At 74.2% G+C, this 115,343-nt stretch carries 92 protein-coding genes and 1 tRNA gene (2 of these 93 cut by a window edge); 49 read left to right on the forward strand and 44 right to left on the reverse strand.

Annotated elements, in window-relative coordinates:
- The 4 genes in view from IPL61_14300 to IPL61_14315 are tightly spaced (each overlapping or abutting the next) and all read right to left on the reverse strand, a layout consistent with a single transcriptional unit that may run on beyond the window.
- Positions 1-1,533: the 5' portion of an AAA family ATPase gene (locus IPL61_14300; GenBank protein MBK9032457.1), read on the reverse strand. It extends 738 nt beyond the left edge of the window; 1,533 of the gene's 2,271 nt are visible here — the first part of the coding sequence; it begins with the start codon at positions 1,531-1,533; its stop codon lies beyond the left edge, outside the window.
- A complete protein-coding gene (locus IPL61_14305) occupies positions 1,530-4,880 on the reverse strand; it encodes an AAA family ATPase (protein MBK9032458.1) in 3,351 nt (1,116 codons plus the stop codon). Before IPL61_14305 ends, IPL61_14300 begins: the two co-directional genes overlap by 4 nt.
- Complete coding sequence (locus IPL61_14310; protein MBK9032459.1) at positions 4,877-7,303, reverse strand: ATP-dependent Clp protease ATP-binding subunit; 2,427 nt, start codon at positions 7,301-7,303, stop codon at positions 4,877-4,879. Before IPL61_14310 ends, IPL61_14305 begins: the two co-directional genes overlap by 4 nt.
- Positions 7,225-8,283, reverse strand: a complete 1,059-nt coding sequence (locus tag IPL61_14315) for an AAA family ATPase (GenBank protein ID MBK9032460.1) — start codon at positions 8,281-8,283, stop codon at positions 7,225-7,227. Before IPL61_14315 ends, IPL61_14310 begins: the two co-directional genes overlap by 79 nt.
- A 93-nt stretch (positions 8,284-8,376) precedes the next feature.
- On the opposite strand from IPL61_14315, the gene IPL61_14320 reads away from it, so the two are divergent.
- Positions 8,377-9,891 (forward strand): hypothetical protein, encoded by a 1,515-nt coding sequence (locus IPL61_14320; protein ID MBK9032461.1) that lies wholly within the window; start codon positions 8,377-8,379, stop codon positions 9,889-9,891.
- 24 nt (positions 9,892-9,915) lie between these two features.
- Here IPL61_14320 and IPL61_14325 read toward each other — a convergent pair whose 3' ends face one another.
- Entirely contained in the window at positions 9,916-11,028 is a 1,113-nt protein-coding gene (locus tag IPL61_14325) for a YkgJ family cysteine cluster protein (GenBank protein ID MBK9032462.1), read from the reverse strand.
- Positions 11,029-11,084: 56 nt separating this feature from the next.
- Positions 11,085-12,329 carry a DUF3820 family protein gene (locus IPL61_14330; GenBank protein ID MBK9032463.1) on the reverse strand — a complete coding sequence of 415 codons (1,245 nt, stop codon included), beginning with the start codon at positions 12,327-12,329 and terminating at the stop codon, positions 11,085-11,087.
- Positions 12,330-12,480: 151 nt separating this feature from the next.
- On the opposite strand from IPL61_14330, the gene IPL61_14335 reads away from it, so the two are divergent.
- Positions 12,481-13,119 (forward strand): hypothetical protein, encoded by a 639-nt coding sequence (locus IPL61_14335; GenBank protein ID MBK9032464.1) that lies wholly within the window; start codon positions 12,481-12,483, stop codon positions 13,117-13,119.
- A gap of 153 nt (positions 13,120-13,272) precedes the next feature.
- Complete coding sequence (locus IPL61_14340) at positions 13,273-17,628, forward strand: tetratricopeptide repeat protein (GenBank protein MBK9032465.1); 4,356 nt, start codon at positions 13,273-13,275, stop codon at positions 17,626-17,628.
- A gap of 25 nt (positions 17,629-17,653) precedes the next feature.
- Here the strand turns inward: IPL61_14340 and IPL61_14345 are convergent, their stop codons facing one another.
- Positions 17,654-19,504: a hypothetical protein gene (locus tag IPL61_14345; protein MBK9032466.1), complete on the reverse strand. Its 1,851-nt coding sequence runs from the start codon at positions 19,502-19,504 to the stop codon at positions 17,654-17,656.
- Between the two features lie 77 nt (positions 19,505-19,581).
- Between IPL61_14345 and IPL61_14350 the strand changes: the two genes are divergently transcribed.
- From IPL61_14350 to IPL61_14375, 6 genes are all read left to right on the forward strand, one after another.
- Positions 19,582-20,235, forward strand: coding sequence for an SCO family protein (locus tag IPL61_14350; GenBank protein MBK9032467.1), 654 nt, complete (start codon positions 19,582-19,584; stop codon positions 20,233-20,235).
- Positions 20,236-20,289: 54 nt separating this feature from the next.
- A complete protein-coding gene (locus IPL61_14355) occupies positions 20,290-21,243 on the forward strand; it encodes a calcium/sodium antiporter (protein ID MBK9032468.1) in 954 nt (317 codons plus the stop codon).
- 34 nt (positions 21,244-21,277) lie between these two features.
- Entirely contained in the window at positions 21,278-21,916 is a 639-nt protein-coding gene (locus tag IPL61_14360; protein ID MBK9032469.1) for a hypothetical protein, read from the forward strand.
- A gap of 90 nt (positions 21,917-22,006) precedes the next feature.
- The gene (locus IPL61_14365) at positions 22,007-23,425 is read left to right on the forward strand and encodes an MYXO-CTERM sorting domain-containing protein (protein MBK9032470.1); all 1,419 of its coding nucleotides are present in this window, start codon (positions 22,007-22,009) and stop codon (positions 23,423-23,425) included.
- The gene (locus IPL61_14370; protein ID MBK9032471.1) at positions 23,422-24,258 is read left to right on the forward strand and encodes a DUF455 family protein; all 837 of its coding nucleotides are present in this window, start codon (positions 23,422-23,424) and stop codon (positions 24,256-24,258) included. The genes IPL61_14365 and IPL61_14370 overlap by 4 nt, the downstream gene beginning before the upstream one ends.
- Complete coding sequence (locus IPL61_14375; GenBank protein MBK9032472.1) at positions 24,255-25,313, forward strand: hypothetical protein; 1,059 nt, start codon at positions 24,255-24,257, stop codon at positions 25,311-25,313. The genes IPL61_14370 and IPL61_14375 overlap by 4 nt, the downstream gene beginning before the upstream one ends.
- 83 nt (positions 25,314-25,396) lie before the next feature.
- Here IPL61_14375 and IPL61_14380 read toward each other — a convergent pair whose 3' ends face one another.
- The 5 genes from IPL61_14380 to IPL61_14400 all read right to left on the reverse strand — a co-directional run bounded on the left by IPL61_14380 (position 25,397) and on the right by IPL61_14400 (position 29,328).
- On the reverse strand, positions 25,397-26,188 hold the full coding sequence (locus IPL61_14380; protein ID MBK9032473.1) for a hypothetical protein: 792 nt from the start codon (positions 26,186-26,188) through the stop codon (positions 25,397-25,399).
- Positions 26,189-26,333: 145 nt separating this feature from the next.
- Entirely contained in the window at positions 26,334-27,755 is a 1,422-nt protein-coding gene (locus IPL61_14385) for a sigma-54-dependent Fis family transcriptional regulator (GenBank protein MBK9032474.1), read from the reverse strand.
- 64 nt (positions 27,756-27,819) lie between these two features.
- Complete coding sequence (locus IPL61_14390; GenBank protein ID MBK9032475.1) at positions 27,820-28,536, reverse strand: class I SAM-dependent methyltransferase; 717 nt, start codon at positions 28,534-28,536, stop codon at positions 27,820-27,822.
- Between the two features lie 36 nt (positions 28,537-28,572).
- Positions 28,573-28,965: a hypothetical protein gene (locus IPL61_14395; protein MBK9032476.1), complete on the reverse strand. Its 393-nt coding sequence runs from the start codon at positions 28,963-28,965 to the stop codon at positions 28,573-28,575.
- A 12-nt stretch (positions 28,966-28,977) separates the two neighbouring features.
- A complete protein-coding gene (locus IPL61_14400) occupies positions 28,978-29,328 on the reverse strand; it encodes a DnaJ domain-containing protein (protein MBK9032477.1) in 351 nt (116 codons plus the stop codon).
- 567 nt (positions 29,329-29,895) lie between these two features.
- Here IPL61_14400 and IPL61_14405 point away from each other — a divergent pair.
- The 6 genes from IPL61_14405 to IPL61_14430 are packed head-to-tail and all read left to right on the forward strand — an operon-like array spanning position 29,896 to position 37,669.
- Positions 29,896-30,732, forward strand: a complete 837-nt coding sequence (locus IPL61_14405) for a hypothetical protein (GenBank protein ID MBK9032478.1) — start codon at positions 29,896-29,898, stop codon at positions 30,730-30,732.
- Positions 30,729-33,602, forward strand: coding sequence for a hypothetical protein (locus tag IPL61_14410; GenBank protein MBK9032479.1), 2,874 nt, complete (start codon positions 30,729-30,731; stop codon positions 33,600-33,602). The genes IPL61_14405 and IPL61_14410 overlap by 4 nt, the downstream gene beginning before the upstream one ends.
- A complete protein-coding gene (locus IPL61_14415; protein MBK9032480.1) occupies positions 33,599-35,221 on the forward strand; it encodes a hypothetical protein in 1,623 nt (540 codons plus the stop codon). The genes IPL61_14410 and IPL61_14415 overlap by 4 nt, the downstream gene beginning before the upstream one ends.
- Entirely contained in the window at positions 35,218-35,664 is a 447-nt protein-coding gene (locus tag IPL61_14420) for a hypothetical protein (GenBank protein ID MBK9032481.1), read from the forward strand. The genes IPL61_14415 and IPL61_14420 overlap by 4 nt, the downstream gene beginning before the upstream one ends.
- Positions 35,661-36,359 (forward strand): hypothetical protein, encoded by a 699-nt coding sequence (locus IPL61_14425; GenBank protein MBK9032482.1) that lies wholly within the window; start codon positions 35,661-35,663, stop codon positions 36,357-36,359. The genes IPL61_14420 and IPL61_14425 overlap by 4 nt, the downstream gene beginning before the upstream one ends.
- Positions 36,359-37,669: an NAD(P)-binding domain-containing protein gene (locus IPL61_14430; GenBank protein ID MBK9032483.1), complete on the forward strand. Its 1,311-nt coding sequence runs from the start codon at positions 36,359-36,361 to the stop codon at positions 37,667-37,669. The genes IPL61_14425 and IPL61_14430 overlap by 1 nt, the downstream gene beginning before the upstream one ends.
- A gap of 155 nt (positions 37,670-37,824) precedes the next feature.
- On the opposite strand, the gene IPL61_14435 is transcribed toward IPL61_14430, so the two are convergent.
- On the reverse strand, positions 37,825-38,067 hold the full coding sequence (locus IPL61_14435; protein MBK9032484.1) for a DNA-directed RNA polymerase subunit omega: 243 nt from the start codon (positions 38,065-38,067) through the stop codon (positions 37,825-37,827).
- A gap of 152 nt (positions 38,068-38,219) precedes the next feature.
- Here IPL61_14435 and IPL61_14440 point away from each other — a divergent pair, with 152 nt between their 5' ends.
- Together IPL61_14440 and IPL61_14445 are read left to right on the forward strand one after the other, a co-directional pair.
- Entirely contained in the window at positions 38,220-38,954 is a 735-nt protein-coding gene (locus tag IPL61_14440; protein MBK9032485.1) for a hypothetical protein, read from the forward strand.
- Positions 38,955-39,082: 128 nt separating this feature from the next.
- On the forward strand, positions 39,083-39,793 hold the full coding sequence (locus IPL61_14445; protein ID MBK9032486.1) for a hypothetical protein: 711 nt from the start codon (positions 39,083-39,085) through the stop codon (positions 39,791-39,793).
- 149 nt (positions 39,794-39,942) lie between these two features.
- Here the strand turns inward: IPL61_14445 and IPL61_14450 are convergent, their stop codons facing one another.
- On the reverse strand, positions 39,943-40,803 hold the full coding sequence (locus IPL61_14450; GenBank protein ID MBK9032487.1) for a DUF429 domain-containing protein: 861 nt from the start codon (positions 40,801-40,803) through the stop codon (positions 39,943-39,945).
- A gap of 160 nt (positions 40,804-40,963) precedes the next feature.
- Here IPL61_14450 and IPL61_14455 point away from each other — a divergent pair, with 160 nt between their 5' ends.
- From IPL61_14455 to IPL61_14470, 4 genes are all read left to right on the forward strand, one after another.
- Positions 40,964-41,296, forward strand: coding sequence for a tetratricopeptide repeat protein (locus tag IPL61_14455; GenBank protein MBK9032488.1), 333 nt, complete (start codon positions 40,964-40,966; stop codon positions 41,294-41,296).
- Between the two features lie 25 nt (positions 41,297-41,321).
- Positions 41,322-41,513: a hypothetical protein gene (locus IPL61_14460; GenBank protein MBK9032489.1), complete on the forward strand. Its 192-nt coding sequence runs from the start codon at positions 41,322-41,324 to the stop codon at positions 41,511-41,513.
- 63 nt (positions 41,514-41,576) lie between these two features.
- Positions 41,577-41,786, forward strand: a complete 210-nt coding sequence (locus IPL61_14465; protein MBK9032490.1) for a hypothetical protein — start codon at positions 41,577-41,579, stop codon at positions 41,784-41,786.
- A 106-nt stretch (positions 41,787-41,892) separates the two neighbouring features.
- Positions 41,893-41,975, forward strand: a tRNA-Leu gene (locus IPL61_14470).
- A gap of 150 nt (positions 41,976-42,125) precedes the next feature.
- Here the strand turns inward: IPL61_14470 and IPL61_14475 are convergent.
- Positions 42,126-42,386 carry a hypothetical protein gene (locus tag IPL61_14475; GenBank protein ID MBK9032491.1) on the reverse strand — a complete coding sequence of 87 codons (261 nt, stop codon included), beginning with the start codon at positions 42,384-42,386 and terminating at the stop codon, positions 42,126-42,128.
- A 10-nt stretch (positions 42,387-42,396) separates the two neighbouring features.
- Between IPL61_14475 and IPL61_14480 the strand changes: the two genes are divergently transcribed.
- The 6 genes from IPL61_14480 (at position 42,397) to IPL61_14505 (ending at position 46,633) form a co-directional block, all read left to right on the forward strand.
- Complete coding sequence (locus tag IPL61_14480; GenBank protein ID MBK9032492.1) at positions 42,397-42,891, forward strand: hypothetical protein; 495 nt, start codon at positions 42,397-42,399, stop codon at positions 42,889-42,891.
- A gap of 22 nt (positions 42,892-42,913) precedes the next feature.
- Positions 42,914-43,456 carry a hypothetical protein gene (locus IPL61_14485; protein MBK9032493.1) on the forward strand — a complete coding sequence of 181 codons (543 nt, stop codon included), beginning with the start codon at positions 42,914-42,916 and terminating at the stop codon, positions 43,454-43,456.
- A gap of 194 nt (positions 43,457-43,650) precedes the next feature.
- Complete coding sequence (locus IPL61_14490; protein ID MBK9032494.1) at positions 43,651-44,169, forward strand: prepilin-type N-terminal cleavage/methylation domain-containing protein; 519 nt, start codon at positions 43,651-43,653, stop codon at positions 44,167-44,169.
- A 123-nt stretch (positions 44,170-44,292) separates the two neighbouring features.
- The gene (locus IPL61_14495; protein MBK9032495.1) at positions 44,293-44,790 is read left to right on the forward strand and encodes a prepilin-type N-terminal cleavage/methylation domain-containing protein; all 498 of its coding nucleotides are present in this window, start codon (positions 44,293-44,295) and stop codon (positions 44,788-44,790) included.
- A 244-nt stretch (positions 44,791-45,034) separates the two neighbouring features.
- Complete coding sequence (locus tag IPL61_14500; GenBank protein MBK9032496.1) at positions 45,035-45,961, forward strand: hypothetical protein; 927 nt, start codon at positions 45,035-45,037, stop codon at positions 45,959-45,961.
- A gap of 87 nt (positions 45,962-46,048) precedes the next feature.
- Positions 46,049-46,633 (forward strand): prepilin-type N-terminal cleavage/methylation domain-containing protein, encoded by a 585-nt coding sequence (locus IPL61_14505; GenBank protein MBK9032497.1) that lies wholly within the window; start codon positions 46,049-46,051, stop codon positions 46,631-46,633.
- A 1,383-nt stretch (positions 46,634-48,016) separates the two neighbouring features.
- Here IPL61_14505 and IPL61_14510 read toward each other — a convergent pair.
- The 10 genes from IPL61_14510 to IPL61_14555 all read right to left on the reverse strand — a co-directional run bounded on the left by IPL61_14510 (position 48,017) and on the right by IPL61_14555 (position 60,111).
- Positions 48,017-50,809, reverse strand: a complete 2,793-nt coding sequence (locus IPL61_14510) for a serine/threonine protein kinase (protein ID MBK9032498.1) — start codon at positions 50,807-50,809, stop codon at positions 48,017-48,019.
- Positions 50,810-50,945: 136 nt separating this feature from the next.
- Positions 50,946-52,376: a hypothetical protein gene (locus IPL61_14515; GenBank protein ID MBK9032499.1), complete on the reverse strand. Its 1,431-nt coding sequence runs from the start codon at positions 52,374-52,376 to the stop codon at positions 50,946-50,948.
- Positions 52,373-53,392, reverse strand: a complete 1,020-nt coding sequence (locus IPL61_14520) for a chemotaxis protein CheB (GenBank protein ID MBK9032500.1) — start codon at positions 53,390-53,392, stop codon at positions 52,373-52,375. Before IPL61_14520 ends, IPL61_14515 begins: the two co-directional genes overlap by 4 nt.
- Entirely contained in the window at positions 53,389-55,467 is a 2,079-nt protein-coding gene (locus IPL61_14525) for a response regulator (GenBank protein ID MBK9032501.1), read from the reverse strand. The genes IPL61_14520 and IPL61_14525 overlap by 4 nt, the downstream gene beginning before the upstream one ends.
- Entirely contained in the window at positions 55,464-56,693 is a 1,230-nt protein-coding gene (locus IPL61_14530; GenBank protein ID MBK9032502.1) for a hypothetical protein, read from the reverse strand. The genes IPL61_14525 and IPL61_14530 overlap by 4 nt, the downstream gene beginning before the upstream one ends.
- The gene (locus IPL61_14535; protein MBK9032503.1) at positions 56,687-57,106 is read right to left on the reverse strand and encodes a hypothetical protein; all 420 of its coding nucleotides are present in this window, start codon (positions 57,104-57,106) and stop codon (positions 56,687-56,689) included. Before IPL61_14535 ends, IPL61_14530 begins: the two co-directional genes overlap by 7 nt.
- Positions 57,103-57,603 carry a chemotaxis protein CheW gene (locus IPL61_14540; GenBank protein ID MBK9032504.1) on the reverse strand — a complete coding sequence of 167 codons (501 nt, stop codon included), beginning with the start codon at positions 57,601-57,603 and terminating at the stop codon, positions 57,103-57,105. The genes IPL61_14535 and IPL61_14540 overlap by 4 nt, the downstream gene beginning before the upstream one ends.
- Positions 57,600-58,274, reverse strand: a complete 675-nt coding sequence (locus tag IPL61_14545; GenBank protein ID MBK9032505.1) for a response regulator — start codon at positions 58,272-58,274, stop codon at positions 57,600-57,602. The genes IPL61_14540 and IPL61_14545 overlap by 4 nt, the downstream gene beginning before the upstream one ends.
- Positions 58,271-59,356 carry a response regulator transcription factor gene (locus IPL61_14550; protein ID MBK9032506.1) on the reverse strand — a complete coding sequence of 362 codons (1,086 nt, stop codon included), beginning with the start codon at positions 59,354-59,356 and terminating at the stop codon, positions 58,271-58,273. Before IPL61_14550 ends, IPL61_14545 begins: the two co-directional genes overlap by 4 nt.
- Positions 59,353-60,111: a response regulator gene (locus tag IPL61_14555; protein MBK9032507.1), complete on the reverse strand. Its 759-nt coding sequence runs from the start codon at positions 60,109-60,111 to the stop codon at positions 59,353-59,355. The genes IPL61_14550 and IPL61_14555 overlap by 4 nt, the downstream gene beginning before the upstream one ends.
- Before the next feature lie 384 nt (positions 60,112-60,495).
- Here IPL61_14555 and IPL61_14560 point away from each other — a divergent pair, with 384 nt between their 5' ends.
- The 3 genes from IPL61_14560 to IPL61_14570 all read left to right on the forward strand — a co-directional run bounded on the left by IPL61_14560 (position 60,496) and on the right by IPL61_14570 (position 65,394).
- Positions 60,496-63,171, forward strand: coding sequence for a hypothetical protein (locus IPL61_14560; GenBank protein ID MBK9032508.1), 2,676 nt, complete (start codon positions 60,496-60,498; stop codon positions 63,169-63,171).
- Positions 63,168-63,953, forward strand: coding sequence for a response regulator (locus IPL61_14565; GenBank protein MBK9032509.1), 786 nt, complete (start codon positions 63,168-63,170; stop codon positions 63,951-63,953). The genes IPL61_14560 and IPL61_14565 overlap by 4 nt, the downstream gene beginning before the upstream one ends.
- Before the next feature lie 289 nt (positions 63,954-64,242).
- The gene (locus IPL61_14570) at positions 64,243-65,394 is read left to right on the forward strand and encodes a hypothetical protein (protein MBK9032510.1); all 1,152 of its coding nucleotides are present in this window, start codon (positions 64,243-64,245) and stop codon (positions 65,392-65,394) included.
- Between the two features lie 16 nt (positions 65,395-65,410).
- Here IPL61_14570 and IPL61_14575 read toward each other — a convergent pair whose 3' ends face one another.
- The 9 genes from IPL61_14575 to IPL61_14615 all read right to left on the reverse strand — a co-directional run bounded on the left by IPL61_14575 (position 65,411) and on the right by IPL61_14615 (position 77,309).
- Positions 65,411-66,382 carry a slipin family protein gene (locus IPL61_14575; protein ID MBK9032511.1) on the reverse strand — a complete coding sequence of 324 codons (972 nt, stop codon included), beginning with the start codon at positions 66,380-66,382 and terminating at the stop codon, positions 65,411-65,413.
- A complete protein-coding gene (nrfD, locus tag IPL61_14580; protein MBK9032512.1) occupies positions 66,379-68,061 on the reverse strand; it encodes a polysulfide reductase NrfD in 1,683 nt (560 codons plus the stop codon). Before nrfD ends, IPL61_14575 begins: the two co-directional genes overlap by 4 nt.
- A 2-nt stretch (positions 68,062-68,063) precedes the next feature.
- Positions 68,064-68,810, reverse strand: a complete 747-nt coding sequence (locus IPL61_14585; GenBank protein MBK9032513.1) for a 4Fe-4S dicluster domain-containing protein — start codon at positions 68,808-68,810, stop codon at positions 68,064-68,066.
- A 113-nt stretch (positions 68,811-68,923) separates the two neighbouring features.
- Complete coding sequence (locus tag IPL61_14590; protein MBK9032514.1) at positions 68,924-71,194, reverse strand: molybdopterin-dependent oxidoreductase; 2,271 nt, start codon at positions 71,192-71,194, stop codon at positions 68,924-68,926.
- Between the two features lie 12 nt (positions 71,195-71,206).
- Positions 71,207-71,722, reverse strand: coding sequence for a cytochrome c3 family protein (locus IPL61_14595; protein ID MBK9032515.1), 516 nt, complete (start codon positions 71,720-71,722; stop codon positions 71,207-71,209).
- Positions 71,719-73,407 carry a hypothetical protein gene (locus tag IPL61_14600; protein ID MBK9032516.1) on the reverse strand — a complete coding sequence of 563 codons (1,689 nt, stop codon included), beginning with the start codon at positions 73,405-73,407 and terminating at the stop codon, positions 71,719-71,721. Before IPL61_14600 ends, IPL61_14595 begins: the two co-directional genes overlap by 4 nt.
- Positions 73,408-73,634: 227 nt before the next feature.
- A complete protein-coding gene (locus IPL61_14605; protein ID MBK9032517.1) occupies positions 73,635-75,041 on the reverse strand; it encodes an ABC transporter permease in 1,407 nt (468 codons plus the stop codon).
- Positions 75,038-75,769, reverse strand: coding sequence for an ABC transporter ATP-binding protein (locus IPL61_14610; GenBank protein MBK9032518.1), 732 nt, complete (start codon positions 75,767-75,769; stop codon positions 75,038-75,040). Before IPL61_14610 ends, IPL61_14605 begins: the two co-directional genes overlap by 4 nt.
- Positions 75,770-75,824: 55 nt before the next feature.
- The gene (locus IPL61_14615; protein ID MBK9032519.1) at positions 75,825-77,309 is read right to left on the reverse strand and encodes a hypothetical protein; all 1,485 of its coding nucleotides are present in this window, start codon (positions 77,307-77,309) and stop codon (positions 75,825-75,827) included.
- A gap of 179 nt (positions 77,310-77,488) precedes the next feature.
- Between IPL61_14615 and IPL61_14620 the strand changes: the two genes are divergently transcribed.
- The 3 genes from IPL61_14620 to IPL61_14630 all read left to right on the forward strand — a co-directional run bounded on the left by IPL61_14620 (position 77,489) and on the right by IPL61_14630 (position 87,014).
- The gene (locus IPL61_14620) at positions 77,489-77,824 is read left to right on the forward strand and encodes a hypothetical protein (GenBank protein ID MBK9032520.1); all 336 of its coding nucleotides are present in this window, start codon (positions 77,489-77,491) and stop codon (positions 77,822-77,824) included.
- Entirely contained in the window at positions 77,821-79,122 is a 1,302-nt protein-coding gene (locus IPL61_14625; GenBank protein ID MBK9032521.1) for a PEGA domain-containing protein, read from the forward strand. The genes IPL61_14620 and IPL61_14625 overlap by 4 nt, the downstream gene beginning before the upstream one ends.
- A gap of 311 nt (positions 79,123-79,433) precedes the next feature.
- Positions 79,434-87,014, forward strand: coding sequence for a hypothetical protein (locus IPL61_14630; protein MBK9032522.1), 7,581 nt, complete (start codon positions 79,434-79,436; stop codon positions 87,012-87,014).
- Positions 87,015-87,095: 81 nt separating this feature from the next.
- Here the strand turns inward: IPL61_14630 and IPL61_14635 are convergent, their stop codons facing one another.
- Both IPL61_14635 and IPL61_14640 read right to left on the reverse strand, forming a co-directional pair.
- Positions 87,096-87,791: a hypothetical protein gene (locus IPL61_14635; protein ID MBK9032523.1), complete on the reverse strand. Its 696-nt coding sequence runs from the start codon at positions 87,789-87,791 to the stop codon at positions 87,096-87,098.
- Between the two features lie 24 nt (positions 87,792-87,815).
- Positions 87,816-88,961: a class I SAM-dependent rRNA methyltransferase gene (locus IPL61_14640; GenBank protein MBK9032524.1), complete on the reverse strand. Its 1,146-nt coding sequence runs from the start codon at positions 88,959-88,961 to the stop codon at positions 87,816-87,818.
- A gap of 378 nt (positions 88,962-89,339) precedes the next feature.
- Here IPL61_14640 and IPL61_14645 point away from each other — a divergent pair, with 378 nt between their 5' ends.
- The 4 genes from IPL61_14645 (at position 89,340) to IPL61_14660 (ending at position 93,245) form a co-directional block, all read left to right on the forward strand.
- Positions 89,340-89,585 carry a hypothetical protein gene (locus tag IPL61_14645; GenBank protein MBK9032525.1) on the forward strand — a complete coding sequence of 82 codons (246 nt, stop codon included), beginning with the start codon at positions 89,340-89,342 and terminating at the stop codon, positions 89,583-89,585.
- A 194-nt stretch (positions 89,586-89,779) separates the two neighbouring features.
- On the forward strand, positions 89,780-91,120 hold the full coding sequence (locus IPL61_14650; GenBank protein ID MBK9032526.1) for a hypothetical protein: 1,341 nt from the start codon (positions 89,780-89,782) through the stop codon (positions 91,118-91,120).
- Positions 91,121-91,224: 104 nt separating this feature from the next.
- Positions 91,225-92,598, forward strand: a complete 1,374-nt coding sequence (locus IPL61_14655) for a tetratricopeptide repeat protein (protein ID MBK9032527.1) — start codon at positions 91,225-91,227, stop codon at positions 92,596-92,598.
- Positions 92,599-92,627: 29 nt separating this feature from the next.
- A complete protein-coding gene (locus tag IPL61_14660; GenBank protein ID MBK9032528.1) occupies positions 92,628-93,245 on the forward strand; it encodes a hypothetical protein in 618 nt (205 codons plus the stop codon).
- A 660-nt stretch (positions 93,246-93,905) separates the two neighbouring features.
- Here IPL61_14660 and IPL61_14665 read toward each other — a convergent pair.
- Positions 93,906-94,091, reverse strand: a complete 186-nt coding sequence (locus IPL61_14665; GenBank protein ID MBK9032529.1) for a hypothetical protein — start codon at positions 94,089-94,091, stop codon at positions 93,906-93,908.
- 253 nt (positions 94,092-94,344) lie between these two features.
- On the opposite strand from IPL61_14665, the gene pilB reads away from it, so the two are divergent.
- The 5 genes from pilB (at position 94,345) to IPL61_14690 (ending at position 100,571) form a co-directional block, all read left to right on the forward strand.
- The gene (gene pilB, locus IPL61_14670) at positions 94,345-96,039 is read left to right on the forward strand and encodes a type IV-A pilus assembly ATPase PilB (protein MBK9032530.1); all 1,695 of its coding nucleotides are present in this window, start codon (positions 94,345-94,347) and stop codon (positions 96,037-96,039) included.
- A gap of 190 nt (positions 96,040-96,229) precedes the next feature.
- Entirely contained in the window at positions 96,230-97,360 is a 1,131-nt protein-coding gene (locus tag IPL61_14675; protein ID MBK9032531.1) for a type IV pilus twitching motility protein PilT, read from the forward strand.
- Positions 97,360-98,568 carry a type II secretion system F family protein gene (locus IPL61_14680; protein ID MBK9032532.1) on the forward strand — a complete coding sequence of 403 codons (1,209 nt, stop codon included), beginning with the start codon at positions 97,360-97,362 and terminating at the stop codon, positions 98,566-98,568. The genes IPL61_14675 and IPL61_14680 overlap by 1 nt, the downstream gene beginning before the upstream one ends.
- Complete coding sequence (locus tag IPL61_14685; GenBank protein ID MBK9032533.1) at positions 98,565-100,223, forward strand: PAS domain-containing protein; 1,659 nt, start codon at positions 98,565-98,567, stop codon at positions 100,221-100,223. The genes IPL61_14680 and IPL61_14685 overlap by 4 nt, the downstream gene beginning before the upstream one ends.
- Positions 100,224-100,256: 33 nt before the next feature.
- Positions 100,257-100,571, forward strand: a complete 315-nt coding sequence (locus IPL61_14690) for a hypothetical protein (GenBank protein MBK9032534.1) — start codon at positions 100,257-100,259, stop codon at positions 100,569-100,571.
- Between the two features lie 7 nt (positions 100,572-100,578).
- Here IPL61_14690 and IPL61_14695 read toward each other — a convergent pair whose 3' ends face one another.
- On the reverse strand, positions 100,579-101,307 hold the full coding sequence (locus tag IPL61_14695; GenBank protein MBK9032535.1) for a hypothetical protein: 729 nt from the start codon (positions 101,305-101,307) through the stop codon (positions 100,579-100,581).
- 163 nt (positions 101,308-101,470) lie between these two features.
- Between IPL61_14695 and miaB the strand changes: the two genes are divergently transcribed.
- Positions 101,471-102,751, forward strand: coding sequence for a tRNA (N6-isopentenyl adenosine(37)-C2)-methylthiotransferase MiaB (miaB, locus tag IPL61_14700; GenBank protein ID MBK9032536.1), 1,281 nt, complete (start codon positions 101,471-101,473; stop codon positions 102,749-102,751).
- A gap of 491 nt (positions 102,752-103,242) precedes the next feature.
- Here miaB and IPL61_14705 read toward each other — a convergent pair whose 3' ends face one another.
- Both IPL61_14705 and IPL61_14710 read right to left on the reverse strand, forming a co-directional pair.
- Entirely contained in the window at positions 103,243-104,070 is an 828-nt protein-coding gene (locus tag IPL61_14705; GenBank protein MBK9032537.1) for an alpha/beta fold hydrolase, read from the reverse strand.
- Positions 104,070-104,441 (reverse strand): hypothetical protein, encoded by a 372-nt coding sequence (locus IPL61_14710; protein ID MBK9032538.1) that lies wholly within the window; start codon positions 104,439-104,441, stop codon positions 104,070-104,072. The genes IPL61_14705 and IPL61_14710 overlap by 1 nt, the downstream gene beginning before the upstream one ends.
- 137 nt (positions 104,442-104,578) lie before the next feature.
- Here IPL61_14710 and IPL61_14715 point away from each other — a divergent pair, with 137 nt between their 5' ends.
- Entirely contained in the window at positions 104,579-106,264 is a 1,686-nt protein-coding gene (locus tag IPL61_14715) for an MFS transporter (protein MBK9032539.1), read from the forward strand.
- Between the two features lie 63 nt (positions 106,265-106,327).
- Positions 106,328-107,149, forward strand: a complete 822-nt coding sequence (locus IPL61_14720; protein ID MBK9032540.1) for an NAD-dependent protein deacylase — start codon at positions 106,328-106,330, stop codon at positions 107,147-107,149.
- Between the two features lie 328 nt (positions 107,150-107,477).
- Here the strand turns inward: IPL61_14720 and IPL61_14725 are convergent, their stop codons facing one another.
- On the reverse strand, positions 107,478-109,595 hold the full coding sequence (locus tag IPL61_14725; protein MBK9032541.1) for a S9 family peptidase: 2,118 nt from the start codon (positions 109,593-109,595) through the stop codon (positions 107,478-107,480).
- 68 nt (positions 109,596-109,663) lie between these two features.
- Between IPL61_14725 and IPL61_14730 the strand changes: the two genes are divergently transcribed.
- Genes IPL61_14730 through IPL61_14740 form a run of 3 tightly spaced genes read left to right on the forward strand, consistent with a single transcriptional unit; the run spans position 109,664 to position 111,680 of the window.
- Positions 109,664-110,773, forward strand: a complete 1,110-nt coding sequence (locus IPL61_14730) for an S-(hydroxymethyl)glutathione dehydrogenase/class III alcohol dehydrogenase (protein MBK9032542.1) — start codon at positions 109,664-109,666, stop codon at positions 110,771-110,773.
- 35 nt (positions 110,774-110,808) lie between these two features.
- Positions 110,809-111,468 carry a DUF2461 family protein gene (locus IPL61_14735; GenBank protein MBK9032543.1) on the forward strand — a complete coding sequence of 220 codons (660 nt, stop codon included), beginning with the start codon at positions 110,809-110,811 and terminating at the stop codon, positions 111,466-111,468.
- Positions 111,469-111,485: 17 nt separating this feature from the next.
- A complete protein-coding gene (locus IPL61_14740; protein MBK9032544.1) occupies positions 111,486-111,680 on the forward strand; it encodes a hypothetical protein in 195 nt (64 codons plus the stop codon).
- A 106-nt stretch (positions 111,681-111,786) separates the two neighbouring features.
- On the opposite strand, the gene IPL61_14745 is transcribed toward IPL61_14740, so the two are convergent.
- Positions 111,787-112,590, reverse strand: coding sequence for an MBL fold metallo-hydrolase (locus IPL61_14745; GenBank protein MBK9032545.1), 804 nt, complete (start codon positions 112,588-112,590; stop codon positions 111,787-111,789).
- A gap of 24 nt (positions 112,591-112,614) precedes the next feature.
- Between IPL61_14745 and IPL61_14750 the strand changes: the two genes are divergently transcribed.
- A complete protein-coding gene (locus IPL61_14750; GenBank protein MBK9032546.1) occupies positions 112,615-113,244 on the forward strand; it encodes a LysE family transporter in 630 nt (209 codons plus the stop codon).
- A 19-nt stretch (positions 113,245-113,263) separates the two neighbouring features.
- Here IPL61_14750 and IPL61_14755 read toward each other — a convergent pair whose 3' ends face one another.
- Entirely contained in the window at positions 113,264-114,523 is a 1,260-nt protein-coding gene (locus tag IPL61_14755; GenBank protein MBK9032547.1) for an amidohydrolase family protein, read from the reverse strand.
- On the reverse strand, positions 114,520-115,343 hold the 3' portion of the coding sequence (locus IPL61_14760; GenBank protein MBK9032548.1) for an amidohydrolase family protein. Its footprint extends 334 nt past the window's final position; 824 of the gene's 1,158 nt are visible here — the last part of the coding sequence; its start codon lies off the right edge, out of view — the gene reads right to left on this strand; it ends in the stop codon at positions 114,520-114,522. The genes IPL61_14755 and IPL61_14760 overlap by 4 nt, the downstream gene beginning before the upstream one ends.

The raw sequence follows: 115,343 nt of genomic DNA on the forward strand, positions 1-115,343 counted from the left end.
GGCCAGCTCGGTCTTGCCGACCCCGGTCGGCCCCGCGAACAGGAGCGAGGCGACCGGCCGCTCGGGATCGTCGAGCCCGACCTTGAACCGCGCCAGCGCCCGCGCGACCACCTCGCACGCGTGGTCCTGGCCGATCACGCCGGCGGTCAGCGCCGCGGTGATCTCGGCGCGGCCGGTCGGGTGCTCGTCGGTGATCAGCTCGACCGGCAGCCCCGACCAGCGCCCGAACGCCGCCGCGACGTCGCGCGGCATCGCCAGGCTCGGCGGCGGCACCGCGTCGGCGTTCCACCAGTCGAGGAACGCCAGCGCCTTGCCCGGGAACCGCAGATCGCGCCGGAACGCGGCGCTCAGCGACAGCAGCCGGCGCAGCCCGGCCGGGTGCAGCTCGCACGCCGGGTTCTTGCGCCGCTGGTACGCGAGCACCAGCGGCCCGACCTGGGCCGGCCCGGGCTCGTCGACGCGCACGACCGTCAGCGCGTCGACCAGCGCCGGGTAGCGGCGCCGGCACTGGGCCAGCTCCGACGGCGACGCCTCGACCACGACCCGCAGCTCGCCGGCGACCAGCGCCGGCAGCCACAGCTCGCCGATCGTGGCGCCGTCGGCCTGGGCCGCGCACAGCTCGACCAGGCGATCGGCGTAGAGCCAGTCGCGGGTCCCGGCCAGCTCGCGGGCGACCGCGAGGCACCGCTCCTGCCACATGCCCAGGTAGGTCATGCCCGCGGTGATGTGGCTGGCCGAGGTCGCCCACAGCCGCCGGCGCTCGTCGCCAGCGCCGCGCTCGCCGAGGTGGCGCGCCAGCCGCCGGACCAGCGCGGTCTTGCCGACGCCGGGCTCGCCGACCAGCACGATCGAGCGCGCGGGCTCGGCGTCGACCATCGCCTGGAGCGCCAGCGCCTGCGGCAGCTCGCCGACCGGCGCCGCCAGGTGCTTGCGCGCCAGCTTGCCGGTCCAGTCCTCGGCCACCGCGGCCACGGTCGGCGGCGGCGGCTCGACCTCGGCGCGCGCGTCGTCATCGTCGGCGTCGAACCGCGCCAGCGCCCACGGCTCGATCCACTCGCGCACGCCGGCGCGCACGTCGAGCGCGTCGGCCGCGCTCGAGCCGAGCGTCGCCGCCGACACCGCGGCGCGGATCACCTCGGCGGCGTCGTCGAGCGACTCGAGCGCCAGCGACCAGCCGAACCGCGGCACCAGCGCGCGCCAGACCTCGCCCTCGGCGAACGCGCCGTAGGCGACGCGGATCGGCACGGTGCGGGAGCCGAGCACCCAGACCGTCGCCGCGGGCGCGCGGGGGCGCATCTCGATCGCCACCCGGCGCAGCTCGACGTCCTCGGTGAAGCGGTAGCGGGCGAGGTCGCCGTCGGCCGCGGCCGCGATCACCGCCGGCTCGAGCGCGGCCAGCACGTCGGCGACCGTGTCGCCCCACGCCGTCGGCGCCGGCCGATCGAACAGGCGCTCGCGCCGCCGCATCAGCACGCCCACGAGCTTGCCGCCGTCGTGCTCGGTCAGGAACACCCGGAACGTCGGCCGGGTCATCGGTGGCTCCAGCGCACGTGCCACAGCGCGCGCACGACCTCGGCCAGGCTCGGCGCGGTGACGCGCGTGGCCAGGCCCAGCACGAAGTCCTCGACGTCGGCCACGAACGCCTCGCCCGGCCGCGCGCCGGCGGCGTAGGTCAGGGTCCGGACCGCCGGCAAGAGCGCCTCCGGGTTCGGCGGCCCGGCGACGCCGGCGGCCTGGGCCTCCTCGAACGCCGCCAGCGCGGCCGCGTGCGCGCGCAGCAGCGGCACCAGCTCGTGCGCGCCCGGCCGCACCTCGACCCGGTAGACCTCGGGCTCGTCGGTGAGCGACTGGAAGAAGTGGGTGCCGTGCTCGGGCGTGAACGCCGCGCGCGCGAACACCTCGCGGACGACGAACGCGCGCTGGACGTGACCGATCGCCGGCGCCCGGTAGTCGTCGATGCGCCCGTCCTTGCCGCGGACCATCGCCTGATCGGCGACCGCGCGCAGCGCCTCGAGCAGGCCCCAGCCCAGCGGCCGCGCGCCGCTGCCGACCACGCCCACCGGCGTCACCAGGAGCGTCACGACGTGGGCGTCGGGATCAGCCAGGTCGCCGGCGTGCCGCAAGAGCAGCTCGGCCCGGGCCAGCGCCGCCACCAGCGCCGGCTGGCTCGCCTGGGCCCGGGGCGCGCGGTCACCGCTGCGCGGATCGTAGCGGCGCGGCTCGCGCTTGCCCGACGCGCCGTGCTCACGCTCGCGCAGCTCGGACCGCGGCCACGCCTCGAGATCGTGCTCGTCGTACTCGGCCCGCCGCGCCCGCGGCCGCCGGCCGACCAGGGTCGTGCGCAGCTCCTCGAGCTCGTCGGCGTAGCGCTCGACGAAGTAGCGGCCGCGGTCGGCGTCGGGGTGATCGCGCAGCGCCGCCAGCGCCCGCCCGACCGGATCGCCGGCGAGCGCGCGATCGATGCGATCGGCCATGGCCTCCGCGTCCGGCGCGAGCGCGGCCGCCGACAGGTCGCGGGCCGCGACCAGCGCGAACGTGCCCGGCCACGGCGCCGCCTCGGGCACCAGCTCGAGCTCGACCGCGATCGCGCCGGCGTGCTCGCGCAGCCGGGCCACGGTCATGCGCGCCGGCGGCGCGGTGGCGAGCGCGTCGACCAGCGCGCCGGCGACGTGGTCCTCGAGCCAGCGCTTGACCGTGCGCGCGCCGAACCGGGCGTCGAACGCCTGCGCCACCGCGCGCGCGCGCACCGCGCGCCCGGCGTAGACGAACACGTCGCGCTCGCGCAGGCCGCGCCGGCCCAGGAGCTTGGCCAGCTCCTTGTCGACGACGCGGGCGGCGACCTCCTCGGTCAGCGGCCGGAACCGGACGACGCGATCGATCCGGTTCCACAGCTCGGGCGGGAAGAACTCGCGCACGGCCTTGGCGATCTGCCCGAGCACGAGGTCGGCGCCGTCGCCGAAGCCGATCGGCGCCTGGACCCGCGCGCCCAGGTTCGAGGTCATGACCACGACCGCGTGGTGGAAGCTGGCGACCTCGCCGGCGGCGTCGGTCAGGCGGCCCTCGTCGAACAGCTGCAGCAAGAGCCCGAGCACCGCCGGGTGGGCCTTCTCGATCTCGTCGAGCAGCACCACCGCGAACGGCTGCTCGCGGATGCGCGTCGTCAGCAGGCCGTCGGGGTTGAACCGATCGCCGATCAGCCGCGCCACCGCGTCGGGGCCGGCCAGCTCGCTCATGTCGAACCGCAGGAGCCGGCGGCGATCGCCGTACAGGTACTCGGCCAGCGCGGTCGCCAGCTCGGTCTTGCCGGTGCCGGTGGGGCCGGTGAACAGGTAGACGCCGAGCGGGCGACCGGGATCAGCGAGCCCGGCGCGGACCTTGACGACGACGTCGGTGGCGACCGCGACCGCCTCGTCCTGCCCGACCACCCGGGCCGCGAAGTGCGCGGTCACCTCGGCCGGATCCAGCGGCGCGTCGAGGGTGATCAGGTGCTCGGGCAGGCCGGTCTCGCGCGCGGCCAGCGCGACCGCGGCCTCGGGCGTGAGCGGGCGCCGGCCGCCGTCGGGCGCCGCGCCGGCGCTCACCACCAGCTTGCGCAAGAGCTCGATCGGCCCGCCGGGGCTGGCGGTCCACGGGAACAGGCTGGTGGCCAGCTCGGTGATCGTGCGCGGCGTGAACGGGTGGACCTCGATCGGGTGCTCGGCCTCGAGCCGCCGGACCTCGGCCAGCATCAAGGTCGCGGTCTCGGCCGCGCCGGTCGGCTCGATCGCGACCCGCGCGAACAGGTTCGCGAACGACGGCGCCTCGTCCTCGAGCCGCGCCAGCTGGGCCCGGGTCGCGGTCGCGACGATCGTCAGCTCGCCGCGCTGGACCGGCCCGCGGAAGAAGTCGGCGAACGAGCGCTCGGACTGCCGGGTCATGCCGAGCCGCCCGAACAGGTGCAGATCGTCGAACCACAGGAGGCCGCGGTGGGCCCGGGCGTCGGTGACCAGATCGAGCAGGCGATCCTCCCAGTCGCCGAAGTACTGCATGCCGGCGATCAGGCGCTTGCCCGACAGGCGCCACACGCGGTGGATCCGGTCGCTGTTGCGGTGCAGGAGCCAGCCGTCCTGCTCGAGCCGATCGGCCACCCACCGCGCCACCACCGTCGCGCGTCCGGATCCCGGACGACCGACGACGACGGTCGAGCGCGGCCGGGCGCCGCCGAGCAGGCGCGCCAGCTGCGCGCGGTAGGTCGGGCGCGGCACGCCCAGCGGCAAGGTGCCGTCGATCGCGCGCGCGGTCTGATCGACGCCGAGCTGGCCGAGCTTCTGGTGGACCACGCGCGCCAGCCCGGCGCGCTGGCGCCCGACCTCGGCGGCCCGGGCGCGATCGAGCAGCGTCCGCGGCGTCAGATCGAACGACACCGTCAACAGGCGCTCCTTGGCGGCGCTCTTGCGCCCCTCGAGGTCGGCCGCCGACGCGTCGTGCCAGGCGTGGCGCGCGAAGTGCGGCGCCAGCCGCTCGACCTCGGCGACGTCGTCGGCGTCGAACCACACCGACGGATCGCTCGGGTGGTAGGCCAGCAGCCGCTGGCTGGTGTCGGTGAACCAGCGCGGCTCGAGCACCAGCGGGAACCGACCGCCGACCCGGCCGTGGCCGCGCAGGTTCAGATCGAGCGAGACGTGGTGCAGCCGGGTCCCGGGCGCGGTCTCGAGCAGCTCCTGGTCCTCGGGCTCGCGGGTCCGCACCAGCTCGGCCAGCGCCTTGGCCAGGCCCTCGCGCAGCCGCACCTCGCTCTTGCCGGTCAGCGCCGGCTGCGGGCCGACCGGCACCACCGGCGTCCACACCAGCCCGGCGCTGGTGCGCCGCTCGTAGACCGTGATCGCGTAGCTGCGCTTCACGCGTCACCGCCGTCGTCGTCGCCCGCGTCGTCGTCGTCGACCAGCTCGACCGGGTAGAGCTCGTCGGCGGTGCGCCCGGCCGCCAGCTCGGCCGCGATCACCGTCAGCGCCACCTCCTCGAGCCGCGCCCACTGCTCGACCCACGGCAGCGCCAGCTTGGTGCCGCGCACGATCACGCTCGCGTCGTCGGGGTGCTCGCGCTCGACCGGCCCGCGCGGGGTCGCCGCGGGCGGCGCCAGCGTCGCCAGCTTGAGCCACTCGGCGTCGGTGAACTCGGTCGCCAGCGCCAGCCGGCGCACCACCAGGTGGCACGGCGACTCCTTGGCGATCCCGAAGTACCGGTGGGCGCCGGCCTCGAGCCCGAGCAGGCACGCCGCGCCCGGCCCGCGCACGCGCACCAGCGCGTTGCGCAGCCCGCCGTCGGGGCCGGTCTGCCCGGCCAGCCAGGCCCGGGTCCGCGGCGGCCCCCACACCCGCGCGATCGGCCAGTTCGGCGCCGGGTCGCGGGCCACGGTCGAGTGCGCGGTGATCGTCCAGCCCCGGCGCTCGGCCTCGGCCAGGAGCGCGGTCACCCAGTGGCCCAGCGCGCGCGGGTGATCGGTCGCCGACAGGCCCAGCGTGATCTCGTCGCGCTGCTCGCGCCGCGCCACCGCCAGCCAGAACATCGCGCGCGCGAACGTGCGCTCGAGCGGCGCCACCATCGCCACCGCGGGCTCGACGTCGTCGCCGGCCAGCGCCGCCGCGATCGCCAGCTCCTCGGCCGCCGCCAGATCGTCGCGCGCGCGCCCGGCGTCGTCCCAGGCGCGCTCGAGCCGCGCCAGCTCGATCGCCATCTGCTGCACCTGCGCGCTCGACAGCACCGCCTTGCCGCGGCGCTTGCCGCCGGGCTGGGCCTCACCGCGCGCGAGCTGGGCCTTGAGCCAGTCGAGCTGGGCCTTGACCTCGGTCGCGAGGTCGCGCCGCATCCAGCCGTCGGCCGCGCGCCGCGCCGCCGCCACCGCCAGCGCGCCGCGGGCGTTGCGCCGACCGCCGGCGCCGCCGCGGCGCCACGCCGACACCGTGACGCCGGCCTCGGGCGGGGTCGTGCCCAGGTGGGCCCCGGCCGGCAGCTCGACGCCGATCGGCTCGTCGACGGTGCGCACCGCCAGGAGCGCGCCGTGGGCGTCGCGCCCGAGCCGCGCCACCAGCCGGGCCGCCGGCGCGATCACCGCCTGATCGAGGTGCCGCCGCAGCGCGCGCACGCCGTAGGCCGGCGCGTACCCGCCCTCGGCCAGGGCCGCGGTCGCGGCGTCGCTGACGTCGAGCGTGAGCTGCGCCTGCACCAGGCCGCGCCGCTCGGCCAGCTGCGCCAGCGCCAGCCGGGTCACCGCCGCGATCTGCGCGGCGTCGAGGCGATGGAACGGGATGATCGCGTCGAGGCGGTTGAGCATCTCGGGCCGGAACGCCTCGGTCACCGCGGCCCGGTAGCGCGCCAGCTCGCGGTCGCGCTCGTCGACGACGCCGCCCAGCGCCAGGCCCATCGCGCCGCCGCGGCCGTGGGCGCCGAGGTTCGAGGTCAGGATCACGATCGCGTTGTGGAAGAACGCGGTGCGCCCGCGGGCGTCGGTCAGGCGGCCCTCGCCGGCGACCTGCAGCAGCAGGTCGTGCACGGCCGGGTGGGCCTTCTCGATCTCGTCGAGCAGCACGACCGCGAACGGCTGCTGCCGGATGCGCGCGGTCAGCAGGCCCTCGCCGGCGTCGCTGCCGCGGATCAGCCGCTCGGCGGCCCACGGATCGGCGTACTCGCTCATGTCGAACCGCACCAGCCGACCCTCGGAGCCGAACAGCAGGTGGGCCAGGCTCTTGGCCAGCTCGGTCTTGCCGACGCCGGTCGGGCCGACGAACAGGAACGTCGCCAGCGGCTTGTCGGCCGGCTGCAGCTGGGCCTTGACCGTGCACAGGGTCTCGGCGACGCGCGCGACCGCGCGCTCCTGGCCGATCATGCGGCGGCCGAGCTGCGCGATCACGTCGGCGACCAGCAGCGCGCGATCGTCGCGCAGCAGGAACGCCGGCACCCCGGTCGCCGACGCGAAGCCGTCGTAGACCGCGTCGGCGCCGAGCTCGCGCGGCGCGCCGTCGGGGCCGACCTCGCCGTCGGCGGCGGCGCGCAGCTCGTCGAGCAGCGCCACCGCCTTGCCGGGGAACCAGCGGTACGGCAGGTAGCGCCGCGCCAGCTCGACCGCGATCGCCAGCGCCGCCGTCGCCACCTGGGGCCGCCGCGGCTCGGCCCGGCGCCAGTGCGCGGCGCGGGCGGTCACCACCGCCAGGGTCGCGGCCGCGTCCATCGGCGCCACGGCGACCCGGGTCATCGCGCCGACCAGCGCGATCTCGCGGCGCTCGGCGCGCTCGAGGGCGGTCGGCGTGATCTCCGCGACCACGCGCACGCGCCCTCGACCACGAACCGCCGCACGATCGCCGTCAGCGCCAGGCCGCCGTCCTCGACCCGCTCGCGGAACAGGCTGCCGAAGTCCTCGAAGTACAGCACCGCGTCGAGGCGCTCGGCCGCGCCGAAGAGGTTGGTCACGCGCTGCTCGGCCTCGCCGAAGCCCGACGCGCCGGCCACGAGCTGCGCCACCGAGGTCGCCCACGCCGGCCGCTGCGGCTGATCCCGGGCCCAGGTCTCGATGATCGCGGTCTTGCCGACGCCCTCGTCGCCGCACACCAGCACCGCCAGCCGCTCGCGCCCGCCCAGGAGCGCGGTCAACGACGCCAGCTCGCGATCGCGGCCGACCACCGCGGCGCCGCCGCCGCGCACCCGCTCGCCGAGCGGCGTCGCGCTGGCGTCGAGCAGCGCCCGGGCCCGGCGCCGCTCCTCGGCCGCGACCCGATCGGCGCCGACGATCTCGGCCGGCGCGAACCGGACCAGCACGTCGAGCTCGACCAGCTGGGCGTCGAGCGGCGGCAGCAACCGCCGCCAGGCCGCGCCGTCGAGGCCGCTGGCCGCGCACAGCCGCGCGATCTCGCGCGCGGCCACCTCGGCCACGTCCTCCTTGCGGTCGACGAAGAACCCGGCGGCGAGCGCCGGCACCAGCGCCAGGCGATCGCGGCCCTCGGGCCCGTACGGCACCAGCACGCACACCACCTCGACCGGGCGCGGGCCGCGCGCGCGCGTGGACGCGCCCGGCGCCAGCGGCACCACCACCGACCGCACCTCGAGGCCGTCCGGCACGAACAGGCGCGCCACCGCCGCCACCGGCGCGGTCGCCAGGTGCTCGGCCAGGAACACCCGCAGCTCGTCGAGGGGCGCGTCGTCGTCGCCGAACGCGCACAGCTCGGGCGACACCACCGGCGCGACCGTGTGCGCGCCCGACGGCAGGGCCCGCTCGAGCGCCCAGGCCGTGACCTTGCTCGTGCGATCAGCCACGCGCGACCTGGCGTGCAGCGGTCATGGGCGATCGATGCTACCAGCTCGCGCGCCGCGGTTCGGACGCCGGGCCGATCGACTACACTGGCGCCGATGCGAACGATCGCGGTGATGGCCCTCACGGCGGCGCTCGCGGCCGGCTGCGGCTCGCGCTGCGCCGAGGTCAAGGCGGCGCGCGCGACCCTGGCCGCGCGGCCGGTGGCGACCGCGCCCGGCCCCGACGTCCGGGTGACGGTGCCGCTGGCGCGCGCCAACGCGCTCGTGGCCGAGCTGCTCGCGCGCACGCCGCTGGTGGTGCCGCTGGACCTGCCCGACCTCGGGCCGATCGCGCTCGAGGTGCCGGGCGGGCTCCGCGCGCGCGCCCGCGCCGTCGAGCTGCGCCCGGGCCCGCTCGGGCGGGTCCGGATCGCGTTCGAGCTGGAGATCGTCGACGACGCCGCGCCGCTCGCGACGCTGGCGCTCGTGGCCGAGGTCGCGCCCGAGGTGGTGCGCGCCGACGGCGCCGTCACGCTCGAGCTCGGCGTCCGCCCGGCCGATCTGCTGGCCCTGACGCCGACCCTGGGCCCCGACGCCACCGCCGCGCTCGGCGCCGCGATCGTGCGCTGGCTGCCGCCGTCGGTGCGCGGCCGGGCGCCGCGGCTGCTCGTCGACGCCGCCGCCGGCAAGCTGGCCACGTACCTGACCGGCGCCGCGTACCAGGCGCTGCGCGCGACGCTGCTGGTCCGGCTGGGCGAGGCCACGCGCCTGCGGCTGCGCCTGCCCGACGTGCCGATCGCCGACGTGCAGCTGCGCTCGATCGACGCGCCGGCGGCGCTGGTGGTCGAGCTGCACACCGGCCTGCCGATCCGGCGCGGCCTGGCGCCGATCGGCGCGCCGACCGTCGCCGCCGACGTCGACGTCGACGTCGCGATCGCCGCGAGCGCGGTCGCCGAGCTCGCCAACTGGGCGATCGCGTCGGGGCCGGCGCCGCGCTGGTACGATCGCAGCCTGACGCCGACGCCGACCGGGGACTTCCGGCCGCGGTTCGACTACGTCGCCGACGACGCCGCCCACCCGTGGAAGGTGCACGTGCTCCAGGAGCGCGGCGGCTGCTCGTACTTCCGGGTCGGCGTGCGGGTCGCGATCGCCCTCGAGGGCGACCAGCTGCGCGCGACCGCGCTCGATCGCGAGCTCGAGCGCGCGATCGCGTCGCCGGTGATCCAGGTCGCGGCCTGGGCCAAGTACGTCGTCGTCGGCTCGCTCGATCGCAGCCGCCGGCGCGCGGCCCAGGTCGAGCTCGCGGTCGCCGGCGAGCCGCTCACGACCCGCGCGACCCGGGTCGAGCTCGTCGACGACGAGCTGCGGGTCGGCGTCGCCCTCGCGCTCGCGCCGCCGAGCACCGCGCCGCCGAGCACCACGCCGCCGAGCGCCGCGCCGCCGACCACCGCCGCCGCGCCGTCACGCTGCTACCCGTACCTGGCGCGCGGCGACGGCCCGTGCCGGACCGCGTGCGCGACCCGCGACGACTGCGCCGGCAGCCGCGGCCCCGCCGACCTGGCCGAGCACGGCTGGCCGCTCGACTGCATCCAGCGCGCGTGCGTGCCGCTGCCGCCCGATCACGTCCGCTGATCGCGCCGGCGACCGCCGCGCCGCTCAGGCGCGCGCCGACGCGAACGCCGCGCGCAGCACCGGCTCGGCCAGCTTGAGCGCGGTGACGCGCTCGATCGCCGACGCCGCGGCGAGGATCGGCCCGGCGATCGCCGCGAGCGTGCGCCCGGCCTTGCGGTTGTCGACGCAGGCCTGCCCGAGCGCGCGCACGAGGCCGCCGGGATCGCTGCTCGGCAGCTCGAGCGGCCCGGGCCGCAGCCGCGGCACGTCGCCCCAGCGCGCCGCCGCGTACATCACCGCCGCCTGCTCGGACCAGAGCGTCGTCAGCTCCTGCATGCCCAGCTCGCGACCGGCGATCGCCGCGCCGACGCCGGCCAGCTCGAGCCACGCCAGGGTCATGCCGGCCAGCTTGCCGCGCATCACCGCGCGCGGCGCGTACTGGCGCGGGCCCCACAGCTCGTTGAAGCGCAGCGACGGGATCAGCGTCAGCGCCGCGGCCCGGGTCGCCGGCGGCAGCGGCCGGGGCGCCGCCATGCCGAGCGCCGCCAGCAACCCGCGCACGCTCGCCGCCGCGTCCCCGTCGGCGCCGAGCGCCGCCACCAGCCGGGCCTCCCAGTCGTCGCCGGGCGCGGCCGCGATCGCGAACACCTGATCGGCGAGCGCGCGCTCGCCCGCGAGGATCGCCGCGCCGTCGACGTCGGCCGGCAGCGTGACCCCGACGATCGCCGGATCGACGATCGTCGCTAGCTCGGCCAGGATGTCGGCGTGGGCCACCGGCGCGGCGCCGCCGACGCGGAGCGGGCAGATCACGCTGTTGTAGTCGACGACGGTGATCGCCCCGAGCGTGAACACCCGGTTGAACGGGAACAACCGACACGACGCCGGCTTGGCCGCGCGCCCGTCCTCGACCTCGATCCGGCACAGGCCGTCACCCTCGAGGAACCAGCACCGATCGCGCGGGTTCCACAGCGTCGTCGCGTCGCCGCGCCGGCGCAGGAACGGCACGATCTCCGGCCGCCGCGCCGCCAGCGCGGTCAGCTGACCGCCGGCCACGTCGAGGCCGATGCCCAGGCCCTTGCAGCACGCGCCGCACCCGGCGCACGCGTACGACAGCCCCCGATCAGGCCAGGTGAAGTAGACGCCGCCCGGATCGATCACGCCGCTGACATATCACGGACGCCCGCGCCGTCAGCGCGCGCGTGGCCGCGGCCGGCCTACGCCGTCGGCGGTGCGCCGTAGGCGCCGCGGACCCAGGCCAGGAACTCGGGCTCGGGCAGCTCGCCGGCCTTGCGGCAGATCTCGCCGACGTGGGTCGGGAAGTCCTTCTCGGCCATCCACCGCAGGTAGCTCTTCTCGATCTGCGACAGCGGCGTGCCGCTGTGCTTGCCGAACGCCATGACCACCCGCTCGCCCTGCCACTGCAGGTGCCGCGACGGGCCGACCCAGCTGGGCCGGGCCGGATCGCACACGCCGGCGACGCCGCGCCAGTCGTGCTCGTCGAGGCCGAACGTGCGCAGCATGCCGGTCAGGACCCGGCCGGTGGCGGCGACGTCGGCGACGGCCGAGTGCGCGGCCTCGAACCCGGTGCCGACGAAGCGCAGGTGCGCGTGCGACAGGCTGCGCGGCTCGCACTGCTGCCACAGCCGGAACGGATCGACCACGGTCTTGCTGCTCCAGTCAGGCAGCGGCCGGCCGACCCGCTCGAACTCGGCCGAGATCATGTCGATGTCGAAGATGAGGTTGTAGCCGACCACGACCTCGGCCGCGGCGAACACCGCGGCGATGTCGTCGATCACGTCGACGAACCGGGGGCACGCGGCGAGCTCGTCCATCGAGATGCCGTGGACCGCCTGCGCGCCGGGCGAGATCGCCACGTCGGGCTTGATCCGCCAGGTGCGGTGGATCGCGCCCTCGGCCAGGCCGAACTGCACGCACAGCTCGATGACCTGATCGCGCCGGCGGTCGGTGCCGGTGGTCTCGACGTCGAACACGATCACGCCGCGCTCGGGGCGCACCTCGGCGGCCGTCACCGGCGCGACCGCCACCGCGGGCGCCGGCACCACCAGCGGCGCGATCGCGGGCGCCGGCGCCACCAGCGCGAGCGCCGGCGGCAGGACCGCGGGCGCGACCGGCGCTGCGATCTCGGCCGCGGGCACCAGCGCGAGCGCCGCCGGCGCCACGACCGCGGGCGCGACCGGCGCCGCGGCCACCGCCGGCGCGGACGACGCGACGGCCCGCTCCACGTCCGGCGGCATCACCGCCGCGATCGCCGCCGCCGCCCGCTCGACCCCTGCCGGCGCGGCCGCGCGCTTGCGGCCGCTGGACCGAGCCGGAGTGGTCTTCTTGGCCGCGCGGCCCGAGGTCGGCGTCGGTGCCGGCGGCTCGACCCGCACGGGCTCAGCCTGAGGGACCGGCGTGGCCCAGGCGGCGCCGAACAGGGGCAAGGTCTCGCTGCGCATCGACAGGCGACACCCTACCTGCCACCTCTGACAGCGATTGCGCGGACTTGCGGTCGAATTCCGAAAATGCCCAACAGTTTCGATCGTGTGGATCAACCGCGCGGCGCCTGCGAATTGCCACCGGCGGCCGGTCCGGCGATAGTCCGCGCCCATGCGCCTGGCCGCCCTCGCCCTCGCCTCCGCCGCCCTCGCCCTCGGCGCGTGCAAGGTCCGCGAGCTCCCGCCCATCGAGCAGAGCTACGGCGACACCTTCGATCGCGCGGGCATCGGCGCCGACTACAACCAGACCGGCACCGGCTACCGCATCACCGACGGCGCCCTCAACGCCCGCGGCGCGCACAACCGGCCGCTGTGGCTGGCGCGCAAGCTCCCCGCCGGCAACGTCCAGATCGACTTCGACGCGTGGTCGACCTCGCCGGACGGCGACATCAAGGTCGAGGTGTTCGGCGACGGCCGCTCGTTCGACCCCGACGGCAACCGCTACCTCGCCACCAGCTACGTGATCGTCTTCGGCGCGTGGAAGAACTCGCGCTCGATCATCGCCCGCATGGACGAGCACGGGAAGGACATCGTCGCGCGCACCGACAAGAAGGTCGTGCCCGGGCAGCGCTACCACTGGCGCCTGGTCCGCACCGGCACCGTGATCGAGTGGTTCCTCGACGATCTCGCGACGCCGTTCCTGCGCATGGACGATCCCCAGCCGCTGACCGGCCCCGGCCACGAGTACTTCGGGTTCGGCAACTGGGAGACCGACACGTACTTCGACAACCTGATCATCAAGCGCCGGTGACCGCCACCCGCGCCGGGTGAGCCGGGCCCGCGCCGCCGACCACCGCGATCACCCCGCGATCGCCTCGCCGCGCACGCCAGCGCGCCCCGCGAAGCCGGTTCTGCGCCCGCGACGCCGACGCCTCAGATCCGCTATCCTCACCGCTCACTGGCGATGGAGCAGTTCGGTAAATACGCGCTCGTGTCGAAGATCGGCACCGGAGGGATGGCCGAGGTCTATCTCGCGCGCACCACCGTCGCCCAGGGCCTCGCCAAGATCCTGGTGATCAAGAAGATCCACCCGGCCTACGCCAAGAGCCGGCAGTTCGTCGCGATGTTCGTCGACGAGGCCAAGATCGCGCTCGGGCTCAACCACCCCAACATCGTCCAGGTCTTCGACTTCGGCGCCGTCGGCGACACCTACTTCCTCGCGATGGAGAACGTCGAGGGGATGGATCTGCTGCGGCTGCTGCAAGACTGCGCCAAGGATCGGCGACGGATCCCGTACGGGCTCGCGGCCTACATCGTCCAGCAGCTCGGCAAGGGCCTCGACTACGCCCACAAGAAGACCGACGAGTTCGGCGAGGCGCTGGCGATCGTCCACCGCGACATCTCGCCGCAGAACGTGCTGGTGTCGTGGGACGGCGGCGTCAAGATCGTCGACTTCGGCATCGCCCGCGCGCGCCACGTCACCGAGGACGAGGGCGTCATCAAGGGCAAGTTCGCGTACATGTCGCCCGAGCAGGCCCGGGGCGAGCCGGTCGACTGTCGCTCGGACGTGTGGAGCGCCGGCATCGTCCTGCACGAGCTGATCACCGGCCGCCCGCTGTTCGGCGGCCGCGGCAAGGAGGCGCTCGAGCACATCAAGTCCGGCGCGATCACGCCGCTGCGCGACGTCGCGCCCGACGTGCCGGCCGCGCTCGAGCGCATCGTCGGCCGCGCGCTGGCCTACCACCGGGACGATCGCTACCCGAGCGCGCGCGATCTGGTCGCCGAGCTGGGCCGGTTCCAGCTCGAGTGGGGCCACGCCTCGGGCGAGCTGGTCGACTCGACCGCGCTCGCGACGTTCCTGGCCACGGTCATCCCGGCCGAGCGCCGGGCCCCGCGCATGCGCCCGATCGGCGGCAAGGCCAGCGGCACCGGCACGCCGGCCAGCCCCACCACCGGCTCGCTCGGCTCGCTCGGCTCGCTCGGCCACGTCGGCGACGGCGGCCCCAGCGACCGCCGCGCGGCCAGCACCCGCGAGCTGCGCGAGCGCAAGTACGTCTACGTGGTCGAGGGCGTGATCCGCGGCGTCGCGGCGCTCGAGCGGCGGCTGGGCGCGGCCGGCGCCACCAAGGTCGTCGACGAGTTCCGCCGCGTCGCCCGCGACATCGCGTTCAAGCACGACGCGCTCGAGGATCGCGGCGAGCGCGATCTCGACTCGCTCCGGCTGGTGGTCGGGCTGCCGCTGGCCAGCGAGGACGACGCCGGCCGCACGATCCGCCTGGCGCTGGCGCTGGTCGACGCGCTCGACGGCATCGGCTCCGACGTCGAGCCCGAGCTGCGGCTGGCGATCGGCATCCAGCGCGGCGCCGCCACGGTGATCCGCCGCGGCGCGTCGCAGAGCTTCGAGGTCGAGGCCACCACCGCCGGCTTCGCGTCGCACCTGGCGCGGTTCGCCGGCCCGGCCGAGATCCTGGTCGGCGGCCGGGTCTTCCGCAGCGCGCGCAGCGAGTGGAACTTCGAGGCGCTGGCCGCGATCGACATCCCGGCCAACACCGACGTCGGCGCGCACAAGGTCGACGAGGACACCGAGCCCGGCATCAAGCGCGCGCGGGTCTACCGGCTGCGCGGCGCCAAGGAGCGGGCCGCGCGCCTGCGCGATCGCATCCGGCCCGACGCGCTCTACGGCCGCGAGCTCGAGCAGAAGCGCCTGCGCGACGCCTACCGCGACGCGCTCGTCAGCCGCCGCAAGCGCCACCTCGTGATCGCCGGCGACCACGGCGTCGGCAAGCGCTCGCTCGTCGCCGGGTTCCTGGCCACGATCGCGCCGGGCGAGGCCTACCTCCTGCGCACGACCACCCGGGTCGGCACCGCGATGACGCCGTACGGCGTGCTGGCCGATCTGGCGCGCGAGGTCCTGGGCCTCGCCGACGGCGCCGAGCCGCACGAGGTGCTGCGCCGGCTGGCCCTGGCCATGCCGCTGGTGTTCCCGGGCGAGCACGACGGCCGCGAGGCCCGGGCGGCGCTGGCCGCGGTGGCGGTGCTGCTGGGCGTGCGCACGCCCGACGCCAGCGACGGCGATCCCGACGAGCGCCGCCAGCGCTTGCTGGGGCTGGTGGCCCGGGTCGAGCACCGGCTCGAGCCGGACCGGCCGCTGATCATCGTCGGCGAGGACGTCCACTGGTGCGATCAGGAGAGCCTCGAGATCTTCGCGGCGCTGCTCAAGGTGCCGACCGCGCGCGCGGTGCTCGGCATCGTCACGACCCGGCCCGACAAGCGCATCCTCGACGCCGCCACCAGCGCGGGCGCCGACGTGATCCACGTCGACGAGCTCGACCTCGAGGCCCGGCGGCGCCTGCTCGCGAGCCGGTTCGCGCCCGACGACGACGTCGACGAGCTGGCCGAGCAGATCCTGGCCCGCTCGGGCGGCAACCCGTTCTTCATCCTCGAGCAGCTCGACGCGCTGGCCGAGCGCGAGATCATCACGCCCGCCGTCGATCACCCGGGCCGGTACCGCTGGACCAAGCGCGACGCCGCCCTCCAGGTGCCGACGTCGGTCGAGGACCTGCTGATCACGCGCATCGACCGCCTGCCCGAGCGCGAGAAGCAGACCCTGCTGATCGCGGCGGTGCACGGGCGCTTCGTGGCGCCGCCGGCCCTGGCCGCGCTGCTCGGGCGCCAGGTCACCGGCGAGCTCGACGAGCTGGTCCGGCGCGGGCTGCTCCTCCCGCACGAGGGCGAGTACCGGTTCAAGAACGACACGATCATGACCGTCGCCTACGGCCTCGTGCCGAGCGAGGACAAGACCCGCGTGCACCGGCGCATCGCCGACCGGATCGCGACCGGGCCCAGCTACCGGCCCGGCGCCGACGACGCCCACGTCGCGCGCCACCTCGAGCTGGCCGGGGACGCCATCCCCTCGGCCGAGCGCTACCTGCGCGCCGCGACCCACGCGATCGACGTCGGCGGCAACGCCGACGCGTTCCGCCAGCTCACCCGCGCGCTCAAGCTCCTGCCGCCCGGTGATCACGCGCGCCGGTTCCAGGCCCGGCGCCAGCGCGAGGAGATCCTCCGGCGCCTCGCCCGCCGGCCGCAGCAGCTGCGCGAGCTCTCGGCGATGCGCAAGGAGGCCGAGGCCATCGGCGATCCCCAGAAGCAGGCGCTGGCCCACGCGCTCCTGGCCCAGTTCTACATCGACGTCGGCAAGGCCCCGGCCGCCCAGCGCGCGGTGGCGCCGGCGCTGCAGTTCGCGCGCGACGCCGGCGACAAGCTGGCCGAGGCCGACGCGCTGCGCCTGCGCTCGGCGATCGCGCGCCTGGTCGGCAACAACGACGACTCGCTCAAGCTGTGCGAGCAGGCGCTGGCGCTGGCCAGCGAGACCGGCGACGGCACCACGGCGCTGCTGGCGCGCGCGCTGATCCTCAACGACCAGGGCACGACCCTGTGGAACATGGGCCGGCTCGAGCAGGCGATCGAGGCCTACGCCGAGGCGCTGGTCATCTACCGCGCGCTCAAGCTGCCGCGCCAGGAGGCGCGCGCGCTCAACAACATGGGCATCGTGTTCTCGTCGCTGGGCGAGTACGAGGAGGCCCTGGCCCACTACAAGTCGAGCCTGAAGATCGATCAGCAGCTCGGCGATCGCTCGGGGGTCGCGCTCAAGCTCGGCAACATCGGCCAGGCCTACGGCGACCTCGGCGATCTCGATCGCGCCGAGAGCTACCTGGCCAAGGCCTGGAAGCTGGGCGAGCAGACCGGCGATCCGTCGAGCATGGCCGACGCCGCGATCTCCTGGGGCCAGGCCAAGCTCAACCAGGGCGACGTCGCCGGCGCGCTCGAGCTGCTCGAGCGCGGCAAGGACCTCGCGAGCGAGAACCGCGAGCGCTTCCAGGAGATCCGCGGCCTCGAGTACATCGCGCTGGCCCAGCTCGAGGCCGGCCAGGCGCCGGCCGGCGCGCTCGAGCTGGCGCGGTCGGCGACCGAGCTCGCGCGCAAGATGCCGATGATGGTCGGCGTCATCCACGGCCTGGCGATCTCGGGCCTCGCCCAGCTGCGGCTCGGCGATCACGCCGCGGCGATCGCGGCCACGTCCGAGGCGGTGGCGCTGCTCGATCGGCAGGCCCGGCCCGAGGGCGCCGAGCACATCTGGTACTGGCACGCGCTGACCCTCGCCGGCGGCGGCCAGCGCGCCCAGGCCCAGGCCGCGCTCGCGCGCGCGGCCACCGAGATCACCGCCAAGGCCGCGCGCCTGCGCGACCCCGCGCTCAAGGCCGCCTACCTCGCGTCGAAGACCGCGCGCGCGGTCGCCGCCGCCCGCGGCCTGGATTGATCGCCCCCGGGGGACGCGCGCCGCGTCACTCGGCGCGGTAGGGCAGCTCGATCCAGTCGAGCGCGGTCGGCACGTCGCCGTCGCCGGACAGCTCGACCTGGTACTGCGCGAACTGCCGCGGCGTGACCGCCGGCACCGTGTCGGCGTCGACCTCGGTCCACGGCTCGGCGTCGCACGCGGCCGCGGTGGCGCAGGTGCGCAGCCACACGACCGCGCCGCCGCGCGCGGCCTGGCGCAGCTGCCAGCGCATCGGGCCGTACGACACGACCGCGCCCAGGTCGCGCACGCCCGAGGTGAACCGCGCCACCTTCGGGAACGGCGCGACGCCGCCGTCGGCGTAGCTCACCGTCAGGTTCAAGCTGTCGAGCGTGCCGATCTCGCCGTCGGCGACCGTGTCGCGGACCGTCAGGCGCCACTCGCCGGCGACGCCGTGGCTGAGGCCGAGGTCGACGTGGTCCGACGCGTCGCCCGCGCCGGTCAGATCGCCCGGCGACGCGAACGACAGCACGTCATCGTTGGGGCTCAAGAGCTCGACCCCGACCGAGGTCAGCACCGGGTGGGTCACCTCCCACGAGCTCTGCAGATCGAACGGCTGCGCGCCGTCGGGGTAGCCCAGCCACGCGCTGCAGCTCACGGCGCCGTCGTCGGGGACGTCCTCCCACCAGCAGCCCTCGTTGGACCAGCGCACGCCGCGGCCGATCACCGGGCGGGTGCGCTCGACCGGGAAGCCCTGGCCGACCAGCTCGGGCCCGCTGGCGACGGTCACCGACAGCGACGCGGGCTCGGGGCCGCCCCACTGCTGCTCGATCACCAGATCGTGCCAGCCCGCCTCGAGCGCCAGCGGCGGCGTGTCGTTGACGGCGCCGTCGTAGCCGAGGTCGTCGATCTGCTCGGCGCCGTCGATCCAGACCCGGTGGCCGGCGAAGCTGTCGACGTGCAGCACGTAGGTGCCGGTCACGTCGATCCGGACCTGGCCGGCGTAGCGCAGGCTCCACGAGCCGTCGCCGACCGCGAGATCGTCGTCGAAGGTGGTCGCCGCGAGCGGGCTGGTGCGCAGGCCGGTCGCGGTCGGGGACAGCGCGTGCGGGTCGTCGAAGCCGTCGAGGGCGACGCCGGACAGGTCGTCGACCCGGGCCCGCAGCCGCTCGGGATCGATCCACCCGGGGCTGTCGCCGGGATCGGGGCCGCCGGCCTCGAGGTACAGGTACATCAGGCCCGCCACGTCGGCGACCGCGCCGCGGATCGGGTACCAGCCGTCAACGGGGATGTCGCGCTGGCCGTGGCCGGTGTCGGTGTCGTCGGTGGCGATCAGCGGCGCGAAGTCGCCGTCGCTGGCCAGCTCGACGAAGCCGACGTCGCTGGCGTCGAGGGCGAACTGCCACGACCCGGCCTCGAGGTAGATCTCGCCCTCGAACGCGACGGTGACGTCGTCGCCGTCGGTCAGGGCGACGCCCAGCGGGCGGTCGTAGCCGACGTCGAACCCGACGTAGCGCAGGAAGCCGCGGCCGGCCGGCACCGCGTCGGCGACGGCGGCCCAGCTGGCCGCGCCCGGGGTGGTGAAGCGCGCGCCGTTGATCCCGGTCATGCGCAGGCCGCCGGTCAGGTACGGCGTCGGCGCGATCGCGCCCGGCTCCTCGATGACCGTGTCGTCGAAGCTGGCCCCGGGCCGCGCGAAGTCGGCCGCCAGATCGTCGCGCCACACCAGCCCGCTGGTCGGCCGCGTGCACACGTCGGTCACCGGATCGCAGGTCTGCCCCTCGGGGCACCGGTGGTCGGCCGAGCACGGCAGCCCGACCGGGAAGTCGGGCGTGTAGCAGCCGGCGGCGGCCAGCACCGCCAGCCCGGCCAACGTCCCCGCGCGCATCATGCCAGGCACGACCACCACGCTACCACGCGCCGCCGGCGCCCCGCGACCGACTTCGCTCCCGCGGCCGGCAGTGCTACACGTCGGCCATGGCGACCCCGGCCGTGCCCGCGCGTTCCCGCCTCCGCGGACGCACCCTGCTCCTCCTCGCCGCCGGCGTGGTCATCCTGTTGATCGTGCCGACCGTGGTCGTGCCGACGGTGTTCTTCCCGCCGTCGCCGCCGAAGTTCTCCGACGACCTGGCCCTGCCCGAGTTCGCGCTGACCGACCACACCGGCGCGCCGTTCACGCTGGCCGGGCTGACCGGCCACGTCACGATCGTCAACTTCATCTTCACGCGCTGCGACACCGTGTGCCCGGTGACCACGATGAAGATGCGCACGGTCATGGACCGTACCGGCGACGAGCCCGACATCAAGCTGGTGTCGATCACCGTCGACCCCGTCCACGACACGGTCCCGGTGCTGGCCGCCTACGCCGACAAGGCCGGGGCCGATCCTCGCCGCTGGCGGTTCGTGCGCGGCGACATCGGCGCGGTCCGGGCGCTGGTCGAGCGGGCGATGACGATCGGCTTCGACACCGTCGGCCAGCTGCCGTCGGGCGCCCCCAACATCACGCACAGCGGCCACTTCGTGCTGATCGACGCCCGCGGCCACCTGCGCGGCTACTACGACTCCGACGACTGGGGCCGGGTCGAGACGCTCTTGCGCCACGCCCGCTGGCTCCAGCACCACCGCCGGTGATATCGGCGAGCCGGCCTGTTGACCCTCGGGCGCCCGGGGGCCGACACTGACGCCGTGGCGCTCGAAACCGTCCTCGCGCTCGCGCGGCTCGGGCTCGGGATCCTGCTCCTGTTCGTCGGGGCGCTGTGGCTGGGCCGCGGCTCCGAGACCCTGGCGCGCACGCTGGGCGTGCCGCCGCTGGTGATCGGCCTGACCGTCGCCGCCTACGGCACCTCGGCCCCGGAGCTGGCGGTGTCGACCGAGGCCGCGTCCGACCACCTCACCCCGATCGCGCTCGGCGTCGTGATCGGGTCCTGCGTCGCCAACATCAGCTTGATCCTGGGCCTGGCCGCCCTGATCGCCCCGCCCCGCATCGACGGCCAGCTCATCCGCCGCGAGATCCCGATCCTGATCGGCTCGGTCGTGGCGGTGCCGATCACGCTCGCCGACGGCGTCATCACCCGCCTCGAGGGGGGGATCCTGGTCGCGTGCGCGGTGGTGTTCACGATCCTGACGCTGGCGGTCAGCGGCCGCGACCTCGAGGACGCCGCGCTCGAGCCGCCGCCGGACGAGGACCGCCCGTCGCGGGTGTCGGCGCTGCTCGTCAGCGGCCTGGGCGTGCTGATGCTGGTCTTCGGCAGCGAGATGTTCATCGGCGGCGCCCGCGCGGCCGCCGGCACGTGGGGCATGTCCGATCGCCTGCTGGGCATGACGATCGTGGCGCTGGGCACGTCCCTGCCCGAGCTCCTGACCGTGGTCGTGATGTCGATGCGCGGCCAGGGCGCGATCGCGGTCGGCACGGTCGTCGGCTCGAACCTGCTCAACGTGTTCCTGGTCCTCGGCACCGTCGCGTACCTCAACCCGATCCAGGTCGGCGAGCGCATGCACGCGGTCGACGCGATCGGCCTGGGCGTGATCACGCTGCTCGGCATCGTGGTCCTGCGCGGCCGCCGCACCGTCACCCGCCCCGAGGGCGCGATGCTCATCCTCGCCTACGTCGGGTTCCTGATCGCCGCGGTGATGTTCTGACCGGCGCGCGCGGGGTTGGCGTAGGCTGCGGGCCATGACCCCCGATCAGTACCTGCAGCGCCAGGTGATGCCGATGCTCCAGCCCGGCGAGCAGGTGCTGCACACGGCCTACATGCGCCGCCAGCCCGGCCTGCTGGTGCAGATGCTGTTCATCGGCGGCCTGCTGCTGTTCTTGATCACGAGCGCCTACTTCGTCGTGCTCACCAACCGGCGGGTGATCCTGATCCGCACCAAGATGAGCTTCTGGAGCGGCGGGCCCAAGCTCATGAACCTCGGGGTCGAGCACTGGGACATCCGCAGCCTGCGCGGCTGCACCACCAGCGGCATCGCCAACAACAAGTCGATGACCTTCGCGATGCACGACGGCCGCAAGGACACGCTGCGGATCTCGCCGTGGAACAAGAAGATCGCCGGGACCGCCGCCTTCCTCGAGCAGGTGCCCACGCTGATCAACTCCGGCCAGCTGCAGCACCTGGCGATGGCCGGCGGCCCGTCCCCGGCGCCGCCGCTGGCCGCGGGGCCGTTCGCGCCGGGCACCCGGGTCGTGATCAGCGCGCCCGACGGCAGCCGCTACCCGGCGACGGTGATGACCTTCGCGCAGGACCAGTACCACTGCCAGCTCGGCGACGGCCAGGCGCACTGGTTCCCGGCGGCGAGCGTGGGCGTCGCCTGAGGCGCTGTGGCCGTGGGCTCCATCACAGCCCCGGGCGCGCCGCGCCCACCGCGCGCCGGCGGCGCCGCCGGACCGCGCTACCGTGACGCCATGGCGCCCGCGGCTCCGGTGACGATCGCGATCGCGCTGGCGGTCGCGGCCGCGACGCCGGCCGCGGCCCAGGTGGCCGCGTCGCCCCCGGTGCTCGACGGCGGCGGCCGCGGGTTCGTCGTGGTGCCGCGCGGCCCCGGCCCGGCCGCGGCGACGCCCTCGCACATCCTGTACGTGAACAACTGCTGGCCCGCGGGCTGCGTGGTCACGCCCGGGAACCTGACCGCGCCCGACGACGCGCGCGCCGACGTCTCGGCGATCGTCTCGGGCACCAACCCGCGCACGCTGCGGCCGTACAGCGGCTCGCTCGCCACCTGGCAGGCGATCGTCGCGTGCGTGCGCGAGAACTACGCGCCGTTCGACGTCACGGTCGTCACCGAGGATCCGGGCCCGGTGCCGCACTTCGAGGCGATGGCGGCCGGGCTGCCCGGCGACCTGGGCTTCCCGTCGGCGGTCACCGGCGTGGCGTCGTTCACCTGCGACGTCATCCCCAACGCGATGTCGTTCTCGTTCCTCAACCGTCGCCCGGCCGACGTCTACGACGCGTGCTGGACGATCTCGCAGGAGTCGGCCCACAGCTTCGGGCTGTCGCACGAGCTCCTGCCCGGCGACGCGATGACCTACGCGCCCAACCCGCCGCGCAAGCGCTTCGTCGACGAGCGCTCGTGCATCGGCACCCAGGGCTGCTGCCAGCCGGCCGCCGAGTGCATGTGCGGCGCGACCGAGCAGAACACCGTCGCCGCGCTGCGCGCGGTCTTCGGCCCCGCCCCGGCCGCGCCGCCGGCGGTGACGATCCTCGCCCCCGCGGCCGGCGCCGCGGTCGTGCCCGGCTTCACCGTGCGCGCCGAGATCATCGACGCCGACGGCGTCGCCGGCGCCGAGCTGGCGGTCGACGACGCGCCGGTGCAGACGCTCACCGGCGGCCCGTACGTGTTCATCGCGCCGGTGAGCCTGGCGCGCGGGCCGCACACGCTCGCGGTCCGCGCGGTCGACGGCGGCGGCGCCGTGACCACGGCCACCCGCGTCGTCACCGTCGGTGACCCGTGCACCGACGACGCCGCGTGCGCGGTGGTCGGCGCCGGCTACCGCTGCGTCGACGCCCGCTGCGTGCCCGGCGGCGACGTCGACGGCGGGCTGGGCGCGGCCTGCCGTGGCCCCGACGACTGCCTGTCGGGCCAGTGCGCGACCCGGGGCGACGCCAGCCGCTGCACCGAGCCGTGCACGCTCGCCCGCGCCGACAGCTGCGGCGAAGACTTCGCGTGCGTCGACGTCGGCGCCGACCAGGGCCGGTGCTGGCCCGAGGACGCGGCCGGGTGCGGCTGCGCGAGCGGCGACGACGACGCCCCGCTCGGCGCGCTCGGCGCGGGCCTGGTGCTGGCCGCGCTGACCCGCCGCCGCCGCGCCGAGGCCCGCCCGTGACCGCGCCCACGGCCCACGCGTTCGCGCGCGCGCTGGTGCTGGCGACCGACCTCGACGCCAAGCTGGCGTCGGCGCCGCCCGAGGTCGCGGTCGAGGCCGAGCCGCGCGCGCCCGAGTGGCTGCCCGGCCCCGGCCGCCCGCCCGGCCTGGAGCTGCGGCGCGGCCGCGACGTCACGGTGCCGCCGATCGAGGGCATGGGCGATCGCGATCAGCGGGCCCGGATCCTCCACGCCCTGGCCAACCACGAGCTCCAGGCCGCCGAGCTGTTCGCGTGGGCGCTGTGCGGGTTCGCCGACGCGCCGCGGCCGTTCCGCACCGGGCTGTGGAAGATCCTCGGCGACGAGCAGCGCCACGCCCGCGCCTACTTCGCGCGCGCCGCCGCGCTCGGGCGCGCCCCCTTCGACTGTCCGGTTTCCGGACACTTCTGGAACTACCGGGCGCGGCTGACCACGCCGCTGGCGTTCGTGTGCACGATGGGGCTGACGTTCGAGAACGCCAACCTCGACCTGGCCCGGGCCTACGCCGACGCCGCCCGCGCGGTCGGCGACGCCACCACCGCGGCGATCCTCGACGAGGTCGCCGACGACGAGGTCGATCACGTCCGGTTCGCGGCCACCTGGGTCGGCAAGCTGGCGCCGGGCGAGTCGATGCTGGCGGCGTACCAGCGCACGGTCGCGTTCCCGCTCGGCGCCAGCCGGGCCCGCGGGGTCGAGCTCGACGTCGACGCCCGCCGGCGGGCCGGCCTCGACGACGAGTTCATCGCCGAGCTGGCCGCGGCCACGCCGACCCGGCCGGGCGGCGGCCCCCGGGCGCGCGGGCCCCGGCGCCCGTGAGCCGGCTCATCGTCGGTAACCTCGACTGCGAGGTCGCGTGGGCCGGCGGCCCGGCGCTGCCGCCCGCGGTGGTCGCGCGGCTGGCGCTCCTGGCCACGACCCTGCGGGTGCTGACCGACGACGACGACGATCGCGTGTGGCTCCCGGCGCCGATCGCCGCCGACCAGGTGCCGCGCGACGGCGTGGCCCGGCCGCGGTGGCTGCACGGCCCGCGCGCCGACCTCGGCCCGGCGACCGCCTGGGGCGCGCACGCGGACGCGCCGGGCGCCGCCCCAACCGCCCCCGGGCCCGAGGTCGGCTGGCGCGACGCGCTCCACGCGCTGCCGCCGGCGTCGGTGCCGATCGCCCGGCAGGTCAACGATCGCCGGTTCGCGCTGGCGCTCGCGACCGAGCTCGGCGTCGCGCTGCCGGGCGCGCGGGTCATCGCCACGGTCGCGGCCCTGCGCGCCCACCTCGCCGCGGGCGGCGCCGACGCCAGCCCGACCGGCGCCTGGGTCGCCAAGGCCCCGCTCACCGCCGCCGGCCGCGACCGCGTCCGCCGCCACGGCCGCGCGCTCGACGACGCCACCGCGACCCGGATCGCGCGGCTGCTGGCGATCCACGGCGCGCTGGTGGTCGAGCCGTGGATGGCGCGCACCGTCGACGTCGGCCAGGGCGGCGTCGTGCTCGACCGCGACCGCGCGCTGGTGCTGCCGCCGCACCGCGGGATCTGCGACGCCGGCGGCGTGGTCCGGGCGCTGGCCATCGACGACGGCGCCGCGCTGACCACCGATCAGCGGGCGACCCTGGCGGCGGTGGTCGCGACGGTGGCGGCGCGGCTCGGCGCGGCCGGCTACCGCGGCCCGTTCGTCGTCGACGCGTTCGCCCACGCCGACGGCTTCCACCCGCTCGGCGAGATCAACGCGCGCCTGACCTTCGGCCTGGTCGCCCGGGCCTGGGCCGAGCGCCTGGGTCGGCCGATCACCCTCGGCCTGGGCGGCCCGCCGCCGCCGACCGCGACCGCGCTGGTCCACGCCGCCGACGGCAGCGCCGCGGCCTGGTGGGCGCCAGCCTGAGCGCGTGCCGGTGCGCGCGCGCGCGGGCGTGTCGCGCTGGGCCGAGGCCACCCCCGGCCACGACCCGACCTTGGATCGCGGCGTCAAGGATCGCGGTGCGACGCCGGGCGGACCCTCGACGAAGCCGAGCGTCGCGGCGCGTCCCCAGCGCTGGTCCCAGCGATCGCGGCGCCGGGCGCCAGCTCGCGGCGCGTGGCGAGCGTGACGTAGCCGATGAACAGCATCGACGCGCCGGCGACGAGCTTCTGCGAGATCACCATCATCTGGAACCCTCGCGCCGTGGTGACGCCGGTCCGGACCGCGACCACGACGGTCGCGAAGTAGGCGCCGACCAGCAGCAGGTAGGCGAGGCTCGCCGCCAGCCGCGCGCGCGGCGCGCCGTTTCGCCACGACACGACCGTGATGCTCGCGGCGTAGCCGAACAGCAGCCCGAACGCCGCGGTCACGAACGCGTTGTGCAGCGTGAGCGCGACGTTGATCGGGGTGACCGCGACCGCCAGGAACGCCGCCCCCGAGGCGGTGCCGCAGGCCTGGGCCGCGACGCCGGCGCGCCGCGCGCGCCCGCGGCCGAACGCGAACGCGCGCCACGTGCCCGCGAACGCGGCGAACGCGAGGCCGAGCCCGCCGAGCGCGAGCGCGAACAGGCCGGCGGAGACGTGGTTCGGTCGCCCGCCCCACGACCGGGTCGCGCCGAGCTCGCTGAGGAAGTTGCGGGTGAACTGGTAGCCACGCGACGACGGATCGGCGAACGAGCCCCCGGCGTAGGCCACCATCGCGATCGCGGTCAGGACCACGAACTGGATCGCGGCGTACAGCAGGAGCCCGGCGCGCCGGCGCGCGCGCGCGATCGCGGGGTCGACGTGGGGCGCGGTCATCGTCGGCGTCGATGGTAGCGCGCGGCTCGAGCCGACCGCGGAGCCCCGGGGCGGCGCCCCCAACCAGGGCCCGGGGCCGCGCGCGCGCGGGACCGGCGCGGCCCGCGTGGCGATCGCCGCGCCCGGCGCGCGCCGCGGCCGACGCTCACGCCAGCTCGTCGTCGTCCTTGCCGTCGCCGGTGGCCGCGTCCTTGTCGAACCCGAGCTTGGCCAGGCGGTAGCGCATCGAGCGGAAGCTGATGCCGAGCAGCGTCGCCGCCTTCTTGCGCACGCCGCCGGTGCGCTCGAGCGCCCGCGCGACCCAGGCCCGCTCGTACTCGGCCACCAGCCGATCCAGGTCGACGCCGTCGTCGGGCAGCACGACCGTCGCCGACGCCGCCTCGACCACGCTCCGGACCGCGGTCGTGCGCAGGCGCGGCAGATCCTCGACGCCGATCTCGTCGGACGCCGCCAGCGCCACCGCCCGCTCGATCACGTTCTCGAGCTCGCGGACGTTGCCGGGGAAGTCGTAGTCCTCGAGCAGCTTGAGCGCGGCCGCGGTGACGGTGATCGGGCGCCCGACCTCCTTGGTCTGACGCTTGACGAAGTGCTCGACCAGGAGCGCGACGTCCTCGCGCCGCTGCCGCAGCGGCGGGATCCGCACCTCGATCACGTTCAGGCGGTAGTACAGATCCTGCCGGAACCCGCCGCGCGCGACCTCGTCCTCGAGCTCGCGGTTGGTGGCCGCGACCACGCGCACGTCGACGTCGAGCTCGGCGGTGCCGCCGACCGGCTTGACCTTCTTCTCCTGCAGCACCCGCAGGAGCTTGACCTGCAGGCCCAGCGACAGCTCGCCGATCTCGTCGAGGAACAGCGTGCCGCCGTCGGCCTCGCGCACCAGCCCCGGCCGATCGCCGACCGCGCCGGTGAACGCGCCGCGGACGTGCCCGAACAGCTCCGACTCCATCAGCTCCTCGGGGATCGCGCCGCAGTTGACGGCGACGAACTTGCCCGACGCGCGGCTGCCCTCGGTGTGCAGCGCCCGCGCCACCAGCTCCTTGCCGGTGCCGCTCTCGCCGGTGATCAGCACGCTGGTGCGGGTCGAGTGGATCTTGCTGATCATCTCGAACACCCGCTGCATGGCCTTGGACCGGCCCAGCAGCTGGGCCATGCGCACGCGCCCGGCCACCTGATCGCGCAGCGCCGCGTTCTCGGCCACGAGCGCGCGCTTCTCGAGCGCCCGCCCGATCACCGCGTTGATCTCGTCGACCTTGAACGGCTTGGTCAGGTAGTCGTACGCGCCCTGCTTCATCGCCGCGAGCGCGGTGTCCGCGGTCGCGAACGCCGTCACCAGGATGACCTCGGTGTCGGGGTAGCGCAGGCGCGCGGCCTTGAGCAGGCCGAGGCCGTCGAGGTCGCCGGGCATGCGCAGGTCGGTGACGACCACGTCGGCCGGGCGGGCGTTGAGCGCGGCCAGCGCCGCCACGCCGCTGTCGGCCAGCGCGACCTCGTGGCCGGCGCGCCGCAGGCAGATCGCCAGGAAGTCGCGCATCGAGGCTTCGTCGTCGACGACGAGCACGCGTCCCATGCGGTCACTGTAGCAAGCCCGCGCGCCCCCGTCCGGCGGCGCGTCAGGCAATCCCGCCGGCCGCCTAGCGCCGCCGCGCGACCACGACCATGAACCCGCCCAGGTCGCGCGCGATCGGCCGGTCGGCCAGGAAGCCCTCGGCCCGCCGCACGACCGCGCCGACGATCGGGATCTGGTGCACGTACGACACCGGCGTGACGATCCGGATGCCGCGGGTGGTCACCCACTCGAGCTCGGGCGGCAGGTAGCTGGCGATGTCGGCCTTGGTGTCGTAGCGGGTGTAGACCGCCTCGTCGTTGGTCGCCGTCGACACCGCGGTGGCCGGCTTGAGCGCCTTGACCAGCCGGCGGATCGAGCGCGCGTTGTAGAACTCGGCCAGCACCCAGCCGCCCGGCCGCACCACCCGCGCCATCTCGCGCATCGCGGTGCCGATGTCGGCGACGTGGGCCAGGACCTTGAACGAGTAGGCCACGTCGATCGACGCGGTCGCGATCGGCAGCACCGTGGCCGAGGCCTGGGCCACGGCGAGGCCGCGGCCGCTGGCCTTGGCCAGCATGCCGCCCGACAGGTCGATGCCGGTCGCGGTGCGCGCGAAGCTGGCGACCCGGCCCAGGATCAGCCCGGTGCCGCACCCGACCTCGAGCACGTCCTGGCCGCGGCCGTAGCGCTCGACCAGCTCGACCTCGAGGTCGTCGAGCATGCGGTGGTAGCCCTTGCCGCGCTCGCGCTCGTACCAGCCAGCGAAGTCGTCGTAGTAGGTGCGGTTGTCGAGGGCGGCCATCGCGTGCGGTGCTTAGCACGGGCCCCGGGCGCGCGGCTACGTGCGTCGGACCAGCGACGTCAGCGGCACGTCGGGCGCGCCCGGGCGCGGCGCCGGCGCGACCCGCGGCGGCAGCAGCGTCTCGAGCTCGAACCGCACCGCCGCCAGGGCCGCGTCGGCGCCGGCCGGGGCCGCGAGCGCGCGGGTCAGCGAGTGCGCCGCCGACGCGACCACCGCCCAGCCCTCGAGCACCGCGCGGCCGTCCTGGTACACCGCGACCACCGCCGCCAGCGTGGTCGCGGTCGTCGCGATCGCGCCGGTGGCGCCGCGGGCCAGGGCCTCGACCTCGGCGCGGACCGCGGCGAGCCGATCGGCGGGCAGGTCCGGCAGCGTCGCGATCAGCGCGCTGGTCTCGACTTCGATGGCGCGGGCGGTCGCGGCGAGGTCCATGTCGTCCGAGGACTACCCTAGCAGCGTCTGCGCGGCCGCGGTCACCTCGGCCAGCCGCCCCTCGAGCTCGCGCCGACGCTCGGCCACGACCTCGGGCTGCAGATCGGGGTGCAAGGCCCGCGCGAGCCGGCGGTAGGCGCGCTTGATCGCCTCCCGGTCGGCCACGTCGTCGACGCCCAGGAGCCGCGCTGCGGCGGATCGTCGCGGATCGAGCGGCGCCCGGTGCGGCCCCGAGTCGTAGGCGCCGATCCCGGCCTCGACCAGCCCGCCGACCTGACGCAGAAAGTGCAGGAACGCGAGCAGCCGGAACCGCGGCGTCCGCGCCAGCGGCCACAGCTGATCGAGGCGCCGCGGCTGCGCCATCGCCGCGAGGATCCTGCGGTCGGCCTCGTCGAGCATCGCCGCCGGTGGCGTCAGCTCCGGCCGCACCGACAGGCGCGCGCCGGCGAGCTGCGCGGTGAGCGCCTCGGCCCGGGTGGCGTCGAGCTGCGACTCGAGGTGGCGGCGCGCCCACGCCGCCAACGGCACCGTGCGCGCCGCCGGCACCGGCGGGTGGACGCTGACGCCACCGTCGAAGCGCGCCGTCGCCGGCCCGATCCCGGCGAGCCGCGCCAGCCGGAGCAGCCCCGCGCGCGCGTCGTCGGCGCACAGCGAGCCGCGCCGCAGCACCAGCACCTCGGCCCGATCGCGCTCGTCGGCGATCGCCAGGACGCCGGTCGCCTCGTTGCGCCCCAGCCGGTACACCAGCCGGGCGAAGTCGCCGCGCTCGATGCGCTCGCCAGCGTCGCTCATCACCCCACATCTAGGAGCCACGCCCACCGCCGGGCAACTTTTCGGGCGCCGACCGTCGACGCCACCCGACGGCGCTGTCCCAAAGTTGCACAACCGAAGCGGTGACTTCGCGCCGATCCCGGCCCATCCTTGAGCTCGATGGCGAGACGTTCGCGCCGGATCCTCCCGTACGTCCTCGGTGTGCTGCTGATCGCCGCCGCCGTCGTGATGGCGCACCGCGGCTGGAGCTTCTACAAGCTGTCCCTCGAGGATCGCGTCGTCCACCCCGACTACCGCAAGCTGCGCCCGAGCGGCTTCATCGGCAACGGCTACGGCTTCGTCGCGGCGGCGCTGGTGCTCTTGAACCTCTCGTACCTGCTGCGTCGACGGATCGCGAGCACGCGCCTCGGCTCGATGCGCGTCTGGCTCGACCTGCACGTGTTCACCGGCGTGCTGGCCGCGCTCCTGGCGGCGTTCCACTCGGCGTTCCAGCTGCGCACGCCGATCGCGAAGACCAGCGCGGCCAGCCTCGCGTTCGTGCTCGTCACCGGGTTGATCGGCCGGTTCCTGTACGCGCTGACGCCGCCCGACGCCAGCCGGCTGCGGGTCGCGCTCGACGGGCTCGAGGCCGCGGCGCCCGGCGCCCGGGCCCAGGTCGCGACGATCGTCGACGGCCTGCCCGCGCCCCGCCTCGCCGCCAACGCGTCGCTCCTGCGCAGCGTCCTGGCGATCCCGCGCTGGCGCAAGGTCACCGCCCTGCGGCGCAGCGCGCTGCGCCTGCTCGAGCCGGCCAAGGCCGACGCCACCGTCGAGGTCCGCGCGGCCTGGCGCGAGCTGTACAAGGCCTCGGCGACCGAGGCGCGCTCGAGCGGGATGGCCGCGCTCCTGCGCAGCTGGCGCGGCCTCCACCGCTTCTTCGCGCTGCTGATGCTCATCGCCGTCGGGATCCACGCCGGCATCGCGTGGCACTACGGCTACCGCTGGATCTTCGGATGAGGCGCCTCGTCGTCGCGCTCATCGTCGGGCTGGTCGTGGTCGCGGCCGCGCCGCGCCGCGCCGCCGCGCAGCTCCTGTCGCCGGGGCCGCTGACCACCGCCCACGCCAACATCGACGGCGACAGCAACTGCGCCAAGTGCCACCAGTCGGGCCGGCAGGTGGTCGCCAGCCGGTGCCTGGACTGCCACCAGGATCTCCGCGCCCGCATCGACGCCGGCGCCGGCCTGCACGGCAAGCAGTACCGCGGCCAGGCGTGCGAGAACTGCCACGTCGAGCACATCGGCCGCAAGGCCAAGCTGGTGCGCTGGCCCGGCGGCGCGCCCGAGAAGCTCGACCACGCGCTCACCGGCTGGACGCTGACCGGCAAGCACCAGCCGGTCGCGTGCGCCAAGTGCCACACCAAGCAGAGCCCGCTGGGCAAGACCCAGTACGTCGGCGCCAAGCCGGCGTGCGCGAGCTGCCACAAGGATCCTCACAGCAACCGGTTCGGCGGCGACTGCAAGAAGTGCCACAACGACACCGCCTGGGGCGAGTTCGCCAAGGACAAGTTCGACCACGATCAGGCGCGCTACCCGCTCACCGGCAAGCACGTCCCCGTGGCGTGCGAGAAGTGCCACGGCACGCCGAGCAAGTGGAAGGGCGTCGCGTTCGCGACCTGCGACGACTGCCACGACGACCCGCACGCCGGCGAGTTCAAGCCCAAGCCGTGCACCGCGTGCCACCAGACCAGCGGCTGGGAGAGCGCGGCCGATCTGATGCGGTCGCAGCACCCGTGGCTGTCGCTGCGCAACGGCCACAGCAAGGTCGGGTGCGCGAAGTGCCACGACAAGGGCAACGGCAAGCCGCCGAGCAAGGGCAACGACTGCGTCGACTGCCACAAGGTCGTGCACAAGGCCAAGTTTGGCAACGCCTGCGGCGGCTGCCACAAGGCCATCAAGTGGATCGGCCTGCCCGAGCAGGTCGGCCGCGACGCCCACGCCAAGACCGCCTATCCGCTCGAGGGCATGCACACCCAGACCGCGTGCGCGCGCTGCCACCCCAAGGACAAGCCGGCCGCGGCCCGCTACCGCCAGCTCACGTTCGATCGCTGCGCCGCCTGCCACGCCGATCGCCACGCCGGCGAGTTCGCGGCGCGCGCGGCCGGCGAGTGCGCGGCCTGCCACACCGTCGGCGGCTTCGCGCCGACGACGTTCGGCCCGACCCAGCACGCCGGCACGGCGTTCGTCCTCGACGGCCGCCACCTCGGCACGCCCTGCGCCGGCTGCCACACCGCCCCGCGCCCGCGCCTGGACTGGACGCAGCCCAAGCGCGCGTGCGTCGAGTGCCACGCCAACCCCCACGGCGATCAGTTCGCGAAGGAGATGGCCGCGGGCGGCTGCGCGAGCTGCCACGCCACCAACGACTGGCACCAGCCGCGCATCGACCACTCGACCTGGCCGCTGCTCGGCGCGCACGCGACCACCGCGTGCGCGCGCTGCCACGGCGAGACCAAGGGCACCGCGGCCGCGGCGTTCCGCGGCGTGCCGCGCACCTGCGACGGTTGCCACGACGACGTCCACGGCGGCCAGTTCCGCCTGAGCCCGCCGGTGCGCGCTGTGCGAGGACTGCCACACCACCGCGCGGTTCACGTTGCCCGGCTTCGACCACACAGCGCAGACGACCTACCGCCTCGAGGGCAAGCACGCCGCGGTGGCGTGCGGCAACTGCCACGTCACCAGCGAGCTGCGCAACGGCGCCACCGCGGTCCGATACCGCCTCGGCTACCGCACCTGCAAGGACTGCCACGCCAACCCGCACCGGGAGGGCGCGAAGTGATCGGCCGCGTCATCATCGCGCTGGCCCTGGCGCTCGCGACCGCGGTCGCGCTGGCGGCGCCCCCGGCGGCGACCCCGCCCGCAGCCACCCCGCCCGCGGCGACCCCGCCGGCGGCGACTCGGCCCACCCCGCCCGCGGCCACCCCGCCCGCGGCGACTCGGCCCACCCCGCCCGCGGCGGCCCCGCCCGCGGCGCCCACGTCAGCGACCCCGCCCGCGCCCACGCCAGCCGCGCCCGCGCCCGCGCCGGCCGCGCCCGCGCCGGCCAGCGCCCACGGCGGCCTCGTCGACGATCTCGACTGCTCGGCCTGCCACACGCCGGCGGGCTGGTCGCTCGGCGGCACCGCCGGCCACGGCTTCGATCACGACCGCACCGGCTTCCCGCTGCGCGGCGCCCACGCCCAGCGGCCGTGCTCGAGCTGCCACCAGGGCAAGGGCCAGCCGCCGTCGACGTGCGCGGGCTGCCACCGCGATCCGCACCAGCAGCGGGTCGAGGGCACGTGCGCGGAGTGCCACACCGCGACCGCGTGGAGCGACACCGACACGCTCGCGCGCCACCGCCGCACGCGCATGCCGCTGACCGGCCGCCACGCGACCATCGACTGCGTCGCCTGCCACACCCGCGGCGAGCGCACCTGGACCGGCGCGCCGACCGACTGCTACGCGTGCCACGCCGCCGACTACCGCAACCCGAGCACCCACCCCGACCACGACGGCGATCCCGCCGACCCGACCCAGGCGCGCTTCCCGCGCACGTGCGGCCAGTGCCACCGCACCAGCGGCTGGAAGCCGGCCGTGTTCGATCCGACGATGCTGCCGGCGCGCACCGCCGCCGCCGCCGCCGTGCGCCACGACGCGTACTTCCTCCTGTCGAGCGGCCCGCACGCCGGCGTCGACTGCGCCAGCTGCCACACCGACCGTCGGCGCCTCCGGCGGACCCGCTGCGACGGCTGCCACACCGTCGAGGCGCTGCGCGGCGCCCACCCGACGACCGCGCTCATCACCCGGCGCACGGCCGGCTGCCTGGCGTGTCACCCGCGCGGGAGCGCGCGATGAGGGCCGCCCTCGCGCTGCTGGTCGTCGCGGTCCCCGCCATCGCGGTCGCGGACCCGATCGCGGTCACCGTGGTCGACACCGCCGGCGACGTCGCGTTCGTCTCGCCGGGGCGCGACGCCGGCGTGGTCGCCGGCGTGACGATCCAGATCGGCGCGCGCACGCTGACCGTGGTCGAGGCCACCGCCGCGACCGCCGCGGTGCGGCTCGACGGCGCGCCGCTGGCCGTCGGCGCGACCGGCGTGGCCGACGTGACGCCCGGCGCGGCCAGCGCCGCGGTGGCGCGCCTCGCGGCGCCGCGTCCGCTCGACGGCTGGCGCCAGCAGTGGCCGACGCCGACCCGCCCGGCCGACGCCCAGCACCCGGCCGAGGTCCCGCTCGGCGCCGGCGGCACCGTCGGCCGGCTCCACGCCGCGCTGACGCTCCACGGCGCCGCCGCGCTGGCGTCGTCGCCCTCGGCCGGCGCCGATCTGCGGGCCCAGGTGTCGTACCAGCTCGTGCGCGACCGCCCGCTCGCGGTCGACCTCGACGTCAGCGGCCGGGGCTACCTCGACGGCACGAGCGGCGCGCGCACGCCGGTGTGGGTGCACAAGGCCCAGCTCCGCTACGGCGACGCCTACGATCCGCGGCTCGCGCTCGGCCGCCTGGCCTGGGCCGCGACCGGCGTCGGCCTGCTCGACGGCGTGCGCGCGATGGCGGTGGTCGGCGGCGTCGAGCTGGCCGGGTTCGGCGGGGTCGTGCCCGATCCCATCGACGGCCGCCCCGACGCCGGCGCCGCGCGCTTCGGCGCCGAGGCGATCTACGACGACGCGACCGGGCCGTGGCAGCCGCGGCTGTCGCTGACGCTGGTCGGCTCGACCTGGCGCGGCGCCCTCGACGAGCGCCGCGTCACGGCGACCGCCGAGGCCAGCCGCGGCGCGCTCACGGCGTCGGGCTGGGCCGAGGCCCAGGCGTTCGCGTCCGACAACCCGTGGGGCGCCAGCGCGGTCGAGGTGACCGGCGCCGGCGCCGCGCTCGACTGGCACCGGCGCGGCCAGCGCGCGTCGATCGAGCTCGGCCTGGCGCGCCCCGAGCGCAGCCTGCGCCTGGCCGCGGCGCTGCCGCGCGACTGGCTGTGCTGGCGCAGCGAGGGCGCGGTCGGCGCCGACCCGGCGACCGAGGCCTGCGCCGGCGACGATCGCACGCTCGACGCGTCGGCCGCGGTCGGCCTGACCCGCGGGCCGTGGGCCGTCGACGCCACCGTCCGCGCCAGCCGCACCATGACCGCGGCGACCGTCGACGAGCTCGCCGCGCTGGCGCGGCTCGAGTACCGCCTCCGGCCGCACCTGCGGCTGGTCGCGGGCGGCGCCGGCGGGCGCGCCGGCTTCCTCGACTGGTACGCGGTCGAGGCCGGCGTCGCGCTCGACCGCGGGCGGCGCTGGGACGCGGGGCTCCGCTACCGGCCCGAGCTGATCGCCTACGCCGGCGCGCTCGATCGCTTCGTCTCGCACACCCTCGCCCTCGACGGCCGGCTGCGCGTCGGCCCCACGCTCGACGCCGCGCTCGCGCTCGCCGCCACCACCGGCGAGGATCGGGACGCCCTGGCCGTGCTCACCACCCTGGCCTGGAGGCCCGCGCCATGACCGCTCGCTCGCTCGTCGCGCTGTCGAAGCTCGCGCTCGTCGCGCTGCTCGCGCTGACCGTCGCCGGGTGCCTGCGCGATCACGATCCCGGCCTGATCCAGACCGGCGGCAACGACTGCTACACCTGCCACCACAGCGACTACACCGCGACCACGACGCCGCCGCACACCACCGACACCGCGCGCTACCACCGCGCGTGCAGCGACTGCCACAAGACCAGCGCCTGGCAGCCGGCGCTCGAGGGGCCCCACGCCGGGCGCTTCCGCCGCGGCGGCGACCACAGCGGCGTCGCGTGCCTCGAGTGCCACGACCCCGATCGCGGGCCGAGCGCCGGCGGCGCCAACACGATCTGCGCGCTGTGCCACGAGCACGAGGACGCGCACCACCGCGACCCCAACAACCCCAGCTCGTGCTTGCCGTGCCACCAGACCGGAGGCGGATGACCATGCGCGCCGCGCACCTGCTCACGGTGATCGTGCTCGCGGCCGCGACCGGCTGCCTCGAGCGCCACGCCAACACCGACTCGTTCGCCGACAACGACTGCTACGCGTGCCACCGCAACAACTACGAGCAGGCCACCGATCCGATCCACGTGGGCGACAAGCCGACCGAGTGCCGCGACTGCCACTCGACGATCGCCTGGCGGCCGGCCGGGCTCCACCCCAACGACCGCTTCCCGATCCGCACCGGCCCCCACGCCCAGGCCGACTGCGGCGCGTGCCACAAGCCCGCGCTCGGCGCGCCCCAAGGCGGCGCCAACACCGACTGCCTGACCTGCCACCTCGAGCCCGACCTGGTGGCGCCGCACGCCGGCGAGCCGACCTACGAGTACATCCCGGCTACGCCCCACACCCCGTGCCTGACCTGCCACCCCGACGGCCTCAAGCACGGCCACCCCGAGGACCGCTTCCCGATCGCCAACGGCCCGCACCAGCTGCCGTGCGCCGACTGCCACATCCGCTCGACCGGGCTGCCCGACTCCGGCGGCATGAACGTGACCTGCACCGGCTGCCACACCGGCGAGCACACGCGCGCCCGCGCCGACCGCGATCACCAGGAGGTGCGCGACTACGTCTGGAGCGACACCAATCCGCAGTTCTGCCGCAACGCGGCCTGCCACCCGAACGGACGCCACTGATGGGCGGCTACGTCGCGATCGCCCTGCTCGTGGCCCTGGCCGGCGTCCCGTACCTGGCGTGGACGTGGCTCGAGCGCCGCAAGCACCGGCGCGCGGTCAAGGTCCACGACGACATCGCCGCGCTCGGCGAGGACGCGCTGCCGACCTCGCTCCACCCGGTGATCGATCTCGACGACTGCATCGGCTCGGGCGCGTGCGTGCGCGCCTGCCCCGAGAAGGAGATCCTCGGCATCACCGACGGCCGCGCCCGGCTGATCAACCCGCTGGCGTGCGTCGGCCACGGCGCGTGCATGGCGGCGTGCCCGGTCGGCGCGATCAAGCTGGTGTTCGGCACCGCGACCCGCGGCGTCGAGCTGCCCAAGGTGAGCTCGACCTTCGAGACCAGCCACGCCGGCGTCTACGTGGTCGGCGAGCTCGGCGGCATGGGCCTCATCCGCAACGCGATCGCCCAGGCCCGCCAGGCCGGCGACGACATCGCCCGCTCGGGCCGCCGCGGGCGCGCCGGCGAGCACGACGTGATCGTCGTCGGCGCCGGCCCGGCCGGCATCGGCAGCGCGCTGGCGCTCATGGCCCACGGCCTGCGCGTGCTGGTGCTCGAGCAGGGCACGTTCGGCGGGACCATCACGCACTACCCGCGCGCCAAGGTCGTCATGACCGGCACGCTCGAGCTGCCCGGCTACGGCACCGTCCGCCGGAAGACCATGTCCAAGGAGGACCTGCTGGCGCTGTGGGACGACATCCGCCTGCGCACCCAGCTGCCGGTGCGCGAGGGCGCCCGGGTCGAGACCCTGGTCGGCGAGGGCGCGGGCTGGCGGATCCGCGGCGAGGGCCTCGACGAGCCCGCCGCCAACGTGGTCCTGGCCCTGGGCCGCCGCGGCGCGCCGCGCCAGCTCGGCGTCCCGGGCGAGGAGCTGGACAAGGTCAGCTACCGCATGATCGAGCCCGGCCCGTTCACCGGGCGGCGGGTCCTGGTGGTCGGCGGCGGCAACGCGGCCGCCGACTGCGCGCTCGGCCTCGCCGACGCCAAGGTCGCCGCCTCGATCGGCCTGTCGTACCGCCGCGCGGAGCTGGCGCGCATGCGGGCGTCGGTGCGCGACCGCATCGAGGCGGCGTTCGCCAGCGGCGCGGTGACGCCCTACCTCAGCACCGAGGTCGTGCGCATCACCGAGCACCACGTCGAGCTGCGCCGGGATCGCACGCTCGAGACGATCGACAACGACGACGTCATCGTCCAGATCGGGGGCACCCCGCCGACCGAGCTGCTGCGGACGATCGGGATCGAGCTGGTCGAGAAGTGGGGCGAGGCCTGACGCGATCCCGGGGATCTGCGGGTCGAGGCCCAGCGTGAAATCCCAGCGGGCGCTCCCAACTGGAGATCCCAACTGGAGCTCCCATCTGGCGATCCCAACTGGAGCTCCCAGCGGGTGCTCCTGCGCCGGTCAGTCCGAGGCCGCCGGCGCGCCGATCACATGTAGCCGGTCTTGCGGCGCTCGTTGATGAACTCGACCACGGTCGCCTTCACGTCCTCGCGGAACGCGACGTAGCCGTCGGCGATCTCGCGCAGCGACGTGACCGCCGGCTTGTTGTCGCACTCGACCAGCGAGGTGGCCCCCCGCGACAGCTGGCGCGCGCGCTCAGCGGCGAGTACGACCAGGGCGAAGCGGTTGGGGACCTTCTCGAGACAATCTTCGACGGTAACGCGGGCCATAGGGGTGGCGGATACTAGCGCCCACACCGTCGCTGTCAAGCGACTCGACACCGCGGCGCCGCGAGGGTAGGCTTGGATCGACGCCGCACGTGGGTGGACGTGGATGGACCCCGTGTCGCCAGGCGTCGAAAGTGCGTAGCGTGACCAGCCCCATGAACGCCCGGCTCCCGACCCAGCCGTCCGACCGTCCCGCCCGCTCCCTCGATCTCGACTGGGACACGCTCGAGATCGCCGTCGAGCGGAACGCCTCGGACTCCGAGAGCTTCCTCGACCTCACGACCGGCAAGGTCGTGACGATCACCGCCGGCGAGGTCGAGGCCGCGCTGCGCCGCCAGCAGGTCGCGGACAACCCGCGCGGCTACCTCCGGGTCGAGCCGGCGTCGTCGCGCGAGCAGTACCGGTGGATGGAGAAGTTCGTCGGCTCGGTCGCCGACGAGGGCCTGCGCGAGCGCCTGATCATGTCGATCGACGGCAAGGGCGCGTTCCGCCGGTTCAAGGACGTGCTCCTGGCGTTCCCGGCCGAGCGCGAGCGCTGGTTCTCGTACCGCGCCGAGCTCCTGCACTGGCACATCCACAACTGGCTCGAGACCCACCAGATCACCGGCACCAACCCGCCGCCGTGGGGCGAGGTGGGGCCGCCCGCCGAGCTGCCGGTCGTCGAGGGCAAGCCGGTCACCCACGGCGCCGAGGCGCCGGGCGAGGCGCTGCGCCGCCGCGGGCGCGAGCTGCTCGAGGGCATCCCCGCCATCGATCTCCCCAGCGCGATCGCGTTCCTCGAGTTCCTGCGCGCGCGCGGCGGCGACGTCACCGACCGGGCCGATCGGGACGATCGGCTCGACGACGAGGCCGACGACGACGCCACCGGCGATCCCCAGCGCGCGGCGTGATCGTCGCGCGGTGAGCGCGCCAGGGCCGGTCGTCGTCACACATCGACGCACAAGCGCGCCGCTCGCCGCGGACGACGAGGTGCATTCGCCGTTGTCACGCGCCCGGCGCGGATCGTACGGTCCGCGCCATGGGTCGCTCCGCTGGTCGCCTCGCCGTGCTCCTCGCGCTGACCGCATGCGCCACCGGGGGCCCCACCGGCGACGGCGACGTCGACGCCCCCGCCGGCCCGATCGACGCGCCGGTCGCACCGATCGACGGACCGGTCGCCATCGACGGACCGGTCGTCATCGACGGACCGGTCGTCGTCCCCGACGCCGCGACCACCGACGCCGCGCTGGTCGACGCGACGATCGTCGACGCCCCGCTGATCGACGCCCCGCTGATCGACGCCCCCCTGGTCGACGCCCCGGCGATCGACGCACCGACCACGACCGTGCCCGACACCTGCGCCCAGGCCCAGAACCTCACGGCGGCCGCGACCGGCGCCGGCGTCACGGTGACCGGCGACACCACCGGCGCGGCCGACGACGTCAGCCCGTCCTCGGCCTGCACCGGCTACGCCCCCGACGGCCCCGATCACATCTACGTGGTCAACCTGACCGCCGGGCAGACCGTCACCGCGACCGCCACCCCGACGACGTCATGGGACATCTCGCTCGAGCTGGTCACGCCGTGCACCTACACGCCGACCTGCCTCGCCGGCGACGACAGCGGCTTCGCCGGCGGCGCCGAGACCGCGAGCTACACCGCGACCGCGGCCCAGACCGTGTTCATCGCCGTCGACGGGTACAACCCCGGCGTCGCCGGGCCGTACTCGCTCCTGGTCCGCATCCAGTAGCAGGCGCTCCGCCGGGACCTCGCGCGGGCATCCACGCCACCGGCACCTCGAGCTCGGTCCCTGGGCGTCGCGGCCCAGGCGCCCGTGCGCGCTCATCGAAGGCGAGCGCTCAGCGCTGCGGCGCGAGAGCGGGCGCCCGCAGCGGACGGTCAGCGCGGCGGGGGCACCCAGATCCAGCCGTCCTCGGCGAACGGCGTGCCCGCCTCGGGCATGGCCCAGTCGTCCCGCGCCCACAGGAACGCCGTGTACGCAGCGATCAACGAGTCGAAGCAGTGATCGTTGGACAGCGCGTCCTCGCGGGCCAGGCGGCTGACCGGCGCGAACTCGAGATCGCCGAGCTGCTCGACCAGCCCCGCCCGGGTCTCCCAGGGGTCGGCGTCGCGCTTGTAGCCGCGGGCCCGGCGCCGATCGAACAGCGCGGCGATCGTCGCGGCCGGCGACACCTCGAGCAGGTTCTGGTGCAGCGCGAAGCCGGCCCGCACCAGGCGCCGCCGCAGGTGGGCGGCCCGGGCCGCGACCAACCCGACCGCGTGGCCGAGCTGGCTGGGCGGCAGGAGGCCGCGGTCGTAGCAGAGCACCACCTCGGTGGCGCGGTGGGCATAGGGCTGGGCCCGCCAGCGGCCCCGGACCGGCTCCCGGACCGTGCGCTCGCGGCTCGCGCCCTGGACCGCCGCCGACATCGTCGCGCCCTCGGCCAGGGCCCGGCCCTCGGTGCGCAGCCACACCACGGCCGGGTCGACGCAGGCCTCGACCCCAGGGCACGCCGGGACCACGCACCGCCCGCAGGCCGGGCCGGTCAGCGGGGCGTTGATCGCCACCACCAGGTCCTCGCCCAGCGACCCCACGAAGTCGAGCAAGCTCGCGTCGATCCAGGGCTCGCCACGGTGCCGGGTCGACACCGCCTGGACCCGGGCCCGCCCCTCGACCGCGACCAGGTGCGTCACGGCCGTCGTCTTGCCCCGGGCCCCGCCCAGATCGACGCCGACGAAGCTCGTGAAGCGCCGGGGCATGAGATCGTTTCTAGCCCGTTTGGACGTCCCTGACCACCCGCGACCGTCCAGGGGCCGGTCGAGATCCGCGGGATCACAAGGTTCACCCGACCACGTGACAAAGTGCGCAATCCCGGTGTAAGCACGGCCCGCGGTCGGCGTTCTTCGTCCGCCGCTGTCCATGGCCCTCGACCGAATCGCTAGCTTCCGGGCGCTCATCGCCAAGGCTCCGCAGGATCCATTTCCTCGGTACGGCCTCGCCATGGAGTTCCGGAGCCGGGGCGAGCTCGAGACCGCCGCGACCTCGTTCGACGAGCTGATCGCCGCGTTCCCCGACTACGTGCCCAGCTACCTGATGGCGGGCGGCGTCGCCGCGAAGCTGGGCCGGGCGGATCGGGCCATCGAGCTCTACACCCGCGGCATCGAGGTGGCGACCGCCCGCGGCGACACCCACGCCCGGGGCGAGCTGCAGTCGGCCCTGGCCGAGGCCTCGGCGATGGCGGAGGCCTCGTGAAGGGCATGACCTTGACCCCCTGCGCGTGACCGTGACCCTGACCCTGATCGGGGCGCTGGCCGCCGGTGGCGTCACCGGCTGTGGCAGCAAGCGCGCCACGACCACGCCGGCCGATCCGGCCGGCGACGCCGCCTATGGCGGCGATACCTATGGCGCGAGCGAGCCCACCGGCGAGCCGCGACCAGACCCCGACGGGGGCGACCCGTGCGGGTACTAAAGTTCCGGCAATCGCCGGCGTAGCGCGCGGCCAACCGCGCATTTCTTGTGTAAGGAGAATCCCATGAAGAAGCTCGCGATCCTCGTTGTTGCCTGTGCCCTCGCCGTCGGTGCCACCGCCTGCTCGAAGAAGAAGGCTGACACCACCCCCGCCAACACCGACACCACCACGGACACCACGGACTCCACCGGTGGCGGCGGCGACATGGGCGGCGACGCCTACGGCGGCGGCGCGTACGGCAACCCGTGCGAGGGCAACCCCTGCGGCATGTGAGTGCCGTGCGCGAGCCGCGCCGGTCGCGGTAGGCTCGCACACCTGCGGGAGCTGACGCTTCCGCTCGGCGGTCGCTCGTGACCGCCACCGACGAAGCCTCGTCGGAGCCGGGGTGGAGAAATGGTAGACTCGGGGGTCTCAAAAGCCCCTTCCTTCGCGGGAGTGTCGGTTCGAGTCCGACCCCCGGCACGAGCGGGGTGTGGGGTGCGCCAGCGCACATCGGTTGGCGCGCGGTTGCGATCGCGCGCCAACGGCGGGACAATTTTCGCCGATGAAGTACCTGGCAGTGATCGCCGTGGCGCTGGGCACGGGTGCGTGTGCGTCGGGCAGCACCACCGACTACGATCCGGTCGACGCGCGCCGGATCGACGGGGCGCCTGGGGTCGACGCGGCTGATCCCGACGCCGCGCCGCCGATCGACGCGCCGACGCCGACCGACGCCGCGACCGTCGACGTCGCGACCGTCGACGCCGCGACCGTCGACGCGATCACCATCGACGCGCCGCCGCCGATCGACGCGCCGCTGCCGATCGACGCGCCGCTGCCGATCGACGCGCCGCTGCCGATCGACGCGCCGCTGCCGATCGACGGCGGCTGCACGGTCTCGACGGTGCAGCTCCTGGTCAACGCCAACGTCGACGCCACGCCGCGCGCGACCGGCTGGGTCGAGACCCCGGTCGATCCGCTGTACCCGCCGATCACCGCCGACACCGGCGGCGTCGCCGCCGACACCGCGCCCAACCGGATCTGGCTGGGCGGCTTCACCAGCGCGTCGGACGCGGTCGAGCAGACCGTGACGATCCCGGCCAGCACCACCCAGCTCGTGCTGCGCGGCAAGTACGCGGTGGCCACCGGCGAGACCGGCACCACCGTCTACGACACCGGCGCGATCGAGCTCCTGACCACCGGCGGCGCGGTGCTCGAGACCCCGCAGGCGCTCACCAACGTCACGGTCCAGGCCGCCTTCACGCCGTTCTCGTTCATCTTCGCCACGCCCCACGCCGGCCAGACCGTGCGGTTGCGGTTCCGCTCGACCAACGATCTGTCGCTCGAGTCCTCGTTCTTCTGGGACTCGCTCGCGCTCGACGCCACGGTCTGCCAGTAGCGCGCTACACTGACGGCGAGCCATGGCACCCGCCTGCCCGCCTCGCCGCGTCCGCGCCCGCTCGCTCGGCCCGATCCTGGCGCTGCTGCTCGCGGCCGCCTGCTCGAAGGCCGGTGAGGAGAGCCGCACCAAGCGGTCGCCGACAGCGCCGCCGCCGCCCACCGTGGAGATCCCGCCGCAGCTGTCGATCGCGGTGACGATCGACGGCACCGACGCGCCGGCGCTCGACGCGGCCCGCCTCGCGGCGATCCCGGCGGACTTCGTCGACACCGAGCGCCGCGCCTGGCGGCTCACGACGCTGGTGCCGGCGTTCGACGCGCCCGGGCGCACGATCGAGGCGGTCGGCCCCAGCGGCATGACGCTCAAGCTCGATCGGCCGACCGGCGCCACCGCCACCGCGCCCGTCCTGTTCCTCACCCGCCGTGGCGATGTGGTCGTGACTGTGCTCGACCCCGCACAGCCCTTCCCGGACTATCACGGCCAGGGCGGCCGCCTACGCCGACCGGGTGATACCCAGCCGCACCTGTCGCCCGTCAGCGCGCTGCGCGTCGCCGGCGCGCCGTGATCGCGCGCGGCTACCCCACGCGACACCCTCGCGACCACAACCCCTCGTGACGTTTCGGGTTTCGGGTGACATTTTTTGGGACCACGAGCGCCGCGTTTCGTCCCTCGATCGAATGGGTGCGCGACCGCACAGTGTGATTTCGAGTCGTTGAGACGTACGGTCGCGGTGGCACACGCGCTGCAAAGTCCCTCACCGTGCAACGGCGAGGCTTCACGCTGGTCGAGCTGATGGTCGCCGTGGCCATCGTCGGCATCCTCGCCGCCATCGCCATCCCGCAGTTCTCGCGCACCACCCGCAAGGCGCGGAGCTCCGAGGTCAACGCGGTGTTCGCCGAAATGCGCCAGCGGCAGGAGGAGTACCACCTCGCCAACGGCACGTACTTCTCGACCGGCACCGGCGAGACCGACACGTATCCGACGACGCCGACCAAGACCGCGCAGCTCGCGTCCTCGCCGCCCGCGTCGTGGACCACGCTCAAGCTGCGCCTCACCAACGACAAGCTCTACTGCGGCTACGTCGCGATCGCCGGCACCGCCGGCAGCGCGGTCGGCCTCGGCACCAAGGCCGGCGAGTTCGGCCTGACCGCGGGGCCCGCGACCGACTGGTACTACCTCCTCGCGCACTGCAACCTCGACGGCAGCACGACCCGCGACGGGTACTACTTCACCTGGAGCGGCGACACCAAGGTGCAGAAGCAGAACGAGGGCTTCTAACGGTTCTCGGGCGCGCCGCCGCGCCCAGTAAGTTCGACCGGCAGCCACGCGTGTGGCCCGGCCAGCCAACAACGGCCACAACGGCCACACGCAACGAAAGGCACTACGACCATGAAGACCACCATGCGCAAGATCAACCGCGGCTTCACCCTCATCGAGCTCATGATCGTCGTCGCGATCATCGGCATCCTCGCCGCGGTCGCCATCCCGCAGTTCCTCGACTACATGAAGCGCTCGAAGCGCGGCGAGGCCGAGCTCAACCTGAACGCGATCGACAAGGCCAACATCCGCGAGTACGCCGAGAACGCGGGCTACGTGCCGAACGTCGAGGTCGCCACCCCGGTCGCGACCTGCTGCACGACGAACTTCCAGGGCTCGAAGCGCTGCGCCGCGGTCGCCGCCGACTGGGCCGGCCCGGGCTGGGTCGCCCTCGACTTCGAGATGACCAAGCCGTTCTTCTTCCAGTACGCGTACACCGGCGTTGCCACCGGCGTGACCTACACGGCCACCGCCACGGGCGACATGGACTGCGACGGCATCCCGATCGTCTACACCGTCGCAGACACGACCAACGATGGCTCCGCCAACGCGATCTACACCAAGCCGACCAACCGCGACTGATCGTCAGCTGACCTGCGCGCGGGCCACCAGGCTCGCCACTCGACCGACGGCCGCCACCAGGCGGCCGTCGATGTTTTCGGTCAACGTCGCCGGCGCGCCCTCGGTGTTGCAGCCGCCGCACTGGCGGCCGTCACGGGCTTCCGCCGACTTCGCCGCGCGCGCCTCGGTGTTTCGGCCGCCGCACCTGGACGGATCGACCTCGGCCTCGGCGAACGATCGAGCCGGAATCGGGTAGGATCACGGCGTGCGGATCCTGTCGCTCGCTGCGCCGGTCGTCGCGATCAGCCTGGTGCTGGGCGCGCGCGAGCTCGGCGCCGCCGCCAACCGCGAGCGCAAGCACTGGCCCAAGGGCGTCGACGAGCCGTACGTGCCGTCGCCCGCGGCGGCGCCGTACATCACGCTCGGCTACCGCGAGCTCGGCGCCGATCTCCTGTGGATCCGCGGCCTGGCGTACTTCGGCAGCGACGACGGCGCGACCTCCCCAGGCATCCAGCACCTGATCGCGTCGATCGCCGCGCTCGACCCGGCGTTCGAGGAGCCGATGTCCTGGGGCTCGCTGGCGATGTGGAGCATCACGATGCAGCCGACGCAGGCCGACTACCTGCGGATCATCGAGCTGCTCGAGGCGGGGATGCAGCGGTTCCCCAAGAACTACCGCCTGCCGCAGCGCGCCGGCGAGATCTACGCGCTGCGCCTGACCAGCGACGATCCCGCGCAGGTGCGCGCCTGGAAGGAGAAGGGCGCGGCGCTCCTGGCCAAGGCGGTGCGCCTGCCCAACGCGCCCAAGACCCTGGGCACGTACGTCGCGCACCTGCAGACCGAGCTGGGCCAGCGCGACAAGGCCATCCGCGATCTGCGCGAGCTGGTGCTCTACACCTCGGACGCCAATATCCGGAACCGTCTGGTCGCCAAGCTCGCCAAGCTGACCCAGGCCAGCTCCGACACGATCGCCTACGAGCTCGACGTCGAGCGCCAGCGGTTCGAGGACGCCTGGCGGCGCGATCGCCCGGAGATGTCGGCGGCGATGTACGCGGTGATGGGCCCGGCCATCGCACCGTGGTTCGATCCGGCGGGCCTGTCTGAGCCCGAGGTCCCGACCCTCGAGCCCATCGAGCCGCTGCCCCCGCTCGCCGACGATGTAGGAGAAATCCTTAAAGAAAGTTCACCCTGACGGGGTTGGGTGACGAAACGCGTCACCCGGGCGTGCACAAAGTGGTCTATTGGCCCCGGCTGTATCCGCCGTTACGTCCTTCGCGCGATGTGCTTTCAGGACCTTGGCCCGGTTTCGGGTTTTTTGGACACTGGCACGACTGTTGATCATGATCGACACGTGCGCCGCTCTCACGTCCGTCCGCTCCGGGGCTTCACGCTCATCGAGCTGATGATCGTGGTGGCCATCATCGGGATTCTGGCGGCCCTCGCGATCCCGCAGTTCCTCGACTACATGAAGCGGTCCAAGCAGAGCGAGGCGCAGCTCAACCTGGCCTCGATCGAAAAGGCGAACCTGCGCGGCTTCCATGAGAACGCCGGGTACGTGACCACGTCAGCCGTGGCGACGCCGGTCCTCGACTGCTGCACGCAGAACGTCGCCAGCACCAGGCGCTGTGCCGCGGTGAGCACTGACTGGATCGGCGACCCGACCTGGGACGCGCTCGACTTCGAGATGACCAAGCCGTTCTTCTTTCAGTACGCCTATACCCCTGGCGGCAGCGGCACGACCTACACCGCCACCGCCACCGGCAACCTCGACTGCGACGCCGTCAGCGTCACCTGGACGCTCAACGGCTTCCTCATCAGCGGCTCGCCCAGCGCCCAGCTCGTCAGACCGACTATCCGCGACTGACGCAGCGCAAAGCGGGGACAGGCTCCTGAGTCGCAGACCCATGGAACGCCCGAAAAACTAGCAATTCTAGGCCGTCGCAACCCAGGAACCTGCCCCCATTGGCACGACTGCGACGCCGTCAGCGTCACCTGACGCTCAACGGTTTCCTCATCAGCGGCTGGCCAAGCGCCCAGCCCGTCAGGCCGACGATTCGCGACTGACGTTTGTCAACGCGCGCTAGTGAGACAACCTCCGGCGCCCGGGTGGTGCGGGACGGAACGGGTGCCAAGCGCTGGCGGGGGGGGGCGGTGGTGATGTTTTCCCTCGTTCGGGTCAGGGTCCGCCGATCCGAACGGGAAGGGGTTCCCCACCCCACCGGTGGGCCACGGGCTCACGCTGCATTGGCGGTTGCCCAGGCACCAGCGCGGCCAAAATAGCGGTTTTGGTTGGCCGGGCCGCCGGGCCTGTTTCCGGGGGGGGGGGGGGGGGCCGGGCCGGGTTGGTTCCATAGGTGGGGAAAAACTGCGTGGTCCCCATGCGCCACGCCCCCCGCCAGGAAGGTAAGATCAGCCATCGTATCCCCCCGCAGATTTCGCAGGCTCTGTGCCACATCATCGACATCAACACAGCCCCCCCCGCTGCCAAGATTGCCCCGACGGCCCGGGCTTTTCCTTTTGGTGGCCCCCCCGGACCCGCCCGCCCCCGACCGAACAATGGCCGGTCAAGTTCAGATCTTCGCGTCGCTAACGACGCCTTCGTCGACGTCGACACGGCCTGGTGCGCGACGCTGTCGAGGTTCATCTCGGCGAGCACGAGGTCCGGAATCCACCACGGCGGCCTGCTGGTCGTGACCCACGTGCGCTCGTTCGGCGTTCAAGGCGTGTCCACGCCCTTCGCGGGCGCCACGACCGCCGGCGAGCGCCTCGCGCCGTTTGTTCGCACACGTCAAAATCCTAACGCGGGAGGGCCCGAAAAAAAAGTGATTTTATACGGGTGTGGCCACAGAAGAACGTTCCCCCTTGGGGGTGTCCCCTTTGGGAGGGTGTTACCCCGCGGACGGCCTACGAGGCGCGCGTCTCGCGCCTCGTCGCCCGGTCGGAACCACGCACCTCGCGCGCCACGCACCGGGTGCAGGGTTCAACGCCGGTGCCTCCCGCGCCTCGTCACCCCGCCCGGTAGAAACCGCACCGCTCGCGCGCCACGCACCGGGTGCATCCATCGCGGTCAGGTACGCCAGACCTCTCGCGCCTCGTCACCCCGCCCGGTTGGAACCACGCACCTCGCGCACCGCGCACCGGGTGCCCATCCATCGCGGTCAGGCACGCCCGACCTCTCGCGCCTCGTCACCCCGCCCGGTAGGAACCACGCACCTCTTGCACCACGCACTGGGTGCAGGGATCAATGTTACTGCGGCAGGCGGTCCGAGAAGTCCTTGATGGCCTTGGTCTGCTCGTCGGCCTTGATGTCGACCGAGAACGACTCCTTGATGCCGAACTCGTTGTTGAGCAGCGTGATCTTGTGCTTGCCGGCGGAGAGCTTGAGGTCGCGCTGCGGCGTCTTGAGGCCAGTGTTGCGACCGTCGACGAAGATCTCGCACGGCGGCTTGGCGCTGAGGAGCAGCGTGCCGTCGCCCTTGGCCACGGGCGGCGGCTTGACGTCGCCGCCGGGCGGCTTGACGTCACCACCGGGCGGCTTGACGTCACCACCGGGCGGCTTGACGTCACCACCGGGCGGCTTGACGTCACCGCCGGGCGGCTTGCTGCTGCCACCGCCGGGCGGCTTGGCGCTGCCGCCGCTCGGCTTGCTGCTGCCGCCGCCGGGCATGGTCGCGGGCCCGGACGAGCCCGAGCCGGGCGCGACGGCGACGGTGCCGCCGCGCTCGAGGTTGACGACGACCTTCTCCTCGGGCGCGCCCGAGATCACCAGCGGCTTGGTCACGCTGACGTAGCCGTCCTTCTCGAACTCGACGTCGTAGCGCTGGCGCGGATCGATCTTGGCGTTGGTCGGCGTCACGCCGACCTCGGTGCGCTTGCCGTCGGCGACCAACACCACCTTGGCGCCGGGCGGCGTGGTCTCGAAGCTGGCGACGATCTCCAGCGGCTGCAGCGTGATCGTCACGCGCTCGACCTGGCCGGCGGTGACCTCGACGTCCTGCGACACGCTCATGAAGCCGGGCGGCGCGTCGATCGACACGCGGTGCCGGCCGGTCGCGACCTGCCGGATCTGCGCCGGCAGCGTGGTCGACTGGGGCTTGTCGTCGATCCGCCAGCCGGTCACCGACGCCGGCGACACGAACAGATCGAAGCCGGTGTTGGCGTCGCCGGGCGCGGGCGCGGCGGTGCCCGCGGTGGGCGTGTCGGTCCCGGCCGTGGCCTCGGGCGTCTTCTTGTTCGAGCGCGACGTGATGAGCACGATCGCGACCGCGGCGGCGATCAGCGCGACGCCGCCGAGCGCGGCCCACAGCATGGTCCGCGACTTCTTCGGCGCGACGATGCCGGCGCCGAAGGTGGCCATCGGGTCGAACGAGTCGGGCCGCGCGTGCGGGAACGACGCCGCCGACTCGTGGCGATCCTCGAAGTACGGCGTCGCCGGGCCGGCCCCGGTGTTCGGCCCGACCGCGGACATCGGGCCCGAGCCCGCGCCCGCGGTGAACGCCGGCGCCGCGGCGACGTGGCCGTTGGTGCCTGGCGGGTGCCCGTTGGCCTTGGCGCCGGTCGCGCCCCACCCCTTGGCGGTGCGCACCAGCGCCGACAGATCCGGCTCCTCGACCGGAGGCGGCGGCGCGGGCGGCGGCGGCGGCAGCATCCCAGGCGTGGCGGCCGCCATCGCGGCGACCGCGCTCGACATGACCGCGTTGGCCTTCGCGGCCTTGGCCGCAGCCTCCTCCTCGGGGTTGTCGTAGATCTGGGTCTCGAGCTCGTCGTCGTCCCAGTTGAGATCGGCCTTGGGCGGACCGTAGTCGCCAGCGGCGGCGTTGGCGGCGGCCGACATCGACGGCATCGTCATCGACGGCGGCGGCGGCACGACCGGCATGCCCTGGGTCGAGCGCAGCCCGCTCGGCGGCGGCGGCGGCCGCGTCACCGGCGCGCCCCCGGTGCCCGGCGTGGGCGGCGGCACCGACGGCATCGACGTGGTCCGGCGCGCGCCCGGCGGCACCGCCGGCGGCTTGTTCACCTGCGCTGGCGCCGCGGCCGGGCCGCGCCCGCCCGCGAGGAGCTCGGGCGGCGGCTTGAGCTGCCGGTAGGTCTCGAGCTTCGCGGTCTCCTCCTCGATCTCCTTGCCGAACGTCTTCTTCATCCACGCCGCCAGATCCTTGCGCGAGTAGAACTCGCCGGCGGTGTAGACGAAGGCCTGCAGCTCGTCGTGGAGATCGATCGCGTTCTGGTAGCGATCCTCGGTGTCCTTGGCCAGCGCCTTGAGGACGATCCGCTCGAGCTCGTCGGGGATCTTGCGGTTGTAGGTCGAGGGCGGGAGGATCTCGACGTTGCGGACCTTCTCGAGCGTCGAGAAGTCGCTCTCGCCGACGAACAGCCGCTCGCCGGTGAGCAGCTCGTACAGCACGATGCCGCACGAGAAGATGTCGCTCTTGCGATCGAGCGGCAGGCCGCGGACCTGCTCGGGCGACATGTACCCGAACTTGCCCTTGAGGATGCCGGCCTGGGTCTTCTGCCCCTTGCCCGCCGCCTTGGCGATGCCGAAGTCGATCAGCTTCACCTCGCCCTCGAACGACACCAGAATGTTCTGCGGCGAGACGTCGCGGTGGACCAGGTTGAGGTCGCGGCCGCCCTGGTCGCGCTTGTTGTGCGCGTAGTCCAGGCCCTCGCAGATCTTCATGATCACGAAGCAGGCCTGGGCCACGGGCATCGGCTCGTTCGCCGTGCGGCAGCGGTCGAAGATGTTGCGGAGGTCGCGGCCGTGGACGTGCTCGAGGGCGATGTAGTAGCTGCTATCGACGACGCCGAGATCGAAGATCTGGGCGATGTTCGCGTGGTTCAGCTGAACCGCGATCTTCGCCTCGTCGATGAACATCTTGATGAACTCTTTGTCCTCCGCGATGTTCGGCAAGATCCGCTTCACGGCGACCAGGCGCTCGAAGCCCTCGACCCCGTAGGCCTTCGAACGGAAGACCTCGGCCATGCCGCCGACATTGATGCGCTCGAGCAAGTAGTACTTGCCGAATGGAACGGGCTTTTTCACGGTGCTTGACCAGCCTGAGCGGGAACGACCCCGTCTAGCGTGGGACCGTATACCAACTGAAATCCTTGGGCAAAGTGAAACGGGCGTCAGCTGATCGTGCGATCACCCGGAGGCGGCTGATCGAATTTTCGCCGGGTTAGCGCGATCGACGGCCCCGGTCCCCCAGGGCGGCCAGGCGGGCGTGGCAGGCCTCGGCCACGGTGGCGGCCAGGGTCGCCGCGTCGCGATCGACCTCGGGCAGGCCCGGACGGCCGCCGCGCCCGACCACGACGACGGCGTGACGGTAGGCCTCGACCGCCTCGACCGCCCGGGCCGAGGCCTCCAGGCACAGGCCCAGTAGATAAGGTGCGAGCCACCGGTCGGCCGCCAGGAACCGCGACCGCCGCAGCTCTGCGATCGCGACCTCGAGCTGATCGGCGTGTCGGGCCGCGATGCCGCGGCGCAGGTAGGCCTCGGCGTCGAGCTCGCCCGTCAGCGCCGACGCGGGCGCGACCACCGGATCGGCGCTAGCCCGCGACCGGTCCGACGACGGCGGCGCGGCCGCGGCGACCACCGGGTAGGCCCCGGACCGCGACCGGTCCGACGACGGCGGCGCGGCCGCGGCGACCACCGGGTAGGCCCCGGACCGCGACCGGTCCGACGACGGCGGCGCGGCCGCGGCGACCACCGGGTAGGCCCCGGACCGCGACCGGTCCGACGACGGCGGCGCGGCGACCGGCGCGACCGGGTAGGCCTCGGACCGCGACCGGTCCGACGGCGGCGCGGCCGCGGCGACCACCGGGTAGGCCCCGGACCGCACCAGCGGCGCTGGCGGCACGACCGCGCCGACCAGCGTCTGCTCGACCGCGCCGACCACCAGCCCGGTCGGCGACCGCGCCGCCGCGGCCAGGCGGGCCGCGATCGTCGGCGCCTCGCCGGGCTCGAAGTAGATGAGCACGTTGCGACACACCACCAGATCGAACCGCGGCCACCCCAGGGGCGGCGCCGGATCGGCGGCGAGGTTGTGGCGCGCGAAGCTCACGCACGCGCGCACCCGCGCGCCGATCGCCACGGTGTCGCGATCGACCGCGTCGAGGTACGTGGTCCGCCAGCGCTCGGGCAGCGCGTCGAGCGCGCCGCGCGGGTAGTGGCCGCGCGCGGCGATCGCGAGCGCGTCGACGCTGATGTCGGTCGCCAGCACCCGCGGGCGCACGCCGCGGGCCGCGAGCGCCATCGCGATCGTGTACGGCTCCTCGCCGGTCGAGCACCCGGCCGACCACACCGCCACCTGATCGACGCCGGCCCGCGCGCAGTGGGCCGCGGCGCGATCGAGCGCCGGCTCGAGCAGCCCGAGCTCGCGCCCGAACCAGGTCAGCCCGACGCTGATGCGGGCGATCACGCGATCGCGCAGCACGTCGCCGTCGGGCGTCGCCGCCGCCGCCAGCAGCGCCTCGGGGCTGGCGTGGCCGAGCTCGGCCGCCAGCGTGCGCAGCGCGACCAGCACCGGCTCGCGCCGACGATCGCCCAGGCCGATCCCGGCCCAGGCGCGGTAGCGCTCGCTGATCGTGCGCCAGAGCGCGTCGCTCACGACGCCGGGCTCCGGGCCGCGGCCAGGAGCAGGCCCGGGAGCGCCGCCGCGGTCGCGACGGTCGCGGTCGGCACCGCCGCCAGCGCCGCGCGCGGCATCGCGTCGATCGCGGCGTCGGCGGGGTCCTGGACGATCGCGACACCGCCCGCGGCCGCGACCGCGGCCAGGCCGTCGGCGCCGTCCTTGCCCATGCCCGACAGCACCAGCCCGACCACCGCCGCGCCGTGGCCGCGGGCCAGCGCGCGCAGCAGGGCCGTGCCCGACGGGCGGTGCCCGGCCTCGCGCGGGCCGTCGCCGAGCCGGACCCGGCCGTCGCGATCGATCGTCAGGTGCAGATCGTCGGGCGCCACCACGACCTGGCCACCGGCCACGCGCTGCCCGACCTGGGCGACCGTCACCGGCAGCGCGCAGGTGTCGCCGAGCCAGCTCACCAGCGGCGCGACGAACCCGGCGGTGGTGTGCTGGACGATCGCGATCGGCAGCGGGTAGGTCGCCGGCAACGCGGCCAGCAGCGCGCGCAGGAGCTGGGGCCCGCCGGTCGACGCGACCACGCCGACGATCTGGGCCGCGGGCGCGCGCGGCAGCCGCGGCGCGGCGACCGGCGTCGGCCGCGCGGGCGCGATCCGCTGGCTCGCCGCGACGGTGGTCAAGAGCTCGACCAGGCGCCGCACCGCGCTCGCGTCGAAGCCCGCGGTCGGCTTCTCGATCAGCTCGAGCGCGCCGGCGGCGATCGCGTCGAGCGCGAGGCGCGCGTCGTGCCCGACCAGCCGCGACAGCACGACGATCGCGGTCGGGCGCTCGGCCATGATCGCGCGGATCGCCTCGAGGCCGCCGACCAGCGGCAGCACCACGTCCATCGTGACCACGTCGGGCCGCAGCGCCCGGGCCAGCTCGATCGCGCGGGCGCCGTCGCCGGCCTCGCCGACGACCTCGACCTCGGGCCAGCCGGCCAGCTCCGCCCGCAGCACCTCGCGGAAGAACGCCGAGTCGTCGACGATCAGCACCCGCACGGTCACGCCAGGAACCGCCCGACGTGGGACCACAGGCTGTCGCGCGTGAAGTCGGTCTTGACCAGGTACGCGTCGGCCCCGACCTCGACCGCGGCCAGCTTGTCGGCGTCGGAGCCGCGGGTCGAGATCACGACCGCCGGCAGCCGCGTCGCCCGGGGCTGGCCGCGGATCCGGCGGATCAGCTCGAAGCCGTCGAGGCCGGGCATCTCGAGATCGGTCACGACCAGCCCGACGTCGGGGTGGGCCTCGAGCGCGGCGAGCGCCTCGAGCCCGTCGCCGGCCTCGACCACGGTGACGCCGTGCGCGCGCAGCGCCTCGGCGATGATGTCGCGCATGATCACCGAGTCCTCGACCACGAGCACCTTGGCGGCGCCGGTGACCGCCACGTCGCCGGCGCGGTGGCGGCTGCGCGCCGCGAGCGCGCGCGCCGCGGTGACCATGCGCCCGAGCCCGAGCACCAGCGCCACCGAGCCGTCCTCGAGATCGATCCCGCCGACCGCGTAGGGGTTGTCGTCGAGCACCGGCCCGGCCGAGCGCACGACCGCGTCGCGATCGCGGTGGCGCCGGGTCCCGGCCAGCGCCATCAGCACGTCGCCGGCGCGCGCGATCACCAGCCGCGGGTCGGCGCTCGGCGCCGCCGCCTCGCCCAGGAGCTCCGGCAGCGGCACCAGCGGCACCAGCGCGCCGCGGAAGCGCACCGCCGGACCGTCGATGCTGTCGACCGCCGGGTGATCCGCCGCGGGCACCAGCGCCACGACCTCGGCCAGCGGCAGCGCGTACCGGGTCGCGCCGATCTCGGTCAGCAGGAGCGACGTGATGAGCGCGCTGACCGGCGCGGTCAGCGTGAAGGTCGTGCCGCGGCCGCGCACGCTGGCGGTGTGGACCGTGCCGCCCAGCGCCTCGGCGGTGGCGCGCACGACGTCGAGCCCGACGCCCCGGCCCGACACCCGGGTCACGACCTTGCGGGTCGAGAACCCCGACGAGAACAGGTAGGCCAGGACCTGCTCGTCCGACAGGATCCGCGCCGACGGCGCCTCGATCAGCCCCTGCTCGACCGCGCGCCGTCGCACCAGATCGACGTCGATGCCGCCGCCGTCGTCGGCGAGCTGCAGCCGCAGCACGCTGCCGCGCACGTCGGCGGTGATCGTCAGCGTCCCGACCTCGGGCTTGCCCGCGGCCACGCGCTCGGCCGCCGGCTCGATCCCGTGATCGAGCGCGTTGCGCACCAGGTGCATCAGCGGCGCCTGCAGCTCCTCGAGCACCGCCCGGTCGGCCTCGACGCCGCCGTCGTGGACCACGACCCGCACCGCCTTGCCCAGCTCCCGCGCCAGCTCGCGCGCGACCAACGGGATCCGCGCCAGCACCTGCGCGATCGGCACCATCCGCAGGTCGCGCACGACCAGATCGAGCGAGGTCGCCATCGCCGTCAGCCGGCGCACGTCGTCGCGCAGGTGGCCGTGGACCGCGGCCAGGGTGTCGTCGATGTCGCCGGGGTGCTGGCGGGCCCGCGCGACGCTGGCGGTGACGCCAGCCAGCCGGTGCCGGACCGCGACGAGGTCGCCGACGACGGTGCGGATCCGATCGAGCTGCTCGACGTCGATGCGCACCGACCCGGCGGCGGCCGCGGCGAGGCCGTGGGCCAGATCGGTGCCGGGCCCGGCCGCCAGCGTCGGCGCGGCCGGGCCCGCGGGCGCCGCCGCGACCGCGGTCCGCGACGCCGCGGCGGTGAACGCGGCCAGCGCGGCGGCGGACGCGCCGACGTCACCGGCGATCGCGGCGCCGACCGCCTGCAGCCCGCCCAGCACCCGATCGCCGACCTCGGGCGCGACCGGCCCGGCGCCGCGGACCGCGCCGCCGACCAGCTCCTCGAGGGCGTGGACCGCGTCGGCGACCTCGAGCAGGCCCAGGAGGCCGGCCTCGCCCTTGAGCGTGTGCAGCTCGCGCAGCATCGCGTCGGTGCGGGCCGCGGTCGCGGGATCGTGCTCGAGCTCGATCCAGCCCAGGCTGATGTTGCCGAGCCGCTCCGCGGCGATCGCCCGGAACGCCTCGAGCCGCCGCCCGCGCAGATCGTCGTCGGTCATCCCTTGGCCGTCGGGCGGGCGCCGCCGCGCGCGTCGACCAGGCCGGTCAGCGTCCGCGACAGGGTCGACAGGCTCTCGGCCGCCTGGGTCGAGCGCTGGATGCCCGACAGCGTCTGCACCAGCACCGCGCGCATCTCGTCCATGCTCGCGACCACCGCCTCGGTGGCCTGGCGCTGCTGCTGGGTCAGGAGCGCGATCTTCTCGCTCGAGGTCGCGCCGAGCTGGCTGGCCCCGACCGCCTCCTCGGACGCGCGGTGCATCTCCTTCATCAGCTCGCGGATCGCGGCCGCGGTCTCGAGCACGCTCTCGGCCAGGCGGCGCATCTCGTCGGCGACCAGCGCGAAGCCGCGCCCGGCCTCGCCGGCGCGGGTGCCCTCGAGCGCGGCGTTGAGCGCCAGCAGATCCGTGCGATCGGCGATCTGCTCGATCGAGTGCAACAGGCCGCTGAGCCGATCGATCTTGCTGGCGATCTCCCGGCTCTGCGCCACCGAGCGCTCGGAGTTGCCCAGCACCTCGCTCGAGCGCCCGGCGATCTCCTCGGCCGACGACAGGAGCGTCGACATCGACCGGCGGGTCTCCTCGACCGCGGCGCTCTCCTCGGCCGACGACGCCTCCTGCTCGCGCGCCAGCGCGACCAGATCGTCGGACAGATCGAGCAGCTGCCCGGCCGCGGTCTTGAGCGGCTTGGTCGCGCCGAGGATCGACACGATCGCCAGGACCAGCACCGCCAGGCTGCAGGCCCCGACCCAGAGCCGGGTGTCGGCCTTGTTCTCGACCACCCACGACCGCGACAGGCCCAGGAGGACCGTGCCGACGACCACGCCGCTGGCGTCGACGATCGGCGCGCGCGCGTGGACCAGGCCGCCGCGCTCGTCGACGGTGACCGCGCGGACGACCTCGAGCCGGACCAGCCCCGGGTCGAGCGCCGGTCGCCGGGCCTCGACGAAGGTGGCGCCGTCGGCGCGCACCGCGACCGCGTACCCGAAGTCGCGATCGGTGGCGAGCGAGTCCACCCGGCGCTGGCCGGCCGCCGCGTTGTTGGTCGCGACCGCGTCGCCGATCGCGTCGGCCAGGAGCAGCGCCATGCTGCGGGCCCGCAGGTGCAGCGCGGAGTCGGCGGCGGCCTCCTGCCGGGCCGGCACGAACAGCGTCAGGAAGAGCCCCGTCGAGCCGCACACCAGGGTGGCGGCCACGAGCAGGAACATGCGAGCACCGAACTTCACCATGGGGATCTCCGATCGAGGGGCGCGGGCGTCGGCGCCGACGTGGCCGGGGCGGCGGCGGTCGGGGCGGCGCCCGCGACCAGCCGGGACGTGTCGAGGAGCTGGACCAGCTCGCCGTCGAGGACCGCGAACCCGAGCACCGGCCCCGGCGCCAGGCCGGGCGGGCTCGGCACGATCTGGGCCGCGGTCACGGTCGCGACCCGGAGCGGCCCGTCGACGGCGAGCGCGCGCGCCGCGCCGCCGGCCGCCAGGGTCATGACCCGCACGGTCGCGGCCGGCGCCGCCGCCAGCGCCAGCACTGTCGCCAGGTGGTCGGCGGCCGCGGCCTGGTCGTCGAGGCGGACCACGTCAGCGCTGGCGACCGCGAACCGCGCGCCGCCGGCCCCGAAGCAGACGATCGCGATCGCGTCGGTCACGCGTGCCCCCGCAGCACCTGCTCGGCCAGCGCCGCGACGTCGATCACCGCGTACAGCTCGTCGCCGTGCGCCACCTCGCGCGCGACCCAGCCGGGCCGCTCGGCCGGCGAGCCGTCGACGCGATCGCCGTCCGCCAGCGCCACCAGGCCGCGGGTCGCGAGCGCGACGACGCCGAGCTCGACCGCGCCCGCGCGCGCGACCACCGCGCGGCCGCGCTCGAGCCGCGGCGTCGGGCGACCGGTCAAGAGCAGCTCGAGATCGATCATCGGCACCAGCCGGGTCCGGATCATCGCGACGCCGAGCACGTGGGCCGGCGCCGCCGGGACCCGGGTCACGGTCGGCACCGCGACCACCTCGATCACGTCGGCCGCCGCCAGCGCGAACCAGCGCGAGCCGCTGCGCAGCCCGACGTGGGGCTGGGTCGGCGTCGCGGGCGCGGCGGCCGCGGCGCCCGGGCGCTGGGCGCCACGCACCAGCTCGGCCAGATCGTCGCTCACGCGCGACCCGCCATCGCGCGCACCCGCTCGACCACGACCCCGAGGCCGGCGACCTTCGACACCCAGCCGTCGGCGCCGACGGCGCGGGCGTGGGCGGTGAGCTCGGCGTCCGAGGCGCCCGACAGCAGGCAGATCGCCAGCGCGCCAGTGGCGGCGGCGCGCGTGCGCGCGCACAGATCAGCGAGCGTCAGCCCCGGCATGTTGACGTCCATCAACACCACCTGCGGGTGCCAGTCGCGCACCAGGCGCAGCGTCGACTCGAGGTCGTCGGCGGCCTCGACCTCCCAGCCGTCGGCGCGCAGGCGATCGCCGACCTCGGCGGCGACCAGCGGGCTGTCGTCGACGACGACGACCCGGCGCGGCGGGGCCACCGGCGCCAGCGCGCGCAGGCGGGCCGCCAGCGTGCGCACCGCGATCGCGGCGCGGGCGCGGGCCGCGACCTCGCCGGCGTCGGCCCACGCCGCGCAGTCGCGCTCGCCGCGCTGGGCCAGCTCGGCCAGCTCGGTCAGCCCGAGGATCCCGGTCTCGCCGGCGAGCGTGTGCAGCTCGGCCCGCGCCGCCGCGGCCGCGCCGGGCTCGGCCGCCATGATCGCCGCGAGCGCGCGCGCGCACCGCTGCCCGCCGACCTCGACCAGGCGCGGCAGGAACCGCGACCGCAGGCTCTCGTTCACGCCGGCTCCGGCAGCGCCGCGGTGATCTCGCCGACCCGCGCCACGACCGCGTCGACGCCGACGTGCTTCGAGATGTAGCCGTCGAGCCCGGCCTCGGCCGCGCGCCGGGCCAGCTCGTCGCCGTCGAGCGACGACAGCAGGTAGATCGCGGCCGCCGAGCCGCGCACGTGCCGCAGCACCATGCCCAGGTCGTCGCCGAACGCCTCCGGCATCTGCACGTCCATCAGCACCAGATCGACGTCGTCGGGCCGACCGTCGAGCTCGCCGAGGTCGCGGGCCGTGGTCACCTGGTACCCGGCGCGGCGGAGCGCGTCGCTGACCAGCTCGAGGAACAGGACGCTGTCGTCCATCAGCAAGATGCGCTTCGGCACGATCGGGACTCCCTTGGCCAGGCAGAGATCAAGCGTCGAGTACAGCTCGGCCAGCGCCAGCGGCTTGGCCAGGAACAGATCGGCCCCGGCCGCCATCGTCGCGTCGCGCGCGACCTCGCCGCCGAGGCTGACCGCGACCACCGGCGGCGCCGGCGCCGCGGCGGCGCGCAGCCGCGCGATCAGCGCGTCGCCGGGCTGACCCGGCAAGAAGTAGTCGACGACGATCAGGTCGTAGCGGTGCGCGCGCGTCAGCGCCCAGGCCGCGTCGACGTCGCCGACCGCGTCGACGGTCACCGCGTCGGCGTGGGCCCCGAGGTGCCGGCGCAGCCCCCACCGGAACGCGTCGCACAGCAGCGCGCTGTCCTCGACCAGCAGCACCCGGGCCCGGGCCGCGGGCGGCGGCGTGGCGCCGACGCTGGCGACCAGCGCGCGCACCGCGTCGGTCCCGGCGCCCGGGGTCAGCGCCAGGAGCCAGGCTGAGCGATCGCCGGGCGCGCCCGCGGCCTCGGCGCCGACCACGTCGGCCGTGACCTCCAGCGGCGGCAGGAGCGGCGGCCAGCCCAGCGCGAGCGCCAGGTGCGCGCCGACCGGCGCCGGCGCGCCGGTCAGGAGCCGGGCGGTGCCGTCGGCGGCGACCACCACCGGCGCGATCACGCCCAGCGCCGCGGCCTCGCCGCGCAGCAGCAGGCCGCGCGCCCCGGTCGGGCTCACGCCCGCACGCTCCGGGCGCGGCCGTCCAGGAGCGTCACGATCCCGTCGTAGATGCTGCGCAGGCGCACCGGCTTCTCCATGAACGCGTCGGCGCCGGCCGCGAACGCCAGGCGCTGGGCCGGCTGGGCCTCGCTGGCGATCGCGATGATCGGCAGGCGCGGCCCGGCGTGGGCGCGGACCCGGGCGATCAGCTGGGCCGCGCCCAGCGGCGCCAGGTAGACGCCGACGATCGCGACGTCGAACGGCGCGCCGGCGATCACCGCCAGCGCGCTGGCGCCGTCGGCCGCGACCGCGAACTCGAAGCGCAGCGCCGGCGCCGACGCGACCGGGCGCCGGCTCGAGCCGATCAGCCCGGCCCGGATCAGCTCGGCCAGGTGGGGGTTGTCGTCGGCGATCAGCACCCGCGCGACCGGCGCCACGAGCGCCGGATCGCCGGCGGTGATCCGCTCGACCAGCGCGGCCAGGCGCTCCTGCTCGGCCGGCGCCAGCTCGAGCGTGACCTCGCCGCCGCCGTCGCCGCACCCGTCCATCACCGTCGTCGTCAGGACGATCGGCGCCACCAGCGCGCCGGTGTCGAGCTGCAGCTTGACCGGCGTCGCCTCGGGCAGCGCGCGCCCGGCCGCCACGACGATGCGCCCGCGCGCGAGCGCGGCGGTGCACTCGCCCACGAGCTCCGCCAGCGCGTCGCAATCGACGATCAGCCGCGCGCCGTCACCGCGCGGACGCGGGCTGTCTCCAGCACCCATAGCGAGCATGACTTCCAGTTGTCGTCGGCGGCGAATCGCGAGTCAAGCGTGCTTGTCAGTCATCGCGACAGCGCTACACCCGCTCACCTCGGCGCCACGGCCGCCGCGCGTCAGCGATCGTACACAAATTCTCCGTCGGGAACATCACCCCAGATCGGCGATCACCCGCCACCGACGACCACGCCGCGCCCCAGGGCGCCAATGCTCACCTCGCGGCCACTCCAGTCATCCTTTCCTGGCGATTGCAGACTTCGACTCAACATATCAATACTGGATAGTTCAACCCAACGAGGAGTCGCCATGCAGTTACGCTCCCTCCTGGTCCCGGCGGTGTTGGCATTCGCGGTCGTCGCCCACGCGCCGGGCACCGCCCGCGCCGGCGACCCGTACGCGCTGTTCGAGAGCGGCCAGGTCCGCCCGATCGCGCGGGCCCCGCACCGCCCGCTGGTGTTCGCGGTCAACACGCCCGACAACCGGCTCGAGGTGCTGGCCCTGATCGGCCGCCACCTGATCCCGGTGGCGTCGGTCAAGGTCGGCCTCGAGCCGGTCGCGGTCGCGGCCCGGTCGGACGACGAGGTCTGGGTCGTCAACCACCTGTCGGACTCGATCAGCGTCGTCGACGTCAGCGATCCCCTGGCCCCGAAAGTCGTGCGGACGCTGCTCGTCGGTGACGAGCCCCGCGACGTCGTCTTCGCCGGGCCCGGCCGACGGCGCGCGTTCATCACGACCGCGCGGCGCGGCCAGAACTCGCCGGTCGATCCGGCGCTGACCACGCCCGGCCTCGGCCGCGCCAACGTCTGGGTGTTCGACGCCGACCACCTCGGCGCGGGCATGGGCGGCACGCCGCTGACGATCCTGACCCTGTTCAGCGACACGCCGCGCGCGCTGGCGGTGACGCCCGACGGCCGCACCGTCTACGCCGCCGGCTTCCGGACCGGCAACCGCACCACCACGGTCTTCAGCCTCGTCTTCGACTTCGGCCTGCTCGGGCTGACGCAGCAGGGCCCCGCGACCGACGCCCACGGCGCGCCGGCGCCGTCGGTCGGCCAGATCGCGCAGTTCGACGGCGCCGCCTGGCGCGACGAGTCGGGCCGCGATCTGTCGGGCGGCGTGTTCTTCAACCTGCCCGACAAGGACGTGTTCGCGATCGACGCGATGGCCAACCCGCCGGCGCCCCGGGCCGGGCCGACCGCCGAGGTCTCCGGCGTCGGCACGATCCTCTACAACATGGCGGTCAACCCGGTGTCGGGGAAGGTCTACGTGTCCAACACCGAGGCCCGCAACGTCCACCGCTTCGAGGGCGAGGGCGTCTTCGCCGGCCAGACCGTGCGCGGCCACCACAACGACAACCGCATCACCGTCATCGACGGCGGCGTCGCCAGCCCGCGCCGGCTCAACCAGCACATCGACTACGGCACCTGCTGCGCGCCGCTGCCCAACCCCGAGAACGCGCGCAGCCTGGCGATCCCGACCGGGCTCGCGGTGAGCCGCGACGGCCAGACGCTGTTCATGGCGGCGCTCGGCTCGGGCAAGATCGCGCGCATCCCGACGGCGCAGCTCGAGGCCGACAGCTACGCCCAGGATCCGGGCGACCAGCTCGCGGTCACCGGCGGCGGCCCCAGCGGGCTCCTGCTCGACGACGGCCGCGACCTGCTGCTGGTCGCGACCCGGTTCGACAACGGCATCTCGGTCATCGACACCCGCCACTGGCGCGAGACCCAGCACGTGACCCTGCCCTCACCGGAGCCGGCCAGCGTGGTCACCGGGCGCCGGTTCCTCTACGACGCGGCGTTCAGCTCGAGCCACGGCGACTCGGCGTGCGCGACCTGCCACGTCGACGGCGATCTCGACGCGCTGGCCTGGGACCTCGGCAACCCCGACGCGATGATGGTGGCCGACGGAAACCCGCTCACCGTCGATCTGGTGCCGCCGTTCCCGGCGGTGTTCCACGGCATGAAGGGCCCGCTCACGACCCAGAGCCTCCGCGGCATGGCCAACCACGGGCCCCAGCACTGGCGCGGCGATCGCACCGGCGCCGACCTCGGCCCGAGCGTCCAGCCCAACGGCGGCGCCTACGACGAGGTCGAGGCGTTCCGGCAGTTCGACGTCGCGTTCCCGGGGCTGCTCGGGCGCGCCGAGATGATCCCCGCGGCCGACATGGCCGCGTTCGGCCAGTTCGCGCTGCAGATCATGTACCCGCCCAACCCGATCCGCGCGCTCGACAACTCGCTGACGCCGCTCGAGGCCCAGGGCAAGGACATCTTCACCAACCGCGTCACCGACGCGTTCTCGACCTGCAACGGCTGCCACGTGCTCGATCCCGACGGCAACCGCCAGTTCCCCGAGGAGCGCTTCCCCGGCTTCTTCGGCACCGACGGGCGCTCGTCCCGGGTCCCGGGTCGGCCGCAGGTCGTCAAGGTCCCGCACTTCCGCAACCTCTACCAGAAGGTCGGGATGTTCGGACAGATCATGCCGCCGCCGATCTTCCTGCCGCTGCCCGGCTACGACGGCTTCATGGGCGACCAGATCCGCGGCTTCGGGTTCCTGTCGGCCGGCGACTTCGACACGATCGCGCACTTCATGTCGGCCTCGGCGTTCTCCGAGAGCGATCCGTTCAACTCCAACCCCGAGGGCTTCACCGACGTCGGCGAGCGGCGCGCGGTCGAGGCGTTCCTGCTGGCGTTCGACTCGAACCTGGCGCCGATCGTCGGCCAGCAGATCACCGTGCGCGGCCCTGGCGACACCGCCGCGCTGGCCCGGGTGGCGCTGATGCGCAGCCGGGCCGACGCCGACGAGTGCGACCTGGTCATCGCCGCCGGCGGCGGCGCGCGCGAGCGCGGCTACCTGTACGTCGGCAGCGCCCGCTACGCCCCCGACCGCGCCGGCCGGCCGCCGGTGACCGAGGCCGAGCTGGTGTGGCGCGCCGCGTTCGCGCGGGCGCCGCTGACCTTCACGTGCGCGCCGCCGGGCTCGGGCCTGCGGATCGGGCTCGACCGCGACGACGACGGCGTCCTCGACGGCGACGACCGAGACCACGGCCACTGCGTCGGCGAGGCCTGGCTGCCGTGAGCCCGACCTCGCGCGATCGCCGCCGCGCCAACGACGTCACCTGCATGGCCGCGCTGCGCGACGTGCTCGCCGTGCTCGATCGCCACCGCCTCGATCGCGAGGTCGACGAGACCGCGTTCGCGGTGGTGGTCGGCACGATGCGCACGCTGCTCGACGCGCTGGTCGAGGTCGAGCCGCGCGCGCTGGCCGAGCTGCGCCGGCTGCTCGACGAGCTCGGTGACGACGCCGCGGAGGTGGTCGCGTGGCACCGGTTCGAGGACTTCGTCGAGCACTGGTTCGTGCTGGTCCGGCACGTCGTGTTCGGGCTCCGGCCGGAGGCGGTGCCCGACGAGCTGACCCGGCTGCGGGCCGAGCTGGCGCGCGCGATCCGCCCGAGCCCGCCGCCCGCGGCCGCGGCCGCCGGCGACCACCGCGCCACGATCCTGTTGATCGACGACAGCGCGGTCGTGCTGGCGGTGGTCGACGAGGCCCTGGCCGCGGCCGGCTACCGCGTCCACGCGGTCGGCAGCTTCGCCGAGACCGAGGCGGTCCTGCGCAAGGTCAAGCCCGACCTGGTGCTGACCGACGTGTGCCTGCCCGACGTCGAGGGCGACGATCTGTGCGCGCGCCTCAAGGCCCGGACCGGGCGGCTGGTGCCGGTGGTGCTGATGTCGAACCTGCCGGAGCTCGAGCTGGGGCGCCGCGCCGCCGCCGCCCGGGCCGACGCGTTCCTGTCCAAGCGCCACGGCCCCCAGCACGTGGTCGACGTGGTCAACGCCCTGCTCGACGAGCTGGTCCTGTAGTGCTCCGACCGGGTGATCGTGATCCGTCCACGGCGTCGAGGCGCCCCAAGGGCGAGGCGCAACGACGAAGGGCTACGGCCTGTGACTCGAGGAGTTGGAACGAAGCCCATGGGGATGGATCGGCGGTGTGGCGGGTTCAGAATCATCCGGTCGGAGCACTAGCCCGGCCGCCCGCTCGGGGCCCGATCGGGCGAGGCGGGGCGGGCCTGGAGCGTGGCCGGCGTTGCTCGACGAGCGGGTCCGTCGGCGCCACCGCCCTTTCGGGGCCCGATCGGGCGATGCTCGGCGGGTGCGGTCCGGACTCCTGGCGCTGACGCTCGCGGCCTGCGCCGCCGACCCCGGGGCCGGCGGCGACGTCACCGGCCCGTTCACCGGCACCACCCACCGGTTCGTGGTCGACCGGATCGCGGTCCCCACCGACGCGCCCGCGGCCGACGCGATCGCCGACGACCTCGACGGCGACGGCGACCTCGACGATCACTTCGGCGCGATCACCGCGGTGCTGGCGTCGATCGGCGACCTGTCGCGCGACGGCGACGACATGATCGCCAGCGGCGCGCTGGCGTCGACCGTCGAGCTGATCGCCGACGACCTCGGCGACGACGACGCGGTCGGGCTGCGCTACCTGGGCGCCGACGGTGCGCCCGCGACGATCGTCGGCGGCGCGCTGCGCGCCGGGCGGTTCGTGCCCAACCGGACCGCGACCACCCGGGCGCCGGGCCAGGCCGTGGCCCGCCTGCCGATCTACACCAACGCCGACCCGCTGGCGCTGACCGTCGACGGCCTCGCGATCGAGCTCGCCCCCGACGGCGCCGGCGGCTACGACGGGATCGCCCGCGGCGGCCTGCGCGAGGCCCACGCCCGGGCCGCGGCCTACGCCGGGCTCTTGCAGATGTTCGCGACCGAGCCGGCGCGCCACGTCGCGTTCGCGCGCGGGGTCGACTCCGATCGCGACGGGGTCATCACCACCGCCGAGCTCGACGCCTCGGTGATCGCGGTGCTCGTGACCGCCGACGTCCAGCTCTGGGACGGCGCCACCTACGCGCCCCGCGCCAGCCACGCCACGCCCGACTCGGTGTCGCTGGCGTTCACGTTCCACCTGACGCCGTGCGCGGCCGGCCGGTGCACGATCGCGGCCCCGGCCGCGCCGTGCCGCGATCGCGTGCGCGACGGCGACGAGACCGACGTCGACTGCGGCGGCAGCTGCCAGCCGTGCGCCGCCGACCTGGCGTGCCTGGCGCCGGCCGACTGCCAGGCCCCGGCCTGCGTCGGCGGCCGCTGCGCCGCGCCCCGCTGCGACGACGGGGTCACCGACGGGCTCGAGAGCGACGTCGACTGCGGCGGCGCGTGCGGGCCGTGCCAGCCGGGCCAGGCCTGCGTCGACGACGGCGACTGCGGCGCCACCCGCTGCGCCGGCGGCACCTGCGCCGCGGCGGGCTGACGCCCGGGTCGGCCGGTCAGCGGCCGGGCTCGTCGCCCTTGCCGCTCGGCGGCAGCGCCGGCAGCGCCGGCACGCCGGTGAGCTGGCCGTTCATCGCCGCCAGGCCCGCGAAGGAGCCGACGCCCATCGAGTCCGACATCGACGACGGCACGACCATGATCGAGCCGCGCTCCTTCATGCCCTCGTAGAGCAGGTTGAGCGAGCGCAGCTGCAGCGCGATCGGATTGTTGTGGTAGCGGGCCGCGGCCTGCGCGAACTTGTCGGCGATCTCGACCTCGGCGCCGCTGAGGATGATCCGGGCCTGGCGCTCGCGCTCGGCCTGGGCCCGGCGCGACATCGCGTCCTCGAGGCTGGGCGGGATCATCACGTCGCGGATCTCGACCGACTGGACCGAGATGCCCCAGCTCCGGGTCCGGGCGCCGATCAGCGCCTGCATCTCGACGTCGAGGTTCTCGCGCCCGACCAGCATCGGCCCGAGCTCGGTCTTGCCGATGATGTCGCGCAGCGCGGTCTGCGCGGCCCACGCCACCGCCTCCTCGAAGTCCTCGACCTCGAGCGCGGCCTTCATCGGGTCGGTGACCGACCAGAACAGCACCGCGTCGACGTCGACCGGCACGGTGTCGGCGGTCAAGGTCTTCTCGGCCGCGAACCCGGTGGTGCGGACGCGGCGATCGATCCAGATCGTCGGCCGCTCGATCAGCGGGATGATCCAGAACAGGCCGGGCCCGCGCAGCCCGGCGAACTTGCCGAGCCGTAAGATCACGGCGCTCTGCCACTGCGCGGCCACGCGCGGCGCCAGGGCCATGTAGCCGGCGACCGCCACGGTCGCGCCGAGCGCGCCGAGCAGGCGCTCGCCGTGGAGCTTGCTGGCGATCGCCGCGGCCGCGCCCGCGCCAGCGAACACCGCGAACACGATCACCGACACGACGCTCAGGCCGAGCTGGTGGGTCGTGTCGCTGCGAAATTCCGAGTCGCGTTGGTCACTCATGGCCTTCTCCTGGTGCTGAGGTCCCGGCTGGATCGAAGCTGCGAGCGGGCGTCGACCCGCCGGACGATGACGGCGCGGCGGACCGCGGCCTTGGGCGCCTTGGGCGCCGTGCGGCCCGGGCGCGCGGACGTGGCGCGGCGACGGGTGGGGAACGCCTCGTAGACGATCGCCGACGAGAACAGCAGGATCACGCCGGTCGCGAAGATCGCCGGCGCGAACGGGATGCGCGGATCGAGCTCGTCACCGCTCCACAGGCGGAACGAGTCGGTCAGGCCGATCACGATCAACGCGAGCGCGACCGCGAGCGACGCCAGCGTCGCCAGGAGCCGCAGGCGATCGCGCGGGATCGGCGTGTGGCGCCGCGCCGGCACCACCGCGGTCGGGACCAGCGGGAAGAACCGGCCGAACACCAGGATCACCAGGCACAGGAGCCCGGTCGCGCCGGTCACGACCCCGAACTCGACCCAGGTCGGGCTGTAGAAGCCGCGCTGGAGCTGGATCAGGCCGCCGTCGGTCTGCGACGGCACCACCAGCAGCAGCCGCTTGAGCACGGCCGCGACGTTCGCGAGCAGCGCCGCCACCGCCAGCCAGCCCATCGAGCCCCGGCCGCGCAGGTACATGACGAACGGGATCAGGAACGCCAGGAACAGGCTGCCGATCGTGATCCAGAACGACAGCGCGAACTGGCCGCCGACGATCTGGTGCGCGATCGCGCGGTCGGCCCGGGGCGCGGCGTAGGTCGAGGTCAGCTCCTCGACGATGATGAAGTAGATGTAGACCAGCGCCAGCACCCACAAGAAGTTGCCGAGCCAGCGGATCGCCGGCAGCGGGATGCGATCGCCCAGCTTGAACATCCGCCGCGACGCCAGCGCCAGCAGGATCAGCATGCCGGTGCCGGACACGCCGGCGAGCACGACGAACGCCGGCGCCTGCAGCGCGCTGAACCAGCCGGGCCGGCCGGCCTGGATGCCGAAGATGAACCCGAGCGTCGAGTGCGCGATGATCAAGAGCGGCAGGATCGTCAGCGCCAGGATGAAGCTCGACCGCCAGTGCCGGGCGTGGACGACGTCGTCGTCGCGGAACCCCGACGCCCACAGCCGGTACAGCCAGCGCAGCGGTCGCGGCCCGGTCCGCGCCATCACCGACGCGTCGGCGCGCCCGGCCAGGATGAAGAACACCAGGCTCGAGAACAGGTAGCCCGACACCACCAGCGTGAACGTGCCGTAGAACGGCGACGACGGCCGCGCCATCGCCGGCAGCTTCATCAGCCCGTCGAGCGGGCGCCCCAGATCGGCCAGCACCATCAGCGCGCCGACGACGAGCGCCGAGATCGTGAGCAGCTCGGCCAGGCGCGTCACCGGCTTGAGCGCCTCGATGTGGAACAGCCGCGCCATCGCGGCGACGGTGATGCCGGCGAAGCTGACGCCGACGAAGTAGATGTAGAAGACGATGTAGAAGCCCCAGGCGGCGCCGCCGTTGCCGGGGTTGCGCAGGCCGGTGACGATGTCGCCGTGCTCGAGCTGGACGACGTACGCGTACAGGCCGAACGCGAGCGCCGCGATCGAGGCCGCGCCCAGCAGGTACCAGGCCCTGGACACGCCGCGCAGCAGCGGGCCGGTCGGGGCCGGCGCCGCGCCGTCGGGCGGGCCGTGGGGCTCGGGGGAAGCGTGCGTGGTCATGGCTACCGCTGATCTCGCTTGAGGTAGATGACGCTGGGATCGGTGCCGAGGTGGTCGAGCAGCTGGAACCGGCGCGGATCGCGCGCGAGCTCGGCGACCCGGGCCTCGGGGTCGTGGAGATCGCCGAACGTGATGGCCTGGGCCGGGCACGCGGCCGCGCACGCCGGCAGGCGCTGGCAGTCCTCGTCGCGCACCGGCCGATCCTCGAGCTCGGCCGCGGTCACGACCTTGCGCAGCCGGTGGTAGCAGAACGTGCACTTCTCGACGACGCCGTGCGGGCGGGTCGCGACGTCGGGGTTGAGCAGCTGGGTCAGCGTGCCGTCCCAGCGCGGCTCGTCCCAGTTGAACGACCGCCGGCCGTACGGGCACGCCACCATGCAGTAGCGGCAGCCGATGCAGCGCTCCCAGATCTGCATCGTGATGCCCTCGGGCGTCTTGAAGGTCGCGCCGACCGGGCACACCTTCACGCACGGCGCCGAGGCGCAGTGCTGGCACGGGAACGGCATCGCCGTCGGCAGGCCGTCCTCCTGGGGCGCGTCCTGCCAGATCATGCTCATCCACTCGATGTGGGTGCCCTTGTGCGCGTCGTCGGGCCCGAACGCGGGGATGTTGTTCTCCTGGCGACAGGCGACGCTGCACGCGCCGCACGCGGTGCAGCGATCGAGATCGATCACCATGCCCCAGCGTCGGTGGTGCGCGGTCTCGGCGGCGTGGGCCGAGCTCTGGGCAGCGCCGTGGGCGGCGGCCATCGCGGTCGCGGCCTTGCCGACCACCGCGGCCCCGACCGCGGCCGCGGTCCGGCGCAAGAGCGAGCGGCGGCCGAGCCCGGGCGCGTCCGCGGGCGGTGACTTGGGACGATCGCTCACGCGGCACCTCCGCCCGGCGGGGCGATGCGCACCCGGGTCGCGCACAGCACGTTGGCGCCGCTGACCGGCGCGGGGCCCGGGCGCATCAGCCCGAGCACGTTGGCGCCGTAGCCGCGGGCCCAGCGGCCGAAGCCGTCGTGGCCGCCGCCCATCGGCACGGCGATGTAGCCGGGCGCGGTCCAGCGGTCGAGGCGCAGCTCGATCGCGAGCGCGCCCCACTCGCTCTCGAGCGTCACGCGCGCGCCGTCGTGGAGCCCGGGCGCCGAGGTCGGGTGGACGCGCGCCACGAACGACCACGGCTTGTCACCGGGGCGCTGGCGCAGGTTGCGCAGCCAGGGCAGGTTGGCGCCGCCGCCCTCGGCGTAGCCCAGCGGGCGGTAGGCGATCAGCCCCAGCGGGTAGCGCTCGGGATCGCCGAACCAGGTCGGCTCGGCGTAGCTGGCGTGGACGGCCACGCGCGGCGGCGGCGTCGGCTCGGGCGGCTCGTCGACCCAGAAGCCGACCTCGAGGAGCTGGTGGACGAAGTCGCGGTGGGACAGCGCCCGGACGTTGCCGCGGTTGCGCTCGCGCAGCCCGTGCAGCCGGGCCTCGAGCGCCTCGCGGTACGTGCTCCACGCGAACCCGTCGGCGACCGGCGCCCCGATCCGGCGCGCGAGGTCGAGCACGACGTCGCCGCTGGCCCGGGTGTCGTGCAGCGGCACGATCGCCGGGACCCGGGCGCCGATCAGCGCGCGGTCGAGCGCCGGCGCCGGCACGACCAGCTCCCAGCGCTCGAGGAACGTGTGGTCGGGCAGCACCAGGTGCGCGAGCTCCTCGACGGTCTCGTCGCGGTACGGCGAGAAGCTGACGATCTTCGGGATGCGCGCGAGCGCCTGGCGCCACCGCGCCGGCTGCTGGCGGGCGTAGGCCGGGTTGGCGTGGTGGAGCAACGCGATCGCCGGGGCCGCGGCGCCGGCGCGCTCGATCGCGTCGGGCAAGGTCTCGTGGACCGAGCCGGCCCAGCGGTAGGCGCCGGCGCCGTCGAGCCGCGCGCGCGCGAGCCCGGCCCGGGCGACGTCGTCGAGCGCCAGCTCGGGCCAGTCGCGGAGCGGCGCGACCGGGGCCGCGCGCACGCCGCCGCGCTGGCTCCAGAACCCGCCCAGGACCGCGTTGAGCGCCAGGGCCGCGAGCGCGGTGTCGAGGCCGTTGGCGTAGGCCACCGAGCGCTCGTCGACGACGACCAGCGCCGGGCGCTGGGCCCACAGGTCGCGCGCCAGCCGCTCGAGCGTGCGCGGCTCGACGCCGGTCACCGCCTCGACCCGCGCCGGCGTGAACCCGGCGACGAACGCCTGCCACGCGGCCCCGCCGTCGGTCAGGTCCTGCGGCAGCGCGGTCTCGGCCGGGAACTCGCGCAGGAGCACCGCCGCGATCCCCAGCGCCAGCGCGCCGCTGGTGCCGGGCGTGATCCGGATCCACTCGTCGGCGTTGTAGGCCGACAGATCGAGCACCGGGCCGGCGTGGATCAGGCGCGCGCGCCGCTGGCTGCGCCGGCGATCGGCCGCGACCCGCGTGAAGTACACCGACTGGCACGAGTCCTCGAGCAGGCCGGCCTCGAGGCTGAGGATCGTCGACGCGTCCTCCCAGCCGTAGACCGGGCTCTCGCCGACGCCGATCGTCGCCGCCATCGCCTGGGCCAGCACGCCGGTGCGCCCGGGCCGCCCGTCGATGAAGTTGGGCGTGCCGTAGGCCTGGCAGAACCGCGCCAGCAGGTCGTGCATCATGCCGCGCTCGAGGCCGCACCACACCAGCAGCCGCTCGGGCTCGCCGCGCCCGCGCAGGTCGGTCAGGGCCGCGCCCAGCTCGCCGAGCGCGTCGTCCCAGCTCACCGGCACCAGCTTCCCGCCGACCCGCGCCAGCGGCCCGGTCAGGCGATCGGCGTCGTAGAGCCCCTGGACCGCCGCCAGGCCCCGCGGGCCGATGCCGCCCTGGTTGAGGGGGTTGTCGGGGTTGCCCTCGACCCGGACCGCGCGGCCCTCGACGACGCGCACCCGGATGCCGCAGCCGGCCGAGCACTGCCCGCACGACGACTGGAACCACCGCTCCTCGTACGTGCCGTAGGCCTCGGCCCCGGGCACGTACGGCTTGGCGACCGCGCGCGACGTGGCCTGGTCCTCGGGCGGGATCCAGCCGCGCTTGCACCCGGCGGCCGCGCCGGCCGCGCCGAGCGCGCCGAGCGCGCTGAGCGCCGCGCGGCGCGAGATCGGAGGTGGGGTGCGGCGTCGGGTCATGGGTTCACCGGGTCACTGGTGACAGGTCTCGCAGGAGTTCGACGCGCCGCGGGTGCGGTGGCAGCTCATGCACGCGCGCATGCTGGTCAGCTTCGCGACCGGGAGCCGCGGCGGCTCGCGCCACTGGGCGACGTCGCCGTGGCACTCGGTGCACGGCAGCTTGGCGAGGCTGACGTGGGCGGCGTGCGAGAAGAAGACGTGGCCGGGGTTGCGCGTCACCTGGATCCACCGGAACGCGCCGCCGGCGGCCGCCGCGGCCCGGACCAGGCCCTCGCGCTCGGTCGGCGGATCGCCCTGCGGCCGCATGTGGCAGCGCAGGCAGGTCTGCAGCGACGGCAGCCCGGCGTGGGCGCCGCGCTCGACGCCCGCGTGGCAGTCGGTGCACGTGAGCTTGCGATCGGCCAGCTCGACCTGGAGGTGGAGCGCGTGGCTGAACGGCAGCGGCTGCGGCGGCGCCTGCCGCGGCGCGCGGCACCCGGTCGCGACCGCGACGACCGCGACGACCGCGACGACGAGCGCGCGGCTCACGGCCCACCTCGACGGAACGGGTGGCACCCGACGCACGAGTCGGCGGTGGGCTGGTGGGTCTGCTGCGCGGCGTGGCAGCGCAGGCACGCGGCGCGGGTCGTCGGCGGCGGCCCGTGCGGCTGGTGACAGTCGGTGCAGGTGGCGTGCTGCGGCTGCTGGTGCAGGCCCGCGAGCTCGGCGACCCGGTGGCACGTCGCGCACGGCGGCGGCTTCGGCGGGCCCAGCGCGCCCGGCGTCGCCGGGTTCGTCGGCGCGTGCGGCCGATGGCAGTTCTGGCAGCCGCCCTTGATCGCGACGTGCGGGCCTTGCTTGCGGTCGGGGTGGCACGCCGTGCAGGTCGCGGCGCGGCGCTTGAGCTCGCCGCTGTGCTGATCGTGGCAGCTCGTGCAGTCGGCGTGGCCCTTCGGCACGGTCGCGCCCTGCGGCTGGTGACAGGTCGCGCACCGCGGCGGCGCCGCCGGCGCGTGGGGCTGGCCGCCGTGACAGCGGGTGCAGTCGCCGTGGCCGGTGCTGACCGCGACCGCCGCCGCCTGGCCGACGCGCGCGGCGTGGCAGCCCAGGCACAGCGACGGCTGCAGCACCAGCTTGAAGTCGTGCTCGTGGTGGCAGTCGTTGCAGCGCGCGCCGTTGTGGAACGCGCGGTCGGAGGCGGCCTTGGTGTGGCAGGTCGAGCACGCCACCGCCGCCGACGCGGTCTCGGCCCGACGCGGGTGCGGCGGGTGACAGCCCAGGCACGCGTCGCCGTGGGCGTTCTTCGGGTGCTTCGGCGACACCCGCTCGTGGCAGCGCACGCAGCTCTGCTGCGCGTTGGTGGCCACGTCGTGCTGGTCGTGGCAGTTGCGGCAGTCGCGGTGCGCGCCGACCCGCGCGGCCGCGAGCGCGACCTGGTTGGCGTGACACGACGTGCAGGCCTTGACCGTGCGCTTCGAGAACGTGTGCGGGGTGTGGCAGCCGATGCAGGTGACGTGGCCGCCGGGGAACAGCGCCGCCGCCGACACCCGCGGCGCCTTGGTCAGGTGACACTCGACGCAGCGGCCGATCGCGTTCTCCTTGGCGTCGTGCTGCCGGTGGCACGCCAGGCACGAGCCGGTGCCGGGATCGTCGGTGGTCTGGTGCGCGGTGGTCTGGGTCTCGTGGCAGCCGATGCACGCCTTGGGCGCGAGCGCCTCGTCGCCGTGGGGGCTGTGGCAGCGGCCGCAGGTCTCGGCGGTGGTGCCGGACACCATCATGTCGTCGCTGTGCGGCTGGGCGTGGCACTCCTGGCACTCCCACGCGCGATCCGCGGTCGGCCGGGTGTCGAGGAAGTCGTGGCAGCGCGTGCACTGGCGCGGGTCCTTGTCGTCGATCACGTCGGCGGCCTCGACCGCCGCGTGGAGCGCGGCCTTGCGGGCCGGGTGACAGCCCAGGCACCGCTCGCGATCCGGGCGCGCGAACCCGTCGACCGCCACGTCGTGGCACGCGCGGCACGCCACCGGCTCGGAGCCGCGGACGTGGGCGTGGTGCAGCGTGGTCTCGCCGATGTTGCCGGCGGCCGCGCCGATGCCGCGGATCTTGGCCGGCACGCGCACCGGCGCGACCGGTTGCGCGCGGGGGCCCGGGCTGCGCGCAAGGATCGCGCTCACGCCGATGACCAGCGTGAACGCGACGAGCCACAGCGCGATGACCGCGATCCCCCTGCGAGCCACGAAGCCTCCTTGTGCGGAGTTCCCCCGAGATACTGGGATTCATCGCGTGCAAGCGATGATCCACGCTCACCTGCCGGTGGCGGCCCGCCAAAGGCGCGCCGATTGCGCCCGCCGCGCGGACGGCGCGTCGGCGCCAGCAGAACGTGCGCACCTCCCGCGGCCACGAGTGACCATGACAACGACGCGCGCCGTCGCGCCGCGCCTGCGTCGCCGCGCCGCAGCCGCGGTCAGGTCTGCGCGAGCGCGGTCGCCGGCTCGAGCCGCGACGCCCGCAGCGCCGGCAGCAGCCCGCCGAGCACGCAGAACAGGATCGACAGGCCGATCGCCGAGCCGATGTTCCACCACGTGAACCGGAACAGCGTGTCGGGCTTGAACGGGAAGTTGCCGACGACGTGGTTGAGCATCCAGTCGACCGCGAGGCTGCCGAGGTAGGCCATCAGGCTCCCGATCACGCCGCTCACCACACCTATGATCGCCGACTCGCCCAGGATGATCCACATGACGTCCTGCCGGGTCGCGCCGACCGCGCGCAAGACGCCGATCTCGCGGCGGCGTTCGCTCACCTGCATGAAGAAGTTGTGGGCGATGTTGATCGCGCTGATGATCACGATCACGAACGCGATGCCGAGCAGCACCAGGCGGATGACGAAGATCACCGTGGCGAAGCTCGACCCGAGCTGATCCTCGAGCTTGAGCTTGGGCTCGTCCTGGAGCCACTGCGCGAACGTCGCGAGCTTGTCCTTGTCGCGCAAGGTCACGATGATCGACGAGTACTCGGCCGCGGCCTTGTCGCCGACGAACGAGCGGTTCCAGCGCTCGACGTAGCCGATCGGGATCGTCAGGCCGACCCGCCGGGCCTTGGGCGACACGCCGACCAGGATCGCGCCGATCTCGCGGTACTTGTTCGGGTCGATCGCGACGTTGGAGCCGGCCATCATGGTCGAGCCCAGGCCCATCCAGAAGTGCATGCGATCGCGGCCGCGCTCGGCGATGAACTGCTCCATCACGCCGATGTGCGGCAGGCCGTGGGAGTCGGCGACCTGGGTGTTGTACAGCTCGAGCACGGTCGGCGAGATGATGACCGGCACGCGGTGGCGGCAGATCTTGTCCATCTCATCGCAGTACTGCCAGGCCGTGTCGGGGCACGCGTTGGGCGTGTGCGGCACGCACGCGGGCCCGTTGTCAGCCGGATCGCCGGACCAGTCCTTGAACACGCCCGCCAGCTTGGGATCGTCGGCGACGTGGACGTCGGGGATGCCGTCGGTGAAGCCGCCGACCTCGAACTTGATCTCCTGGCCCTCGAACTTGCCGTAGCCCGTGGCCGGGAACTGCAAGGTCATGCGCGGCAGCGCCTCCTTGACCTCGGCCCGGCTCTTGATCGTGGCGACGGTCTCGGCCGTGAGCTTCTGCGACAGGTTCTTGCCGGCGATCGACGTGTGCGGCGCGATGACCTCGACCTGATCGAGCGGGAACACCTTGCCGAGCAGCACGTCGGAGATCCCGAGCGTGCCGGCCAGGAAGAACACGAACGCGCCGATGCCGATGACGATGCCGAACGCGGACAGGACGAAGTGCTTGGGGCTGCGGGTGGCGTTCGCGACCACCATGCGCGCGAGCTTGTCGGCGGGCATCATGCCGGACCTCCGAGGTCGTCGCCGCTGCCGGCGGTGTGGGCGTCGGTGCCGGCGCCCTCGACGATGTTGCCGTCGCGCATCGCGACGACGCGCTGGGCGATGTTGGACACCCGGCGCTCGTGGGTGACGATGACGAGGGTGACGCCGTCGTCGCGGTTGAGCTTCTGGAAGAACTCGATCACCTCGGCGCCGGTGGCCGAGTCGAGGTTGCCGGTCGGCTCGTCGCACAGGAGCAGCTTGGGCCGGGCGAACAGGGCCCGGGCGATCGCGACCCGCTGCTTCTGGCCGCCCGAGAGCTCCGACGGCAGCCGGGTCGCGTACCGGGTCAGGCCGACCCGGTCGAGGGCCTCGCGGCCGCGGACGTCGGCGTCCTTGCCGCCCGCGGCGAAGGCCGACGACAGCGTCACGTTGCCGAGGCAGGTCAGGTGGTCGAGCAGGTTGAACGCCTGGAAGACGAAGCCGATCGACGTGTTGCGCAGCCGCGCCAGATCGCGCTCGCTGGTCGTCCGGTAGTCGTGGTCGAGGACCTTGACCTCGCCGCCGTCGGCCTTGTCGAGCCCGCCCATGATGTTGAGCAAGGTCGACTTGCCCGATCCGGACTGGCCGACCAGGGCGACCAGCTCGCCCGGCGCGACGTCGAGGGAGACGCCGCGGAGCACCTGGGTCTTGGCCTCGCCTTGGCCGTAGCTCTTGGTGATATCGCGTAGTGAGATGACGGGTTTGGCCACGGGACCCCCGGTCGATATCACATCCGCCGCGCCAGGGAAGCCGCCCGGGCCGCCGTTAACGCGCGCGCTCGCCGCGGGCCGTGACCACGATCGCAGCGCCGTCGCGGTGGGCCTCGATCACCCCGAGCTGCCAGCGGCGCAGGCCAGCGATCGTGCGGGCCCGGGCCCCGGACCGGGCGATGATCCCGCGCAGCAGGCTGTCCCACGCGTCCTCGGACCACGCCCGCGGCCGCAGCTCGACGCGGGCGAGCTCGGCCGGCGGGTCGGCGACCGCGGCGCCAGCGAGGATCGGATCGATCGCGGTGCCGACGGTGACGACCACCGCCTCGCCGCGCTGCGCGTAGGAGAACGACGGGATCATCGGCACGTCGACGTCGACGACCGCCTGGCCGGCGACGGTGCGCGTGCGCTTGAGGAAGTCGAAGCCCGGGATCTCGTCGAGCGCGTCGGCCACCACCGCGGGGTCGACCAGCGCCGCGATCGCGCCCTCGAGCTCGAGCTTGCCGACCTCGAGGCGGCGCGCGAACGCGCGGCCGCCGAACACGCCACCGGAGATCGCGTCGCGGGTCAGCTCGGTGCCGATGCACGGCGCCAGCGCCGCCTGGACCGCCCGGAGGTCGAGGCCGAGCTCGACCACCAGCGGCGGCTCGCCCCGGGTGGCGACCCAGCCCGGCGGCGGCGCGAGCTGCATCGCGCGCACGCCGTCGGTCGACGGCAGCTCGACCACGAGGCCGGCCTGCGCGACCGTGGCGTCGGAGCTCGCCGCCAGGAACAGCCGCTGGGCCTGACCGAGGGTGCCGGCGCACTTGAGCCGCTCGGCCGCGGGCACCTGCGCGAGGATCGCGGGCATGCGCACCAGCCCGACCACCGCGGGCGCGGCCAGGAGCTTGGCCGCGGCGGCCCGGGCCGCGAGGAAGTCCGGCTCGGCGGCGAAGCGGCCGCGCGCGGCCAGGGCCGCGGTCAACCATGCGTCGGCCGGCTCGGCGTCGACGGCCAGCTCGAGGTGGACCAGCAACCAGTCGCCGACGAACGCCCAGTGGAACGCGAGGTCGCGATCGGGCCGCCAGGTCGACACCTCTTGATCGCCGATCCGGCTGACCTGCACGACCGCGCCGCCGGCGCCCCGGTACTGCTCGATGCGCGCGACCATGCGCGCCGGGTCGGCCAGGGGCAGCGCCAGGGTCGGGCCGACGCCGCCATGGGCCCACAGCGCCAGGCCACGGGTCAGGTCGACGCCTTGCTCGGCCAGGCCGTCGGGCGACATGGGATCGAACCCGAGCGCCCGGGCCAGCTCGGCGCCCATGGTCGCGGCGTCCTCGCTGACCAGCGGCCCGAGCCCGTCGGCGACGTCGCGCAGCAAGATCGCCACCTGGTCGACGCGCGTGGTCGCGACCACGTAGATCGCGTCGGGCGGGACGAACGCCAGGCCGGCGTGCTCACCGACGGGGACCGAGGTGGTGGACGACCCGGACGAGCGCGGTCCGCAGGCGACCAGGACGAGCGAGCACAACGAGATCAGCGCGAGCGCGCGACGTGGCATGGGCCCGAGCATGCCGCGTCGGCGGGGACCACGCGACCCGACGACCGGGTCGAATCGCACGCAACCGCGCGCGGGCGCGGTCGATACACCGGGCACAACCCCAGGTCCGCCATGTCGGGAGGTCGAAAAACCATGTCGCATCGAGTATCTTCGTCCACGCGCACCGTGCGGAGCCGTCGATGACCAGCATCCAGCGCCCAGGCGGCCCCGCCGGGCCGGGCGGCCCCACCGGGCCGGACGATCCGGGCGACCTCGCCGCCACCGCCGCGGTCGCCACGACCGGGTCGGCCCAGCCCGACCCCGCCGCGGCGCTGGCCGCCGCCATCGACAGCGGCGCCGTGCCGCCGCACGAGGCGCTGGCCCAGCTCGTCGACAGCGCGGTGGCCGGGCTGCCGCCCGACGAGGCCGCCGAGCTGCGGGCGATGATGACCGAGGCCCTCGCCGCCGACCCGTACCTCGCCGGCCTCGCGCGGGATCTGGGTGCGCCGCCGGATCCTGGCGGAGGTAGCGAGTGAGCATCGGCCGGGGGCTCGCGTCGCTCCTGGTGCTGGCGACGATCATCGCCAGCGCGCCCGCTCGCGCTGACGACGGCGACGCGGTCGAGGGCAGCCGCCCCGAGGTCGCGGTGACGGTGGTCGTGACCGCCGCCGACGGCGTCAAGCTCGGCGCCGCCCGCAAGGCGACCGTCGCGGTGTCGATGGAGCGCGCGCTGCGCCGGGATCGGCGGCTGCTGGTCGTGGATCAGGACGATCGCCTGGCGGCGCGCTCGAACGCGATCCCCGACGACGCCGTGGCCGAGGCCCGGGCGCTGCTCTCGACCGGCGAGGAGATGCTGCGCCGCGGCCAGGCCAAGGCGGCGGTGCTCAAGCTCCAGGGCGCGTCGACCCAGCTCGCGTCGGTGCTCGCCTGGACCCAGAAGCAAGATCTCGCGCGCGCCCAGCTGTTCCTCGGCAGCGCCCAGGCCGTCGCGGGCGAGCCCAAGGCCGCGATCGCCACGTTCGTGGCGCTCCTGGCCTGGCGCCCCGAGCAGCTGCCCGACCCGGACATCGAGCCGACGACGGTGCTGCCGCTGTGGGAGAAGGCCCAGGCCCAGGCCAAGAAGCTGCCGCTGGGCTCGATCGACATCGCGACCTCGCCCCCCGGCGCGCTGGCCTACGTCGACGGCAAGATGGTCGGGTTCACGCCGACGACGGTCGACGGCCTCACCGAGGGCGTCCACTACGTCACGATGCGGCGCGGCGGCTCGACCCGGCGGGTCGAGCCGGTGAGGATCTCGGCCCGGACCCCGGCGTCGTTGGCGGCGGTGCTCGAGCCGTCCAACGGCGCCACCGACCTCGCCGAGGCGACCGAGCTGCTCGACAGCGGCGTCGGCGAGCCGATCGCCCGGGCCCAGGCCCAGGCCGGCCTCGCCACGATGGGCGATCTGCTGGCGGTCGAGCACGTCGTGGTCGTGGACGTCCAGGCCGGCGAGGGCCAGTACCGCGGGTACGTCTACGCGATCGACGGCGGCGCCCGGCTGGGCGTGACCGACATCAAGGTGGGCGAGCGCGAGCTCGAGGAGGCGTTCGCGGTGGCCGGCGCCGATCTCTACAAGCAGGTGGCCACGGCCAAGGTGGCGGCGAAGCCCAAGAAGGCCCGCCGCCCCGGCAAGAAGGGTCCGTCGATCTTCACCCGCTGGTGGTTCTGGACCGGGGTCGGCGCGGTGGTCGCGGCCGGGATCGCCGTGCCGGTGGTGATGGAGCTGACCGACGGGCCAGCGCCGGTGACCTGCCCGAGCGGCCAGTCCTGCGGCACCGTCCTGTACCGGTTCTGATCGCCTGCGGATCCGGTTCCGGTGCGGCTCCGGCTCCGGCTCCGGCTCCGGCTCCGGCTCCGGCTCCGGCTCCGGCTCCGGCTCCGGCTCCGGCTCCCGCTCCGGCTCCGGCTCCGGCTCCGGCTCCGGCTCCGGCTCCGGCTCCGGCTCCCGGCTCCAGCCGTGTCTGATCTCGCCGATCTGCGAGTCCCGAGGCGCCGGCCGGGCGCGGTTGACGCCGGGTCAGCCACCGACGCATCATGGGCGAACGACCGCGTCCGGGGGGACGTACCGTGCGGCGGCTCGCGCGCCCTTTGCCCGATGAGGCCCTTGTGACTCGAACTTGCTCGACTGTCTTGATCGCGCTGGCGCTGCTGCTCGGGGCCTGTGGCTCCGACCGGGCGACCCCGCCGGCGCTCGCCACCGCGCCCGCGTCGCTGGAGCTCAACTGCCGCGACGGCGCCGACCAGGACCTCGACGGCCTGGCCGACTGCGCCGACCCCGAGTGCGCGGCCGACCCGTACTGCCTGACGTGCGGCGACGGCACGATCAACCCGCCGGAGTCGTGCGACGACGGCAACACCGTCCCGGGCGACGGCTGCAACTCGGCCTGCCGGATCGAGGCCGGGTACACCTGCCGCTTCCCGGGCGGGCCGTGCGTCGCCACGGTGTGCGAGGCCCTGCCGGTCGGCACCTCGGCGTTCCTGCGCGGCAACTACGTCGAGATCGGCCTCAACGGCAACGGCGCCTTCGGCACCTACACCGACGACGCCCCGGCCGGCTGGCACCCGCGCTCGGAGCAGGGGCCGGGCGAGATCGGCTTCGTCGCCGACCCGGCCGGGACCGACTGGACCGACTACCACGGCGACTTCTTCACGCCCGGCTCGCCCGAGGAGGGCTGGGCCATGGAGATCGGCGGCGTCGCCTACAACAACAACCGCGAGGACGGCCCGATCTTCGAGATGCCTGGCGCGCTCGGCGCCCCCGAGTGCGTCACCAACCTGTGCGGCAACCGCGACGGCGCCCGCGTGACCTGGCGCTCGGCGACCCCGGTCGCCGGCCAGGTCGACATCCAGCAGGACTACACGATCCTCGACGGCGGCGTCTTCATCCTGATCGACGTGTACCTGACCAACGTCACGGTCAACGACCTGACCGACGTCATCTACATGCGCAACGTCGACCCCGACAACGACGAGACCCGCCACAGCGACTACACGACCGACAACATCATCCTGAGCCAGCCCGACGGCCTGACCGATCTGGCGGTGGTGCGGGCCAGCCAGAGCGTCGGCGGCGTCGACAGCGCGATCTCGCTGGTGGCCCGCGACAGCCGCGCCCGCGTCACCTACGGCGGCTTCTCGAACCGCGACCCGAGCGACATCTGGGACGGCGTCGGCGAGTTCGTCCAGTCCGGCCAGCTGTTCGACGACATCGCGATCTCGATCGCGTTCAAGGTCGACATCCCGGCCGGGCAGTCGGTCGGGTTCCGGTTCGCCTACAACCTCGAGGAGACCGTCGACGACGTGCTGACCTGCGTCGAGCTCGACGCCGACGGCGACGGCGTGCCCGACACCGACGACGCCGCGCCCGACGACCCCAACGTGTGCCGCGACGTCGACGCCGACACCTGCGACGACTGCGCGGGCGGCTTCGACAACCCGTTCGGCGACGGCAGCGACTTCGACGGCGACGGCCAGTGCGACGTCAGCGATCCCGATCAGGACAACGACGGCGTCCCCAACGGCACCGACTCCAACCCGCTCGATCCGACCCGCTGCCACGACCTCGACAGCGACGGCTGCGACGACTGCGCGGTCACCGGCCCCGACGGCTCCGGCGGGTCGCCGACCAACGACGGCCCCGACGCCGACGGCGACGGCGCCTGCGACGCCGGCGACGACGACAACGACAACGACGGCGTGGCCGACGCGGCCGACGCCGCCCCGCTCGACCCGACGGTCTGCCGCGACCTCGACGGCGACGGCTGCGACGACTGCGTCAACACCGGCGCCGACGGCTCCGGCGGCGACCCCAGCGACGACGGCGTCGACTTCGAGTCCGACGGCGTCTGCGACGCCGGCGACCTCGACAGCGACAACGACGGCATCCCCGACACCGACGAGACCACGATCGGCGTCGACCCCGACGGCGATCTCGACGGCGACGGCCTCCCCAACTACGCCGACGCCACCGACCGCGGCGACGGCCTCCCCAACGACTGCGGCGACGCCGACGGCGACGGCGTCTGCGACCGGCTGCCGGTGGTGTGGGACACCGACGGCGACGGCATCCCCAACCACCACGACCTCGACAGCGACGGCGACGGCATCTCCGACGTCGACGAGAGCGGCCACGGCGTCGACGCCGATCGCGACGGCCGCGCCGACGGCGCCCCCGGGATCAACGGCATCCCGGCCTCGGCCGAGAGCAGCCCCGACAGCGGCGTCGTGCCGCGCCCGGTCGACACCGACGGCGACGGCACCCCCGACTTCCGCGACCTCGACAGCGACGGCGACGGCATCTCCGACAGCGACGAGGCCGGCGACACCACGCCCGGCACGCTGCCGGTCGACACCGACGGCGACGGCGCCCCCGACTACCGCGACCTCGACAGCGACGACGACGGCATCAGCGACGACGACGAGGCCGGCGACGCCACCGCCGAGACCCCGCCGGTCGACTCGGACCTCGACGGCATCCCCGACTTCCAGGACCCCGACTCCGACGGCGACGGCGTGCCCGACAGCCAGGAGGGCGGCGGCGCCGCCGATCCCCGTGACAGCGACGGCGACGGCGTCCCCGACTACCTCGACAGCGACAGCGACAACGACAGCGTGCCCGACACCCAGGACACCTGCGTGATCGTCCCCGATCCCAACCAGGAGGACCTCGACAACGACGGCGCCGGCGACCGCTGCGACAACGACCGCTACGGCGTCGCCGGCGGCGGCTGCGCCGCGGGCGGCGGCCACGACGCCGGGGCCGCCCTGGCGCTGTTGCCGCTCGCGCTGCTGTGGCGCCGCCGGCGGCGCCGCGGCGCGCCGGCGGCGGCCCGGGCCCCGCTGGCGCTCACGCTCGCGGCCGCGGTCGTCGTCAGCGCCTGCGGCGGCGGCGGCGACGACGCCGTCGACGCCCCCGGGCTCGACGGCACGACCGCCGACGCGGGCCCCGACGCCGCGCCCGACGCCGCGGGCCCGGTCGCCGCGATCACGATCGCCACCAGCGGCAGCGGCACCGGCGGCGTGCGCTCGAGCCCGGCCGGGATCGACTGCGGCGCCACCTGCACCGCCAGCTTCCCGATCGGGTCGCTGGTCGCGCTGATCGCCACGCCGACCTCGGACTCCGGCTTCACCGGCTGGTCGGGGCCGTGCACCGGCACCGGCCCGTGCACGTTCACCGTCACCGCCGACACCACCGTCACCGCCACCTTCGACGTCGCGACCTACCCGGTCCAGCTCACGCTGGTCGGCAACGGCAGCGGCACGATCGCGTCGACGCCGGCCGGGCTGTCGTGCCCGGGCACCTGCACCACCACGTTCACCCACGGCACGACGGTCACGCTGACGCCGACCACCAGCGCCGGCTCGAGCTTCCTGGGCTGGAGCGGCGGCGGCTGCAGCGGCACCGGCCCGTGCACGCTCACCGTCACCGCGCCGGTCAACCTGACCGCGGCGTTCGCGCGCGACCAGACGCTGGTCGTCACCCGCAGCGGCTTCGGCGCCGGCACGATCACCTCGACCCCGGCCGGCATCGCCTGCGGCGCCGACTGCATGGAGGTCTACGCCGGCAACACCACCGTCACGCTGACCGCGGTCGCCGACGCCAGCTCGATCTTCGCCGGCTGGACCGGCGGCGGCTGCGTCGGCACCGGCCCGTGCACCGTCAACGTCAACAACGCCATCCTGGTCAACGGCCAGTTCGACCCGCGCCAGTACCAGCTCCTGGTCCAGCGCGCCGGCACCGGCGCCGGCGTCGTGTCGTCGCTGCCGACCGGCATCAACTGCGGCGCCGACTGCGGCCAGGCCTACACCGCCGGCACGACGGTCACGCTGACCGCCACCCCGATCGGCCTATCGACCTTCACCGGCTGGAGCGGCGCCTGCACCGGCACCGGCCCGTGCGTCGTCACGATGAACACCACCGCCAGCGTCACGGCGACGTTCACGATCAACTCGTACCCGGTGACGATCGTCACCGGCGGCTCGGGCTCGGGCTCGGTCACCTCGACCCCGGCCGGCATCGCCTGCGGCGCCGACTGCACCGAGACCTACCCGGCCACGACGCTGGTGGCGCTGGCCGCCACCGCCGATCCCGGCTCGACCTTCGCCGGCTGGAGCGGCGGCGGCTGCGCCGGCACCAGCACCTGCATCGTCACGGTCAGCGCCGCGACCACGGTCACCGCCAACTTCGCGACCACGCCGACGACGCTGTTCGTGCTCCGCGCCGGCGGCGGCACCGGCACGGTCACGTCGAGCCCGGCCGGGATCACCTGCGGCGTCGACTGCTCGGAGTCGTACGCCAGCGGCGCGGTCGTGACGCTGACCGCGGCCACGTCCGGCGGCTCGGTGTTCACCGGCTGGAGCGGCGGCGGCTGCCTCGGCACCGGGACCTGCACGGTCACGATGACCACGGCCCAGACCGTCACCGCGACCTTCGATCTCACCAGCTACACGCTGACCGCGATCGTGACCGCGACCGGCGGCACCGGCGCGATCACCTCGGCGCCCGGCGGCATCACCTGCGGCGCCGACTGCAGCGAGGACTTCGCCACCGGCACCGCCGTCGTGCTGACGCCGGTCCCCGACGCGGTCTCGACCTTCACCGGCTGGAGCGGCGGCGGCTGCACCGGCACCGGGCCGTGCACCGTCACGATGTCCAACAACCTCACGGTCACCGGCACGTTCGGGCCCCAGCGCTACCGGCTGACCACGGTCAAGGCCGGCACCGGCGTCGGGACGGTCACGTCGGCGCCGGCCGGGATCAACTGCGGCACCGACTGCACCGAGGACTACAACGCGGGCGCGATCGTCGTCTTGACCGCGGTCGGCAACGCCACGTCGACCTTCGCCGGCTGGACCGGCGGCGGCTGCAGCGGCCTGGGCCAGTGCACCGTGACGATGGACGCGGTCACGTCGGTGACGGCCACGTTCGACGCCAACAGCTACCCGGTCAACGTGACCTTCAACCCGGCCGGCACCGGCACCGGCACCGTGACCTCGATGCCGGCCGGCATCGACTGCGGCACCGACTGCACCGAGAGCGTCCTGGCCGGCACGCCGATGGTGCTGACCGCGATCCCCGGCGCCAACTCGGTGTTCGCCGGCTGGACCGGCGCGTGCACCGGCACCGCCCTGTGCAACCTCACCGTCACCGCCGCCCGCGACGTGGTCGCGCGCTTCAACCTCGTGACCAACACCCTGACCATCGACAAGGCCGGCACCGGCACCGGCACCGTCGCGTCGAACCCGACCGGCCTCAGCTGCGGCACCACCTGCGCCAGCCAGACCGCGTCGTTCGCGTTCGGCCAGGCGGTGATCCTCAACGCCACGCCGGCCGCCAACTCGACGTTCGTCGGCTGGTCGGGCGGCGGCTGCACCGGCACCGCGCCCTGCACCACCACGGTCACCGCGGCCACCTCGGTCACCGCGACCTTCACGCTCAACTCCTACACCCTGACCGTCGTCACCGCCGGCACCAGCACCGGCACCGTGACCTCGAGCCCGGCCGGCATCGACTGCGGCGTCGACTGCAGCGAGGTCTACGTCGCGACCACGCCGGTGGTGCTGACCGCGGCGCCCGACGCCAACACCACCTTCGCCGGCTGGAGCGGCGGCGGCTGCTCGGGCACGCTGCCGACCTGCACCGTCACGATCTCGACCACGGCCACGGTGACCGCGACGTTCAACACCAACCGCTACGGCCTGACCGTGACCAAGGCCGGCCCCGGCACCGGCACCGTCTCGTCGCTGCCGACCGGCCTCAACTGCGTCGCCACCTGCGCCACCCAGACCGCGCAGTTCGATCACGGCACCGCGGTCACGCTCAACGCCAGCCCGGCCGCGAACGCGTCGTTCGCCGGCTGGAGCGGCGGCGGCTGCACCGGCACCGCGCCGTGCACGACCACGCTCACCGCGGCCACCGCGGTGACGGCGACCTTCACCCTCAACTCCTACACGCTGACCGTGATCACCGCCGGCACCAGCACCGGCACCGTGACCTCGAACCCGCCCGGCATCGCCTGCGGCGCCGACTGCACCGAGGTCTACGTCGCGACCACGCCGGTCGTGCTGACCGCGGTGCCCGACGCCAACACCACCTTCGCCGGCTGGAGCGGCGGCGGCTGCTCGGGCGCGGCGCCGACCTGCACGATCACGATCTCGACGGCGGCGACCGTGACCGCGACGTTCAACACCAACCGCTACGGCCTGACCGTGACCAAGGCCGGCCCCGGCACCGGCACCGTCTCGTCGGCGCCGACCGGCCTCAACTGCGGCACCACCTGCGCCACCCAGACCGCGCAGTACGATCACGGCACCGCGGTCACGCTCAACGCCAGCCCGGCCGCGAACGCGTCGTTCGCCGGCTGGAGCGGCGGCGGCTGCACCGGCACCGCGCCGTGCACGACCACGCTGACCGCGGCGACGACCGTGACCGCGACGTTCACGCTCAACTCGTACACGCTGACCGTGCTGACCGCCGGCACCGGCACCGGCGCCGTGACCTCGAACCCGCCGGGCATCGACTGCGGCGCCGACTGCGACGAGGTCTACGTCGCGACCACGCCGGTGACGCTGACCCAGGCGGCCGGCCCCAACTCGGTGTTCGCCGGCTGGTCGGGCTCGTGCTCGGGCACCGGCGCCTGCACCGTGACGATCGCCGCGGCCGCGACCGTGACCGCGACGTTCAACCTGGTGCCGCGCGCGCTGACCCTGACCAAGGCCGGCACCGGCGTCGGCGGGGTGACGTCGACGCCAGGCGGCATCAGCTGCGTCACCACCTGCGCCACCCAGACCGCGAACTTCGCCCACGGCACGACGGTGACGCTCGCCGCCTCGCCCAGCGCGACGTCGACGTTCACCGGCTGGGCCGGCGGCGGGTGCGCCGGCGTCGGCGCGTGCACGACGACGATGACCGCGGCCGACACGGTGACCGCGACCTTCACGCTCAACACGTACACGCTGACCGTGGCCCGGAACGGCTCGTCGACCGGCACGGTGTCGTCGAGCCCGGCCGGCATCGCCTGCGGCGCCGACTGCACCGAGGACTACCTGGCCGGCAGCGTCATCACGCTGACCGCGGCGCCCGGCCCCGACGCGGTGTTCGCGGGCTGGAGCGGCGGCGGCTGCACGGGGACGGCGCTGACGTGCAACGTCACGATCAGCACGGCGGCGACCGTGACCGCGACCTTCAACCTGGCGCTGGTCCGGCTCAACGTCCTCAAGGACGGCACCGGCGCCGGCACCGTCACGTCGAGCCCGATCGGCATCAACTGCAGCACCGACTGCCTCCAGGACTACAACATCAACACGGTCGTCACGCTCAGCGCCGCGCCGGCGGTCGGCTCGACCTTCACGGGCTGGACCGGCGGCGGCTGCAGCGGCGCCGGCACCTGCGTCGTGACGATGGGCGCGGCCACGACCGTGACCGCGACGTTCGACACCCTGACCTACGCGCTCGACGTGACCCTGGCCGGCGCCGGCACGGGCACCGTGACCTCGAGCCCGCCCGGGATCAGCTGCGGCGTCGACTGCACCGAGGCCTACAACTACAGCACGACGGTCACGCTGACCGCGGCGCCGCAGGCCGGCTCGAGCTTCGCCGGCTGGAGCGGCGGCTCGTGCAGCGGCACCGCGCTCATGTGCGTGGTGTCGATGACCGTCGCGCGCACGGTGACCGCGACGTTCAACTGACCGGGGCCCTCCGTCGGCGTCGCGCCTTGCGCTCGACGACCATCGGGGCCGCCGCCGTGGCCCGAGCTCGAAGGCGGTGAGTCACCAGAGCTTCGGCGCGACCCGCTCGACGGTGCAGCCCGAGCGCGGGCAGTAGGTGACGTCGCCGACGAAGATGTAGCCGGCGCTCGAGCCGTCGGGCCCGACGAAGCGGGTCGGGCGCGTGGCGTTGCCGCCCAGCTCGAACGCCGCGAACGGGCGGGTCATCGGCCGGCCGTCGCGATCGTGGAAGCCGGCCAGCACCATCGCGATGCACGGCCGGTCGCTGGTGTTGGCGACCTGGCCGGCGACCACCGCCCGATCGCCGTCGCGGTAGATGTGGGGCTCGGTGATCGTGACCGCGGCCGCGAACTGGGCCGCGCGCGCGCCGCGCAGCTCGACCCGCGCGGCGGTGGCCGTCGGCCGCGCGGCCCGGCCGCGATCGACCAGCGCGAACGTCCGCCGGCCGTGGGCCGGGACCCGCAGCGACTCGGGCCGCAGCGGCGCGACCTCGCGGCCGTCGCCGTCGACCAGGATGCCGCCGAGCGTGACCTCGGCGTCGACGTCGCCGAGGTTCTCGGCGTCGACCAGCGCGAAGGTCGCCTGCGACGCGAACCGATCGACGCCGACCGCGTCGGTCCGGATCGTCACGCGCGGGGAGATCGCCACGAGCGACGGATCGATCGCGCGCGCCGCGGTCGGCCGCTCGCACCCACCGGCGAGCACCGCCGCCAGCGCCAGGATCGGTCGCGCGCCCATGCCGTCAACTATGGCGCGCGCGGCCTACGCGCGCACGGCCACGGCGAACTTGAGGTAGTTGCCGTCGGCGAAGCCCGGATCGACCGGGAAGTCGACCGGCAGGCCCCGGCGATCGATGATCGTCAGCGCGGTGCCGGCCTTGAGCGCGCCGTCGGCGAGCGCCGCGTCGAACTCGCCGCTCGAGATCTTGTGCGTCGACGACGCCGCCGCCAGCAGGCCGCCGGGCTCGAGCACCGTCAGGCTCGCCGCGACCAGCTCACCGTAGTCCTTGATCGCGCTCCACGGCTTGCCGCCGCGGGCCGCCGCCGACGCGAACGCCGGCGGATCGAGCGCGATCAGGTCGAACTGCCGGCCGCGCTCGGCGAACCGCGCCAGCACCTTGAACGCGTCGCCGACGATGTGCTCGGCCTTCTCGGGGTCGAACCCCGACGCGGCGAAGTTCTTGCGCGCGCGCGCGTGCGACTTGGCGTTGACGTCGACCGCGCACACCTCGCGGGCGCCGCCGGCCTGGGCGTAGACCGAGATCGCCCCGGTGTAGCTGAACAGGTTGAGGACCCGGCGATCGCCGGCGTAGGCCCGGACCGCCCGGCGGCCCTCGCGCAGATCGGCGAACAGCCCGGTCGACAGCGGCGCGGTCACGTCGACCGAGAACCGGAGATCGTCCTCGGGGACCTCGAAGTCGACCGGCGCCACCGCGCCGCGCACGAGCTCGGCCGCGGCCTGGCGCGGCGCCTCGCCGCCCAGCGATCGGTAGCGGCGCTGCTCGTAGATCGCCTTGGCGCCCAGCTCGGCCATGAGCGTGTCGTAGATCGCGTCGCGCAGCGCCGGCGCCGCCGGGATCGCGGCCGAGAACAGCTGCGCCACCAGGTAGTCGCCGTACCGCTCGATCGCGACGCCGGGCAGGCCGTCGGACTCGCCGTTGACGATCCGGAGGCAGCCGAGCTTGTCGAGGTCGCAGAACCGGCGGCGCAGCGCGATCGCGCGCTTGACCCGGGTCGCGGCCAGGGTCGCGTCGATCGCGCGATCGTCGCGGGTCCACATCCGCACGGCGATCGTGCCGTCGCCCTCGAACAGGCCGCGGCCGACCAGCTCGCCGTCCCCATCGACGACCTCGACCACCTCGCCGGGCGCCTCGCGCAGCGGCCGCGCGCCGACGGCCTCGCGGTACACCCACGGATGCCCGAGCCGAAGATAACGCGCCACGTCGTGCGGGACGCGGATGGTGTTCCTGCGCACGATCGGCGCGCCGATCGGACGGCGCGGACGGCGAGGAGGCTGATCGGAGCGGGCCATGGGGCGCGCATCCTAGCAGGAACCCAGGACGTCCGCGGCAGGGCCACCCAATCGTGTGCGTTGGCCCATGGCACGGGCGGCCCTCCCAGCGGAACGCAGGGGTGCGACACGAAAGGCGATGTCATGAGATCGCCTGGCCCGGGCCGACGTTTTTGCCTTTACAGACCCACGGCCCGATCGCGTAGAGTCGGGCCCTTCGGAGCCTACATGGTCACCCATACACCTTCCCGCGCGCTGCGTCCCACGGCCCCGCGCATGGCCGTCCTCCTGACCGTCCGGTTCGGCGAGTTCCTGCGTGACCAGATGCTGCTCTCGGAGGAGCAGTGGCTGGCCGCGCTGGCCTGCCACTGGAGCGCCGAGCCGCGCCAGCGGTTCGGCGACACCGTGGCCTCGCTCGGGTTCCTGTCGGCGGAGATCATCGAGCGCGCGGCGGCCGAGTTCCACGACGGCCTCGACGTGATCGAGGTGGGGGCGCCCCGGCGTCCCCGCGCGACCGCGTGATCGCACCTGATCTCAGCGACACACCGCGCTACAATTAATAGGACGAGGGCTCCCTCGTTCTGCGACCGACTCCCGCCCCAGACGTATCGGCTCAGCGCCGGCCCGGAGGAACGATGGCCACGACCAGCGACGACAAGCACGGATCGAACGGACACAGCAGCAATGGCTCGCGCGGCAAGCGGCGCTCGTCGCTGATGCAGGCGGCGGTTGCGCTCCCGACGGTCGAGTCGTCGCTCGAGGACTTCATCGCCCGCGCCAACTCGACCATGCTCGACGTCGACGGCTGGGAGGCGCAGGCCCAGGCCGAGCGCGAGCGCCTCGCCAAGGAGGCCCAGTCGGTCGAGGACACCAAGGTCCGCCAGCTCGAGGAGTCGCTCCGCGCTGAGGCCGCGACCCAGCGCGCCAAGCTCGAGCGCCGGATCGGTGACCTCGAGGCCGAGCTGACCGAGGTGTCGTCAAAGCGCGCCGAGCTCGAGGCCAAGGTCGCCGTGCTCGGCTCCAACCAGGCGATGACCGCCGCCGTCAGCGAGCTCGAGGGCAAGCTGGCCGCCGCCGAGGCCCGGGCCAAGGCCGCCGAGGACAAGGCCCGCACGGCCGAGGACAAGACCCGGGCCGCCGAGGCCAAGGCCGCCGAGGCCAAGGTCTCGGTCGCGCCGACCCCGGCCGCGGCCCCGAGCACCGCCGCCAGCGCGCGCGAGCTCGCCGCCGCCGAGGAGCGCGCCCGCGTCGCCGAGGGCAAGGCGACCAAGGCCATCGCCGCCGCGCGCGCCGCGGCCGCCGGCCTGACCGTGTCGACCGCCGATCTCGACAAGATCGAGGCCGGCCTCGGCGTCGCGCCGCCGCCGCGCGCGGTCGCCGCGGTCGATCGCGACGTCGCCCCGGCGCCCGCCAAGGGCGTGCCGATCGCGGCGGTCGCCGGCGCCTTCGGCGGTGGCATCGCGGCCGTGTTGATCGGCCTCAAGCTGTTCGGCGGCGGCAGCGCCGCCAAGCCCGCCCAGCCGCCGGCGCCCGCGCCGGTCACCGCGCCGAGCGCGGCGGCCGTGGTGCCCCCGACGCCCGCCGCCGCGCCGGTGGTCACGCCGGTCCCGCCGACGCCCGACACCGAGCTGACGGCGGCGCCGCCGCCCGCCCCGATCCCCGCCGTCGAGCCCGCGCCGCCCGCCGTCGAGCCCGCGCCGCCCGTCGTCGAGCCCGCGCCGCCCGCCGTCGAGCCCGCGCCGCCGGTCGGCACCGCCGCGCCGCCCGTCGTCGAGCCCGCGCCGCCCGCCGTCGAGCCCGCGCCGCCGGTCGCGACCAAGCCCGCCGCGACCAAGCCCGCCGCGACCAAACCCGCCGCGACCAAGCCGGTCGCGACCAAGCCCGCTGCGACCAAGCCCGCCGCGACCAAGCCCGCCGCGACCAAGCCCGCGGGCATCGTGGATCCGTTCGGCGCACCTGCCGCCGCGAAGCCCGCCACGAAGCCGGCGACCAAGCCTGCCGCTCCCAAGAAGCCGAAGAAGCCCGCGTCTGGGATCGTCGATCCCTTCGCGAGCTGAGCGGCCCGCGGCGCGTGGCGGCCACGCGATTTTCTCCTACATCTGCTGGTAGCTCAGGGGCTCCGCCGTGTTAAGAGCGGAGCGCCTGTAGGCTCGGAGGCCCCGTGACGATCATCGGTCGACTTCTCTCCATCGCTGCGCTCGCCCTGCTGCTCATCGGCAGCGGCGCGCCCGACGTCCTCGCGCAGCCGACGCCGCCCGCCGGCGACAAGGCCGAGCCCGCGCCGCCCACGCCGGCCCAGCTCGAGCAGGCCAAGGCGGCCTTCATCGAGGGCAAGACGCTGTTCGACGCCAAGAAGTTCGACCTCGCGGTCGAGAAGTTCAAGGAGTCGTACCGGCTGTCGCGCAACCCGCTGCTCCTCTACAACGTGGCGTTCACGTTCGATCAGCTCGGCCAGAAGGACCTCGCGCACTTCTACTACGCCAAGTTCCTCGCCGACGCCCCGGCCGACGCGGCCCAGCGACCCGAGGCCGCCGCCCGCGCCAAGGTGCTCGAGAAGGAGCTCGGCAAGGAGCCGCCGCCCGATACCAACCCGCCCGATGGTGGTGGCGGCACCGACGTGCCCCCGCCCGACGGCGGCACCAAGCCGCCGCGGCCCAAGAAGCCGCCGAGCGAGTACACCGCCGAGGAGTTCCAGCACCAGATCGTCGAGGACGCCCCGCCCGGGCGCCCGCTCGACCTGACCGCGTTCGTGCCCGAGGAGGCCGGCTGGATCGTGACGATGTTCTACCGCGGTGGCGGTGACGCCAAGTTCACCTCGGTGCAGATGAAGCCCCGCTACAACGAGCTGGTCGGGCGCATCCCGGCCGGCGTCATGGCGGGCAGCTCGGTGCAGTACTACATCGAGGTCCGCAACGCCCAGGGCGACATGATCACCCGCCTCGGTCGCCCCGCGAGCCCGAACATCGTCTACCTCGATCCCAAGGCGCGGCCGCGCTACTACCCCGATCTCACCGACGAGCGCGACTGGGTCGATCCCGGCGGCGGCGGCGGCGGTGGTGGTGGTGGTGGCGGCGGCGGCGGTTCGAGCTACGTGCCCGGCGGCTACTTCGACGCCGGCTCGACCAAGTTCAAGCGGGCCAAGTGGATCGCCACCGGCACCGCGGTCGGCATGCTGGGCGTGTCGCTGACGTTCTACCTGCTCGCCGCGGACATGTCCGCGACCCTCGAGTCCGAGGCCGCGCTGTCCAACAGCACGAGCCGCTGCAGCGGCCAGCCCAAGCCGTGCCGCTCGTTCAACAGCGAGCGCCAGGCGATCCAGACCGCCGGCGAGCGCAACGAGCTCGTCAGCCGCATCAGCTTCGGCGTCGGCCTGGCCTTCACCGGCCTGGCCGGCTACCTCTGGTACAAGGAGATCGCGCGTGGTGAGCGGCCCGCCGATCGCACCGCCGCGGCCAAGGCCGGCCTCGGCTCGCTGATCGCCGCTCCGGTGGTCGACTCCGACTTCGTCGGTGGCGCCGCCATGGTCCGTTTCTGATGCGTCATCTCGCTCGCTCGAGGCCCGCCATGACCCGCTCTGCTCCTTCCCTGTTCATCCCGCTCGCGGCCCTCGCGCTCGCGGTCGCTGGCTGTGATCCGTACGACCCCGACCTCGGCCCGACCCCGTTCGAGTGCGGCGGCGACACCGACGTCTGCCCCGTGGGCTACACCTGCAACACCGACATCGACGTCTGCGAGAAGACCGGCACCGGCGCGACGATCGACGCGCCGGGGTTCACGTGCGGCGATGACACGTCGCTCGAGCCCAACGACATGCCGAACCAGGCGTACATCACGCCGATCCCCAACGCGCGCCCCGACTACGCGCTGTTCGGCCTCTCGATCTGCCCGGCGAGCGACGTCGACCACTTCCGCTTCGGCGTCAACACGACCGGCGTCAACCTCGAGGCGTCCGTCGTCGGCATGTCGGATCGCGCGTCGCTGGTCGTCGAGCTGCTCAACACCAACGGCACCGTGATCACCTCGGGCGCCCCGGTCGGCGGCTCGCCTCAGCAGGTCAAGATCGAGCTCTCGAACCGCCTGCCGGTCGGCGACTTCTTCCTGCGCGTCAAGTCGGCCGACGACACCGAGAACAACTACAACATCACGATCAAGACCTGCACCGACCCGCTCCCCTGTCCGTAATTCTACGAGGGTCTTTCGAAAAGACCCTCCCCCGGCATTCGCCGGGGCCCCCACCCGAAACGGCCCGGAGCGTGGCGCGCGAGGGCGGGACTCGGAGCGGGACTCGGAGCGGGTGCGTGAGGTGGCTCGATGCGCCGGGGCCCCCACCCGAAACGGCCCGGAGCGTGGCGCGCGAGGGCGGGACTCGGAGCGGGTGCGTGAGGTGGCTCGATGCGCCGGGGCGCCCACCCGGACGGCCCGGAGCGTGGCGCGCGAGGGCGGGACTCGGAGCGGGACCCGGAGCGGGTGCGTGAGGTGGCTCGATGCGCCGGGGCGCCCCGCGCCCACCCGGACGGCCCGGAGCGTGGCGCGCGAGGGCGGTGGCGCGGGCGGGGACTGGAGCGGGTGCGTGAGGTTGCTCGGTGGGGCGGGGCGCCCACCCGGACGGCCCGGAGCGTGGCGCGCGAGGGCGGGCGGGGGGGATTGGAGCGGGTGCGTGAGGTGGCTCGATGCGCCGGGGCGCCCACCCGGACGGCCCGGAGCGTGGCGCGCGAGGGCGGTGGCGCGGGCGGGGATTGGAGCGGGTGCGTGAGGTGGCTCGATGCGCCGGGGCGCCCACCCGGACGGCCCGGAGACGCGCCTCGATGCGCCGGGGCACCCACCCGGCGGCCGGGTGCCCGGTCAGGCGGCGAGCAGCTCGAAGCGGAAGGCCCAGCGCTGGTACTCGGCCCGGAGGTCGGTGTCGCCGGCGGCGACCTCGTGGAGGCGCGTGAGCGGCGCGGCCGCGGCGGCCGGGTCCTGCGACCGCAGGTGCTCGCGCAGCTGGTGACGCAGGGAGGCTAGCTCTTTGGCTTCGCGGTGGCTCATGGCTCGCTCCTTCGGGGAAGTGGATGGGCTGGTCGGGCTCGACCCTCGCGCCGTGCCGGGCGGGTCGCAACTATTCGACGCACGAGCAGGGCCAATGCATGGATCGCGCGTGCACGGACCGGACCTGGGTCACGCCAACCTACATCCCCCCACGAACCCGATCGCGCCCCCACGCGGTTTGACGTGTGATGATCCGGCCAGCTACGCTGAGCAGAGTCTCGGACCGTCCGCGACCCAAGGAGTCCCCGCCCGCATGAGTCGCATCGGTGAGCTGCTGGTCCGCGAGAAGATGCTGTCGCTGCAGCAGCTTCAGCAGGCCCAGGACGAGGCCAAGCGCACCGGCAAGCGCCTGGGCGCGACCCTGGCCAAGATGGGCCTGGTCCCCGACAACGTGCTCACCCAGATGGTGGCGCGGCAGTACAGCCTGCCGGCGATCAACCTGTCCGAGCTCGAGATCGATCCCAACGTCCTCAAGCTCATCCCCAAGGACATCTGCGAGAAGCACCAGGTCATCCCGGTGCGGCGCCAGGGCCCGACCTTGATCGTGGCGATGGCCGACCCGTCGAACATCTACGCGATCGACGAGCTCAAGTTCCTCACCCAGTACAACATCGATCCGGTGGTCGCGTCCGACGGCGCGATCGAGGCGGCGCTGGCGCGGTTCTACGACAAGGGCCCCGACCTCGACGCGATGATCGGCGACATCGACGTCGAGAACGTCGACTTCGCGTCGACGTCCGACGACGCGGTCAACGTCGTCGACCTCGAGAACCAGGCCGGCGAGGCCCCGGTCGTCAAGCTCTGCAACGCGATCCTGCTGTCGGCGATCAAGAAGAAGGCGTCGGACATCCACGTCGAGCCGTACGAGAAGTACTTCCGCGTCCGGTTCCGCATCGACGGCATCCTCCAGGAGGAGATGCGGCCGCCGCTCAAGCTGCGGAACGCCATGACCAGCCGCCTCAAGATCATGGCGTCGCTCGACATCGCCGAGCGCCGGCTGCCGCAGGACGGCCGCATCAAGCTGAAGATCGGCGTCAACCGCGAGATGGACTTCCGCGTCAGCGTGCTGCCCACGCTGTTCGGCGAGAAGATCGTCATGCGTCTCCTCGACAAGGGCAACCTCCAGCTCGACATGACCAAGCTGGGGTTCGAGATCAAGCCCCTCGACGACTTCAAGAAGGCGATCAAGAAGCCGTACGGGATGGTGCTGGTGACCGGGCCGACCGGATCGGGCAAGACCACGACGCTGTACTCGGCCCTGTCCGAGCTCAACACGATCGACCGCAACATCTCGACCGCCGAGGACCCGGTCGAGTTCAACCTGGCCGGCATCAACCAGGTCCAGATGCACGACGACATCGGCCTCAACTTCGCCACGGCCCTGCGCTCGTTCCTGCGCCAGGACCCCAACATCATCATGGTCGGCGAGATCCGCGACTTCGAGACCGCGGAGATCGCGGTCAAGGCCGCGCTCACCGGCCACCTCGTCTTGTCGACGCTCCACACCAACGACGCGCCGTCGACGGTCATGCGCCTCCTGAACATGGGCGTCGAGCCGTTCCTGGTGACCGCCTCGGTCAACCTGGTCATCGCCCAGCGCCTGGCCCGACGCATCTGCAACGACTGCAAGGTGCCGGCCGAGAAGCACACCGAGGCCCTGGGCAAGCTGGGCATGACCGAGGAGCAGGTCCGGCGCGGCACGATCATGCAGGGCCGCGGCTGCGGCACCTGCAACAACACCGGCTACAAGGGCCGCGTCGCGCTCTACGAGGTCATGCCGTTCGTCGACGGGCTCAAGGAGCTCGTGCTCCAGGGCGCGTCGGCGGCCGAGCTCAAGGCCCAGATGATCAAGGAGGGCTACCACAGCCTGCGCATGGCCGGCATCGGCAAGATCCTCGAGGGCGTCACCACCCCCGAGGAGATCCTGCGCACCACCGTCGACGATTGAGGCGCGACAGGCCGCGCCGCGAGCTGCCCGCCGCGGGACCGAACGACGGGGTCCGGCGCGACGCCCGACGGCCGCGCCGGGGCGCGCCCGGGTCGGCGCCGTGGCCGACGGCGGCGGGCGTCGCCGAATGCGCCGCCGCTACCCCAGACCGAATTGGTATTCTGCCCCCGCCTCTGCGATCATCCCCCTGATGCCGCCCCCCAGCCTGCACCAGCTGCTGAAGGTCATGCTCGACAAGGGCGCGTCCGACCTGCACATCACGACCGGGTCGCCGCCCCAGCTGCGCATCGACGGCGACCTGGTGCCGCTGCGGGTCGAGGCGATGACGCCGGTCGACACCAAGCAGCTGTGCTACTCGGTCCTGACCGACGCCCAGAAGATGGCCTTCGAGGAGAACCTCGAGCTCGACTTCTCGTTCGGCGTGAAGGGCCTGGCCCGGTTCCGCGCCAACCTGTTCATGCAGCGCGGCGCCGTGGCCGGCGCGTTCCGCCTGGTGCCGTTCACGATCCTGCCGCTCGAGGAGCTCGGCCTGCCCAAGACCGTGTCCGACATGTGCGAGCGGCCGCGCGGGCTGGTGCTCGTGACCGGGCCGACCGGCTCGGGCAAGTCGACGACGCTCGCGTCGATGCTCGACCGGATCAACACCCGCCACCGCGCCCACATCATCACGATCGAGGACCCGATCGAGTTCTTGCACCCGCACAAGAACAGCCTCGTCAACCAGCGCGAGGTCGGGGCCGACACCAAGAACTTCGAGAAGGCCCTGCGCCACATCCTGCGCCAGGACCCCGACGTCGTGCTGATCGGCGAGATGCGCGACCTCGAGACGATCGAGGCGGCGCTGACGATCGCCGAGACCGGGCACCTGTGCCTGGCCACGCTCCACACCACCAGCGCGATCGGCAGCGTCAACCGCATCGTCGACGTCTTCCCGGCCCACCAGCAGTCGCAGATCCGCCAGGTGCTGTCGTTCGTGCTCGAGGGGATCATCAGCCAGACCCTGATCCCGCGCGCGTCCGGCACCGGCCAGGTGCTCGCGGCCGAGGTGCTGATCCCGACCCCCGCCGTCCGCAACCTGATCCGCGAGGACAAGCTGCACCAGGTCTACTCGCAGATGCAGATCGGGCAGTCCAAGCACGGCATGCAGACCCTCAACCAGTCGCTGTGCGATCTGTTCGTCCGGCGGCTGATCACGCTCGAGGACGCGATGGCCCGATCGTCTGACGTCGAGGAGCTCAAGAACCTGATCGCCAGCGGCGGTCAACTCGGGGGCGGCAGCGGCTCGAACCCGGGCCAGCGCCGCGGGTCGGAGGTGGGCTGATGCCGAAATTCCAGTGGGAAGCGACCACGCGGTCGGGCGAGACCCGGCGCGGCGTCGTCGAGGCCGCCGACGAGAACGCGGTCGGCAACCGCCTGCGCGCCGATCAGCTGACGCCGCGCAAGATCAAGAAGCAACGGGCCTCGATCAACCTGGCGCTCGGCAGCCCGGTCACGCCCAAGGAGCTGCAGGTCTTCACCCGCCAGCTCGCGACGATGATCGACGCCGGCCTGCCGCTGGTGCAGTGCCTCGACATCCTCGCGACCCAGACCGAGAACCAGTCGTTCCAGCAGAAGCTGTACCAGATCAAGAGCGCGGTCGAGCAGGGCTCGTCGTTCTCCGACGCCCTGCGCAAGCACCCCAAGCTGTTCGACGAGCTCTACGTCAACCTGGTCGGCGCCGGCGAGGTCGGCGGCATCCTCGACACGATCCTCAACCGCCTGGCGATCTACATCGAGAAGGCGGTCAAGCTCAAGCGCCAGCTCAAGAGCGCGTTGATCTACCCGACCTCGATCATGTGTATCGCGCTGGGCGTGATCGCGGTCATGCTCGGCAAGGTCATCCCGACCTTCGAGGCGATGTACAAGAACTTCGAGGGCGCCAAGCTGCCGAAGCCGACCGTCGTCGTCATCAACATCTCGAACTCGTTCATCGGGAACTGGTACCTGTACTTCGGCGCCGCCGCCGGCATCGCGGTGCTGATCGTGCTCGGCGTGCGCACCGCCCGCGGCCGCCAGGTCCTCGATCGGCTCCTGCTCCGGGCCCCGATCATCGGCAACGTGCTGCGCAAGATCATCGTCGCGCGCTTCACCCGCACGCTCGGCACGCTGCTGACCTCGGGCGTGCCCATCCTCGACGCGCTCGACATCTGCGCCAAGACCGCCGGCAACGTCGTCGTGGCCGCCGCCATCAGCCACACCCGCGCCAAGATCTCCGAGGGTCAGGACATGGCCGGCCCGCTGGCCGAGACCGGGGTGTTCCCGTCGATGGTCACGCAGATGATCGGCGTCGGCGAGCAGACCGGCGCGATGGACCAGATGCTCCAGAAGATCGCCGACTTCTACGAGGACGAGGTCGACGTCGCCGTCGCCGGCATGACCGCGCTGATCGAGCCGGTGATGATGGCGTTCCTCGGCATCGTCGTCGGCGGCCTGATCGTCGCCATGTACCTGCCGGTGTTCGAGCTCGCGGGCGCCATCGAAAGCAAGTGACGACCGCGGCGCCCGTCGACGCGGTCGGCCCCGGCGGCCCGACCCTGGCCCGGCGGCTGACCCGGCTGATGCTGGTCCGCACGGTCATCATCAGCCTGGTGCTGGGGCTGTCGCTGTGGCTCGGCAGCGGCGGGTCGGCGGCGATGCGCGCGCCGGCGGAGCGGCTCTTGCTCGGCGTGGTCGTGGTCACGTACCTGAGCACGATCGTCTACGCCGTGGCCATGCGGCGCGGCGTGGCGCCCGAGCGCCTGGTGTGGCCGCAGCTCGCCGCCGACCTCGCGATCACGACCGTGCTGGTCTACGTCACCGGCGGCGCCCAGAGCGCGTACACGTTCTTCTACGCGCTGTCGGTGGTCGGCGCCGGCGCGGTGACCACCCGCCGCGGCGCCTCGGTCACCGCGGTCGTGTCGATCGCCCTGGCGATCGCGGTCGGGCTCGCGGCCTGGACCCAGGCGCTGCCCCTGCCGACGATCCCCCAGGTCGAGCCGTGGACCCAGTCCCCGCGCGAGCTGGCGGTGGCGCTGGGGCGCACGGTCGGCGCGCTGGTCGCGGTCGGCGTGCTCGCCGTGCTGTTCGTCGGCGAGCTCCAGCGGACCCAGGCGTCGCTGGTGTCGCAGCGCCAGGTCGCCGCCGACCTCGTCGCGCTCAACCGCGACATCGTCCGGTCGCTGTCGAGCGGCCTGCTGACGATCGACGACCACGGCCGGGTGCTGACGATCAACCAGACCGGCCTCGACGTCCTCGGGGCCAACGCGGCGACCGCGGTCGGCGGCGAGCTCGACGCGGTCATGCCGGGCCTGGGCGCGCGCCTGGCCGCGCTGGCGCCGACCGCGTCGCTGCGGCGCACCGATCTGACGCTGCCGGGCGAGCCGGCGCGGACGATCGGCATCACCGTGTCGCCGCTGCGCGACGACGCCGATCAGGTCATCGGCCGGGTCATCAACTTCTCCGACCTGACCGACCTGCGCCGCCTCGAGGGGATCGCCCGGCGCAACGAGCGCCTGGCCACGGTCGGGCAGCTCGCCGCCGGCGTCGCCCACGAGATCCGCAACCCGCTCGCGTCGATCTCCGGCTCGATCGAGCTGCTCAGCCAGTCAGCGCCGACGTCCGAGGACGACCGCGCGCTGATGGCGATCGTGCTGCGCGAGATCGATCGCCTGAACGTGCTCATCACCGAGCTGCTCGACTACGCCAACCCGCGCCCGCGGGCGATCGCCCCGCTCGACCTCGCGGTCATGCTCGACGACGTGATCGCGGTTTTGCGCCAGGACCGCAGCTGGGGCCCAGTGGCGATCGCGGCCGACGACGCCGGCCCGCTGGCGCTCGAGGGCGACGCCGCCCAGCTGCGCCAGGTGGTGTGGAACCTGGCGCGCAACGCCTGCGAGGCCGCGGCGGCGGGCGGCGGCCACGTCCAGCTGCGGGCCCGTGTCGATGGCGCCGCGATCGTGCTCGACGTCACCGACGACGGCCCCGGCATCGCGGCCGATCACCTCGCCCACATCTTCGATCCGTTCTACACGACCAAGCGCAAGGGCACCGGCCTGGGCCTCGCGACCTGCCACGCGATCGTGGCCGAGCACGGCGGCACGATCGACGTCGCCAGCAAGCTCGGCCAGGGCGCGACGTTCACCGTGCGCCTGCCCCGCCCCGGCTGACCTGCGGTACCCTCGCGCCGAACCTCAGGAGTGATGATGTCGTCCTCGTGTCCGGTCTGCACCGGTGACCTCGGTGGTGGCGAGCTGATCCTGGTGTGCGGCCCGTGCCGCGTGCGCCTCGGCGTGGGCGCGGTCCGCGCGACCGGTGAGTTCCGCGTGCCGACCGAGCTGATCGACGCGCCGACGGCGACGACCTCGGCCCCGACCGTGGCCTCGTGCAGCTGGTGCGCACGGCCGGGCGATCAGGTCAAGAAGCTGCTCGGCACGCCCCAGGTCGCGATCTGCAACGAGTGCGTGGCGCTGTGCGCCGACATCCTCGTGGCGGAGCTCGGCCCCGACTGGCGCTGACCAGCGGCTACTCCACCGGCGGCGCCGCCAGCACGAGCTCGACGTCGGCCGGACGCCAGGGCGCGGCGGCGGCGCTCGCGAGCGCGCGGCGGCGGTAGTCGGCGGCGTAGGCGCCCTCGCCGCGGCCGGCCCACGCGGCGGCCAGGTCGTCGCAGCGCTCGGCGTCGAGCCGCTGGGTCAGCTCGGCCCGCTCCCACAGCGCCTCCCACGCGGCGATGGCGTCGTCGACCCGCCCGCACGCGTACAGGGCCAGCGCCTCGGTGTGGAGCAGGGCCGGGACGTCGACGTAGAGCGCCAGCGCCGCCCGGGCGTCGGCCAGCGCCGCCTCGGCCGCGGCGCCGGTCGCGCCGGTGCGCAGGTTGGCGTAGGCGCGGTTGTTGAGCCAGCCGGCCCGGGTCGCTGGATCGAGGTCGTCGGGCGCCAGCTCGGCCAGGAGCGCCAGGCCGCGCCGGTAGTCGCCGACGCCGATGTGGGTGGCGGCGATCGACACCCGGGCGGCCGCGCGCCGCCGGCGGCGCCACGCGGCGACCGCCAGCACGCGGTAGTAGCGGCGGGCCTCGACCATCCGGCCGGCGCGGAACATCGCGTGGGCGAAGCGCGCGAACAGGAACCGGACGGTCACCGCGACCAGCACCACCGCCGCCGCCGCCACGGCCCCGCCCAGGTCGCCGCCGGCCGCGGCGCCGACGGCCACGACCGCGGCGACGAGCACGAGCGACGCGGCGGCGCGGACCATCGTGCCGCAGCGTAGCGTCCCGCCGCCGACCGTGGTACCAGCAACGGTCGTGACCACCCCCCTGGTCCAGATCCGGGCCCGGCCCGGGGCCGCGGCGCCGACCGCGCACCCGTCGACCGCGCCGGCCGACCGGCGGGTCTACGTCGAGACCCACGGCTGCCAGATGAACGTCGCGGACTCCGAGCTCCTGCTCGGCGTGCTGACCGGCGCCGGCTACGCGGCGGTGGGCCGGCCCGAGGACGCCGACGTGGTCGTGGTCAACACCTGCGCGGTGCGCGAGAAGGCCGAGACCAAGGTGGTCAACCGCGCCCACGAGCTGGGCGCGTTGCAGCGCAAGCGGCCCGAGCTGGTGATCTCGATCGTCGGCTGCATGGCCGAGCACCTCAAGGACGGCCTGGCCGACCTGGCCCCGGTCGACGTGATCGCCGGCCCCGACAGCTACCGGCGCCTGCCCGAGCTCCTGGCCGAGGCCCGAGCCCGGCGCGGCGGCGCCGCCGGCGCGGTCGTCGACGTCCGGCTCGACAAGGACGAGACCTACGAGGGCCTCGACGGCGCCGACGGCGGCGACGGCGTGTCGGGGTTCGTGACGATCCAGCGCGGCTGCGACAAGTTCTGCACCTTCTGCGTCGTGCCGTTCACGCGCGGGCGCGAGCGCGGCACCGCCCCGCGCGAGGTCCTGCGCCAGGTGCGGGCGCTGGTCGAGCGCGGCTACAAGGAGGTCTCGCTGCTCGGGCAGACGGTGAACTCGTACGCGTGGGAGGACACGACGTTCGCCCAGCTCCTGCGGGCGGTGGCGCGGATCGACGGGCTCGAGCGGATCCGCTTCACCTCGCCCTACCCGGTCGACTTCACCGACGACGTGATCGCGGCCATCGCCGAGGAGCCCAAGATCGGCAAGTACGTCCACCTGCCGGTGCAGTCGGGCTCCGACGCGGTGCTGGCGCGGATGCGCCGCGGCTACACCGTGGCCGAGTACCTGGCGATCGTGGCGCGGCTGCGCGCGGCGGTGCCGACGATCGCGCTGTCGACCGACGTCCTGTCGGGCTTCGCCGGCGAGACCGACGCCGACCACGCCGCCACGCTCGACCTGATGCGGGCGGTCCGGTTCGACAGCGCGTTCATGTTCGCGTACTCCGAGCGCGACCTGACCTTCGCGGCCAAGAAGCTGCCCGACGACGTGGCGCCCGCGATCAAGCAGCGCCGCCTGGCCGAGATCGTCGCGCTCCAGGATCGGATCTCGAGCGAGGTGTTCGCCGCCCAGGTCGGCCGCGCCGCCCGGGTGCTGGTGCACCACCCCAGCAAGCGCAACCCGGCCGAGCTGATGGGCCGCACCGACGAGTGGAAGACGGTGATCCTGCCGGCCGGGGTCGGCGCGCCCGGCCAGCTGATCGACGTCACGATCACCCGCTCGACCCAGGCCACCCTGTTCGGTGTGCCGCGGTGACCGCGCCGCGCTCGCCCCACCAGGCCCTCGCCGACGAGCTCGCGCGGTTCGAGACCGAGCTGACCGCGCTGGCCCACGCGCTGGTCGCCCAGGCCCTGGCCGCGGAGGTCGCCCGCCGCATCGCCGCGGGCGAGGCCTTCGACGCGGCCGCCGCCGCGGCCGCCGACCACGAGGCGGCCGGGCACGAGGCGGTCGAGGTCGAGGTCGAGGTCCCGCCCCCGGCCGCGACGCCGGCCGCGCCCCGCACGACCTCCGACGCCCGCCCGCGCTGGACCCAGGCGACGGTGATCGAGGAGCTGTGCACCTGGCTCCTGGGCGGCAGCGCGGTCGAGGCCTCGTACCTCAAGCGCCACGGCGCGCCCGGGCTGGTGGCCGCGGCCAAGCGCCTGTTCGGTCGCTTCGACGCCGCGCTCAACGCCGCCAACCTGGTGCTGGCGCAGCGCTACCCGAGCGGCCCGCCGTCGCGGCGCGCCGGCGCGGCGTGGTCGACGCTACCGAGCAAGCCGCGCGATCACCTCGTCCGCCACCCGGCGGTCGGTGAGCAACGACAGGTGGCCGAGGTCGTCGTAGAGCACCTCGTCGACGCCGTCGATGCGCGCGTGGCGAGCGCCGGGCACGAGCGCGTCGGACCGCGACCAGATGACGGTCATGCGGCTGTGGCTGGGCCGGGGCGCGGCGTCGAGCCGCTGGATCAAGGTCGAGTTGAGGAACAGCTCCTTGGTCGGCGCGCCCAGGCCGATCGCGCTGACGTCGGTGCCGCTGTGGGGCGAGCCGAGGGTGATCAGGTTGGCGACCCGGGCGTCGCCGCCCCCGAGGGTGACGTAGTAGCGCCCGACCACGCCGCCCATCGAGTGACCGATCAGATCGACCTCGACGGCGCCGGTCGCGGCGCAGACCTCGTCGACGTACCGGGCTAGCCGGCGCGCGGCGCTGCCGGTCTTGCCCAGGGTCCAGTACTCGAAGCCGAGCACCGGCCCCAGGCCGGCGGCCGCGAGCCGGCGGGCCAGCACGATGAAGTTCGCGCGGTTCATCGCGTAGCCGTGCAGCAGGATGATCGGGCGCGGGCCCTGGGTCGACCGCCCCGGCAGCGGCAGGAAGCCCAGCGGCCGCGCCGCTGACAGCGCCAGCGCCGCGCCCCACTCGCGCACCGCCACGCGCACCTGGCCCGGCGGCGACGGCCGCTCCTTGCGCCAGCGCGACCACGCCATGCCGGCGTGGGGCACGAACGGGTACACCCCGCTCACCATCAGCAGATCGGACGCCGCCGCCACCACGCCCCGCCACAGCAGGTGCCCGGGCGGGTGTCGTCGCTGCCGCATCAGCTCGCGGTCACGCCGGGGATCGAGGCCTCGATCTCGCGGGCGTCGTCGACGGCGATGCCGAGGCCGTCGCGCAGCCGCACCAGGATCGCGCGCTCGCTGTCGGCGACCTCGCGATCGACCGCGGCCATCCGACACGCGGCCTTGTAGATGCCGCGGCGGGCGTCGGGCGACAGCCCGTCGAGGCCGACGTCGGCCAGCTCGACCCGGGTCTCGAGGAAGCCCGAGGCGATCTCGCGATCCGCGGCGGTGAGCTCGGCGCCGTCGATCAGCCGCCGGAGCGCGAGGCGCTCGGCGTCGGCGATCTTGTCGTCGGCCCACGCGACCGCGGCCCAGGCACGAAGGAGCGTGAGGATCTGCGATTCCGCCATAGGGCCCAGACAGTAGCCGGAACCGCGGACGCTGTCGTCGGCCGAGGTGGCGTTCCGGTGACAGGACGGTGACACGGCACCCGTCGGGAACAGGCCTTGCCCGGGTGCCGCGGGCGCCAGTAAGGTGCGGGCCTCCCATGTCAACACCGTCGCGTCGCCGCTCGCTGGCGCTGCTGTTCGTGGTCGAGGTCGCGATCGGCGCCTTGATCTGGTTCGGCACCGGGTCCCGCTCCGAAGCGCAGCCGGGCTCGCCTCCGGCCGCACCGGCCGCCCCGACCGCGCCGATCGCACCGGCCGAGCCGGTCCTGACCCCGCCTCCGCCGACGGCGCCGGGCGCCATCGCCCCGGCGGCGGTCGCGGCGGTCCCCGACGCCACGCCCGGCAAGTGCCCGGCCAAGAAGCCGCGGGGCCCGGGCAAGCCGCTGCTCGATGACCTGATCCCGATCGGCATCCTGGTCGGGTTCATCGCGTTCGTGCTGTGGCGGTTGCCCAAGGTCGACCTCGGTCACTCGCCGGCGTTCAAGCGTCGGCGCACGCTGAACTGGCTGCCGCTGGGCCTGACCTACACGTTCCTGTACTTCGCCCGCTACAACCTCAAGGCGTACCAGGGCATCGGCCTGACCGAGGCCGAGTTCGCGACGGTGTTCGGCGTCGGCTCGATGTCCTACGGGCTGTCGCTGATCGTCAACGGCCCGCTGACCGATCGGCTCGGCGGGCGCGCGACGATCTTGATCTCGGCGGTCGGCGCCTCGGCCGCCAACCTGTGGATGGGCTACATGGCCGCGACCGGCGACCACTTCGGGATGGGGCCGGTGCGCGCGTTCACGGTCGCCTACGCGGTGAACATGTACTTCCAGTCGTTCGGGGCGATCTCGATCGTCAAGGTCAACGCCGCCTGGTTCCACCTGCGCGAGCGCGGCACCTTCGGCGGCATCTTCGGGATCCTGATCTCGCTGGGCCTGTACTTCGCGTACGACGTCGGGCCGCGCATCACCCGATCGCTCGACGTCGAGTGGCTGTTCTTCATCCCGGCCGGGCTCTTGCTCTTGTTCTTCGTGCTGTCGTCGATCTGGGTCCGCAACCAGCCGTCCGACACCGGCTTCCCCAACTTCGACCTGGGCGACGCCACCAACGAGGGCGAGAAGCTGACCGCCGCCGGGGTGTTCTGGAAGCTGATCTCGAACCCGGTGCTGATCACGATCGCGCTGATCGAGATGTGCTCCGGCTTCCTGCGCCAGGCCATCCTCCAGTGGGGCACCGACTTCGGCAAGGGCATCGGCCTGGGCAACACCTTCGTGTTCCAGAACTGGGGCCTGGTGTCGTGCATCGCCGGCATCACCGGCGGCATGTTCGCCGGCGCGATCAGCGACCACGTGTTCCAGTCGCGGCGCAGCCCGGTCGCCGCCGTGCTCTACGCGATCATGCTGGTCGGCGCGATCTCGATCGTGCCGCTGTTCTCGGCCCCGTGGGCGATCGGCTGGTCGGTGGCGGTGATGTCGATGGCGATCATCGGCGTCCACGGCATGCTGACCGCGACCGCCAGCGCCGACTTCGCCGGCAAGAAGAACACCGGCATGGCGGTCGGCCTGATCGACGGGTTCGTCTACGTCGGCTCGATGATCCAGTCGTTCATCTACGGCGCCTACCTGCCGGCCGCGAAGATCCGCGACGCCAGCGGCTGCCTGGTGCCCAACCCCGACGCCAAGGTCATCGACAACTGGCACGTGTGGCCGTACGCGATGATCCCGGTGGCGGTGATCGGCTTCCTCCTGACCCTGCGCATCTGGAACGCGAAGCCGGTCCACGGCGGCCGCGCCAAGTAGCCGCGCGGTCGCGGGCCGCGCCAGGTTTTGCCAGCGCCGGGCGCGACAAGGTATCCTCACGCCATGGCGGGGCTCCCTCCCAGGCGCGACACGGTCGACCGGAAGGTGGTCGATCAGGTGGCGGGGTTGCTCGCCAACGCGTCGAGCGCGCTGTTCATCACCGGCGCGGGGATGTCGGCCGACTCGGGCCTGCCGACCTACCGCGGCATCGGCGGCCTGTACGAGCGCAAGCTCACCGACGACGCCCTGCCGATCGAGGCGGTGCTGTCGGGGCCGATGCTGGCGTCGCGGCCGGAGCTGGTCTGGAAGTACATCCACGACGTCGAGCTCGCCTGCCGGCACGCCACGCCCAACCGCGGCCACGAGATCCTGGCGCTGATCGGCGAGCGCATCGCCCGCACGGTCGTGTTCACGCAGAACGTCGACGGCTTCCACCGCGCCGCCGGCTCGAAGCGGGTGATCGCGATCCACGGCGACCTCCACGATCTGCGCTGCACCGCCTGCGCGTGGCACAAGACGGTGCCCGATTACTCGACGCTGTCGTTCCCGCCGAGCTGCCCCAAGTGCGGCTCGGTGGTGCGCCCAGACGTGGTCCTGTTCGGCGAGCCGCTGCCCGAGGGCCCGTTCCAGGCGTTCGAGGCCGAGGTCGCGCGCGGGTTCGACATCGTCTTCCTGATCGGCACGTCGGCGCTGTTCCCGTACGTGGCGCGCCCGGTGCTCCTGGCCAAGAGCGAGGGCGTGCCGACGGTCGAGATCAACCCCAGCGCCACCGACCTGTCCGACGTGGTCGACTTCCGGTTCGCGACCACCGCCAAGCACGCGCTGCGGGCGCTGTGGATCGCGTTCAAGAGCAAGAACGTGATGACCACGCGCCTGGGCCGCTGAGCCGGAGCCGGAGCCGGAGCCGGAGCCGGAACCGGAGCCGGAGCCGGAACCGGACCCGGAGTCGGCCGGAGCCGGAGCCGGAGCCGGAACCGGAGCCGGAGCCGGAGCCGGAGCCGGAGCCGGAGCCGGACCCGGAGTCGGACCCGGAGTCGGAACCGGAACCGGAGCCGGAACCGGAGCCGGAACCGGAACCGGAGCCGGAGCCGGAACCGGAGCCGGACCCGGAGTCGGAACCGGAACCGGAGTCGCAACCGGAGCCGGACCCGGAGCCGGACCCGGAACCGGAACCGGAGCCGGAACCGGAACCGGACCCGGAGCCGGACCCGGACTACTTCTGCCCGACGCCGGGCGGCAAGCCGGGGATGCCAGCGGCGCCGGCCGGGATCTGGATGGTCGAGCCCGCGAAGTCGTCGGCGGTCATCGGCTGGTAGCTGCCGCCGAGGTGCGCCGACAGGAACGCCTCGGTCACCGCCATGAACGCCAGCAGGTTCTCGGGCCGCGCGAAGCCGTGGCCCTCGTCGGGGAACAGCACGTAGGTGACCGGCAGCCCCTTGGCCTGCATCGCCTGGACGATCTGATCCGACTCGGCCTGCTTGACCCGCGGGTCGTTGGCGCCCTGCCCGATCAGCAGCGGTCGCTCGATCGCGCCGGCGTGGGTCAGCGGCGACACCGCCAGCATCGCGGCCTTGCCCTCGGCGGTGTCCCAGTCGCCCATCCGGCGCTTGAACACCGAGATCATCGGCTTCCAGTACGGCGGCACCGAGCCGGCCAGCGTGATCAGGTTGGACGGGCCGACGATGTCGACGCCGCACTTGAACGTGGTCGGCGTCAGCGTCAGGCCCGCGAGCGTCGCGTAGCCGCCGTAGCTGCCGCCCATGATGCACACGTCGGCCGCGGTCGTGATCTTGTGGTCGACCGCCCACGCCACCGCGTCGAGCAGGTCGTCGTGCATGGTCTTGCCCCACTGGAGATCGGCGGCGTTGACGAACGCCTTGCCGAAGCCGGTCGAGCCGCGGAAGTTCACCCGCAGGACCGCGTAGCCGCGGTTGGCGAGCAGCTGCACGATCGGGTTGTAGCCCCAGCCGTCGCGGGCCCAGGGGCCGCCGTGGACCAGGAGCACCATCGGCACCGGCGCGGCGGGGGTGCCAGCGCCGTCGGGATCCGCGGCCACCGGCAGGGTCAGGTAGCTGACCAGGGGCAGGCCGTCGCGCGCGGGGATCTCGACCGGGTGCATGCGGGCCAGGGGCAGGTCGGCCAGCGCCGGCCGGGCCGCGTACAGGAGCGCGCCCTTGCGGGCCTTGCGATCCCAGCGCCAGTACCGCGCTGGCTGCCGATCGCTGCTGTACGCGACGATCCAGGTCCGATCGTCCGCGCTCATCGACACGACGCGGAAGTCGCCGTCGTCGAGCGCGCGCAGCGCGGTCAGGTCCTTGGCGACGGCCTTGTCGAGGACCTTCCACTCGGGCCGCGCGACGGTGAACGCGACCGCGCGCACGACGCCGGTGGTCGGGTGCATCAGCAAGCCGCCGGCGTCGGCCCGGGCGTGCTCGGCCAGGAGCGTGCGCTTACCGCTGGCGCTGTCGATCCGGAACAGCGCGCCGGTGTCGCGGCCGCGCGAGTCGATCTGGTAGTAGCGCTTGCCGCTGGCCTCGAGCGCGACCAGCTGGGTGCTGAGCTGATCCTCGGCCGGGAACGTGTCGCGCTCGACCCAGCCGCGCGGGCCGTTGGCGAAGATCTTGACGGTGCCGTCGGGCTCGAACCGCTGCGCGAACCGGACCTTGAGGTCGTCATCGGCGATCGGCCCGACGTAGCCGGGGTTCTCGAAGATCCGCGTGGCCGCGCCGGTGGCCAGGGTCACCTCGTAGACGTCGTGGACGGTCGGATCGCGGTCGTTCATGCCGATCAGGACGCGATCGGGGTGCGCGTGCGAGATCGCCACCAGCTCGGCGCGGGTGTTGGGCCGCGCCGACAGATCGAGCGCGCCGGCGCCGTCGCGACCGACCCGGAAGATGTGGAAGTTCTCGTCGCCGGCCGCGTCCTGCTCGTAGAGCACGTAGGCGCTGTCGGCCGACCAGTAGTACTGCCGGACCGGCCGCGCGCGATCGAACGTGACCTGGACGGCCTTGGCGAGGTCGTCGATCGGCGCGACGAACACGTTCATCACGCCGTCGGCGGGCGCGCCGAACGCCAGCCACTTGCCGTCGGGCGAGATCTCGGGACCGCTGCGCTCGGGGTTGCCGAACAGGACCGCGCGCGGGATCAGATCGCCGCGGGGGTGCGCCGGGGGCGCGCTCGGGGGCGCGACCGGCAGGGACGCGGGTGCGACCGCGGGTGTCGCAGCCGCGACCGGGGTCGGCGTCGCAGGGGCGGGCGCGTGGGCCCGCGGCGTGCCGCCGCACGCGGCCAGGGCGCACACGAGGAGCGAGGGGATCGAGGAGCGATGCATAGCGCGGCGACGATTGCACAGGACGGGCCAGCGCGATCGCGCCGTGGGCGGTGGTACGGTCGAGCGCCATGAAGACTCGCGCTGCGATCGCGTTCGAGGTCGGCAAGCCCCTGGTGGTCGATCTCGTCGATCTCGAGGGCCCCAGGGCCGGCGAGGTGCTGGTGGAGCTCAAGGCCACCGGCGTGTGCCACACCGACGAGTTCACCCGCTCGGGCGCCGACCCCGAGGGCCGGTTCCCGGTGATCTTCGGGCACGAGGGCGCCGGCGTGGTGCTCGAGGTCGGCGCCGGCGTCACGACGCTCGCGCCCGGCGACCACGTCATCCCGCTGTACACGCCCGAGTGCCGCGGCTGCAAGTCGTGCCTGTCGCGCAAGACCAACCTGTGCACCGCGATCCGCGCGACCCAGGGCAAGGGCATGATGCCCGACGGCACCAGCCGGTTCTCGTACAAGGGCACGCCCATCCACCACTACATGGGCTGCTCGACCTTCGCCAACCACACCGTGCTGCCGGAGATCGCGCTGGCCAAGGTGCGCAAGGACGCGCCGTTCAAGTCGATCTGCTACCTCGGCTGCGGCGTCACCACCGGCATCGGCGCGGTGATCTGGACCGCCAAGGTCGAGCCCGGCGCCAACGTCGTGGTGTTCGGGCTCGGCGGCATCGGCCTCAACGTCATCCAGGGCGCGAAGCTGGTCGGCGCCGACATGATCATCGGCGTCGACATCAACCCGGCGCGCGAGGCGGTGGGCCGCAGCTTCGGCATGACCCACTTCGTCAACCCGCGCGAGATCGCGGGCGACCTGGTCGCGCACCTGGTCGAGCTGACCGGCGGCGGCGCCGACTACTCGTTCGAGTGCGTCGGCAACACCACGCTGATGCGCCAGGCGCTCGAGTGCTGCCACCGCGGCTGGGGCGTCAGCGTGGTCATCGGCGTCGCTGGCGCCGGCCAGGAGCTGGCGACCCGCCCGTTCCAGCTGATCACCGGCCGGGTCTGGAAGGGCTCGGCGTTCGGCGGCGCCCGCGGCCGCACCGACGTGCCGCGCCTGGTCGACTGGTACATGGACGGCAAGATCGAGATCGACCGGATGATCACGCACAAGCTGCCGCTCGAGCGCATCAACGAGGCGTTCGACTTGATGCACGCCGGCACGTCGATCCGCACCGTGATCGAGTACTGACACCCGCGGCGCACCTGCCCCCGCCGAGGAGCCCCATGCCCCGCGCCAAGCCGACGCCCGCCGCCCCGCCCCCGTTCACCGGCTTCGCCCAGGACGCGCCGCGGTTCTTCCACGAGCTCGCGGCGACGATGAGCCGCGCGTGGTGGCAGGAGCACAAGGGCGAGTACGAGGCGCTGTGGGTCGCGCCGATGACCGCGCTCCTGACGCGGGTCCGGGCCGAGCTGGCGCCGGCCTACCGCGGCGTGGCGCTGGCCGAGCCCAAGCTGTTCCGGATCCACCGCGACGTGCGGTTCGGCAAGGACAAGACGCCGTACAAGACCCACTGCGCGGGCGTGGTCTCGACCACGGCGGGGCCGACGATGGAGGCCGGCGCCGCGGTCTACGTCCAGCTCGGGCTCGAGGAGTTCGCGGGGGCCGGGTTCTACGTGTTCACGCCCGAGCAGCTGGCGCGCTGGCGCAAGGCCGTCCTCGATCCGCGCCGAGGCGCCGAGGCTCCCGGGCGCGGGCGGCGCCCGCCCGCGCGCGGCCGGCGGCCGCCGCCCGGGCCCGCGCGCCCCCCCGGCGCGCCCCCCGGCGCGGGCCGCGCGGGGGGCCCCCCCCGCGGGGGGGGGGGGGGCCGGGCGCGGGCCGGGGCGCGCCGGCGGCCCCCCGGCGGCGGGGGCGCCGCGTCGACGCCGCGACCGCGGCCGGGCTGACGCTCGACGCCGCGACGGTGCTGGCGAAGGTGCCGCACGGCCTCGACCCGGCCCACCCGCGCGCGCTGCTCTTGCGCCACAAGGGCTGCGTGTTCGGCTTCCCGGCGATCCCGCGCGGCGCGATCCACTCGGCGGCGCTCGCGACCTGGCTGGTGACCCAGGCCAAGCTCGCCGCGCCGGTGGTGAGCTGGCTGCAGGCCCACGTCGCCTGACGGCGCCGGTGGTGAGCTGGCTGCAGGCCCACGTCGCCTGACGGCGCCGGTGGTGGGCTGGCTGCAGGCCCACGTCGCCTGACGGCGCCGCCGCCGGCGGCGCGCGCTACAACCCGAGCAGCTCGCCGTGGCGCAGGATCCGGACGCCGTCGACGGCGCTGGCCGCGGCGATCTCCTCGAGCCGCTTGCGCGGGCCGTGGGCGCCGCCGAGCCGGAGGTTGACCGTGCCCCAGTGCACCGGCACCAGCGTGCGCGCGCCCAGCCGCTGGAAGATGTCGAGGGCGCAGTCGGGATCGATGTGGACGCCGCGATCGATCGCGGTGCGGCGCCAGCGGTAGTACCAGACCGGCAGCATCCCGCCGATCGGCAAGAGCGTGGCGTCGAGCGTGAACTGCTTGCCGATGTCGTCGAAGACCGCGTGGTCCGAGAAGTCGACGTCGCCGGCGTGGTGGACCGCGAGCCCGTCCTTCTGGACGACGTAGCCGGTGCACAGCGGCGCGTCGCCCTTGGCCCAGCGGCCGTTGTCGTGGCGGGTCGGCACCGCGACCAGATCGACGCCGCCGAGATCGACGTGGTCGCCCGGCTCGACCTCGCGGACCTCGCGGAACCCGAGGTCCGCGACGATGCCGCCGGCGCCGCGCGGCACGATCAGCGTCGTCGCGCGATCGACCGCCTTGAGCGACCACCGGTTGAGGTGGTCGACGTGGCTGTGGGTGATGAGCACCGCGTCGACCGGGCCGGCCGCCCGGGTCCGCGCGCGCCCGAGCGGATCGATCAGCACGCGGCGCGCGCCGAGCGTGACCAGGGCGCTGGCGTGCCCGAGCCAGACCACGCCGGGGCCGGCCGCGGGGGGCAACGGCGTGCCCGGCTGCCCCGGCGATCGATCGCCTCCGGCCGTAGCTGTCGACATCGCGCGCTGCTATAGCACGGGCTCGTGCTGACGTTCTTCCTCATCGGTGCCGCCATCGGCGCGCTCACGGGCGTACCGATCGGGCCGGTGAACGTGGCGGTGATCGACGCCGCCTACCGGCACACGCTGCGCCGCGGGGTCGCGGTCGGCCTCGGCGGCGCGATCGGCGACTTCATCTACTCGGGCGCGGCCATGCTGTGGATCGGGCCGCACGTGATCGGCCGCCCGGGGGTAAAGCCGGTGCTGTTCGCGATCTCGGGCGTGGTGCTGATCGTCTACGGCATCCTGACCATCCGCAGCCGCCCGCCCGCGGCGCCCGCGGCGGCGCCCCACCTGATCCCGCCGTACCACGAGGTCTGGAACGGCCTGACCGTCGGGATCGGGCTGATCCTGCTCAACCCGGCGGCGATCGTCACGTGGGTCGTCGTCGTCGGCTCGCACCTGAACGACCTGACCACGCTCGAGGCGCTCGGCGCGGCCGGCGGGGTCTTCGTCGGCAGCCTGGCCTGGTTCACCTTCGTCGCGTTCATCGCCGACAAGGGCAAGCGGATCATGGGCGAGCGCGCGGTGTGGGTCATGCGCATCGTCGGCGTGGGCCTGGTCGGCTACGGCGTCTACTCGCTGGGCCGCGCGATCCGCTACCTCGTGGCGTGAGCGGCGGCCGCCCGCGCGGTCACGGCGCCGGCGGCAGGCGCCGGTAGCGGTCGAGCAGCCGGGTCTGGTGGCTCTGGGTGGGCTGGACCACGCCGCCGATGATGACCACCTCCGCCGCCGACGCCAGCTCGAGCGGGTCGCCGCTCCAGACCACGACGTCGGCGACGCTGCCGGCGGCCACGGTCCCGCGCCCGGCCAGGCCGAAGATGGTCGCCGGCACGGTCGTGACCGCGGCCAGGGCCTGGTCCCACGGCAGGCCGTTGCCGACCGCGACCCCGGCCAGCTGGCGCAGCGTGCGGGCGGTCGAGGCCCCGCCCAGGGTCGACACCGCCACCGCGACGCCGGCCGCCGCCAGCACCGCCGCCGCGTCGTCGCGCACGTCGGTGGCGTCGAGCTGCTCGGGCAGGTTGGCGGTCGGGTCGAGGATGACCGGCACCTTGACCTTGGCCAGCAGGTCGGCCGCGCGCCAGGCCTCGGCGCCGCCGGCGATCACCAGGCGCACGCCGAACTCCTGCGCGACCCGCACCGCCGCGCGCACGTCGGCCTCGGCGTGGGCGGTCACGACCAGCGGCACCGCGCCGCGCAGCACCGGCTGCAGCGCCTCGAGGTCGAGGCGGTCGGCGATCATCGCGCGCCGCTGGTTGCGCTCGTAGGCGGCGCGGTCGCGGCCGAAGGCGCGGGCGTCGTCGAGCAGCTCGCGCAGCGCGGCGATCGCGCGGCCGCGCGACCCGGCCACGGCGCCGGCGCCGCCCGGGCCCAGCGCGGCGTGCATCGCCACCGGCGCCCGGACCGGCTCGACGCTGCCGTCGAGGGCGAACGCCGCCGACTGCCCGGCGACGAGGCCGCCGGCCGGCGCCGCCACCACCAGCGTGAGGCCGCCGGACCGGGCCACGGCGACCGTGACCGCCCGCGGCGCGAAGCCGTCGCGGGCCTGGTACGCGGCCTGGATCGCGTCGGCGTGGAGCGCGTCGAGCGGGCCGTGGCGCCCGTCGACCGAGCGGCCCTCGAGATCGACGCCGACGAGGCCGACGCCGGACACCGGCTCGATCAGGCCCGCGGTCACGACCTTGCCGGCGCCGTCGATGATCCGCGCGCCCGCCGGCGCCGCGACGCCCGCGCCGACGGCGATCACCCGGCCGCGATCGATCACGACGGTGGCGCCGTCGAGGGTCTGGCCCGGGCGCACGTGCACCCGGGCGCCGACGATCGCGATCGGCTCGGCCGTCGCCGGCGCGGCGACGATCACCAGGGCCAGCGCCGCCAGGGCGCGGGCGGTCACGGCGCGCTCCGATCGATCGCGGCGTGGCCCAGCTCGAAGTCGCTGGGGGTGAGGCCGCGGGTCCGATCGTAGGCGACCTCCCCGGCGATGATCACCAGGTCGGCCTTGCTGTAGACCGAGAACGGCGAGCCGCTCCAGAGCACGACGTCGGCGCGCTTGCCCGGCGCCAGCGTGCCGGTGACCGCGTCGACGCCCAGCACCCAGGCCGGGTTCGCGGTGATCCAGCGCAGCGCGACGTCGTCGTCGAGCGCGACCCCGGCGCGGCGGCCCGCGGCGAGCGCCTTGCCGGCCTCCTGGTTGAGCCGCTGGATGCCGATCGCCGAGTCGGAGTGGATCGTGGCCCGGCCGCCGGCCTCGGTCACGAGCGCCGCGTTCTCGGGGATGCCGTCGTAGGCCTCGAGCTTGAAGCCCCACCAGTCGGCCCAGGTGTTGACCGCGATGCCGCGCGCCGCCAGCACGTCGCGGAGCTTGTAGGCCTCGAGCGCGTGGTGGAACGATCGGATCGTGAAGCCGAGCTCGTCGGCGATCGCGATCATCTGGGCCATGTCGTCGGCGCGGTAGCAGTGGATCTGCACGAGCACCTCGCCGCGCAGCACCGCCGCCAGCGTCTCGAGCTTGAGGTCGACCGGCACCGGCTCGGGCGCGGCCTCGCCGGCGATGTGCTTGCCGTCGGCGCGCGCGCGATCGAGCTCGTCGGCCCGGGCCCGGCGCGCGGCCCAGCGCGCGCGCGCGTCGACGTACGCCGCCTGCTTGGCGGCGTAGCCCGCGGCCTCGAGGAACGCGGTCCGGAACGCCGCGTACTCGCCCATCCGCGTCGACG

This window comes from Myxococcales bacterium (genome assembly GCA_016717005.1).
In the GTDB taxonomy this organism is placed as follows: Bacteria; Myxococcota_A; Polyangia; order Haliangiales; family Haliangiaceae; genus UBA2376.

Bases quoted from the DNA above. Each gene is read 5' to 3' on its own strand.
- IPL61_14350 (MBK9032467.1), top strand. From the start codon at position 19,582: ATGGCGACCCCGGCCGTGCCCGCGCGTTCCCGCCTCCGCGGACGCACC.
- IPL61_14320 (MBK9032461.1), top strand. From the start codon at position 8,377: ATGCGAACGATCGCGGTGATGGCCCTCACGGCGGCGCTCGCGGCCGGC.
- IPL61_14395 (MBK9032476.1), bottom strand. From the start codon at position 28,965: ATGGACCTCGCCGCGACCGCCCGCGCCATCGAAGTCGAGACCAGCGCG.
- IPL61_14690 (MBK9032534.1), top strand. From the start codon at position 100,257: ATGATGTCGTCCTCGTGTCCGGTCTGCACCGGTGACCTCGGTGGTGGC.
- IPL61_14650 (MBK9032526.1), top strand. From the start codon at position 89,780: ATGCAGGCGGCGGTTGCGCTCCCGACGGTCGAGTCGTCGCTCGAGGAC.
- IPL61_14400 (MBK9032477.1), bottom strand. From the start codon at position 29,328: ATGGCGCAGCCGCGGCGCCTCGATCAGCTGTGGCCGCTGGCGCGGACG.
- IPL61_14450 (MBK9032487.1), bottom strand. From the start codon at position 40,803: ATGCCCCGGCGCTTCACGAGCTTCGTCGGCGTCGATCTGGGCGGGGCC.
- IPL61_14605 (MBK9032517.1), bottom strand. From the start codon at position 75,041: ATGATGCCCGCCGACAAGCTCGCGCGCATGGTGGTCGCGAACGCCACC.
- IPL61_14720 (MBK9032540.1), top strand. From the start codon at position 106,328: ATGGCGGGGCTCCCTCCCAGGCGCGACACGGTCGACCGGAAGGTGGTC.
- IPL61_14635 (MBK9032523.1), bottom strand. From the start codon at position 87,791: ATGGGCGCGCGACCGATCCTGGCGCTGGCGGCGGTGCTCGCCGGTGGG.
- pilB (MBK9032530.1), top strand. From the start codon at position 94,345: ATGAGTCGCATCGGTGAGCTGCTGGTCCGCGAGAAGATGCTGTCGCTG.
- IPL61_14705 (MBK9032537.1), bottom strand. From the start codon at position 104,070: ATGCGGCAGCGACGACACCCGCCCGGGCACCTGCTGTGGCGGGGCGTG.
- IPL61_14745 (MBK9032545.1), bottom strand. From the start codon at position 112,590: ATGTCGACAGCTACGGCCGGAGGCGATCGATCGCCGGGGCAGCCGGGC.
- IPL61_14440 (MBK9032485.1), top strand. From the start codon at position 38,220: ATGAACGCCCGGCTCCCGACCCAGCCGTCCGACCGTCCCGCCCGCTCC.
- IPL61_14465 (MBK9032490.1), top strand. From the start codon at position 41,577: ATGAAGAAGCTCGCGATCCTCGTTGTTGCCTGTGCCCTCGCCGTCGGT.
- IPL61_14715 (MBK9032539.1), top strand. From the start codon at position 104,579: ATGTCAACACCGTCGCGTCGCCGCTCGCTGGCGCTGCTGTTCGTGGTC.
- IPL61_14360 (MBK9032469.1), top strand. From the start codon at position 21,278: ATGACCCCCGATCAGTACCTGCAGCGCCAGGTGATGCCGATGCTCCAG.
- IPL61_14435 (MBK9032484.1), bottom strand. From the start codon at position 38,067: ATGGCCCGCGTTACCGTCGAAGATTGTCTCGAGAAGGTCCCCAACCGC.
- IPL61_14430 (MBK9032483.1), top strand. From the start codon at position 36,359: ATGGGCGGCTACGTCGCGATCGCCCTGCTCGTGGCCCTGGCCGGCGTC.
- IPL61_14590 (MBK9032514.1), bottom strand. From the start codon at position 71,194: ATGACCCGACGCCGCACCCCACCTCCGATCTCGCGCCGCGCGGCGCTC.
- IPL61_14675 (MBK9032531.1), top strand. From the start codon at position 96,230: ATGCCGCCCCCCAGCCTGCACCAGCTGCTGAAGGTCATGCTCGACAAG.
- IPL61_14645 (MBK9032525.1), top strand. From the start codon at position 89,340: ATGGCCGTCCTCCTGACCGTCCGGTTCGGCGAGTTCCTGCGTGACCAG.
- IPL61_14445 (MBK9032486.1), top strand. From the start codon at position 39,083: ATGGGTCGCTCCGCTGGTCGCCTCGCCGTGCTCCTCGCGCTGACCGCA.
- IPL61_14555 (MBK9032507.1), bottom strand. From the start codon at position 60,111: ATGCTCGCTATGGGTGCTGGAGACAGCCCGCGTCCGCGCGGTGACGGC.
- IPL61_14335 (MBK9032464.1), top strand. From the start codon at position 12,481: ATGCGCCTGGCCGCCCTCGCCCTCGCCTCCGCCGCCCTCGCCCTCGGC.
- IPL61_14340 (MBK9032465.1), top strand. From the start codon at position 13,273: ATGGAGCAGTTCGGTAAATACGCGCTCGTGTCGAAGATCGGCACCGGA.
- IPL61_14405 (MBK9032478.1), top strand. From the start codon at position 29,896: ATGGCGAGACGTTCGCGCCGGATCCTCCCGTACGTCCTCGGTGTGCTG.
- IPL61_14725 (MBK9032541.1), bottom strand. From the start codon at position 109,595: ATGCATCGCTCCTCGATCCCCTCGCTCCTCGTGTGCGCCCTGGCCGCG.
- nrfD (MBK9032512.1), bottom strand. From the start codon at position 68,061: ATGACCACGCACGCTTCCCCCGAGCCCCACGGCCCGCCCGACGGCGCG.
- IPL61_14380 (MBK9032473.1), bottom strand. From the start codon at position 26,188: ATGACCGCGCCCCACGTCGACCCCGCGATCGCGCGCGCGCGCCGGCGC.
- IPL61_14385 (MBK9032474.1), bottom strand. From the start codon at position 27,755: ATGGGACGCGTGCTCGTCGTCGACGACGAAGCCTCGATGCGCGACTTC.
- IPL61_14420 (MBK9032481.1), top strand. From the start codon at position 35,218: ATGACCGCTCGCTCGCTCGTCGCGCTGTCGAAGCTCGCGCTCGTCGCG.
- IPL61_14730 (MBK9032542.1), top strand. From the start codon at position 109,664: ATGAAGACTCGCGCTGCGATCGCGTTCGAGGTCGGCAAGCCCCTGGTG.
- IPL61_14525 (MBK9032501.1), bottom strand. From the start codon at position 55,467: ATGACCGACGACGATCTGCGCGGGCGGCGGCTCGAGGCGTTCCGGGCG.
- IPL61_14575 (MBK9032511.1), bottom strand. From the start codon at position 66,382: ATGAGTGACCAACGCGACTCGGAATTTCGCAGCGACACGACCCACCAG.
- IPL61_14410 (MBK9032479.1), top strand. From the start codon at position 30,729: ATGAGGCGCCTCGTCGTCGCGCTCATCGTCGGGCTGGTCGTGGTCGCG.
- IPL61_14585 (MBK9032513.1), bottom strand. From the start codon at position 68,810: ATGGCCGCCGCCCACGGCGCTGCCCAGAGCTCGGCCCACGCCGCCGAG.
- IPL61_14665 (MBK9032529.1), bottom strand. From the start codon at position 94,091: ATGAGCCACCGCGAAGCCAAAGAGCTAGCCTCCCTGCGTCACCAGCTG.
- IPL61_14505 (MBK9032497.1), top strand. From the start codon at position 46,049: ATGTGCTTTCAGGACCTTGGCCCGGTTTCGGGTTTTTTGGACACTGGC.
- IPL61_14485 (MBK9032493.1), top strand. From the start codon at position 42,914: ATGGCACCCGCCTGCCCGCCTCGCCGCGTCCGCGCCCGCTCGCTCGGC.
- IPL61_14680 (MBK9032532.1), top strand. From the start codon at position 97,360: ATGCCGAAATTCCAGTGGGAAGCGACCACGCGGTCGGGCGAGACCCGG.
- IPL61_14660 (MBK9032528.1), top strand. From the start codon at position 92,628: ATGACCCGCTCTGCTCCTTCCCTGTTCATCCCGCTCGCGGCCCTCGCG.
- IPL61_14615 (MBK9032519.1), bottom strand. From the start codon at position 77,309: ATGCCACGTCGCGCGCTCGCGCTGATCTCGTTGTGCTCGCTCGTCCTG.
- IPL61_14695 (MBK9032535.1), bottom strand. From the start codon at position 101,307: ATGGTCCGCGCCGCCGCGTCGCTCGTGCTCGTCGCCGCGGTCGTGGCC.
- IPL61_14620 (MBK9032520.1), top strand. From the start codon at position 77,489: ATGACCAGCATCCAGCGCCCAGGCGGCCCCGCCGGGCCGGGCGGCCCC.
- IPL61_14495 (MBK9032495.1), top strand. From the start codon at position 44,293: ATGCGCAAGATCAACCGCGGCTTCACCCTCATCGAGCTCATGATCGTC.
- miaB (MBK9032536.1), top strand. From the start codon at position 101,471: ATGAACGTCGCGGACTCCGAGCTCCTGCTCGGCGTGCTGACCGGCGCC.
- IPL61_14425 (MBK9032482.1), top strand. From the start codon at position 35,661: ATGACCATGCGCGCCGCGCACCTGCTCACGGTGATCGTGCTCGCGGCC.
- IPL61_14735 (MBK9032543.1), top strand. From the start codon at position 110,809: ATGCCCCGCGCCAAGCCGACGCCCGCCGCCCCGCCCCCGTTCACCGGC.
- IPL61_14330 (MBK9032463.1), bottom strand. From the start codon at position 12,329: ATGCGCAGCGAGACCTTGCCCCTGTTCGGCGCCGCCTGGGCCACGCCG.
- IPL61_14390 (MBK9032475.1), bottom strand. From the start codon at position 28,536: ATGGCCGCCCTCGACAACCGCACCTACTACGACGACTTCGCTGGCTGG.
- IPL61_14710 (MBK9032538.1), bottom strand. From the start codon at position 104,441: ATGGCGGAATCGCAGATCCTCACGCTCCTTCGTGCCTGGGCCGCGGTC.
- IPL61_14455 (MBK9032488.1), top strand. From the start codon at position 40,964: ATGGCCCTCGACCGAATCGCTAGCTTCCGGGCGCTCATCGCCAAGGCT.
- IPL61_14530 (MBK9032502.1), bottom strand. From the start codon at position 56,693: ATGGTGAAGTTCGGTGCTCGCATGTTCCTGCTCGTGGCCGCCACCCTG.
- IPL61_14365 (MBK9032470.1), top strand. From the start codon at position 22,007: ATGGCGCCCGCGGCTCCGGTGACGATCGCGATCGCGCTGGCGGTCGCG.
- IPL61_14415 (MBK9032480.1), top strand. From the start codon at position 33,599: ATGAGGGCCGCCCTCGCGCTGCTGGTCGTCGCGGTCCCCGCCATCGCG.